The organism is Pseudonocardia sp. ICBG601 (assembly GCF_020496245.1).
On sequence record NZ_JAHLJA010000153.1, the window covers coordinates 1 to 114,233 of the forward strand.

Annotated in this window: 97 protein-coding genes, 14 pseudogenes and 2 riboswitches; of the genes and pseudogenes, 42 read left to right on the forward strand and 69 right to left on the reverse strand. The window is 74.3% G+C overall.

Annotated features, from left to right (window positions below; translation table 11 throughout):
- Both KPL57_RS53370 and KPL57_RS53375 read left to right on the forward strand, forming a co-directional pair.
- The coding region (locus KPL57_RS53370; protein WP_264199734.1) for an Lrp/AsnC ligand binding domain-containing protein at nucleotides 1-169 on the forward strand (169 nt) is incomplete at its 5' end.
- Nucleotides 170-232: 63 nt separating this feature from the next.
- Nucleotides 233-745 carry a VOC family protein gene (locus KPL57_RS53375; protein ID WP_226358044.1) on the forward strand — a complete coding sequence of 171 codons (513 nt, stop codon included), beginning with the start codon at nucleotides 233-235 and terminating at the stop codon, nucleotides 743-745.
- 108 nt (nucleotides 746-853) lie between these two features.
- On the opposite strand, the gene KPL57_RS70925 is transcribed toward KPL57_RS53375, so the two are convergent.
- The 4 genes and pseudogenes from KPL57_RS70925 to KPL57_RS68145 form a co-directional block, all read right to left on the reverse strand.
- The gene (locus KPL57_RS70925; protein ID WP_308253132.1) at nucleotides 854-1,177 is read right to left on the reverse strand and encodes a UTRA domain-containing protein; all 324 of its coding nucleotides are present in this window, start codon (nucleotides 1,175-1,177) and stop codon (nucleotides 854-856) included.
- A gap of 290 nt (nucleotides 1,178-1,467) precedes the next feature.
- Nucleotides 1,468-1,620: pseudogene (locus KPL57_RS70930) on the reverse strand (GntR family transcriptional regulator); the annotation flags it as partial.
- 46 nt (nucleotides 1,621-1,666) lie between these two features.
- On the reverse strand, nucleotides 1,667-2,869 hold the full coding sequence (locus KPL57_RS53385) for an amino acid permease (RefSeq protein ID WP_264199728.1): 1,203 nt from the start codon (nucleotides 2,867-2,869) through the stop codon (nucleotides 1,667-1,669).
- A gap of 5 nt (nucleotides 2,870-2,874) precedes the next feature.
- Nucleotides 2,875-3,072 (reverse strand): hypothetical protein, encoded by a 198-nt coding sequence (locus KPL57_RS68145; protein ID WP_264199729.1) that lies wholly within the window; start codon nucleotides 3,070-3,072, stop codon nucleotides 2,875-2,877.
- A gap of 123 nt (nucleotides 3,073-3,195) precedes the next feature.
- On the opposite strand from KPL57_RS68145, the gene KPL57_RS53390 reads away from it, so the two are divergent.
- The 3 genes from KPL57_RS53390 (at nucleotide 3,196) to KPL57_RS53400 (ending at nucleotide 5,204) form a co-directional block, all read left to right on the forward strand.
- Complete coding sequence (locus tag KPL57_RS53390; RefSeq protein WP_226358045.1) at nucleotides 3,196-3,900, forward strand: TenA family protein; 705 nt, start codon at nucleotides 3,196-3,198, stop codon at nucleotides 3,898-3,900.
- 103 nt (nucleotides 3,901-4,003) lie between these two features.
- The gene (locus tag KPL57_RS53395) at nucleotides 4,004-4,297 is read left to right on the forward strand and encodes a hypothetical protein (RefSeq protein ID WP_226358046.1); all 294 of its coding nucleotides are present in this window, start codon (nucleotides 4,004-4,006) and stop codon (nucleotides 4,295-4,297) included.
- 34 nt (nucleotides 4,298-4,331) lie between these two features.
- Complete coding sequence (locus tag KPL57_RS53400; protein ID WP_226358047.1) at nucleotides 4,332-5,204, forward strand: FAD-binding oxidoreductase; 873 nt, start codon at nucleotides 4,332-4,334, stop codon at nucleotides 5,202-5,204.
- A gap of 207 nt (nucleotides 5,205-5,411) precedes the next feature.
- On the opposite strand, the gene KPL57_RS53405 is transcribed toward KPL57_RS53400, so the two are convergent.
- Entirely contained in the window at nucleotides 5,412-5,729 is a 318-nt protein-coding gene (locus tag KPL57_RS53405; RefSeq protein ID WP_264199735.1) for a VOC family protein, read from the reverse strand.
- Nucleotides 5,615-5,854, reverse strand: a complete 240-nt coding sequence (locus tag KPL57_RS68150; protein ID WP_264199730.1) for a VOC family protein — start codon at nucleotides 5,852-5,854, stop codon at nucleotides 5,615-5,617. Before KPL57_RS68150 ends, KPL57_RS53405 begins: the two co-directional genes overlap by 115 nt.
- Before the next feature lie 113 nt (nucleotides 5,855-5,967).
- On the opposite strand from KPL57_RS68150, the gene KPL57_RS53410 reads away from it, so the two are divergent.
- The 3 genes from KPL57_RS53410 to KPL57_RS53420 are packed head-to-tail and all read left to right on the forward strand — an operon-like array spanning nucleotide 5,968 to nucleotide 7,421.
- Nucleotides 5,968-6,420 carry a hypothetical protein gene (locus KPL57_RS53410; RefSeq protein WP_226358048.1) on the forward strand — a complete coding sequence of 151 codons (453 nt, stop codon included), beginning with the start codon at nucleotides 5,968-5,970 and terminating at the stop codon, nucleotides 6,418-6,420.
- Entirely contained in the window at nucleotides 6,411-6,953 is a 543-nt protein-coding gene (locus KPL57_RS53415; RefSeq protein ID WP_226358049.1) for an AraC family transcriptional regulator, read from the forward strand. Before KPL57_RS53410 ends, KPL57_RS53415 begins: the two co-directional genes overlap by 10 nt.
- Nucleotides 6,954-6,983: 30 nt before the next feature.
- A complete protein-coding gene (locus KPL57_RS53420; RefSeq protein WP_226358050.1) occupies nucleotides 6,984-7,421 on the forward strand; it encodes an SMI1/KNR4 family protein in 438 nt (145 codons plus the stop codon).
- 129 nt (nucleotides 7,422-7,550) lie between these two features.
- Here KPL57_RS53420 and KPL57_RS53425 read toward each other — a convergent pair whose 3' ends face one another.
- From KPL57_RS53425 to KPL57_RS53435, 3 genes and pseudogenes are all read right to left on the reverse strand, one after another.
- Complete coding sequence (locus KPL57_RS53425) at nucleotides 7,551-7,940, reverse strand: VOC family protein (protein ID WP_226358051.1); 390 nt, start codon at nucleotides 7,938-7,940, stop codon at nucleotides 7,551-7,553.
- Nucleotides 7,940-8,276: pseudogene (locus KPL57_RS53430) on the reverse strand (ArsR/SmtB family transcription factor). The gene KPL57_RS53425 and the pseudogene KPL57_RS53430 overlap by 1 nt, the downstream one beginning before the upstream one ends.
- 679 nt (nucleotides 8,277-8,955) lie before the next feature.
- On the reverse strand, nucleotides 8,956-9,363 hold the full coding sequence (locus KPL57_RS53435; RefSeq protein ID WP_226358115.1) for a transposase family protein: 408 nt from the start codon (nucleotides 9,361-9,363) through the stop codon (nucleotides 8,956-8,958).
- Between the two features lie 114 nt (nucleotides 9,364-9,477).
- On the opposite strand from KPL57_RS53435, the gene KPL57_RS53440 reads away from it, so the two are divergent.
- Complete coding sequence (locus KPL57_RS53440) at nucleotides 9,478-11,151, forward strand: IS1634 family transposase (protein WP_226358052.1); 1,674 nt, start codon at nucleotides 9,478-9,480, stop codon at nucleotides 11,149-11,151.
- Here the strand turns inward: KPL57_RS53440 and KPL57_RS53445 are convergent.
- Complete coding sequence (locus tag KPL57_RS53445) at nucleotides 11,148-11,390, reverse strand: hypothetical protein (protein WP_226358053.1); 243 nt, start codon at nucleotides 11,388-11,390, stop codon at nucleotides 11,148-11,150. The genes KPL57_RS53440 and KPL57_RS53445 overlap by 4 nt on opposite strands.
- Nucleotides 11,391-12,213: 823 nt before the next feature.
- Here KPL57_RS53445 and KPL57_RS53450 point away from each other — a divergent pair.
- Nucleotides 12,214-12,864, forward strand: coding sequence for a transposase (locus KPL57_RS53450; protein WP_226351147.1), 651 nt, complete (start codon nucleotides 12,214-12,216; stop codon nucleotides 12,862-12,864).
- A gap of 33 nt (nucleotides 12,865-12,897) precedes the next feature.
- Nucleotides 12,898-13,290, forward strand: coding sequence for a phosphotransferase (locus KPL57_RS53455; protein WP_226358054.1), 393 nt, complete (start codon nucleotides 12,898-12,900; stop codon nucleotides 13,288-13,290).
- Nucleotides 13,291-13,329: 39 nt separating this feature from the next.
- On the opposite strand, the gene KPL57_RS53460 is transcribed toward KPL57_RS53455, so the two are convergent.
- The 4 genes from KPL57_RS53460 to KPL57_RS53475 form a co-directional block, all read right to left on the reverse strand.
- Nucleotides 13,330-13,971, reverse strand: coding sequence for a hypothetical protein (locus tag KPL57_RS53460; protein WP_226358055.1), 642 nt, complete (start codon nucleotides 13,969-13,971; stop codon nucleotides 13,330-13,332).
- Between the two features lie 71 nt (nucleotides 13,972-14,042).
- On the reverse strand, nucleotides 14,043-14,231 hold the full coding sequence (locus tag KPL57_RS53465) for a hypothetical protein (protein ID WP_226358056.1): 189 nt from the start codon (nucleotides 14,229-14,231) through the stop codon (nucleotides 14,043-14,045).
- A 161-nt stretch (nucleotides 14,232-14,392) separates the two neighbouring features.
- Complete coding sequence (locus KPL57_RS53470; protein ID WP_226358057.1) at nucleotides 14,393-15,970, reverse strand: AMP-binding protein; 1,578 nt, start codon at nucleotides 15,968-15,970, stop codon at nucleotides 14,393-14,395.
- Between the two features lie 44 nt (nucleotides 15,971-16,014).
- Entirely contained in the window at nucleotides 16,015-17,004 is a 990-nt protein-coding gene (locus KPL57_RS53475; protein WP_226358058.1) for a solute carrier family 23 protein, read from the reverse strand.
- On the opposite strand from KPL57_RS53475, the pseudogene KPL57_RS53480 reads away from it, so the two are divergent.
- Nucleotides 16,949-17,858 (forward strand): annotated as a pseudogene (locus KPL57_RS53480) (IS5 family transposase); the annotation flags it as partial. The gene KPL57_RS53475 and the pseudogene KPL57_RS53480 overlap by 56 nt on opposite strands.
- Here the strand turns inward: KPL57_RS53480 and KPL57_RS53485 are convergent.
- Together KPL57_RS53485 and KPL57_RS53490 are read right to left on the reverse strand one after the other, a co-directional pair.
- Entirely contained in the window at nucleotides 17,831-18,424 is a 594-nt protein-coding gene (locus KPL57_RS53485) for a solute carrier family 23 protein (protein ID WP_226358059.1), read from the reverse strand. The pseudogene KPL57_RS53480 and the gene KPL57_RS53485 overlap by 28 nt on opposite strands.
- Complete coding sequence (locus tag KPL57_RS53490; RefSeq protein WP_226358060.1) at nucleotides 18,421-19,539, reverse strand: aryl-sulfate sulfotransferase; 1,119 nt, start codon at nucleotides 19,537-19,539, stop codon at nucleotides 18,421-18,423. Before KPL57_RS53490 ends, KPL57_RS53485 begins: the two co-directional genes overlap by 4 nt.
- A gap of 91 nt (nucleotides 19,540-19,630) precedes the next feature.
- On the opposite strand from KPL57_RS53490, the gene KPL57_RS53495 reads away from it, so the two are divergent.
- Nucleotides 19,631-20,209 carry a helix-turn-helix domain-containing protein gene (locus KPL57_RS53495; protein ID WP_226358061.1) on the forward strand — a complete coding sequence of 193 codons (579 nt, stop codon included), beginning with the start codon at nucleotides 19,631-19,633 and terminating at the stop codon, nucleotides 20,207-20,209.
- Nucleotides 20,210-20,212: 3 nt separating this feature from the next.
- On the opposite strand, the gene KPL57_RS53500 is transcribed toward KPL57_RS53495, so the two are convergent.
- From KPL57_RS53500 to KPL57_RS53515, 4 genes are read right to left on the reverse strand one after another with little or no spacing between them, the layout of a single operon-like run.
- Nucleotides 20,213-20,695, reverse strand: a complete 483-nt coding sequence (locus KPL57_RS53500) for a YbjN domain-containing protein (RefSeq protein WP_020625459.1) — start codon at nucleotides 20,693-20,695, stop codon at nucleotides 20,213-20,215.
- Nucleotides 20,692-21,966 (reverse strand): D-inositol-3-phosphate glycosyltransferase, encoded by a 1,275-nt coding sequence (mshA, locus tag KPL57_RS53505; protein WP_226358062.1) that lies wholly within the window; start codon nucleotides 21,964-21,966, stop codon nucleotides 20,692-20,694. Before mshA ends, KPL57_RS53500 begins: the two co-directional genes overlap by 4 nt.
- Nucleotides 21,963-24,929: a sacsin N-terminal ATP-binding-like domain-containing protein gene (locus KPL57_RS53510; protein WP_374203918.1), complete on the reverse strand. Its 2,967-nt coding sequence runs from the start codon at nucleotides 24,927-24,929 to the stop codon at nucleotides 21,963-21,965. Before KPL57_RS53510 ends, mshA begins: the two co-directional genes overlap by 4 nt.
- A complete protein-coding gene (locus KPL57_RS53515; RefSeq protein WP_308253133.1) occupies nucleotides 24,827-25,660 on the reverse strand; it encodes a DUF3027 domain-containing protein in 834 nt (277 codons plus the stop codon). Before KPL57_RS53515 ends, KPL57_RS53510 begins: the two co-directional genes overlap by 103 nt.
- 39 nt (nucleotides 25,661-25,699) lie before the next feature.
- Here KPL57_RS53515 and KPL57_RS53520 point away from each other — a divergent pair, with 39 nt between their 5' ends.
- The 3 genes from KPL57_RS53520 to KPL57_RS53530 all read left to right on the forward strand — a co-directional run bounded on the left by KPL57_RS53520 (nucleotide 25,700) and on the right by KPL57_RS53530 (nucleotide 28,683).
- Nucleotides 25,700-26,524 carry a glutaminyl-peptide cyclotransferase gene (locus KPL57_RS53520; protein ID WP_226358064.1) on the forward strand — a complete coding sequence of 275 codons (825 nt, stop codon included), beginning with the start codon at nucleotides 25,700-25,702 and terminating at the stop codon, nucleotides 26,522-26,524.
- A 76-nt stretch (nucleotides 26,525-26,600) separates the two neighbouring features.
- Nucleotides 26,601-28,130, forward strand: coding sequence for an MFS transporter (locus tag KPL57_RS53525; RefSeq protein WP_226358065.1), 1,530 nt, complete (start codon nucleotides 26,601-26,603; stop codon nucleotides 28,128-28,130).
- Nucleotides 28,131-28,173: 43 nt separating this feature from the next.
- Nucleotides 28,174-28,683 (forward strand): DUF2771 family protein, encoded by a 510-nt coding sequence (locus KPL57_RS53530; protein ID WP_060710416.1) that lies wholly within the window; start codon nucleotides 28,174-28,176, stop codon nucleotides 28,681-28,683.
- A 103-nt stretch (nucleotides 28,684-28,786) separates the two neighbouring features.
- Here KPL57_RS53530 and KPL57_RS53535 read toward each other — a convergent pair whose 3' ends face one another.
- From KPL57_RS53535 to KPL57_RS53555, 5 genes and pseudogenes are all read right to left on the reverse strand, one after another.
- Complete coding sequence (locus KPL57_RS53535) at nucleotides 28,787-29,710, reverse strand: MsnO8 family LLM class oxidoreductase (protein WP_264199731.1); 924 nt, start codon at nucleotides 29,708-29,710, stop codon at nucleotides 28,787-28,789.
- A gap of 88 nt (nucleotides 29,711-29,798) precedes the next feature.
- A complete protein-coding gene (locus tag KPL57_RS53540) occupies nucleotides 29,799-30,185 on the reverse strand; it encodes a cold-shock protein (RefSeq protein ID WP_226358067.1) in 387 nt (128 codons plus the stop codon).
- Nucleotides 30,186-30,290: 105 nt separating this feature from the next.
- Nucleotides 30,291-31,951 (reverse strand): annotated as a pseudogene (locus KPL57_RS53545) (AMP-binding protein).
- Between the two features lie 43 nt (nucleotides 31,952-31,994).
- Nucleotides 31,995-32,984, reverse strand: coding sequence for a phospholipase D-like domain-containing protein (locus KPL57_RS53550; protein WP_308253141.1), 990 nt, complete (start codon nucleotides 32,982-32,984; stop codon nucleotides 31,995-31,997).
- Between the two features lie 194 nt (nucleotides 32,985-33,178).
- Complete coding sequence (locus KPL57_RS53555; RefSeq protein ID WP_226358068.1) at nucleotides 33,179-33,673, reverse strand: hypothetical protein; 495 nt, start codon at nucleotides 33,671-33,673, stop codon at nucleotides 33,179-33,181.
- 48 nt (nucleotides 33,674-33,721) lie between these two features.
- On the opposite strand from KPL57_RS53555, the gene KPL57_RS53560 reads away from it, so the two are divergent.
- Complete coding sequence (locus tag KPL57_RS53560) at nucleotides 33,722-34,399, forward strand: hypothetical protein (protein ID WP_226358069.1); 678 nt, start codon at nucleotides 33,722-33,724, stop codon at nucleotides 34,397-34,399.
- Here the strand turns inward: KPL57_RS53560 and KPL57_RS53565 are convergent.
- From KPL57_RS53565 to KPL57_RS53580, 4 genes are all read right to left on the reverse strand, one after another.
- Complete coding sequence (locus tag KPL57_RS53565) at nucleotides 34,396-35,595, reverse strand: S8 family peptidase (RefSeq protein ID WP_226358070.1); 1,200 nt, start codon at nucleotides 35,593-35,595, stop codon at nucleotides 34,396-34,398. The genes KPL57_RS53560 and KPL57_RS53565 overlap by 4 nt on opposite strands.
- 175 nt (nucleotides 35,596-35,770) lie before the next feature.
- Nucleotides 35,771-36,886, reverse strand: a complete 1,116-nt coding sequence (locus tag KPL57_RS53570) for a sulfate/molybdate ABC transporter ATP-binding protein (protein WP_226358071.1) — start codon at nucleotides 36,884-36,886, stop codon at nucleotides 35,771-35,773.
- Nucleotides 36,883-37,656 (reverse strand): ABC transporter permease, encoded by a 774-nt coding sequence (locus KPL57_RS53575; protein WP_226358118.1) that lies wholly within the window; start codon nucleotides 37,654-37,656, stop codon nucleotides 36,883-36,885. The genes KPL57_RS53570 and KPL57_RS53575 overlap by 4 nt, the downstream gene beginning before the upstream one ends.
- Nucleotides 37,657-37,751: 95 nt before the next feature.
- A complete protein-coding gene (locus KPL57_RS53580) occupies nucleotides 37,752-38,156 on the reverse strand; it encodes a molybdopterin-binding protein (protein WP_020627631.1) in 405 nt (134 codons plus the stop codon).
- A 95-nt stretch (nucleotides 38,157-38,251) separates the two neighbouring features.
- Here KPL57_RS53580 and KPL57_RS53585 point away from each other — a divergent pair, with 95 nt between their 5' ends.
- The 3 genes from KPL57_RS53585 to KPL57_RS53595 all read left to right on the forward strand — a co-directional run bounded on the left by KPL57_RS53585 (nucleotide 38,252) and on the right by KPL57_RS53595 (nucleotide 40,958).
- Nucleotides 38,252-39,472 carry an acyl-CoA dehydrogenase family protein gene (locus KPL57_RS53585; RefSeq protein ID WP_226358072.1) on the forward strand — a complete coding sequence of 407 codons (1,221 nt, stop codon included), beginning with the start codon at nucleotides 38,252-38,254 and terminating at the stop codon, nucleotides 39,470-39,472.
- Between the two features lie 152 nt (nucleotides 39,473-39,624).
- Nucleotides 39,625-40,683: a GTP 3',8-cyclase MoaA gene (gene moaA / locus KPL57_RS53590; protein WP_226358073.1), complete on the forward strand. Its 1,059-nt coding sequence runs from the start codon at nucleotides 39,625-39,627 to the stop codon at nucleotides 40,681-40,683.
- A gap of 2 nt (nucleotides 40,684-40,685) precedes the next feature.
- Nucleotides 40,686-40,958, forward strand: coding sequence for a MoaD/ThiS family protein (locus KPL57_RS53595; RefSeq protein ID WP_149663398.1), 273 nt, complete (start codon nucleotides 40,686-40,688; stop codon nucleotides 40,956-40,958).
- A gap of 66 nt (nucleotides 40,959-41,024) precedes the next feature.
- On the opposite strand, the gene KPL57_RS53600 is transcribed toward KPL57_RS53595, so the two are convergent.
- Nucleotides 41,025-41,501 (reverse strand): hypothetical protein, encoded by a 477-nt coding sequence (locus tag KPL57_RS53600; protein ID WP_226358074.1) that lies wholly within the window; start codon nucleotides 41,499-41,501, stop codon nucleotides 41,025-41,027.
- A gap of 104 nt (nucleotides 41,502-41,605) precedes the next feature.
- On the opposite strand from KPL57_RS53600, the gene KPL57_RS53605 reads away from it, so the two are divergent.
- Together KPL57_RS53605 and KPL57_RS53610 are read left to right on the forward strand one after the other, a co-directional pair.
- A complete protein-coding gene (locus tag KPL57_RS53605; protein ID WP_226358075.1) occupies nucleotides 41,606-42,334 on the forward strand; it encodes a response regulator transcription factor in 729 nt (242 codons plus the stop codon).
- On the forward strand, nucleotides 42,334-43,614 hold the full coding sequence (locus tag KPL57_RS53610; protein WP_226358076.1) for a HAMP domain-containing sensor histidine kinase: 1,281 nt from the start codon (nucleotides 42,334-42,336) through the stop codon (nucleotides 43,612-43,614). Before KPL57_RS53605 ends, KPL57_RS53610 begins: the two co-directional genes overlap by 1 nt.
- A gap of 87 nt (nucleotides 43,615-43,701) precedes the next feature.
- Here KPL57_RS53610 and KPL57_RS53615 read toward each other — a convergent pair whose 3' ends face one another.
- The 4 genes and pseudogenes from KPL57_RS53615 to KPL57_RS53630 all read right to left on the reverse strand — a co-directional run bounded on the left by KPL57_RS53615 (nucleotide 43,702) and on the right by KPL57_RS53630 (nucleotide 51,958).
- Nucleotides 43,702-44,727, reverse strand: a complete 1,026-nt coding sequence (locus tag KPL57_RS53615) for a hypothetical protein (protein WP_226358077.1) — start codon at nucleotides 44,725-44,727, stop codon at nucleotides 43,702-43,704.
- Nucleotides 44,724-49,262 carry a hypothetical protein gene (locus KPL57_RS53620; protein WP_226358078.1) on the reverse strand — a complete coding sequence of 1,513 codons (4,539 nt, stop codon included), beginning with the start codon at nucleotides 49,260-49,262 and terminating at the stop codon, nucleotides 44,724-44,726. The genes KPL57_RS53615 and KPL57_RS53620 overlap by 4 nt, the downstream gene beginning before the upstream one ends.
- Nucleotides 49,263-49,763: 501 nt before the next feature.
- Nucleotides 49,764-50,501, reverse strand: a pseudogene (locus tag KPL57_RS53625) (hypothetical protein); the annotation flags it as partial.
- Nucleotides 50,498-51,958: a hypothetical protein gene (locus tag KPL57_RS53630; RefSeq protein WP_226358079.1), complete on the reverse strand. Its 1,461-nt coding sequence runs from the start codon at nucleotides 51,956-51,958 to the stop codon at nucleotides 50,498-50,500. The pseudogene KPL57_RS53625 and the gene KPL57_RS53630, both read right to left, overlap by 4 nt.
- 146 nt (nucleotides 51,959-52,104) lie before the next feature.
- Between KPL57_RS53630 and KPL57_RS53635 the strand changes: the two genes are divergently transcribed.
- A complete protein-coding gene (locus tag KPL57_RS53635; protein ID WP_226358080.1) occupies nucleotides 52,105-52,614 on the forward strand; it encodes a PepSY domain-containing protein in 510 nt (169 codons plus the stop codon).
- A 235-nt stretch (nucleotides 52,615-52,849) separates the two neighbouring features.
- On the opposite strand, the gene KPL57_RS53640 is transcribed toward KPL57_RS53635, so the two are convergent.
- The 7 genes from KPL57_RS53640 to mftF all read right to left on the reverse strand — a co-directional run bounded on the left by KPL57_RS53640 (nucleotide 52,850) and on the right by mftF (nucleotide 60,780).
- Nucleotides 52,850-53,158 carry a hypothetical protein gene (locus KPL57_RS53640; RefSeq protein WP_226358081.1) on the reverse strand — a complete coding sequence of 103 codons (309 nt, stop codon included), beginning with the start codon at nucleotides 53,156-53,158 and terminating at the stop codon, nucleotides 52,850-52,852.
- Nucleotides 53,155-54,171: a P1 family peptidase gene (locus tag KPL57_RS53645; RefSeq protein ID WP_226358082.1), complete on the reverse strand. Its 1,017-nt coding sequence runs from the start codon at nucleotides 54,169-54,171 to the stop codon at nucleotides 53,155-53,157. Before KPL57_RS53645 ends, KPL57_RS53640 begins: the two co-directional genes overlap by 4 nt.
- Before the next feature lie 76 nt (nucleotides 54,172-54,247).
- Nucleotides 54,248-54,967 carry an SRPBCC family protein gene (locus KPL57_RS53650; protein ID WP_226358083.1) on the reverse strand — a complete coding sequence of 240 codons (720 nt, stop codon included), beginning with the start codon at nucleotides 54,965-54,967 and terminating at the stop codon, nucleotides 54,248-54,250.
- Nucleotides 54,968-55,051: 84 nt separating this feature from the next.
- Entirely contained in the window at nucleotides 55,052-55,903 is an 852-nt protein-coding gene (locus KPL57_RS53655) for a xanthine dehydrogenase family protein subunit M (RefSeq protein WP_226358084.1), read from the reverse strand.
- Entirely contained in the window at nucleotides 55,827-58,382 is a 2,556-nt protein-coding gene (locus KPL57_RS53660; protein WP_226358085.1) for a xanthine dehydrogenase family protein molybdopterin-binding subunit, read from the reverse strand. The genes KPL57_RS53655 and KPL57_RS53660 overlap by 77 nt, the downstream gene beginning before the upstream one ends.
- A 1-nt stretch (nucleotide 58,383) precedes the next feature.
- Entirely contained in the window at nucleotides 58,384-58,902 is a 519-nt protein-coding gene (locus tag KPL57_RS53665) for a (2Fe-2S)-binding protein (RefSeq protein ID WP_020626510.1), read from the reverse strand.
- Between the two features lie 384 nt (nucleotides 58,903-59,286).
- Nucleotides 59,287-60,780: a mycofactocin biosynthesis glycosyltransferase MftF gene (gene mftF / locus KPL57_RS53670; protein WP_226358086.1), complete on the reverse strand. Its 1,494-nt coding sequence runs from the start codon at nucleotides 60,778-60,780 to the stop codon at nucleotides 59,287-59,289.
- Nucleotides 60,781-60,877: 97 nt separating this feature from the next.
- On the opposite strand from mftF, the gene KPL57_RS53675 reads away from it, so the two are divergent.
- A complete protein-coding gene (locus tag KPL57_RS53675) occupies nucleotides 60,878-62,011 on the forward strand; it encodes an alkaline phosphatase family protein (protein ID WP_226358087.1) in 1,134 nt (377 codons plus the stop codon).
- A gap of 99 nt (nucleotides 62,012-62,110) precedes the next feature.
- Here KPL57_RS53675 and mftE read toward each other — a convergent pair.
- The 6 genes and pseudogenes from mftE to mftA form a co-directional block, all read right to left on the reverse strand.
- Nucleotides 62,111-62,740 (reverse strand): annotated as a pseudogene (gene mftE, locus KPL57_RS53680) (mycofactocin biosynthesis peptidyl-dipeptidase MftE); the annotation flags it as partial.
- Nucleotides 62,741-62,849: 109 nt separating this feature from the next.
- The gene (locus KPL57_RS53685; RefSeq protein ID WP_226358088.1) at nucleotides 62,850-63,848 is read right to left on the reverse strand and encodes an FAD-dependent oxidoreductase; all 999 of its coding nucleotides are present in this window, start codon (nucleotides 63,846-63,848) and stop codon (nucleotides 62,850-62,852) included.
- The gene (locus KPL57_RS53690; protein ID WP_226358089.1) at nucleotides 63,797-67,396 is read right to left on the reverse strand and encodes an NAD(P)-binding protein; all 3,600 of its coding nucleotides are present in this window, start codon (nucleotides 67,394-67,396) and stop codon (nucleotides 63,797-63,799) included. Before KPL57_RS53690 ends, KPL57_RS53685 begins: the two co-directional genes overlap by 52 nt.
- A 59-nt stretch (nucleotides 67,397-67,455) precedes the next feature.
- The gene (gene mftC, locus KPL57_RS53695; RefSeq protein WP_020626287.1) at nucleotides 67,456-68,691 is read right to left on the reverse strand and encodes a mycofactocin radical SAM maturase; all 1,236 of its coding nucleotides are present in this window, start codon (nucleotides 68,689-68,691) and stop codon (nucleotides 67,456-67,458) included.
- A 37-nt stretch (nucleotides 68,692-68,728) separates the two neighbouring features.
- On the reverse strand, nucleotides 68,729-69,040 hold the full coding sequence (gene mftB / locus KPL57_RS53700) for a mycofactocin biosynthesis chaperone MftB (protein ID WP_043280690.1): 312 nt from the start codon (nucleotides 69,038-69,040) through the stop codon (nucleotides 68,729-68,731).
- Nucleotides 69,030-69,116, reverse strand: a complete 87-nt coding sequence (gene mftA / locus KPL57_RS53705) for a mycofactocin precursor MftA (RefSeq protein ID WP_060710386.1) — start codon at nucleotides 69,114-69,116, stop codon at nucleotides 69,030-69,032. The genes mftB and mftA overlap by 11 nt, the downstream gene beginning before the upstream one ends.
- A 158-nt stretch (nucleotides 69,117-69,274) precedes the next feature.
- On the opposite strand from mftA, the pseudogene KPL57_RS73025 reads away from it, so the two are divergent.
- The 3 genes and pseudogenes from KPL57_RS73025 to KPL57_RS53720 form a co-directional block, all read left to right on the forward strand.
- A pseudogene (locus KPL57_RS73025) lies at nucleotides 69,275-69,574 on the forward strand (DUF952 domain-containing protein); the annotation flags it as partial.
- 559 nt (nucleotides 69,575-70,133) lie between these two features.
- The gene (locus KPL57_RS73030) at nucleotides 70,134-70,382 is read left to right on the forward strand and encodes a GNAT family N-acetyltransferase (protein WP_374203919.1); all 249 of its coding nucleotides are present in this window, start codon (nucleotides 70,134-70,136) and stop codon (nucleotides 70,380-70,382) included.
- A 99-nt stretch (nucleotides 70,383-70,481) separates the two neighbouring features.
- On the forward strand, nucleotides 70,482-72,059 hold the full coding sequence (locus KPL57_RS53720; RefSeq protein ID WP_226358090.1) for an ABC transporter substrate-binding protein: 1,578 nt from the start codon (nucleotides 70,482-70,484) through the stop codon (nucleotides 72,057-72,059).
- A gap of 94 nt (nucleotides 72,060-72,153) precedes the next feature.
- On the opposite strand, the gene KPL57_RS53725 is transcribed toward KPL57_RS53720, so the two are convergent.
- Nucleotides 72,154-72,516, reverse strand: coding sequence for a four-helix bundle copper-binding protein (locus tag KPL57_RS53725; protein WP_149663414.1), 363 nt, complete (start codon nucleotides 72,514-72,516; stop codon nucleotides 72,154-72,156).
- Nucleotides 72,517-72,531: 15 nt separating this feature from the next.
- Between KPL57_RS53725 and KPL57_RS68160 the strand changes: the two genes are divergently transcribed.
- The 5 genes and pseudogenes from KPL57_RS68160 (at nucleotide 72,532) to KPL57_RS53745 (ending at nucleotide 78,735) form a co-directional block, all read left to right on the forward strand.
- A complete protein-coding gene (locus tag KPL57_RS68160; protein ID WP_020621844.1) occupies nucleotides 72,532-72,654 on the forward strand; it encodes a hypothetical protein in 123 nt (40 codons plus the stop codon).
- 32 nt (nucleotides 72,655-72,686) lie between these two features.
- A complete protein-coding gene (locus KPL57_RS53730; RefSeq protein WP_075333935.1) occupies nucleotides 72,687-73,073 on the forward strand; it encodes a hypothetical protein in 387 nt (128 codons plus the stop codon).
- A 76-nt stretch (nucleotides 73,074-73,149) separates the two neighbouring features.
- Nucleotides 73,150-73,353, forward strand: a riboswitch (cobalamin riboswitch).
- 129 nt (nucleotides 73,354-73,482) lie between these two features.
- Nucleotides 73,483-76,367 (forward strand): annotated as a pseudogene (locus KPL57_RS53735) (ribonucleoside-diphosphate reductase subunit alpha).
- Complete coding sequence (locus KPL57_RS53740; RefSeq protein ID WP_020624607.1) at nucleotides 76,364-77,452, forward strand: ribonucleotide-diphosphate reductase subunit beta; 1,089 nt, start codon at nucleotides 76,364-76,366, stop codon at nucleotides 77,450-77,452. The pseudogene KPL57_RS53735 and the gene KPL57_RS53740 overlap by 4 nt, the downstream one beginning before the upstream one ends.
- 301 nt (nucleotides 77,453-77,753) lie before the next feature.
- Nucleotides 77,754-78,735 (forward strand): annotated as a pseudogene (locus tag KPL57_RS53745) (HoxN/HupN/NixA family nickel/cobalt transporter).
- On the opposite strand, the gene KPL57_RS53750 reads toward KPL57_RS53745, so the two are convergent.
- The 6 genes and pseudogenes from KPL57_RS53750 to KPL57_RS53775 form a co-directional block, all read right to left on the reverse strand.
- Complete coding sequence (locus tag KPL57_RS53750; RefSeq protein WP_226358091.1) at nucleotides 78,725-79,582, reverse strand: siderophore-interacting protein; 858 nt, start codon at nucleotides 79,580-79,582, stop codon at nucleotides 78,725-78,727. The pseudogene KPL57_RS53745 and the gene KPL57_RS53750 sit on opposite strands and share 11 nt — an antisense overlap.
- Complete coding sequence (locus KPL57_RS53755; RefSeq protein ID WP_226358092.1) at nucleotides 79,579-80,601, reverse strand: ABC transporter ATP-binding protein; 1,023 nt, start codon at nucleotides 80,599-80,601, stop codon at nucleotides 79,579-79,581. Before KPL57_RS53755 ends, KPL57_RS53750 begins: the two co-directional genes overlap by 4 nt.
- Before the next feature lie 42 nt (nucleotides 80,602-80,643).
- Nucleotides 80,644-81,324: an ABC transporter transmembrane domain-containing protein gene (locus tag KPL57_RS53760; protein WP_226358093.1), complete on the reverse strand. Its 681-nt coding sequence runs from the start codon at nucleotides 81,322-81,324 to the stop codon at nucleotides 80,644-80,646.
- On the reverse strand, nucleotides 81,321-81,767 hold the full coding sequence (locus tag KPL57_RS73035) for an ATP-binding cassette domain-containing protein (protein ID WP_226358094.1): 447 nt from the start codon (nucleotides 81,765-81,767) through the stop codon (nucleotides 81,321-81,323). Before KPL57_RS73035 ends, KPL57_RS53760 begins: the two co-directional genes overlap by 4 nt.
- Before the next feature lie 71 nt (nucleotides 81,768-81,838).
- Nucleotides 81,839-83,119 (reverse strand): annotated as a pseudogene (locus tag KPL57_RS53770) (ABC transporter transmembrane domain-containing protein); the annotation flags it as partial.
- Nucleotides 83,116-84,081, reverse strand: a complete 966-nt coding sequence (locus KPL57_RS53775) for an ABC transporter substrate-binding protein (protein ID WP_226358095.1) — start codon at nucleotides 84,079-84,081, stop codon at nucleotides 83,116-83,118. The pseudogene KPL57_RS53770 and the gene KPL57_RS53775, both read right to left, overlap by 4 nt.
- Nucleotides 84,082-84,162: 81 nt before the next feature.
- On the opposite strand from KPL57_RS53775, the gene KPL57_RS53780 reads away from it, so the two are divergent.
- Nucleotides 84,163-84,840, forward strand: a complete 678-nt coding sequence (locus tag KPL57_RS53780; protein ID WP_020626904.1) for a TetR/AcrR family transcriptional regulator — start codon at nucleotides 84,163-84,165, stop codon at nucleotides 84,838-84,840.
- A 6-nt stretch (nucleotides 84,841-84,846) separates the two neighbouring features.
- Here the strand turns inward: KPL57_RS53780 and KPL57_RS53785 are convergent, their stop codons facing one another.
- The 5 genes from KPL57_RS53785 to metE all read right to left on the reverse strand — a co-directional run bounded on the left by KPL57_RS53785 (nucleotide 84,847) and on the right by metE (nucleotide 91,843).
- Nucleotides 84,847-85,866 carry a hypothetical protein gene (locus KPL57_RS53785; protein ID WP_226358096.1) on the reverse strand — a complete coding sequence of 340 codons (1,020 nt, stop codon included), beginning with the start codon at nucleotides 85,864-85,866 and terminating at the stop codon, nucleotides 84,847-84,849.
- Nucleotides 85,867-85,871: 5 nt separating this feature from the next.
- Nucleotides 85,872-86,912: an ABC transporter permease gene (locus tag KPL57_RS53790; RefSeq protein ID WP_226358097.1), complete on the reverse strand. Its 1,041-nt coding sequence runs from the start codon at nucleotides 86,910-86,912 to the stop codon at nucleotides 85,872-85,874.
- Nucleotides 86,909-87,853 carry an ABC transporter permease gene (locus KPL57_RS53795; RefSeq protein WP_226358098.1) on the reverse strand — a complete coding sequence of 315 codons (945 nt, stop codon included), beginning with the start codon at nucleotides 87,851-87,853 and terminating at the stop codon, nucleotides 86,909-86,911. Before KPL57_RS53795 ends, KPL57_RS53790 begins: the two co-directional genes overlap by 4 nt.
- Entirely contained in the window at nucleotides 87,850-89,376 is a 1,527-nt protein-coding gene (locus KPL57_RS53800; RefSeq protein WP_226358099.1) for an ABC transporter substrate-binding protein, read from the reverse strand. Before KPL57_RS53800 ends, KPL57_RS53795 begins: the two co-directional genes overlap by 4 nt.
- Nucleotides 89,377-89,542: 166 nt before the next feature.
- Nucleotides 89,543-91,843 (reverse strand): 5-methyltetrahydropteroyltriglutamate--homocysteine S-methyltransferase, encoded by a 2,301-nt coding sequence (metE, locus tag KPL57_RS53805; RefSeq protein ID WP_226358100.1) that lies wholly within the window; start codon nucleotides 91,841-91,843, stop codon nucleotides 89,543-89,545.
- A 126-nt stretch (nucleotides 91,844-91,969) separates the two neighbouring features.
- A riboswitch (cobalamin riboswitch) is annotated at nucleotides 91,970-92,179 on the reverse strand.
- A gap of 230 nt (nucleotides 92,180-92,409) precedes the next feature.
- Here metE and mdo point away from each other — a divergent pair.
- From mdo to KPL57_RS53820, 3 genes are all read left to right on the forward strand, one after another.
- On the forward strand, nucleotides 92,410-93,702 hold the full coding sequence (gene mdo / locus KPL57_RS53810) for an NDMA-dependent methanol dehydrogenase (RefSeq protein ID WP_226358101.1): 1,293 nt from the start codon (nucleotides 92,410-92,412) through the stop codon (nucleotides 93,700-93,702).
- Nucleotides 93,703-93,838: 136 nt separating this feature from the next.
- On the forward strand, nucleotides 93,839-95,110 hold the full coding sequence (locus KPL57_RS53815; RefSeq protein ID WP_226358102.1) for a MoxR family ATPase: 1,272 nt from the start codon (nucleotides 93,839-93,841) through the stop codon (nucleotides 95,108-95,110).
- A gap of 13 nt (nucleotides 95,111-95,123) precedes the next feature.
- Nucleotides 95,124-96,665 carry a VWA domain-containing protein gene (locus tag KPL57_RS53820; protein WP_226358103.1) on the forward strand — a complete coding sequence of 514 codons (1,542 nt, stop codon included), beginning with the start codon at nucleotides 95,124-95,126 and terminating at the stop codon, nucleotides 96,663-96,665.
- A gap of 38 nt (nucleotides 96,666-96,703) precedes the next feature.
- Here KPL57_RS53820 and KPL57_RS53825 read toward each other — a convergent pair whose 3' ends face one another.
- Nucleotides 96,704-97,699: a zinc-binding alcohol dehydrogenase family protein gene (locus tag KPL57_RS53825; protein ID WP_226358104.1), complete on the reverse strand. Its 996-nt coding sequence runs from the start codon at nucleotides 97,697-97,699 to the stop codon at nucleotides 96,704-96,706.
- 131 nt (nucleotides 97,700-97,830) lie between these two features.
- On the opposite strand from KPL57_RS53825, the gene KPL57_RS53830 reads away from it, so the two are divergent.
- The 3 genes and pseudogenes from KPL57_RS53830 to KPL57_RS73040 all read left to right on the forward strand — a co-directional run.
- Nucleotides 97,831-98,433 carry a hypothetical protein gene (locus KPL57_RS53830; RefSeq protein WP_139318906.1) on the forward strand — a complete coding sequence of 201 codons (603 nt, stop codon included), beginning with the start codon at nucleotides 97,831-97,833 and terminating at the stop codon, nucleotides 98,431-98,433.
- A 124-nt stretch (nucleotides 98,434-98,557) separates the two neighbouring features.
- Entirely contained in the window at nucleotides 98,558-99,268 is a 711-nt protein-coding gene (mftM, locus tag KPL57_RS53835) for a mycofactocin oligosaccharide methyltransferase MftM (RefSeq protein ID WP_020626205.1), read from the forward strand.
- A 14-nt stretch (nucleotides 99,269-99,282) separates the two neighbouring features.
- Nucleotides 99,283-100,193: pseudogene (locus KPL57_RS73040) on the forward strand (IS5 family transposase); the annotation flags it as partial.
- Here the strand turns inward: KPL57_RS73040 and KPL57_RS70935 are convergent.
- Both KPL57_RS70935 and KPL57_RS53855 read right to left on the reverse strand, forming a co-directional pair.
- Nucleotides 100,174-100,413, reverse strand: coding sequence for a DUF418 domain-containing protein (locus tag KPL57_RS70935; RefSeq protein ID WP_308253135.1), 240 nt, complete (start codon nucleotides 100,411-100,413; stop codon nucleotides 100,174-100,176). The pseudogene KPL57_RS73040 and the gene KPL57_RS70935 overlap by 20 nt on opposite strands.
- Nucleotides 100,414-101,273: 860 nt before the next feature.
- Nucleotides 101,274-101,870, reverse strand: a complete 597-nt coding sequence (locus tag KPL57_RS53855) for a hypothetical protein (protein ID WP_226358107.1) — start codon at nucleotides 101,868-101,870, stop codon at nucleotides 101,274-101,276.
- A 285-nt stretch (nucleotides 101,871-102,155) separates the two neighbouring features.
- On the opposite strand from KPL57_RS53855, the gene KPL57_RS53860 reads away from it, so the two are divergent.
- Both KPL57_RS53860 and KPL57_RS53865 read left to right on the forward strand, forming a co-directional pair.
- Nucleotides 102,156-103,274 carry a hypothetical protein gene (locus KPL57_RS53860; protein WP_226358108.1) on the forward strand — a complete coding sequence of 373 codons (1,119 nt, stop codon included), beginning with the start codon at nucleotides 102,156-102,158 and terminating at the stop codon, nucleotides 103,272-103,274.
- A gap of 91 nt (nucleotides 103,275-103,365) precedes the next feature.
- The gene (locus KPL57_RS53865; protein ID WP_226358109.1) at nucleotides 103,366-103,596 is read left to right on the forward strand and encodes a hypothetical protein; all 231 of its coding nucleotides are present in this window, start codon (nucleotides 103,366-103,368) and stop codon (nucleotides 103,594-103,596) included.
- A gap of 304 nt (nucleotides 103,597-103,900) precedes the next feature.
- On the opposite strand, the pseudogene KPL57_RS53870 reads toward KPL57_RS53865, so the two are convergent.
- From KPL57_RS53870 to thiC, 5 genes and pseudogenes are all read right to left on the reverse strand, one after another.
- Nucleotides 103,901-104,721: pseudogene (locus KPL57_RS53870) on the reverse strand (xanthine dehydrogenase family protein subunit M).
- Nucleotides 104,718-105,278: a (2Fe-2S)-binding protein gene (locus KPL57_RS73045; RefSeq protein ID WP_020625950.1), complete on the reverse strand. Its 561-nt coding sequence runs from the start codon at nucleotides 105,276-105,278 to the stop codon at nucleotides 104,718-104,720. Before KPL57_RS73045 ends, KPL57_RS53870 begins: the two are co-directional and overlap by 4 nt.
- Nucleotides 105,275-107,535 (reverse strand): annotated as a pseudogene (locus KPL57_RS73050) (xanthine dehydrogenase family protein molybdopterin-binding subunit). The gene KPL57_RS73045 and the pseudogene KPL57_RS73050 overlap by 4 nt, the downstream one beginning before the upstream one ends.
- A gap of 191 nt (nucleotides 107,536-107,726) precedes the next feature.
- Complete coding sequence (gene thiD / locus KPL57_RS53885; protein WP_149664359.1) at nucleotides 107,727-108,578, reverse strand: bifunctional hydroxymethylpyrimidine kinase/phosphomethylpyrimidine kinase; 852 nt, start codon at nucleotides 108,576-108,578, stop codon at nucleotides 107,727-107,729.
- A gap of 224 nt (nucleotides 108,579-108,802) precedes the next feature.
- A pseudogene (gene thiC, locus KPL57_RS53890) lies at nucleotides 108,803-110,423 on the reverse strand (phosphomethylpyrimidine synthase ThiC); the annotation flags it as partial.
- Nucleotides 110,424-110,622: 199 nt separating this feature from the next.
- On the opposite strand from thiC, the gene KPL57_RS53900 reads away from it, so the two are divergent.
- The gene (locus KPL57_RS53900) at nucleotides 110,623-111,054 is read left to right on the forward strand and encodes a nitroreductase family deazaflavin-dependent oxidoreductase (protein ID WP_149664357.1); all 432 of its coding nucleotides are present in this window, start codon (nucleotides 110,623-110,625) and stop codon (nucleotides 111,052-111,054) included.
- A gap of 54 nt (nucleotides 111,055-111,108) precedes the next feature.
- Here the strand turns inward: KPL57_RS53900 and KPL57_RS53905 are convergent, their stop codons facing one another.
- Nucleotides 111,109-113,061, reverse strand: coding sequence for an FtsX-like permease family protein (locus KPL57_RS53905; protein ID WP_226358111.1), 1,953 nt, complete (start codon nucleotides 113,059-113,061; stop codon nucleotides 111,109-111,111).
- Between the two features lie 157 nt (nucleotides 113,062-113,218).
- On the reverse strand, nucleotides 113,219-114,031 hold the full coding sequence (locus KPL57_RS53910) for an ABC transporter ATP-binding protein (RefSeq protein WP_075312721.1): 813 nt from the start codon (nucleotides 114,029-114,031) through the stop codon (nucleotides 113,219-113,221).
- Nucleotides 114,032-114,233 lie beyond the last annotated feature (202 nt).

Genomic DNA, 114,233 nt, shown 5'->3' on the forward strand with positions numbered 1-114,233 from the left:
GCCCGAGGTCGTCACGGCGGGCACGGTGACCGGGGAGGCCGACGCACTGGTCCTGCTGCGCTCGCGCGACGTGCAGTCCCTGGAGGACGCCCTGGAACGGCTGCGACTGGCGGCGAACGTCGACCACACCCGCTCGGCCGGCGTCCTCACGTGGCTGGTCACCCGTTGAACTCGCCGGGGCACGGGCGTACCATATGAGTTGAGAGTTCAACTTCTTTCGATGGAGACCGGGATGCCCGTCCAGCGCCTCAACCACGCCGTCCTCTACGTCCGCGACGTCGCACGCAGCGTCGACTTCTACCGCGACACGCTCGGCTTCCGCCCCGTCGTCGAGCTCCCCGGTGGCCGTGGCGCGTTCCTGCAGGCCGAGGGGTCGACCAACGACCACGACCTCGCCCTGTTCGGGATCGGCGCGCAGGCCGGGCCCTCGCAGGCGGGTCGCGGCACCGCCGGGCTCTACCACCTGGCGTGGGAGGTCGACACGCTCGGCGAGCTCGCCAGGATCGGTGAGCAGCTCCAGGCTGCCGGGGCGCTGGTCGGCGCCTCGGACCACGGCACCACCAAGGCGCTCTACGCGCGGGACCCCGACGGGCTGGAGTTCGAGGTCTGCTGGTTGGTCCCGGCCGCCCTGGTCGACGGCGCCGACGACCACGACATGCGCATCGAGCCGCTCGACCTCGCGGCCGAGATCGCCCGATACGGCGCGGACACCCGCGGCGGGATCGGCGTCTCGGTCCCCGCCTGAGGCCCTGCGGCCCGAGGCGTTCCGGTTCCGGCGTGCGGCGTTCCGATCCCGGCCCGCGGCGATCCGGTTCCGAGTGCGGTGTTCCGGCCCCGGTCCGAGGCGCCCCGGTCAGTTCGGCTCGTTGAGGTCCACCCGGTAGCCCGAGCGGGCCGAGAACTGGGCGGTGACCGAGAACCGGTCGCCGCGGACCAGGGTGTGCCGCCACTCCACGGGACGCCCGGCGGACAGGCCGAGCCGCTCGATCGACAGCGCGGCGACGCCCTCGTCGATGCCGAGCAGCTCCCGCTCGCCGCGCCCGGGCAGCACCGCCCGGATGTTCTCCATGCCCCCGTCGACACGGATCCCGCAGCGGCGCCGGTACTCGGGGTAGATGCCGGTGTGGGTGAAGTCGACGTCGAGCAGGGGCGCCGCCAGCTCCTCGGGCAACCACACCCGGTCGACGGCGAGCGGCTCGGCTCGTCGGCGAGCCGCAGCCGCTCCAGGTGTACCAGCGGCGTGGACTCCTCCAGTCCCAACCGGGCCGCGACCACGCCGTCCGCACGGACCTCGAAGGTCCGCACCACGCTGCGCTGGGTGCGCCCGGCCGACTCGACCGCCACGTAGAGCGAGTACGGCTCGTCGAGCGGCTGCTCGATCTCCGAGCGCACCGTCGGGCGGGCGACCCGCCCCCGCCCGGCGACGACGGCGCCGTCCTCCCGCAGCCGGCGCAGCGCCTCCCGCACCGTGTGCCTGCTGACCGCGTAGTCGGCGGCCAGCGCGAACTCGCCGGGCAGTGCCTCGTCGAACTCACCGTCGGACAGCCGGCGGCGCAGGTCCGCCAGCAGCTGCTGCCACAGCGGCATCGCGCCGTTGCGGACCAGTGCTCGCGCCGTCATCGCCCACCCCCTTCGCGCGTGATCACCGTAGGCGAGCGCCGCGGGCTCACCGCACGGCGGCCCGCGTGTGACGCCGGGTGAGCAGCACGCCGACACCCACGACGACGGCCGCGATGAGCCCGGTCATGCCCAGTTCGAAGCGCGAGCCCTCGCGGGCGGCCATGTAGACGAGCACCACCGGGATCACGACGATCACCGCCCAGGTGAGCACCGGGTAGGCCCACATCCGCACCGGCATCGCGACGCCGTCGCGCTCCAGGACCCGGCGCATCCGCAGCTGGGACACCGCGATGACCAGGTAGACCAACAGTGCGATCGCGCCGGAGGTCGCGAGCAGGGTCTTGAAGACCTCCTCGGGGAAGGCGTAGTTCGCGATCACCGCGACGAACCCGACCAGCGTCGACCCGAGCACCGCGAACCGCGGCACACCCTGCGAGGTGGTCCGGTTGACCAGGCCAGGGGCCTGCCCGCGGCGGCCGAGCGAGAACAGCATCCGCGAGGCCGTGTACAGCGCCGAGTTCAGGCAGCTCGCGACGGCGACGAGCACCACCACGTCGACGATGAGCTTGGCCGACGGCACGTCCAGCGCCTCCAGCGCCGCCTGGTACGACCCGACCGCGGGCAGCCGCGGGTCGTTCCACGGCACGATCGCGACCACGAGCAGGATCGAGGCCAGGTAGAACACCGCGATCCGCCAGATCACCGAGCGGGTGGCCCGGCCGATCCCGCGCGCCGGGTCGCCGGACTCGGCCGCCGCGATCGTGACGATCTCGGTGCCCATGAAGCTGAACATCGTCACCAGCACCGCGGCGACCACCGCGCCCGGCCCGTTCGGCAGGAACCCGCCCTCGGACACCAGCCGGGACAGCCCCGACACCGACGAGTCGTCGCCCACGAACCCGGGCAGCAGGCCCAGCACCGCGAGCACCCCGACGACGATGAACGCGATGATCGCGACCACCTTGAGCAGGGCGAACCAGAACTCGAACTCGCCGTAGTTGGCGACGGAGAACAGGTTGGTCACCGTCAGCAGCACGGTGACGGCCAGCGCCCAGCCCCACTGCGGGACCCCGGGCAGCCACGAGTTGAGGATGAGCGCGGCGGCCGTCGCCTCGACCGGGATGACGAGGACCCAGAACCACCAGTACAGCCAGCCGACGGTGAACCCGGCCCACGGCCCGATCGCCCGGTCGGCATAGGTGGAGAACGAGCCGGAGTCCGGCTCCGCGGCCGCCATCTCGCCGAGCATCCGCATCACAGCAGCACGACCAGCGTCCCGGCGAAGAGGTAGGCCAGCAGCACCGCGGGGCCCGCGGTGGCGATCGCGCTGCCGGAGCCGATGAACAACCCGGCGCCGATCACCCCGGCGATGCTGATCATGGTGACGTGCCGGTCGCGCAGCCCCGCCCTCAGCTCGCCACCGGCCTCCGGCCGGTGCGTGGTCTCCGTCATGGCGCCTCCCCCTCCTCGGTGCCACAGCCGGCGGTGGCCGGTGCGATGCGCAATGGTCACCCGGGCGTCGCCCGTTGTCACACCCCGGGGAGGTCTCCGGGGGTGACGCCTAGCCTGGGCGGCATGGGATTCAGCGCGCAGCTGCGGGAGTCGACGGCCGCGACCTGGGACGCGGCGGTGGGGCACCGGTTCGTCGAGGAGCTGTGGTCCGGCGCCCTGGACCGTGGTGTGCTCCGGCACTACCTGGAGCAGGACCTGCAGTTCGTCGACTCGTTCCTCGCGCTGCTCGGCGCCGCCGTCGCGACGGCAGACCGGCCCGGCCCGCGGGTCCGGCTGGCCCGTCAGCTCGGGCTGGTCGCGGGCCCGGAGAACGACTACTTCGAGCGCTCGCTCGGTGAGCTCGACGGGAACGCCGAACCGGAGCGGGCCGCGCCGACCGTCGGGTTCGTCGACCTGATGGGCGAGGCCCGCGACGCCGGGTACGCCGAGACCCTGGCCGTACTGGTCGTCGCCGAGTGGCTGTACCTGGACTGGGCGACCCGGCCGGGCGCGACCACCCCGACGACCGGATCTCCCGCGAGTGGATCGAGCTGCACCGCGGTGTCGAGTTCGAGGAGTGGGTCGCGTTCCTGCGCGACGAGCTCGACCGTGCCGCCGACCGGCTCGACCCCGCCCACCGCGAGCGGGTCGCGGCGCTGTTCGTGCGCGCGGTCGACCTGGAACTGGCGTTCTTCGACGCCGCCTACGCCGGCTGAACGCGGACGACGGCCTTCACGATCTGCGCCCTGGCGACGACGGCGCCGGCGCAGACGGCGGTCACCGAGGTGAACGCGGACCGGCCGGTGCGCCGGGCGAGCGTTCCGCGGAACGCGACCTCCCCGCCCCGCGGGGCCTGAGCGGGCAGCGTGACCGCGGTGGACACCGACACCGCGTGCTCGGCCTCGGTGAGGTGCGGCAGGACGGCGAGCAACGCCCCCACCTCCAGCCCGACGGCCAGCGCACCGGCGTGCGCACCGCCCGCGCCGCCGTCGGCGAGCTCACCGATCTCGAACGCGACCCCGCGGCCGGGTCGGCGTCGTCGACCGGCCGGGCGCCCAGCGCGGCCTGCAGCGGGACGGCGAGGACGAGTGCGACCCGGTGGGCCAGGGCCGGGCCGGTCAGCAGCGGTGCGGTCACCGGGCCGAGTCTGCGCGCCGGGGGTGACCGGGCGTCGACGTCCGGATGACGATCCGGGGCAAGCGGCTGCGAGGATCGCCGGCATGGGAGCCAACCGACGGGCCGTGGTGGTCGGCGCCGGGATCGCGGGCCTGAGCTGCGCGCTCCGGCTGCGGGAGCGGGGCTGGTCGGTCCGGGTGCTGGCCGACGTGCCGGTGGAGGCGTCGACGTCGCACCTGGCCGCGGCCGTGTGGTTCCCGACCCGGGCCGGTCCGCGGGACAAGGTCCTCGACTGGGGACGGCGCACCTTCGCCGAGCTGGCCCGTCAGGCGGCCGACGGCGTCCCCGGCGTCGTGATGCGGGAGTCGCTGACCCTCTACCGGGCGGCGCCGGAGCCGCAGTGGTGGGCCGACGCCGTCGGCGACGTCCGCCCGGCCCGGCCCGACGAGCTGCCGCCCGGCTACGCCCACGGCCTGCGCTTCGCGGTGCCACTGGTCGAGATGCCGGTGCACCTGCCATGGCTGGCCGCCGAGGCGGGGCGGCGCGGGATCGCCCTGGAACGCCGGCGCGTCACCGGGCTCGACGAGGCAGGGCGGGACGCCGACCTCGTCGTGCACTGCTCCGGGCTGGGCGCGCGCACCCTGGTCGGCGACAGCACGGTGACCCCGGTGCGCGGGCAGATCGTGCGCGTCACCAACCCCGGGCTGACGATGTCGGTCCGCGACGAGGCGCACCCCGGCGGCCGCGCGTACGTGCACCCCCGCGCGCACGACTGCATCCTCGGCGGCACCCTCGACGACGGCGTCTGGGACGCGACACCCGACCCGGCCGCCGGCGAGGCGATCCTGCGGCGCTGCCGCGACATCGTCCCGGCCCTGCGCGACGCCGAGGTCCTGGAGCATCTCGCGGGCCTGCGCCCGGCCCGCCCCGAGGTGCGGCTGGAGGCCGAGCCCGCCACCGCGACCGCCCGCGGGTGATCCACGACTACGGGCACGGCGGCTCCGGCATCACCCTGTCCTGGGGCTGCGCCGACGACGTCGCGGATCTCGCCGACGCCGCCTGACCCCGGTCCGGCCGTCCGCGGACGGCCGCTCGAGGCGGACGACCCGCCGTCGACGGGCAGGTCGGCGGCGAACCCGGCGCGGCCCCGGCGCCCGAGCCCTCCCGGGTGATGATCGGGGGCCTCACACGATGCAGAAGTCGTTGCCCTCCGGGTCGGCCATCCACAGGTGGTCCACATGTGGAGAACCTGGGGACAGGTGCTCCTCGACGACCCGTGCGCCCAGCGCACAGAGCCGTCGCGCCTCCGCGCCCAGCCGCTCGCCGCGCAGCTCGTCCGGCAGGTGCCGACCCCCGGTGACCTGCAGGTCCAGGTGCAGCCGGTTCTTCACCGTGCGGGGCTCGTCGACCCGCAGGAACGAGATCCGCGGGCCCGCGCCCTCCGGGTCGCTGATCGCGGCGACGTCGCCCCACTCGTCGGCGGGCACCTCGTGGTGGACCAGCACGCCTCCCAGGTCGCGAACCCGGTCGGTGGCGGGGCGGGGGCGTAGCCGAGCGCAGCGCTCCAGAACTCCGCGAGCAGGTGTGCGTCGGCACAGTCGACGGTGATCGTCCAGGGAGTCGCCATGGGTGGAGGCTACGGCCGGACCCCGACGGTTCCGCGGCCGCGCGAGTCGCGCCGATGCCCGGTCACGGGGTAGCTTTCCGCTTCCGATCACCCGGTGCACCGGTGGAGGGCGAGTGAACGGTCAGCCTCCCGGCAACGGGGTGCGACGCCTGAGCTTCCGCATGGAGTCGGCGGCCGACGTCGAACGGTTCGTCGCGGAGTTCTACGGGGGCGCGGTGGTGCTGCCGGCGGGCGACGGCCGCGACTTCGAGGTGGGGAACGAGACCGTCGCCGCCCCGGGGTTCTCGCTGAGCGACCTGTGGGTCACCGCCGAGATCGACGCGATGGTCGACCCGGTCGAGAACGAGTTCGTCGTCGATCTGGTGCAGGGCGGACGCATGCGCCTGGACACCGAGGCGTACGGCACCGTGGTGCTGCGGCCCGGTGACGTCGGGGTGCTCCCGCCCGAGGGCCGTTTCCGCGACCTCGCCGAGGACATCGACCTCGACGTCGTGGGCCTCGACCCGGCGGCCCTGACCCGCTGGGCGGGGCAGGTGCACGGCGTCGCGACCGACGGGTGCGGCTGACCGGGATCACCCCGCTGAGCGAGGAACACGCGCGCCGCTGGGCCGCCACCGTGGTGCACGTGCGGGACCGGGTGCTCGGCAACCCGATGCTGCTGGACGGGTCCGTCGCGCTGGACGAGGCGTTCGGGCTGCTGGCGTCCCGGTTCCTGGAGACGTTCCCGAACACCGTGCTCGACGAGGTCACCCGCCGCGGGCCGGCCCGCACCCCGGCGCTGCCCGCCCGCCTGGTCCGCCGCGTCACCGAGCACCTGCGCGCGCACGCGCACCGTCCCGTCGACCCGACGGAGCTGGCCCGGCTGACCGGGGCCCCGGCCCGGACCGTGCTGGCCGGGCTGCGCCGGGCCGGGACCGACCCGGCCACCGTGCTGTGGCGCGCCCGGCTCCACGGCGTGCGCGACGACCTGCGCGCGACGGGCGACGCGACGGCGGTGGAGCGCATTGCGGGCCGGTGGGGCTTCGTCCGGCCCGGCGGGTTCCGGGTGGCCTACACCCGCGCCTTCGGTGAGACGCCGGAGGAGACCGCGGGCCGCTGACCCGCCCCGTCGCACCGGTACGGTCGCCGGGTGTGGATCGAGCTGGCGCAGCGGCTGTTCGACGTCGTCGAGCCTGCCCGGCCGGCCTCCCCGGACGACGTCGATGCCATCGGCACCGAGCTGGGCCACGAGGTGCCCCCGGACCTGCGGGCGCTGCTCCTCGAGACCGACGGACTGCACGGCCGCCACGGCGCCGCCCTGGTCCATCCGGCCCGGCAGATCGTCGACGACAACCTGGCCCTGCGCCGCGACCCCGGCCTCGCCGAGCTCTACCTGCCCTTCGACCAGCTGATCTTCTTCGCCGACAACGGCGGGGGCGACCTGTTCGGCTTCCCGGCACTGCCGAACCGCCCGGAGGTGGTCGTGTGGGACCACGAGACCGACTCGCGCCACCGGGTCGCCGGATCACTGCGGGACTACCTCATCCGCCGGGCGGGCGGCGACGGCGACGACTGGTACCGCCACTGACCCACCGCCCCTCGGGGAAGTGGTCACCCGCTGCCCCGGCCGCCCGGACGACGTCGACCAGTACATGAGCGCTGTCCGGGCGGCCCTCGACAGCACTCAGGTACTTCTCGACGTGCCGGATCACGGCCGTCAGTAGGAGAACAGCTGGATCAGGTTCCCGCAGGTGTCGTCCACGACCGCGATCGTCACCTCACCGGCGGGGGTAGGTCGTTGGACGACGGTGGTGGCGTGCTCCGAGACGAGCCGGTCCACCTCGGCCTGCACGTCGTCGACCTCGAAGGCCGCCAGCGGGATGCCGTCCTCGACCAGCGCCGTCTTGTAGGTCTTCACGGCGGGGTGCACATCGGGCTCGAGCAGCAGCTGCGGCCCCTCCGGGTCACCGGGGGCGGTGACGGTGAGCCAGCGATGCTCTCCGATCGGAATGTCGTGCTTGATCTCAAATCCCATCACATCGCAGTAGAACCGCTTCGCCTGGTCTTGGTCGTCGACATAGACATTGCAGTAGGACACCTTCGCCATCACGTCGCTCCTGGAGGCTCTGGCCAACGCTGCGCTATCTCACGCAGCGGGCGGGTATCGATGTCGTGGAACTTGTAGCGGCCCTGCCGTCGGACGGTGACCAGTCCGGCGTCCTCCAGAACTGCGAGATGCTGGGAGACGGCCTGCCGGGTCGGAGAGCGCGCCGCCTCGTTCGAGTAGCGCGCCACAGAGCGCGAACAACGTCTGTCCATCGGTCGCCGTGAGCGCATCGAGCAGCGCGCGCCGAGTGGGATCGGCGAGAGCCCGGTAGATGTCACCCACGTCCGGGACTATAGGCAAGTAGCAACTTGCCTGTCCAGAGCGGCGGCGGGCCATGCCCGGCGACTCGACCCATGTCGAGCACGGCGGCGGCGTCCTAGGCTTTCGACACCGCGCGCAATGCCGATCACGAGGGTGGCCACAGGTGAGCCAGGGGCAGCTATCGAAGCAGCTGGTCCGATACATGCAGGAGCGGGGCATGACCGTGGTCGGCCCGCTGGAGCCACTTGCCGATCAGGGACGAGCCGGCAACGTGTACCGGTTCGTGGCAGCGCAGGCAGATGACCCGACATCCGCGAAAGCGATGACGCTCAAGACCTACGGCGCCACCGAAGCGGGAGCCGAACACGCGAGGCACGAATGGAATGCGCTCGTCTGCCTGCACCGAGAGCGCTGTGCGGTCCCCCCGCCGTACTTCGTTGAACCGGATATGACCGCCTTCGCCTGTCCGGTTGTCGCGATGGACCACATCCCCGGTGAGTCGCTGTGGAGCACCCTGCAGGAGACACCCGGCAGCCAGAGGACGCGACTTCTCGGCGAGTTCGTACGCACACTCGTGGCACTGCATCGGATCCAGCCATCGACGCTGCGCGGGCCGGCTCCGGAGGTCGACCCGCTCGACTCTCTCGGCCAGGAGATCTCCGAGATCCGACGCGACTGCGAAGGACTGCACGCCCCAGGCATGGCCGGAGTCGCGGAGTGGATACAGGAGAACAGGAGGCTTATTCAGGCTCCGTCAGGTAAGTGCGTAGAAGATGAGTCCGATGACTGCCGAGATCGTCGTTTTAAATGTGGCGTAGGGTCGGCGGTAGTCTGTGTGGAGAACTTTCCACGACTTGATATGGGCGATGACTCGCTCGATGGTGGCGCGTGTGCGGTTGAGGCTCTTGTTGAATGTTTTCTGCCAGTCGAGAAGTTCCCGGCCGGGTTGTTTTTTGAACGGGGTGAGCATGCCGCGCCCGATGTAGCCTTTATCGCCGATCGGTGGGTATGTGGCGAGGTGGTCGAGGGCGCCGGATTGGTCGAGGCAATGTAGGTCGTGTCGGGAGCCTGGGGTCGGGTCGGAGATCCACGACAGCTGCCCTTCCAGGGTGGCTGCGACCTGGACGACGACGCCGGTGGTGCGATGCTTGCCCGACCACAGACCTGACTTTGGTCACCCGAGCCTGGTTTCGCAGCTTGTACTGCGCTGAGCTGCGGTGATGTGTTTGCGCGGGAGCGGTGTGAGGCACTAATTCGGTGCTCTACGCTCGGTCAGGTGGCGTGGGTGAGGCGGGTACGGACGGCCTCCGGGGCGACCGCGGTCCAGATCGCCGAGTCCGTGCAGGGCCATCGACGGATCGTGGCCCATGTCGGGTCAGCGCACACCGAGGCCGAGCTGGGCCTGCTGGTCGAGCAGGCCCGTGGGCTGATCGACGACGCTGCACAGCAGGCCCTGGATCTGGGCGTCGCGCCGTCACCCCGGCGGGCCGAGCTGATCGCGCCCACCGCGGCCGGCGGTGCCACGCAGGAGGGGCTGTTCGGCCAGATGCCGCGGCGCGCCCCGAGCACCACAACCCGGCGGGTGGGTGCGCCGCAGGTGATCACGACCGGGTCGCGGGTGCTGTTCGACATCCTCGCCGAGGTCTACGCGGGCCTCGGGTTCGCAGAGGTCGCTGATGACACGTTCCGCGACCTGGTGATCGCCCGGATCGTCGAGCCCACGTCCATCCTGGACACCGGTCGGGTGCTGGCCGGTCTGGGCGTCACCGCGGCGAGCGAAAAGACGATGCGCCGCACCCTGCTGCGCTGCACCGGGCGCAGCTACCGCGACGAGATCGCGAGGGCCTGCTTCACCCACGCCCGTGGCAGTGGGGATGTGTCGTTGTGTCTCTACGACGTCACCACCCTCTACTTCGAGGCGGAGAAGGAGGACGACCTGCGCAAGGTCGGGTTCTCCAAGGAACGCCGGGTCGACCCGCAGGTCGTCGTCGGGCTGCTGGTCGATCGCGCAGGGTTCCCCCTCGAGATCGGCTGTTTCGAGGGCAACAAGACCGAGACCGCGACGATCCTGCCGATCATCGAGGCCTTCCGGGCCCGACACCAGCTGCCGGTCGAGCCGGGCGGGATGGTCGTGGTCGCCGACGCAGGGATGCTCTCGGCCGCGAACCTGCGCGACCTCGACGAGGCCGGCCTGCGGTTCATCGTCGGCTCCCGACTCACCAAGGCCCCGGTTGACCTGGAGTCGCACTTCCACTGGCACGGCGACGCCTTCGTCGACGGGCAGATCATCGACACCCTCACACCACGCGACCGCCGCACCGGGCGCAGCGAGAACAGCCCGAAGGTCAAGGCCGAGCCCGTCTGGAACCCCAACCAGCATCCGGGATCCTGGCGGGCGGTCTGGGCCTACTCCACGAAGCGGGCCGTCCGGGACCGGCGCACGTTGACCCTGCAGGAGAACCGGGCCCGCGAGGTCATCGCCGGCGAGAAGCCCGCGCGCACACCGCGGTTCGTCAAGGTCACCAACGGCTCCCGCGCCCTGGACGAGGCCTCCTTGGCTCGGGCATACCGGTTGGTCGGGTTGAAGGGCTACGTGACCAACATCCCGGCCGGCGGCGCAGCGGCCGGGGAGATCATCGGCGACCACGACCTCTGGCACGTCGAGCAGTCCTTCCGGATGAGCAAAACCGACCTACGCGCCCGCCCGATGTTCCACCACCAACGCCAGTCCATCGAAGCGCACCTGACCATCGTGTTCACCGCCCTCGCAGTCGCCCGCGAGATCCAGAACCGCACCGGGCTCACCATCCGCAACGTCGTCCGCCAGCTCCGACCACTGCGCTCGGCCACCATCGCCATCAACGGCACCCAGCAGACCTTCCCGCCCGCCGTCCCCGCCGACAAACAGGCCCTCCTCGACGCGCTCCGTCAGCCCGCGGCGAAGCACTAAGACAAGTGACCGAAGTCAGGTGGGGTCGGGTCGGAGATCCACGACAGCTGCCCTTCCAGGGTGGCTGCGACCTGGACGACGACGCCGGTGGTGCGATGCTTGCCCGACCACAGACCTGGTACGGCGGTCCATGACCAGCAGGGCAGCAGGGTTCCGTCGATGATGTACTGCCGATCGGCACGAAGCTCCTCCGCAGTCGGAACTACACTCCGCAGCGCCTGCGCCAGCAACGGTGTCACCCCCGCGATCGCTCGACTGACCGTCGACTGCGACACAGGGCCCCGGCAAAGTCGCGATAGGCGGCGGTAGTCGCCCCACGCGGCCTTCTGATTGCCGCGCTGCACCTGCCCGGGACCAGCTATAGCGCCGAGCGGCGGCGCAGCTGCGCCGCTTGTCACGGCTCGCCACAAGATCATCTAACGACTTTGCCGGGGCCCTGGACTGCGACACCCCGTAGGTTTCCGCCAACTCCCACTGCACACGATTCCCGCGCAGATACGCCAACGTGATCACCACCGACCAGAACAATCCCAGAATCGGCGGCCAAGGCCGTCGCAGGCCAGTCGCGTTCCGCTGATCCTGCTCATGCACCAGAGCGGCAAGATCCTGAATCTCATCACGCCGAAAGCCAGTGGTATAGTACATACTGCGACAGCCCATTCATCTCGGATTGATTCGACAAACCAATCTTCGCGATGGACGGGCTGTCGCCCAACCCGACACGCCGGGCTAGATCGTTATTTCACGGGCCCTGAATAAGCCTCCAGGGGGCTTATTCACAAGGGAGTAATTCTGTTGATCTGCGGAAGCCGTCACCGGCGATTTTGTCTCGATACCGGCACGGCGGTGTGTCGCGCTTGAAGTGCAACAGCCCTTGCCGGTTTGTTCGGTGTTCCCAGGCATCGAACGAGGATCGGCGAAGAGCTGTTGCGATTCAAAGCTATGACAGGGTTGGACGATAGACAACTCACCGATCTGGTGGTGAGAGTACACGCCCGATGCGGCGGCAAGTTCGTTTCTGCAGGTAGGCCTGTTGCGTTGGGCTTGTTCCGGTCAGTGGCCATGGTGGTGACGCTGATGCGCAAGAACGTGACCCAGGACTTCGCGGGCGCGATCTTCGGGGTCAGCCAGTCCACGGTCAGTCGCCGCTGGGACCTGCTGCGCCCGGTGATCGGCGAGGTCCTCGCCGACGTCGTGCCCGACCCGCGGGAGGTCCTCGGAGGCGGAACAGTGCTGGTCGATGGCACCGTGTGCCCGACGTGGGACTGGAACGCAGTGTCCGACCTGTTCTCGGTCAAGGCCGGCTACTCGGGCATGAACCTGCAGATCGCCGCCACCCTCGACGGAGTCCTCGTCGCGGTCGGCGAAGTCCCGATTCACGGCGCCCGCCACGACGCACATGCCTACGCCGCATCCGGGCTGGCGGAGCGTCTGCGCGATCTCCCGTCCGTCGCCGACCTCGGCTACATCGGCGTCGAGGGCATCAACACGGTCCCGCACAAGCGATCCCCCGGTATCGACCTCGACCCCAGCCAAGTCGAGTTCAACACCGCCCTCGGCAGAATCCGCGCAGCCGTCGAACACGCCATCGCGCACCTCAAAACATGGCGCATGCTCAGCGAAGAAGGTGGCCGATACCGCTACCCCATCAGCAAATACGAAAGCACAGTTGCGGCAATCGTAGGCCTCTACTTCTTTGCGGCTTATGAATAAGCCTCCAGGAACTCGGTTCACCCGGCGACCGATGTGATCCAACATCGCGACTACCACCCCTGGAACGTACTCGTCGGCCCCGATCGAGATCTGTGGGTCGTCGACTGGAACTGGGGCGACGGGGATCCTCGATTCGACGTGGCGTGGACATGCAGCCTGCTCGCGCGAAGTGGACACGACGACATCAGCACCTTCGTCAAGAACGACTACGTCCGACAGAGCGGGAACCCGCTGGAGAGCTTCAGCTACTTCGAGGTGCTGGCAACGATCCGCTGGATGCTCAACGTGTTGCTGCCTTCACGATCTGACGCGCCGAAAGGCGACGTCGCGCTGCAGGACTTTCGAGACTTCCTCGTCGGCCCCATCGAACAGGCGGTGCGGACGATCAGAACGAACACGGGCCTTCACATCGAAGTCGCCCCCTAGTGCGGCGGCGAGCATCCCGTACCTGTTCCGTGAACCCCGTCACGGGCGGCTCGCCCACGTGGGTTCGACGCCCGCCGCCCGCAGCTCGGCGACGATCTCGTCGCGATCCTCCCGAACCTGACGCCGGTCAGCCGCGGTGAGACGGAACCAGATCAGGTCCGTGACCGCGCCGGCAATGTCCTCACGGACACCCAGCAGCCGCCCTACCGCCGCTCGCGCCTCGTACTTGTCCGCGGACGCCGCGATCGCCTCCGAGACCTCCGCGTACCGGTTCTGGGCCAGCGCGACGGCATCGAGGACCTCCAACCGCTGCGTCGCCAGCTGGATCTGACGCGCCTGGTCGGTCGAGTCCACCTGTCGCTCGACCTCGACAAGTGCGGCTCGCTCCAACGCCTCGCATTCGTCGTCGACAGGTCGAGCCAGCGAATATCTCAGGCGCTCGACCACGAGACGCCACAGGCCAGGCGACATCCTGATCTCCAGAGCCTGGTCCATCGGGGGCCACTCACCGTCGATCCAGGGAACCTGGTCCCAACCGGCCTGACGAACAGCGAGGGCGGCATCTTCGAGCTGGGTGTCCTCGTCGAATCTGGCGGAGTGACCGACATTGTCCATCATGGCGTCGATGACGGACCAGGAGCGGGCGGTCAACCGAGCGGTCGTTGCGTCGCTGTCGGTCATACCGTCGATGCTCGCCGATCAGCAGGACACGTACAACAACCGGATCTCGGGAGCGCCGGATCGGTGAAGCGCTACTCGATGTCGGCCCAGACGACGAACCCGCTCGTGCCGAAGACGACGTTGATGCGGTCGAACCGGAAGTCGTCCTCCCGCCACGCGTCCCGGGTGACGTCGCGGAACGCCCACCCGAGCGCCCCTGCCCACGCCCGCGCCTCACGTGGCGTGAGCCCCAGAAACTCGTCCGCGGTGTGCGTGGCCACCGTGAGAGTGTGGAGCGCGAGCGGCGGAACGGCCAGCGGTTTCGTCCGTCCACACCGGACTGCACCGTTCTGGACACCCCCCGGACCGCCCGGCGCCCCCACAGACGACGGGACGGCGCCGTCCCCGCAGGTCACGACGCCGTCCCGGCAGTCCAGAAGGGTCAGGCCTGCTCGGTCTCCCGAGCCCGCAGGTCCTTCCGCAGGATCTTCCCCGCGGCCGACTTCGGGATCTGGTCGATGAACTCGACCACGCGCACCTTCTTGTGCGGCGCGACCCTCTCCGCGACGAAGGTCATGACCTCGTCCTCGGTCAGGTCCCCACCCGAGGACTGCTTCACCACGAACGCCTTCGGGACCTCCTCGCCGTCGGCGTCCTTGACCCCGATGACCGCGGTGTCGGCGATCTTGTCGTGGGTCAGCAGCAGCGCCTCCAGCTCGGCGGGCGGCACCTGGTAGCCCTTGTACTTGATGAGCTCCTTGACCCGGTCGACGATCGAGTAGACGCCCTCGTCGTCGACGACGGCGATGTCGCCGGTGTGCAGGTAGCCGTCGGCGTCCTTGGTGGCGTCGGTCGCGGAGTCGTTGTTGAGGTACCCGACCATCACGTTCGGGCCCTTCACCCACAGCTCGCCGCGCTCGCCGACACCGACCTCCTTGCCGGACTCCGGGTCGACCAGCTTGCACTCGATGTTCGGCAGCGCGAAACCGGACGAGTTCAGGTCGAGGTCGCCGCGGTCGTCGGGCATGCAGTGGCTGACCGGGGACAGCTCGGTCATGCCGTAGCCCTGCAGCACGGTGCAGTTCAGCCGCTTGGCGACGGCGCGGCCGAGCTCGCCGTCCAGCGGGGCGGCACCGGAGAAGATCGTCTTCACGCAGGACAGGTCGAACTTCTCGACGATCGGGTGCTTGGCCAGCGCGACGGCGACCGGCGGGGCGATGTAGAGCCGGTCGACCTGCAGGTCCTGGGTGATGGTCAGGAACTGCTCGAGGTCGAACTTCGGCATGGTGACGACGGTGGCGCGCGCGTGCAGCCCCTGGTTCATCATCACGGTCATGCCGTAGATGTGGAAGAACGGCAGGAACGCCATGATCTTGGTCTCGCTGGTCACGTTGCCCATGACCTGGATCTGGAGCAGGTTCGCCACCAGGTTGCGGTGGGTCAGCACCACGCCCTTGGCCAGACCGGTGGTGCCGGACGAGTAGGGCAGCACGGCGGTGTCGGTCGCGGAGGTCGTCAGCTCGGGCGCCGGGGCGCCGGAGCTCACGAGGTCGCGCAGCGAGTCGTGGCCCTCGGTGGCGTCGATGGTGAGGACGACGTCCTCGGACAGCCCGGCCTCCTTCGCCCCCACCACGGCGCGGTCGAGGAACGGCGAGACGGTGATGACCATCTTCGCGCCCGAGTCCTTGAGCTGGTGGGCCAGCTCGCCGCCGGTGTACATCGAGTTCGCGCTGGTCACGATCCCGTTGGCACGCAGGATGCCGTGGAACAGTGCCGCCCACTGCGGCAGGTTGGGCGCGAACAGCGCGACGACGTCGCCCTTCCCGATGCCGCGGGCGGCGAGCCCACCGGCGATCTTCTCGACCAGACCGTGGAACTCGGTGTAGGTCAGCTGGTCGCCGGTGGTGCCGTCGACGATCGCCGGCGCATCCGCCCGGTCGCCGAAGCCGTCGGCGAACAAGAACTCGGTGAGCGAGACGTCGGGGATCTCGACGTCCGGGTACGGGCTGCGCAACGACAAGGGTCGCTCCTTCGCGAGGTCCTACGGAACAGAGGCGACGCCGATCATCGCCCATGAGGGGCGGCCGTGCCAGGACGGCACCGCGGGACCGGCCGGGGAGGTCCGGTCCCGCGGAACGGGCCGGGACCGCTGCCGGACCGGAAGGCCGGTGGCGAGGTGCCGTGCGGGGCCCCGTCGGGCCGGGTGACCCCGCCGCTCACCCTTCCGGTCGTGGCTCCGTCCGTGGCTCCGCCTGCGCCTCCGGCCGCGTCTCCGGCTGTGGCTCCGTGCGACGCAGCAGTTGGTGGGCCAGGGCCCCGACCAGCGCGGCCATCGTCACGCCGCTGCCCAGGACGAGCCGCAGTGTGACCGGGAGCGCCTGGTAGACCGTCGGCATCAGGACCGGCCGCCAGGGCGAGCGTCGCCGTCATCAGCGCCCGGTCGTCGCCGAGCCCGCTCCGGGCGACCATGCCGACGCCGAGCGCGGCGACCATCGCGAAGACCACCACACCCGCGGCGCCGACCACCGCGCTCGGCACGGCCGCGACCCAGCGGGCGACCGGGGCACACACCGACAGCACCACGAGCAGCACGGCCGTGCCGACGGTGACGTACCGGCTGCGCACCCGCGACAGCCGGACGATGCCGATGTTCTCGCCGCTGGTGACCATCAGCGGTCCCCCGAGGAGCCCGGCGAGCACCGAGGTGACCCCGTCGCCCCGCACGGTCCGGGTGACGTCGTGCCGACCCACCGGCCGGTCCACCGCCTCGGCGGTGAGCATCGTCTGCCCGGCCGCCTCGGCCATCGCGCCGATCGAGAACAACAGCAGCGGCACCATCGCGGGCAGCAGGAGCTCGGGCGCGCCGAACGGGAAGGGCTCGGGCAGCGCCAGCAGCGGACCGGGCGCCGGCGGGGTGATCCGCCCCGCGACCGCGGCCACCACGGCCCCGGCGACGATGCCGAGCAGGACCGCGAGCCGGCTCAGAGCGTGTTTGGAAATGGTGGGTGTGTCGGGATGGTCGACACGGCTGGGGTGCTCCATCGTGGTCGGCATGCAGGAACGACCGCGCCGGTACCCCTCGGACACCAGTGATGCCCAGTGGGTGGTGATCGAGCCGTTGTTACCGCCGCTCGCGCGGCGGGGGCGGCCTGTTGCTCATGCTCGTCGGGACGTGCTGGACGCGATCTTGTATGTCGTGCGGACCGGGTGTGCCTGGCGGGCGTTGCCGGTGGACTTCCCGCCCTGGCAGACCGTCTACTGGTACTTCAACCAGTGGGAACAGCAGAAGGTCACCGAGAAGATCCTCCCGGTCGTGCGGGGGCAGTTACGTATCGCCGAGGGCCGTGATCCGGAGCCGAGTGCGGGGATCATCGATTCCCAGTCGGTCAAGGGCGCCGACACCGTCGGCCAGGACTCCCGCGGCTACGACGCCGGGAAGAAGACAGGCGGACGGAAACGGTTCATCGTGACCGACACCCTCGGTCTGCTGCTGACCACGATGGTGTGCTCGGCCTCGGTACAGGACCGCGACGGCGCCAAGCCGATCCTGCTCAACCTCTACCTGCGCACCAGGGTGCGGTTCGTCTACGCCGACGCCGGCTTCGCCGGGCGACTGCTCGACTGGGCCGCCACGATCCTGCAGACAACGATCGAGATCATCCGCAAGCCACCCGAGCAGCGCGGATTCACCGTCCTCCCACGAAGGTGGGTGGTCGAACGGACCCTGGCCTGGCTCACCGCACACCGACGCCTGGCCCGAGACTACGAACGCCACCCCACCACATCCGAAGCCATGATCCGCTGGGCCGCGATCAACACCATCACCCGCCGCATCGCCCGTGGATACCCCGCCACCCGCCAGCAGAAACACACGACACCCTCAACCCACTAGAATTTCCAAACACGCTCTCAGGCCACCGGGCAGGACCCGATGGGCGACGACCATCGTGCCCACCGTGACCGCGACCAGCGCGAGCGCCCACGGCGACGGTCCCGCCGGGGTGTCCGACACGAGCCCAGCGTTGATCTTCACCAGGTTGACGCCGACGACGATGATCATCGTCCCGAGCACCACCGGCGGGAAGAACCGCATGAGCCGGGTGAACACCGGCGCCAGCACGACGACGGCCAGCCCGGTGACCACGACCGCGCCACTCGCCGCGGCCGGTCCCGCTTCCCGCGCGATCTGCGCGAACAGGGCCACCGCCGCCCCACCGGGCAGCATCACGAAGGGCAGCCGGGCCCCGATCCCGAACGGACCGATGGACTGCAGTGCCGTGCCGATCCCCGACACCAGCAGCAGCGCGGCGAGCAGGCGGGCCCCGGCGGCGGCGTCGAGCTCCAGCGCGGCGGACAGCAGGAAGGCCGACGAGACCGGCCCGGCCACCATCACCAGCAGGTGCTGCACGGACAGCGGCGCCAGCACCCGCAGCGGCACCCGCTGCCCGGTCGGGTCGACCGTCGGCGCGCTCACCGGTCCAGCCAGGGCAGCTCGTCGGGGGCGTACCGGTAGGCCCGGAACAACGCGTTCGACGGCCCGGGGAAGTTCCGCCGGACCCGTTCGTCGGCGTAGGTGCCGATCTCGGGCAGCACGTACTCCCAGCAGACCCTGCCCTCCCCGGTCACCTCGAACAGCCTGCCGAACCCGGACTCGGTGATCAGGGTGTTGCCGCCCGGCAGCCGCTGGACGGCTCCCATGAACGGGGTGAAGAACGCCTCGGGCTGCGGGTCCCGCCAGCTCCACACGACCTCGTGCAGGTCGGGGTCCAGCTCGACCACCCTGCTGAAGGGGACGCTCTCCCCCGGCCGGAACACGCCGTTGTCGAAGACCAGGATGTTGCCGTCCGGGAGCTCCTGGGCGTGGTGCTGCTGGGACACCGTGCCGGGCGCCGACCGGCGCAGGACCTTCCCGCTGGCCCGGTCGATCACGATCACCGCGGAGACCGACCGCAGGCTGGCGAGCACGGTGCCGTCGGCCATCGGCACGACGCTGTTGACCAGGGGCCAGTGCTCGCGCGGGTAGTGCGCCCCGAGCGGGTACTCGTCGGGGTCGAGGTGCTCGGCGGCGTGCCAGCGCCACGTCTCGGTCCCGTCGGCGTCGACCTCGGTGATCACGTCGGCGTACACCGCGCCCGCGTGCTCGGTGCCGGGGACGCCCCCGCGGACCGCCTCCGAGGCGGCCGGCCCGAGCTCCTCCAGCACCGTGTAGAGCACGCGGCCGTCGCCGAGGTGGTGCGCGTCGTGGTGGGCGAGCGGGTCGCGGTGCTCGCGCACGACGGTGCCGTCGGGGGCGAGCTCGGCCATCACCCCGCCGCGGTACTTCTCCCAGAACGGGAAGAGCTCCGGGCCGTCGGGATGCACACCGTTGTACGCCAGGTTCCCGTTCGGGAGGATCCGCGCGTGTCTGCCCGCCCGCCACGGTGGCCGCCACTCGTGAACGACGGTGCCCGCCATGTCCACCAGCCGCACCAGGCCGGTCTCCGCGCCACCCGCCGCCAGCGGCGTGTACAGGGTGTACCCGGGGAACGCGTGCTCCGGATCGTGCCCGATCAGTCCGGTGCGCCGCCGTGCCAGCGTCCACTGGTCCATGAGAACCTCCCACAGGGATCAAACTTTTGACATCAAAAGTTTGAGCCAGTCCGGGCCGGGAGACCAGGCCCGTGTGTGAAAGGTGTGTGACATGTCAGGGCCTCAGGTGGGCGCCGTCGTCCGCGCGCTGCGCCGGGAGCGCCGCGCCACCCTCGCCGACGTGGCCGCGGCCAGCGGCCTGTCCGTCCCCTTCCTGTCCCAGGTGGAGAACGGCAGGGCCGCGCCCAGCATGCGGTCGCTGCAGGCACTGGCCGCGGCCCTGGACACCACCGCCGTCGCGCTGCTCTCGGCCGCGGAGGAGGCGGGCCGGGTCGACGTCGTCGCACCGGAGGACAACGCCATCGCCGACGGGGCGGGCCGGGTCCGCACCCTCGTCCGCGGGGATCGGCACCTGCACGCGCTGGAGTTCACCGGCAGCACGGGCCGCGCCGGGGACTCCTTCCGCCACCCGCACGACGAGCTGCTCTACGTCGTGCGCGGGACCGCGCGGGTCTGGGCCGGCGACGAGGAGTTCGAGCTCGCCGCGGGCGCCGCGTTGTACTGCTCCGCCGGTGTGGACCACCGCTGGACCGCCCTGACCGATGACACCACCGTGCTGCTCGTGGGCATCAACGATCGGGCCAGGGTGTCGCTGCCGGCCGGCCCGCCGCGGGCGGCGGACCGCCCGTGAGGGTCAGTCGTCGAACAGGTGCTCGAACGCCGTGAGGTTCGCCGTGGACTCGCCGTGTTCGGTACGCCAGGCGTACTCGCGGCGGATGGAGGAGGCGAAGCCCAGCTCCAGGAAGGTGTTGAAGTCGCCGTCGGCGGCCTCCAGCACCGATCCGAGGACGCGGTCGAGCTCGTCCGCGGTGACGGCGTGCCGCGCCAGCCGCCCGACGAGGTGGATGTCCCCGACCCGGTCCAGGCAGTAGTGCACGCCGTAGAGCTTGGCGTTGCGCAGCAGCATGAACCGGTAGACGCCCTCGTGGTTCTCGTCGGGCCTGCGGCACACGAACGCCTGCACCGCGAGGGTCTGTTCGCGCAGGATCAGCCAGGTCTGGGTCTGGAGCCTGGCCTCGCCGGGGAGGGTGACCAGCCACTGCCCGGGTCCACGGTGGACGTACTCGGCCCCGGAGTCGGCGAGCGCGGCCCCGATCCGCTGCTCCAGCTCGCTCATGCGTCCCCCCGTCGCCGCGCCGCGAACTCGGTGCGGGCCTCGTCGTAGGCGCCCAGCAGGGCGTCGGTCGTCCGGTCCCAGGAGAAGCGGTGCGCGTGCGTCGCCGCGGTCCGCCCCATCTGCTCGCGACGGCCCGGGTCGAGCGCGAACTCGCCCAGCGCGTCGGCCCAGTCGGAGATGTCGTGCCCGGTGACGAGCAGCCCGGACCGGCCCTCGGCGACGGCGACCGGCAGCCCGCCCACCCGGGTGGCCACCACCGGCGTCCCGCAGGCCTGGGCCTCCAGCGCGACCAGCCCGAACGACTCGTTGTGGCTCGGGACGGCGACGACGTCGGCCGCCCGGTAGACCGTCACCAGCTCGTCGCCGGCCCGCGGCGGCAGGAACCGGACCAGATCGGTGATCCCCAGCTCGGCGGCCAGCTCGTGCAGCGAGGTCGGCTCGGCCAGCCCCGACCCCGACGGCCCGCCCGCGACGAGCACGACGAGGCGTTCACGCAGCCCCGGTACCCGCGCGACCAGCTCGGCGGCGGCGCGCAGCAGCACGTCGGGGGCCTTCAGGCGCTGGATGCGCCCGACGAACGCCAGCACCACGGCCTCGGCCGGGAGCCCCAGCTCGGCGCGGGCCGCGGCCCGGTCGCCGGGCCGGAAGCGGTCGGTGTCCACCCCCGGCGGGATGGTGACGGTGCGGTGGGGGTCGGCGTCGTAGAGGTCGAGCAGCTGCTTGGACTCGATCTCGGTGTTCGCCACCAGCCGGTCCGCCTCCGCGACGACCTGGTCCTCGCCGATCACCCGGACCCGCGGCTCGGGGGTGTCCCCGGCGGCGAGCGCGGCGTTCTTGACCTTGGCCAGGGTGTGCGCGGAGTGCACCAGCGGCACCCCCCAGCGGTCCCGGGCCAGCCACCCGACCTGGCCGGACAGCCAGTAGTGGGAGTGCACGACGTCGTACCAGCCCGGGTCGTGCCGGGCCTCGGCCCGCAGCACCCCGGCGGTGAAGGCGCACAGCTGGCTCGGCAGGTCGTCCTTGCCGAGCCCCTCGAAGGGGCCCGCGGCGACGAACCGGACCGTCGCGCCCGGCTCCAGCTCGACCGTCGACGGCTGCTCCGACGACGTGGCGCGGGTGAAGATCTCCGCCTCGACGCCGCGGCGGGCCATCCGGATCGCCGTCTGTGCGACGTAGACGTTCATCCCGCCGGCGTCGCCGGTGCCGGGCTGCTCGGTCGGGGAGGTGTGCACCGACAGCACCGCGACACGTCGGGGCAGTCGTTCACTCACCCGAGCATCCTGACACGGCGCCGGAGCGCCAGCGCAGCCACCAGCGCCCGCAGCGGGTCGGCGGCGTGCCAGTCGTCGCCGCGGCCGGGCCACGCCGGGACGGTCACCGTCCCGCCGTCGTCGAGGTCGACGACCAGCTCCTCGTGCCGGTGCAGCCGCCCCGGGGGCGCGGGTTCCCCCAGCGCGGCCAGTACCGCGGCGACCTCGGGGTCGGCCGTCCACGGGCCGAGGGTGCCGGTGCCGCGGGCCGTCCCGGCGACCCGGTCCGAGGCCAGCGGCGCGTCGAGCAGCTCCGCGAGCGCGGCCGGATCGGGCCCGCCGGGGACCGCGGGCACCGCGTCCAGCGCGGGCAGCACCCACGGCGCGTCGAGGACGACGGCGCGATCGGTCGGCGCGACCTGCCCGGTCGCCGTGCGGACCCGGTCCGGCGGGTCGACGTCGTCGAGGTCCACCCGCCCGTCGGCGACGGCCGCGGCGAGCGCGGCGTAGGCGGCCGCGGCGACCTCCCCGCTCACCGTGCGGGCCGGGTCGGCCAGCCGGTCGAGCAGTTCGACGACCTCGTCCGGCCCGTCGACGACGACCCGGTCCCGGACCCCGACCGCGGCGAGCACCGCGTCGTCGACGCCGGGCAGGGCCGCGACCTCGTCGTAGAGCCCGGCCAGACCGGTCGCCGAGCGCAGCCGCCACGTGCTGGGCAGCCGGCCGTCGAGGCGGACGTGGCGCGACAGCCACCAGGCGGTGTAGCCGGTGAGCAGCGCCGCCCGGGTGTCGCGGTCGGCGGCGAGCAGGGCCAGCGCCGCGGGCCAGCGGTCGTCGGCGACGAGGTCGAGGTCGCGCACGGCGGGCGGGGTGTCACCGTCGTCGGGGTAGTGCTCGGCGTCGTGCAGCACGTCGGGGTCGAACGGGACGACCGTGAACCGGTCCAGCACGCCCGCGGCGACCAGGGCGTCGCGGGACACGTCGGCCCACTCCGGCCCCAGCACGCCGACCGGGGCGTCCGGGTCGAGCAGGTCCCGGACGGCGGCGTCGAGCAGGACGAGCTCGTCGGCGCGGGCGGGGCGGCCGTCGTCGTCGGTGAGCGCCAGGGACCCGAACCGCGGGTCCGGCGCGGCGGCGGGGGTGTCGAGCAGGGCGAGGACGGCACGGGCCGCCGCGGTGGTGTCCAGGCCGGCCTCGGCGTCGTCGACGGACCGCTCGACGGCCGCGTGCAGGGCGGGGGCGTCGAGCAGGGTGTCGCGGTCGGCGTCGGCGGCACCGAGACGGCGCAGCAGCGGATGGACGGCGTCGGGGTGGGCGATCCGCAGCTCGGGGAGCGCCGTCACGGCGGCCGGGGCGTCGCCGTCGGGGAGCAGCACCGAGGCGGGCCCGGGCACCAGACGACCGTCGACGAGTGGGACGGGCAGCGCGCCCAGCTCGGCCGCCAGCCCCGGGACGGTGTCGACGGCCGGGGCGAGGGCCGCGTACAGCTCCCGCCACCAGCCGGGAGCCGCCTCGACGCCGGTCAGCCGCTCGGCCAGCGCGGCCGCGCCGACCCGGTCCACGCCGAGCGCGGTGGGCGGGACGAACCCGGACGCGACGAGCCGGGAGAACGCCGGGTCGCACGCGGCGAGCAGCTCGGGCAGCCCGTCGGCGGGTACGTCGAGCCACTCCGCCCGATTCGGCGCGAGCAGTCCCGCGTCGTCCTCCGTGCCGTCCTCTGCGTCCTCCGCCGCCGCCGCCGGTGCGGTGCCGGTGGGGGATGCGGCGGCGGGGAGCCACGGGGTGTGGGTGAGGGTGGCGAGGAGGGCGTCGCGGAGTCGGCCGTCGAGCGGCGAGCGCGGGAAGCCCGGCTCCGGCACCAGCCCGGCGCGGTCGGCGGGGTCGACCCGCCGGACGAGGTCGGCGTAGGCGGCCGCCGCGGCGTCCACCAGCACGTCGACGGCCGGGTCGTCGGCACGGATCCGGCGGCGGTCCGGGTCGAGCGGGAACGGCGCGATCAGCCGGGCGGGCAGCGACAGCTGCTCGGCGCTGCGGGTGGGTGCGTGCAGGACCTCGCCGTCGTCGGGTCCGTACGGGGCGGGCCGGTCGCCGCGCAATCGCAGCGCCCAGCGGACGCCCGCGTCCCCGGTCACCAGCAGGTACCCGGTGTCCCCGACCCGCACCCGGCCGTCGCCGAGGTCGGTGCGGGCGACGGTCACCGGGCCCGCGGTCACCGACTCCAGCCCCGGGAGCGCCAGCAGCAGGTCACCGGCGGTACGGGCGAGCTCGTCGAGCAGGTCGTGCGGGTCGATGCCGGGTACCGGACGCAGCCGGACCTCGGTGGCGAACCCGGGCGGCGGCGGCTCCTCCTCCGGCGCGGGCCAGGCCAGCCGCAGCACCGGCACCCGGGCGTCGCGGGCCAGCTCGGCGGCCGCCTCGCCGCCCAGTGCGGCCACCTCGACCGCGGTCCGGGCGGCGGAGAACGCGACGCCGCACGCGGCGGTCACCAGGCGCGGCGCGGTGCAGACGGCGAGGGCCGCGGCGAACCCGACGCCGAAGCGGCCGGTGGCGCCTGCGGTGTCCCGCTTGGCCGAGGCCCGCAGCGCGGCGAGCGCGGCGACCCCGGCGCCGTCGAGCGGGGCCCCGGTGTTGGCGACGCGCAGCTCACCGTCCACCACGACCGCCCGGACCCGGCCGGGCAGGTCCGCGGCGAGCGCGGCGTCGGCGGCGTTCTGGAGCAGCTCGGCGACCCAGGTGTCGGCGTAGCCACCGCGGCGCAGGTCGTCCTCGGCGTTGACGTCCTCCCGGAACCGGGTCGGCGACGACGACCAGGCCGTCAGGACCCCGTCCCGCAGCGCCGCCGTGCCGAACGGGTCGGTGCCGTCCGCGACGCCGGTGGGGCTCAGGACCCGACCGGCTCGAGGTCGACGCCGTCGTCGTAGACCAGCGCCGAGACGTGGACCGGGGAGCCGGACGGCTCGGTGACCGAGGAGTGCGCGCCACAGCCGAACTCGACTGCGACGACCTGGGCGTCGGCCGGGGAGGAGCCGTTCGCGCAGACCCCGAACACCCCGTGCAGCGACCCGGCGAGCGGCACCAGGAACCCGCAGGTCCCGCAGGACGCCGGCGCGGACCGGGCGAGGTCGGCGGCCGGGCCGCGCTCCCCGTCCTGCCAGCGTTCGGCGGCGGCGATGCGGCCCTCGTAGGACAGCACCCGTTCGCGGCCGAGCCCGACCTCGCGGGCGAGCGCGTCGACGGCCGGGTCCCCGGAGTCGACGTAGCCCGGCACCAGGCGCGGGTCGTCGGCCGGGGTGGGCAGCAGGTCGCCGGGCTTGAGGTCGCCGGGACGCACGCGCTGGTCCCACGGCACCCAGTCGGGGGCGACGAGCGCGGTCGAGCCGGGCAGCAGCACCGACTCCGAGACCGTCACCGGGCCGTCGTCGGCCGCGGCGGCGACGGTGACCGCCCAGCGCCAGCCGCGGTAGCCGGGCAGGTGCGCGGCGAAGGAGTGGGTGACCGAGCCGTCGTCCTCGACGGTCGTGCCCAGGTGCGCGCCGACGGCGGCCACGGCCGCGTCGGCTCCCAGCTCGTCGGCTGCCTCCTCGACGGCCGCGGCCCGCGCCTCGTCCACCGCGTCGAACAGGTGCGACGGCGCGGGAGTCACCCTGGGCTGCGGCGTCTCCGCCCGCTCGTCACCGCAGTCGCCGACCTCGACACCCACCTCACCAGTGCTCACCTCACCAGTGTGCCACCCGCGCCCGGGCATCCTGGGCGGGTGCCCGCCCGAGCGCTGCTCCCCCGCCCGTCCGCGACGGGCCTGCTCCCCCTCCTGCCGGCCCTCGTGCTGGCCCTGGTGGCCTGCGGTGCCGCCGCCCCGGCGCCCGGACTGCCCGCCCCGGGCCCGGTACCGGTGGTCCGGCCGCAGGTCCTGGCCGAGATCCCGCACGACCCGCAGGCGTTCACCCAGGGCCTGGAGCTGCGCGACGGCACGCTCTACGAGGGGACCGGCCGGGTGGGGCGCTCACAGCTGCGCGCGCTGGACCCGGCGACGGGTGCGGTGCGGGCGGCCAGCCCGCTGCCGCCGGCCTACTTCGGGGAGGGCATCACCGTCGTCGGGGACCGGATCTGGCAGCTGACCTGGCAGGACGGGGTGGCGGTCGAGTGGGACCGCGCGACGCTGCGGCCGCTGCGCGAGGTGCCCGTCGACGGCGAGGGCTGGGGGCTGTGCCTGCTCGGCGACCGGGTGGTGCGCTCGGACGGCAGTGACCGCCTGTTCTTCCACGATCCGGCCGACCTGGCGGCGACCGGCTCGGTGGCCGTCACGCTGGACGGCGTCCCGGTGACCCGGCTCAACGAGCTGGAGTGCGTCGAGGACCGGGTGTGGGCCAACGTCTGGCAGACCGACGACATCGTGCGGATCGACCCGGCGACCGGGGTCGTCGACGCCGTCGTCGACGCGACCGGGCTGCTGCCGGCCGGGCAGCGGGCCGGTTCCGACGTGCTCAACGGCATCGCCCACGTCGACGGCGACGAGTACCTGCTCACCGGCAAGCTGTGGCCGACGACGTTCCGGGTGCGGCTCCCGGTGCCCCCGGCCTGACGCACGCTGCGCCGGCCGGGTGACACCACCCGCCGGGATCGCCGGAACCGTCGGTACCCGCCTGCACAATGACCGGGTGGCACCGATCCCGTTCCGCAGCCGCCGCCGGGCGGCCGCGTCGAGACGTGGCCGGGACCCGCGCACCACCCCGGTCAGGGCTCCGGCCACGACCCCGATCGCCTCGGACCCGGCGCTGCGCCGCGGGCGCCCCGCCGGTGCCGCCACCGACGAGCTGCCCCGCCCCGGCCCGGCCTCCGTCCCCCGCAGGCCGACGGTCACCCGGGTCGCCGTGCACCGCACCCGCGAGCTGGGCGGGCGCGCGGTCGCACTGTTCCGGCGCGCCGCGACCGCCGACGGCGCCGACCGGTCCGGGCTGACGGCGCTCACCTACGCCACGATGCTGACCTACGCACTCGACGCGGCGGTCGCCGTCGCGCTGGCGAACACGCTGTTCTTCGCGGCGGCGACGGCGGAGTCCACCGCGAACGTCGCGCTCTACCTGGCGATCACCGTCGCACCGTTCGCGCTGGTGGCGCCGGTGATCGGTCCCGCGCTGGACCGGTTGCAGCGGGGCAGGCGAATCGCGATGGCGGTGTCCTGCGCCGGGCGCGCGGTGCTCGCGGTGGTGCTGGTGTTCCACCTCGACGACTGGCTGCTCTACCCGGCCGCGCTGGGGATCATGGTGCTGTCCAAGTCGTTCCTGGTGCTCAAGGCGGCCGTGACCCCGCGGGTGCTGCCCTCGACGATCACCCTGGCGACGACGAACTCCCGGCTCACCACGTTCGGGATGGCCGCGGGCGGGGTCGCCGGGGCCGTCGCCGGCGGGGCTGCGCTGGTCGCGGGTGGGGCCGGGCCGCTGTGGTGGACGGCGCTGCTCGGGGTCGCCGGCGCGGTGCTCTGCCTGCGGATCCCCCGGTGGGTCGAATCGACCGCGGGCGAGGTGACCGCCGCGGTGCCCGCCGCCCGCCCGGGCTCGCGCCGCTCCCGCGTCCCCGCCACCCGGGCAGTGCTCGTCGCGCTGTGGGGCACGAGCACGGTGCGGGTGCTGACCGGGTTCCTCACGCTGTTCGTCGCCTTCGTGGTGAAGGCCGGGGCCGAACGGTCACCCGACGGCGACCCCGCCGGCCAGCTGGTGGTGATCGGGATGGTCGGTGCGGCCGCCGGCGTCGGGCTGTTCGTCGGCAACGCGGTGGGCGCGCGCAGCCGCTTCTCCCGGGTCGAGCCGGTGGTGCTGGCCGCGGCCGCGGCGGCGGTGCTGGCCGCGGCGGCGGTGGCGCTGCTGCCGGGCGTGCCGACGGCGGTGGTCGCGGCGCTGGTCGCGTCCACGGCGAGCGCGCTGGCGAAGGTCTGCCTCGACGCGGTGGTGCAGCGCGACCTGCCCGAGCACGCGCGGGCGTCGGCGTTCGGGCGGTCGGAGACCGTGCTGCAGCTGGCCTGGGTGCTGGGCGGCGCGATCGGGGTGCTCGCCCCGCACGACACGTTCCGCACCGGGTTCGTGATCGTGACCGGGGTGGTGGCGGTGTTCGCGCTGCAGGCCGCCCTGGTGCGCCGCGGCACCTCGCTGGTGCCGGGGCTGGGGCCGCGCCCGGCCGCCGTCGCCCGCTGAGGGCCGGCCCGCCCGCCGGGCCCCGGTCCGTACGCTGGTCGGCGTGATCACCCGCCCCCGACCGCGCCCCCGCCGGTCCGCCGGTGTGCTGGCCGGGACCCTGGCCGCGGCCGCCCTCGTCCTCGCCGGGTGCGGTGGCGCGGCCCCGACGGTGACGTTCGACGTCGGCGGCACCGCGCTGGTCGCCGCACCCACCCAGTTCTGCGACACCAGCCTGCAGAACTGCCAGGACGCCCCGAACGCCCGGGTGACCGCGCCGGTCCCGCCCGGGACGGAGGTCCGCATCACGGTGCCCGAGGAGGTCTCCTCCGCGCCCTGGCAGGTCGCCTACGCGTTCACCCGCGGTACCGACCCGACCCCGGTCCAGCAGCGCAGCGCGATCGCCGCGCCGGGCACCCGCACCGACTTCACGCTGTCCCTGCCCGAGCCGGGCGACCGGCTCGTCACCGCGCAGGTGCAGGTGTTCGGGGCGCCGCCGTCGATCGACCCGGAGAGCACCGACATCCAGTTCCCGGTCCGCGCGACGTGGGTCCTGGTCGGCGAGCAGGGCTGAGCGGGCACGGACCCCGGTCCCAGCGGCACGGACCCCGGTCCCAGCGGCACCGTCCCCGGTCCCAGCGGCACCGCCCCGGGTCCGAGCCGTAGCGAGCCGGGTCTCAGCGGCCCGCGCCGAGCAGCCGGGCCAACGCGGCGTCGGAGTCGGCCTGCGCGTCGCGGTCGTGGGTCGAGGAGAACACCAGCAGCTCGTCGGCGCCGGTGCGGGTCACGAGGTCGTCGAGGCGCTCGGCGACCGTGTCCTCGTCGCCGACGACGGAGCGGGCCAGCGCCCGGTCCACGGTCTCCCGCTGGCGCCGGGTGGTCACCCGCCTCGGGTCCGGCGGTTCCAGCGGCGGGAACTCGCCGGTGGTGCAGGCCGCGGCGTGCGCCCACGCCTCGGACAGCGCCAGCTGCGGGTCCCCGACGAGCACGTCGACGGACACCACGAGGTGCGCCGCGTCCCCGGCCCGCTCGCGGTAGTCCGCCAGCGTCGCCGGGTCGTCGAGCACCGGGCCGCCGACGACGACGGGCAGCCCCAGGTCACCGGCCAGGGCCAGGCCCGCCCCGGTCGCGAGCAGGAACAGCGGCACGGCGTGCTCCAGCCGCGGCCGGGCGGTGACCGGGCCGCTGCCGTCGAGGTAGGCGCGCAGCTCGTCGAGGGCGGCGCGGAACGCGGCGTCGTCCGCGGCCCCGGCACGCAGGGCACGGCGCACCGGCTCGGTGAACCCGGGCGAGCGCCCGATCCCCAGGTCGATCCGCCCGGGGTGCAGCGCCTCCAGCAACGCGACCTGCTCCGCGACGACGAGCGGCTGGTGGTTGGGCAGCATGATCCCGCCCGAGCCGACCCGGATCCGCGACGTCGCCGCGCCCACCGCGGCCATCAGGACCGGCGGGCTGCCCGACGCGATCCCGGGCACGGCGTGGTGCTCGGCCACCCAGAACCGGTGGTAGCCGAGCTGCTCGGCGCGCACCGCGCGCGACACCGTCCCGCGGACCGCGGCGGCGTCGGGCTCCCCGGCCCGCGTCCGCGAGCGGTCCAACATCGACAGGCGCACACCCGCCCCAACGCCGCCCGCCCCGGCGACCATTCCGCCCCGCCCCGCCCCGCTGCGGCCCGGCGGGGCGGGTGGGTCAGCCGTCCAGGTCGCGGGCCACGGCCCGCACGGCCTCGGCGGCCAGCTTGCAGGTCTTGCGGTCGGGGTAGCGCCCGTGCCGCAGCGCCGGCTGGATCTTGTTCTCCAGCAGCCCCATCATGTCCTCGATGAGGCCGTGCAGCTCCTCGGCCGGGCGGCGGGTGTTCTCCACCGCGGACGCCTGCTTCTCGACGATGCGCACGGACAGCGCCTGCGGACCGCGGCGGCCCTCGGCCATCCCGAACTCGACCCGCTGGCCGGACTTGAGCGCCTCCACGCCGGACAGCAGCGCCGCCTTGCGCACGTAGACGTCCTCACCGCCGTCCTGGGAGAGGAACCCGAAGCCCTTCTCCGCGTCGTACCACTTCACCCTGCCGGTGGGCACCGTCGTCCTCGATTCCTGCTTGCTGTGTTGCTGCGTGCACGACAAACGCGCCCGGGCTCCCCGGACGCGCCGTCACCGATGGTACGCCTGGGAACCCGTCCGGGGTCAGGCGTTTCGGACGTTCGCCGCACCCTCCAGGTCCAGCAGCCCGACCGACTTCTCGCGCATCTCGACCTTGCGGACCTTGCCGGTGACCGTCATCGGGAACTCGTCGACGACGAGCACGTAGCGCGGGATCTTGTAGTGCGCCAGCTTCCCGGTGGCGAACTCGCGCAGCGTGTCGGCGGTCATGGTCGCCGCGCCCTCGCGCAGCACCACCCAGGCGCAGAGCTCCTCGCCGTAGCGCTCGTCGGGGACCCCGATGACCTGGGCGTCGACGACGTCGGGGGGGTGTAGAGGAACTCCTCGATCTCGCGCGGGTACACGTTCTCCCCGCCGCGGATGACCATGTCCTTGATCCGGCCGGTGATGTTGAGGTAGCCCTCGTCGTCCATCACGGCGAGGTCGCCGGTGTGCATCCAGCGGGCGCGGTCGATGACCTCGGCGGTCTTCTCCGGCTGCTCCCAGTAGCCCAGCATCACCGAGTAGCCGCGGGTGCACAGCTCGCCGGGCTCGCCACGGGGCAGCGTCCGGCCCGTCTCCGGGTCGACGACCTTGACCTCCAGGTGCGGGTGCACCCGCCCGACCGTGGACACCCGCCGTTCGAGGGTGTCGTCGGCGCGGGTCTGGGTCGACACCGGGCTGGTCTCGGTCATGCCGTAGGCGATGGTCACCTCGGTCATGCCCATCCGGTCGACGACCTGCTTCATCACCTCGACCGGGCACGGCGAGCCGGCCATGATCCCGGTGCGCAGGGTGGACAGGTCGTAGGAACCGAAGTCCGGGTCGTTGAGCTCGGCGATGAACATCGTCGGCACCCCGTAGAGCGAAGTGCAGCGCTCCTGCTGCACGGCGTGCAGGGTCGCCTTCGGGTCGAAGCCCTGCGCCGGGACGACCATCGTCGCGCCGCTGGTGGAGCAGGCGAGGTTGCCCATGACCATGCCGAAGCAGTGGTAGAAGGGCACCGGGATGCAGACCCGGTCGGCCTCGGTGTAGCCGCAGGTCCGGCCGACGTAGTAGCCGTTGTTGAGGATGTTGTGGTGCGACAGCGTCGCGCCCTTCGGGAACCCGGTCGTCCCGGACGTGTACTGGATGTTGATCGGGTCGTCGGCCGTCAGCGACGCCTGGACCTGCGCCAGCTCGTCGCGGCGGGAGGCGTCGCCCGCGGCCAGCGCGTCCCACTCGGGCGATCCGGTGATCACGACCTGCTCCAGGTCGGGGCAGTTCGGCCGGACCTCGGCGATCATCTTCTCGTAGTCGGAGGTCTTGAACGACGACGCCGACACCAACGTCGAGATCCCGGCCTGCTTGAGCACGAACTCCAGCTCGTGGGTCCGGTAGGACGGGTTGATGTTGACCAGGACGACGTCGATCTTGGCCGTCGCGAACTGGGTCAGCGTCCACTCCGCGGTGTTCGGCGACCAGATCCCGAGCCGGTCCCCCACGGTGAGCCCGGTCGCGAGCAGCCCGGTGGCCAGGTCGTCGACGGCGGCCCGCAGCTCGCGGTAGGTCCAGCGGCGCCCGGTCTGCACCTCGACGAGCGCGTCGTTGTCCGGGACCCGGGCGGCCGTGCGGTCGAGGTTGTCCCCGATGGTGTCGCCGAGCAGCGGGGTGTCCGAGATCCCGGACGCATAGGACGGGACGGCGGGGGTTCCGGCGGGGATCACGACGTCGTACTCCTCGGGTGGCTCAGTGCTGGTCGTCACATCCTCACCCCGGACGACGCGGTTGCCAACACCCGTCGGCAGCACGCGACATCACGACGAGGACAGGCGGCGCCTCCCGGACTGCGCGACCTTCGCCGCCCCGCGCCGTGCCCCGTGGGCCGCGCGGCGCAGCGGCCGCGGGGAGGGCTCGGGCCAGGGCCCGACCGGCACCAGCACCCGTTCGGCCGGGGCGAACCCGGCGGGGTAGCCGGGCACCCGCCAGGTCCCGGCCGGCGCGTCCGGCGGCAGCCACTCCGGCCGCCACATGCCCAGGGCGAGGTCCAGGTCGGCCAGCCGGGGGGGCGAGCTCGTCGGTCAGCTCGGTGCGCAGGTGCTCGGCCCACAGCCGTACCCGCAGGTCACGCACCTGGTCGCCGGAGGTGACGAACGCCGTCGACAGCTCGGTGTCGGTGCCGCGCATCGAGCGGGAGAAGAAGTTGGCCGACCCGATGGAGGCGAAGACGTCGTCGACCAGCGCCAGCTTGGTGTGGACGGTGAGGTCCTCGATCCGGTGCATGATCACGTTGCCGCGGTCGCCCGGGGCGAGCTGGTCGATCACGCCACGCTGGACGTCGCCGGTGACGCGGCGACGGAACTTGTTCACCCCGGCGTCGACCGGGTCCTTGCGTCCCGAGCAGACGAGCACGACCTTCACCCCGCGGGCGGCGGCGTCGCGCAGCAACCCGTAGAGCCGGAACGCCCGCCGCCCGCCCGGGACCTCGAAGAAGTACTGGTCCTCCAGGTAGACGTAGCGCCGGGCGCCGCGGATCGCCGCGGACAGCGTGTGGAAGACCTCCTGCACGCCGTGCCGCGGGAGCACCGTCCAGTGCCGCCGGTAGAGCATCCCGAAGTGGTCGATCTTCCACGGCCGCAGCGAGCGCAGGACCTGCACCGCGGTGCCCGGGGAGGGGTACGGCGGGGCCGGCGGCGACGGCGGCAGGTCGGCGACGAACGGCTCGGGGTTCATCGGCTCCCAGTCGGTGGGGCCGACCATGAACCGGCGCGGCGGGAGCGTGGCGGCCTCGGTCCACCGGCCGCGGTAGACCTCCCACACCCGGGCGGCACCGGGCCCGCGCAGCGCGGCGGCACCGTCGTGCCAGCCCCAGCGCTCCTCGCCGATGGACAGCCGGTCGTGCGGCTCGGCGTCGAACCGGTTGGCGGACAGGTCCAGCCCGCCGACGAACGCCGTCAGCTCGCCGCCGACGTGGGTGAGCACCACCTTCTGGTGGTGGCAGCCGATCCCGGAGCCCGACCAGTCGAGCAGCACCCGTCCGGCCAGCTGCGGGCGGCGGCGCAGCTCCAGCGCGGCGAACGCGTTCGCCCGGAACGGCCCGATCGCCACCCGGGCACCGACCCGGAGAACACCGCCGCGGTGAGCAGCACGCGCAGGTCGACTCCGGCGTCGACGAGGCGCGCGAAGCGGTCGGCGAGCGCCTCGTAGCCCTCCTCGTCGGGGGCCAGGCCGCGCAGGTCCATGTCGGGTTCGAGGTTCAGGCCGGTGACCAGCACCGTGTCGCCGGGCCCCGCCCGGTCGAACAGGTCCCGCAGCCGGGCGAAGTAGTCGACGCCGTCGACGATCGGCTCCCACTCGGTGTCCTCGACGAACGTGGGGCACTCGGCGGTGGCGGGGGCGAGGTAGCGACGGGTGAGGGACGCGAGGTCGGCGGGGGGCGTGCCGGGCATGCGCCGGACGCTATCCGGGTGACCGGGGGTCGCGCCTATCCTGCGGGCATGGCACGCCCTGGCACGGTCGACCGGGTCTCCGCAGCAGTCTCGGTGGCGGGGGCGGTGGTGGTCGGCGGCTGGTTCGTCGTGGCCGGCCTGCAGACCGGTCGGGCGATCCCGTTCGTGGCGGCCGCGGTGGCCGTCGCGGTGTTCGGGTTCCTGGCCCGGCGGTCGTGGCGGCTCGCGCGCCACGCCGAGCTCGCGCCCGCGGTGCCGGCGACGGAGGTCGTGGTGCCCGGCGCCGGTGGTGCGACCTCGACGCTGCCGGACGCGGTGCGGGTGGTGCCCGCACTGTCGGCGGAGGGCCGGGAGCGGCTGGACCGGGTGCTGGACGTGCTGGTCGCGGCGGGGGTGCTGCCGGACGGGGTGGTGGACCCGGACCGGATCGCGGCGTCGGTCGCCGACCACGGCGAGCCGGTGACCAGCGGGACCGTGCTCGGCGCGCTCGACGAGGCGGGACCGGACGGCTGGGACGCGCTGCTGGACCGCCACCCGGCGCAGGACGGTGCGCCCGACCTCTCCGGGGTCCGCGGACCACGCCTCGCCTGGCTGAGGACCGACCGGACGGTGTGGGTCGCGGCCCCGTCGTACGACCCGGCCGAGCTGAACGACCTGCTCGACCAGCCCGCGTACGAGCTGTGGGAGTGGGCCGACGAGGCCCGGACCGACGGGGCCCGGAGCTAGAGCCCGCCGGTCTGCAGCAGCCGGTTCGGGGTGCCGCCGGTGTCGCCGCCGTCGATCTTCCCCGGGACCGCGTTGTCGACGATCCACTTCTTGACGGTGGTGGCCGGGGCGTCCCCGCGGGCCTGCTTGTAGAGCGCCGCCACCCCGGCCGCGAACGGCGCGGCCATCGAGGTCCCGCTGTAGGAGGCGGTGCCGCCACCGGGGACCGGCGCGACGATCCGGGTGCCCGGCGCGTAGAGCGCGACACAGCGGCCGGTCGAGGAGTTCGAGGCGCGCTTGTCGTCGATCGTCGAGTTCGCGACGACCAGCACGTCGTCGATCGCGCGGGGCAGCGCGGTGCAGTCGTCGCCGCCGGTGTTGCCCGCCGAGGACGCCGCGAACACCCCGGAGTCGATCATGCGCTGGACGGCCTGCTGGAGCATCGGCGAGCCGCCGTAGCTCCACGACATCACCGCGACCGCGGGGCCGCGCTTGTTCTTCGACACCCAGTCCAGACCGGCGATCAGCGACGACAGCGTCCCGGTGCCGTTGCAGTCGAGCACCTTCACCGCGCGCACGTTCGCGCCCGGTGCCACGCCGTAGTCCGTCGACGCGGCGATCCCCGCGACGACGGTGCCGTGCCCGTCGCAGTCGGTGTCGGTCCGGTCGATGGTGTTGAGCTCGAGCTTCGCCCGGCCGCCGAACTGCGGGTGGCTCGCGTCGACGCCGGTGTCGAGGACGAAGACGTCCACCCCGGCGCCGGTCGCGGTGTGCCGGTACTGCCCGTCCAACGGCAGGTTCGGCTGGTCGATGCGGTCCAGCCCCCAGTTGCCCGGCGCCTGCTCGGCAGTGGCGAGCGGGACGACCGGCGCGTCCTGGTGGACGGCCTGCGGGTCGAGCGGGGAGATCGTGCGGTCCTCCTCCACCCCGACGACGCCGGGCCGGTCGCGCAGCTCGGTCGCCTGGGCGGGGGTGAGGTCCGCGGCGAAGCCGTGCACCACGCTGTCGAAGGTGGCCGTGGGTTCGACGCCGACGGACTCGGCGGCGGCCCGGGTCTGTCCGTCGGTCGCCGTCTGCACCAGGTATCCGGCAGGCGCCGACTGCGCCGACTGCGCCGTCTCGGTGGCGGACGCCGTCGGTGCGAGAGGAACACCGAGCGCGACCGCCAGGACACCGGCAGTGACCAGTCGGGCGGCGCGGGGACGCAGTGGACTCACAGACAGCGACGGTATGCGCCTGTGACGCCTGATGCGAGAGACACGATGGTGGTCCGGGTGACACATGGGACCACCCGGGTGACGGAGTGTTTCGGCACCGGGGGTGCCGGGCACGCCTGCCGACCGGGGTCCGGCAGGGCGCCGAGCTGCGCGATCAGCGGATCGGTCGCTGCGCTCAGGCGTGCCGGCCGTGCACGGCGACCTCGGTCGCCTTCACCGCGAACCACACCTCGTGGCCGGGTTCGACACCCAGTTCGGCGACGGCGGCCGGGGTGACGTCGGCGGCCAGCCCGGCCACCCAGTCCGGCCCCCCGGCGACGGGTGCGGCCCGCAGCCGCACGGTGTCCCCGCGCGGCTCCAGCGCGGCGATCCGGACCGGGAAGACGTTGCGCGGACTGCCCCCGGGCCTGCTGCCGTGCACCGCCACCGCCGACGGCGGGAACACCGCGACCGCGGGCTCGCCCGCGGTGACCTCGACCGCGCGGCCCTGGATCTCGGTCCCGTCGGCGGTGCGCACCCCCGAGCCCTCGGCGGTGCCCGGCACCAGGTCCAGCCCCGCGATCCGGGCGGAGAACGCGCTCCGCGGACGGGCCAGGACGTCCCGGGCGGGACCGGACTCGACGATCCGGCCCCGGTCCAGCACGACGACGCGGTCGGCGAGCACAAGCGCGTCGAGCGCGTCGTGGGTGACCAGCAGGGCGGTCTGCTTGCCGTCGGCGATGACCCGGCGCAGCAGGGTGCGCATGGCGGGGGTGGCGTCGACGTCGAGAGCGGCGAGCGGCTCGTCGAGCAGCAGCAGCCCCGGGCGGGGGGCCAGCGCGCGGGCCAGCGCGACCCGCTGCTGCTGCCCGCCGGAGAGCTGCGCGGGGCGGCGGGCGGCGAGCCCGCCGACACCGACGGCGTCGAGCAGGTCACGGGCCCGGGACTCGGCCGCGGCGCGGGGCGTGCCCTGGGCCCGCGGCCCGAACGCGACGTTCGCCAGCGCCGACAGGTGCGGGAACAGCAGCGGTTCCTGGGCCAGCAGCCCGACACCGCGCCGGTGCGGCGGCACGAAGGTCCCGTCTGCGGTGTCGAGCAGCGTCCGGCCGTCGACGCGCAGGTGCCCGGCGTCCGGACGCAGCAGCCCGGACAGGATGCCGAGCATCGTGGACTTGCCCGCCCCGTTCGGGCCGAGCACCGCGAGCACCTCGCCCGCGGCGACCGACAGCTCCAGGTCCAGGGCGAACCCGTCCCGGTCCAGCCTCGCCCTCAGCTCCACACCGGGCTCCACCGTGTCGCCGCCGCTGCTCATCCGCGGCCGTCCAGACCCCGCGGTCGCCCGACGACGATCACCACCAGCGACACGACCACCAGCAGCAGCGACAGCGCGACGGCCCCCGCGACGTCGGTCTCGCCCTGCAGGTAGACCAGCAGCGGCAGGGTCCGGGTGGTGCCCTCCAGGCTGCCGGCGAACGCGATCGTCGCACCGAACTCACCCATGCAGCGGGCGAAGGCCAGGACCAGCCCGGACGCCAGGCCGGGCAGCACCAGCGGCACGGTGACCCGGCGGAACGCCAGCCCCGGCGACGCGCCGAGGGTGGCCGCCGGCGCCTCGTAGCGCTCCCCCGCGGTCCGCAGCGCGCCCTCCAGCGACACGATCAGGAACGGCATCGCGACGAAGGTCTGGGCCAGGACCACGGCGGCCGTCGAGAACGGGATGAAGATCCCGAACGCGGTGTCCAGCCCCTGTCCGACCAGGCCGTTGGCGCCGAGCAGGAACAGCAGCGAGAGTCCGCCGACGACCGGCGGCAACACCAGCGGGAGCAGCACGACCGAGCGGATCCCGCGCATCAGGCGGGGCAGCCGGTTGATCCGGCCGCGGGCCAGGACCACCGCGAGCGGCCCGCCGAGCAGCAGGCACAGCGTCGTGGAGATCGCCGCGGTCAGCAGCGACAGGCGCAGCGCCGACAGCGCGGCCTCGCTGGTGAGCAGGCGGGGGGTCTCGGCCCAGTCGGCCTCCCAGAGCAGGCCGAGCACGGGCAGCGCGATCACGGCGAAGCCGATGCCGGCCGGGATCCACATCCAGACCGGCAGGCCGACGCCGGTGCCGTGGCGGTCGGCGGCACCCTCGCGGCGCCGGGGCGGGGCCGGCGCGGCGGCGGTGCCGGCCCCCGGGATCACAGGTGTCCGCCCGGCGTCTCCACCACCACGTTCGTCGACTTGATCACCGCCACCGCGAGCGCACCGGGCTCGAGACCGAGCTCGCGCACGGCCTCGCTGCTCATCAGCGACACCACGCGGTGCGGCCCGCACTGCATCTCCACCTGGGCCATCACCGTGTCGGCCAGCACCGAGGTGACCAGGCCGACCATCCGGTTGCGGGCCGAGCGCTGCACCACCGAGGGGTCCGGCGGGGCGGTCGCGTGGTCGCGGGCGAACGCGGCGAGCGCGGCACCGTCGATGACCTTGCGGTTCGACGCGTCGGCCTGCACCGGCAGCGTCCCCGCGTCCACCCAGCGGCGGACGGTGTCGTCGCTGACGCCGAGCAGTCGGGCGGCCTCGGAGATCCTGAAGTGCGGCACGGTCGCGATACTAGGGTCGCGCCTGCGGCGAGGCCACGGCGGACCGTCGACGCACGACCTGCCACCCGACGACGGCGTGTGGTCTGATCCTCGGCGTGGACTTCGCACCCAGCGCCGTGGCCGCCGACTACACCGGGCGCATGCGCGCCTTCCTCGACGAGCGCATCCTGCCGTCCGAGGCCGCCTACGACGCCTTCCGTGCGCAGCGGCGCGGCACGCCGCAGGAGTGGGACCTGCCACCGGTGGTGGAGGAGCTGAAGGCCGAGGCCCGCGAGCGGGGCCTGTGGAACCTGTTCCTGCCCGACGTCTCGGGCCTGTCCAACGTGGACTACGCCGCGGTCGCCGAGGTGTCCGGCTGGTCGCCGGTGATCGCCCCCGAGGTCATCAACTGCCAGGCCCCCGACACCGGGAACATGGAGACCCTGCACCTGTTCGGCACCCCCGCGCAGAAGCAGGAGTGGCTGGAACCGCTGCTGGCGGGCGAGATCCGCTCGGCGTTCGCGATGACCGAGCCGGACGTCGCCTCCTCCGACGCCACCAACATCCAGACCCGGATCCGGCGCGACGGCGACGACTACGTCATCGACGGCCGCAAGTGGTGGATCTCCGGTGCCGCCGACGAGCGCTGCCGGATCTTCATCGTCATGGGCAAGACCGCCGCGGACGACGACGACACCGTGTCGAACCACCGCCGCCAGTCGATGATCCTCGTCCCGCGCGACACCCCGGGCCTCACCATCGAGCGGCACCTGCCGACCTTCGGCTACCAGGACCAGCACGGGCACTCCGAGCTACGGTTCGACGGCGTGCGGGTGCCCGCGTCGAACCTGCTCGGCGAGGAGGGCGGCGGCTTCGCGATCGCCCAGGCCCGCCTGGGCCCCGGCCGGATCCACCACTGCATGCGGCTGATCGGCATGGCCGAGCGTGCCCTGCACCTGATGACCGAGCGCGCACGGTCGCGGGTGGCCTTCGGCGGGCCGCTGGCCGACCAGGGCGTGGTGCGCGAGCAGATCGCGCTGTCCCGGATGGAGATCGAGCAGGCCCGGCTGCTCACCCTGAAGACGGCCTGGCTGATCGACGCGCACGGCGCCAAGGGCGCGGCGACCGAGATCGCCTCGATCAAGGTCGTGGTGCCCCGGATGGCCTGCACGGTGATCGACCGGGCGATGCAGGTGCACGGCGGCGCGGCGATGAGCGACGACACCCCGCTGGCCTACTTCTACGCGTGGGCGCGCGCCCTGCGCTTCGCCGACGGACCGGACGAGGTGCACGTCCGCTCCGTCGCCCGGCAGGAGCTGAAGGCCCACCGGACGTAACCGTGTGACTAGTTCTTCGACTAGGTACACGGTGACTAGTTCCGCACCTGCGACAACGTGGCCGCAGCCACGTCCGCGGGTGCGGAATACCGGTCTGAGCTGCGGAAACCCGCTCTGGGCGAGCGTCGCCGTCGGCGGCTAGCCTCGGCCCCATGACCACCCAGCTCGGCCTGCCGTCGCTGCGGGGCGGCACGTCCCGGGACCCGTCCCGCCCGGCCGACCCCCGTCTCGTCGACGGGTTCGGACGGGTCGCGACCGACCTGCGGATCTCGCTCACCGACCGCTGCAACCTGCGCTGCACCTACTGCATGCCCGCCGAGGGCCTGGACTGGATGCCGCGCTCCGAGCAGCTGACCGACGCGGAGCTGAACCGGCTGATCGCGCTCGCCGTGCGGGACCTCGGTGTCGAGGAGCTGCGGTTCACCGGCGGCGAGCCGCTGCTGCGCAAGGGCCTGGAGGACATCTTCGCCGCCGCGTCGGCGCTGGAGCCCCGGCCGGACATCTCGCTGACGACCAACGGCATCGGGCTCGCCCGTCGCGCCGAGGCCCTCGCGGCGGCCGGGGTGAACCGGCTCAACGTCTCGATGGACACCCTGCGCCCGGAGCGGTTCGCGCAGATCACCCGGCGCGACCGGCTGTCGGACGTCATCGACGGGATGGCCGCCGCGCAGGCCGCGGGCCTGGCCCCGGTGAAGATCAACGCGGTGCTGCTGCGCGGTGTCAACGACGACGAGGCCGCGGACCTGCTGGAGTTCGCGCTGGCCCACGGCTACCAGCTGCGGTTCATCGAGCAGATGCCGCTGGATGCCCAGCACGGCTGGCGTCGCACCGAGATGATCACCGCCGACGAGATCCTGGCGCGGCTCGAGGAGCGCTTCGTGCTCACCCCGTCCGACGAGGACCGCGGCGGGGCTCCCGCCGAGAAGTTCGTGGTCAATGGAGGCCCGGCCACCGTCGGTGTGATCGCCTCGGTGACCCGCCCGTTCTGCGGGGCCTGCGACCGGACCCGGCTCACCGCCGACGGCCAGGTCCGCACCTGTCTGTTCGCCACCGGCGAGACCGATCTGCGCGCCATGCTCCGCGGCGGCGCGACCGACGCCGAGATCGCCGACGTCTGGCGCGACGCGATGTGGGGCAAGAAGGCCGGCCACGGCATCGACGACCCCGGATTCCTGCAGCCTGCGCGCCCGATGAGCGCGATCGGAGGATGACCATGACCCTGTCCCTGGAGACCAGGACCCTCACCGTCCGGTACTTCGCCGCGGCCAAGGCCGCCGCGGGGACCGGCGAGGAGGCCGTGGAGCTGCCCGCCGGCGCGACGGTGGCCGACGCCGTCGCCGCGCTCGGCACCGCGCACGGCCCGGAGCTGGAGCGGGTCCTGCTGCGCTGCAGCTTCCTGCTCGACGAGGTGGCGGTGCGCGACCGCTCCGCGGTGGTGGGCGGGGCGGCCACCCTCGACGTGCTCCCGCCGTTCGCCGGCGGCTGAGCCCGCCGCGTCCCGCGGGCCCCGGCGTCCCCCGCGAGCGTCCTCCGGAAGCGTCCCCGGGGCCGCTCAGTCCTCGGGGACGGCCGCGACCCGGCCGGTCGGCACCCCGCCCGCGCAGCTCAGGGTGACCAGGACGTCCGGTACGTCGTCGCCGTCGAAGACGACCTCGGCCGGGCCGATGTCCTTGTCGTCATCGCGCTCCCAGCCCTGCGCGGGGTTGACCGAGACGATCCGCGGGGTCGCGCCCTCACAGCGGGCCAGGACGTTCCCCGCGGCCCCGGCCTGCACCACCGCGGGCGGGGCGGCCACCGGCACCGATGTCGGTGCCGGGGCGGGTGCCGGGGCGGCAGGGGCGGTGGAGGTGGCTGCGGCGGAGTGCTGGGCCAGCCGGGCGTCCACCTGCTCGGCGCTCAGCGGCTGTGTCTGGGTGCCGGCGAGGTCGCTGCCGATGCTCCCGACGGCCGTCAGGCCCAGGAGCAGGGCGCCGGCGGCCGCGGCGGTCCAGAGCGCGATCTGCAGCACGGGGCGGGTCGGTCGTTCCACGCGCACAGCATGCCCCGGACCCCGGTTAACGGATCCCTAAACGGGACACAAGCGACGGCTGGGACCCACCGCGGGCGCGGTCACGGCGGATAGGTTCTCCTCCCGTGGCCCAGATCCTGATCGTCGAGGACGACCCCGGCATCCGCGGTGCCCTCATCCGCGGGCTGACCGAGCGGGGGCACGCCGTCGACTCCGCCCCGACCGCGATGGCGGGGCTGGAGCACGCCGTCGGGAAGCGGCCCGACCTCGTGGTGCTCGACCTCGGCCTGCCCGACATGGACGGCACCACCATGCTGCGCATGCTGCGCGGCGCCAGCACGGTGCCGGTGATCGTCGCCACCGCCCGCGACGACGAGACCGAGATCGTCTCCGTGCTCGACGCGGGCGCCGACGACTACCTGGTCAAGCCGTTCGCCGCCGCCCAGCTCGACGCCCGGATCCGCGCGGTGCTGCGCAGGCTCGGCGACGGGGCCGGCGACCCGACGGTCGTCGTCGGCGGGCTGTCGGTGGACCCGCGGTCGCGGCGCGCGGTGCTCGACGGCGCCGAGCTGGAGCTGACCCCGCGCGAGTTCGACCTGCTGCACCACCTCGCCGCCCGCGCCGACCAGGTCGTCGGCAAGCGGGAGCTGATGACCGAGGTGTGGCAGCAGCCCTACGGCGGCGCCGACAAGACCGTCGACGTGCACCTGTCGTGGCTGCGCCGCAAGCTCGGCGAGACCGCGCAGGCCCCGCGCTACCTGCACTCGGTGCGCGGCGTCGGGGTCCGGCTGTCCGCGCCGTCAGCGCCGTCAGCGCCGTCAGCGCCGTCGGGAACCGGACCGGGCACCGCCTGATGCGGCGGCGCATCCTCGTCCTCGTCGGGGCGACCGTGCTGCTGGTGCTGGTCGCGTTCGCGGTCCCGCTCGCGACGCTGATCCGCTCGGTCGCGGAGAGCTCGGCGGTGTCCGCCGCGACCGTCCAGGCCCAGGTGCTGACCCCGGCCGTCGCAGGCGGCGACCGGTCGGTGCTGACCCCCGCCGTCCAGAACGCCGACGGCCGCGACGCCTCCGACGTCTCGGTGTTCCTGCCCGACGGCACCGTCCTCGGCGCGCCCGCACCGCGCAGCCCGGTGGTCCGGCTGGGGCTGCTCGGGACGAGCGCGTCGACCGAGGCGCCCGGCGGGCGCGAGCTGGTGTTCGCGGTGACCGGTGCCGCGGGCGGCAACGCCGCGATCCGGGTGTTCGTCCCCGACGCCGAGCTCACCCGCGGTGTGACCCGCTCCTGGCTGCTGCTGGGCGGGCTCTCGCTGGTGCTGCTCGCCGGCGGGCTGCTGGTCGCGGACCGGCTGGCCCGCACCCTCGTCGACGCCGCCACCGACCTGTCCGGGGTGTCGGAGCGGCTCGCGGCCGGGGACCTGTCCGCGCGCGCCGACCCCGGTGCCCCGGCCGAGCTCGGCGTCGTCGCGGGGGCGTTGAACGGGCTGGCCGGACGGATCTCGGAGCTGCTGCGCGAGGAGCGGGAGAACGTCGCGGACCTCGCGCACCGGGTCCGCACCCCGCTCACCGCGCTGCGCCTCGACGCCGAGGCCCTGCGCGACCCGGACGACGTCGCCCGCATCTCGGCCGGGGTCGACGGCGTCGCGCGGGCGGTCACCGGCGCGATCGAGCAGGCCCGGCGACGCGGCGGCGGCACGGCCCGCAGCACGGACGCGGCGGCCGTCGTCCGGGAGCGGGTGGAGTTCTGGCGGGTGCTGGCCGAGGACACCGACCGTGCGGTGACCCTGCACCTGGCCGACGGCCCGCTGCCGGTGGCCTGCGCGCCGGGTGACCTGGAGGCGTGCGTGGACGCGTTGCTGGGCAACGTGTTCGCGCACACCCCGGACGGGACGGCCTTCGGCGTGGAGCTGACGGCCCGCCCGGGCGGGGGCGCCCGGATCGTCGTGCACGACGACGGTCCCGGCCTGCCACCGGGCACCGACCCCACCTCGCGCGGGGTCAGCGGAGGCGGCTCGACGGGCCTGGGCCTCGACATCGCCCGACGCACCGCCGAACAGGCCGGCGGATCCCTGACCGTGACCTCACCCCCCACCAACGGCCTCCGAGTGGACCTGACCCTCGCTCCACCACCCCCCTGACGACGAAGTCACCCGCTCCCACACGGGGTCGTGCGTCCCACACGGGTTCGGGTCCCGTGTGGGACACCGGAACCCGTGTGGGACCACTCAGTCGAGGGCGAGCCCCGCGCGCCAGGCTGTGTCGTCGGCCAGGTGCTCGGCGCCTACGGCTTCCTGGGCCAGGCGTGCACCTGACGCGAACAGGTCGCGGACGGGGCCGCGCAGCGCGGGATCGAGCCACTCGACGTCGGCGTGGTCGACGCTCGACGCGGCCGCCGGACGGCCGTGCTCCAGCAGCGCCCGGTACAGCCCGGTCGCGGGCCGCACCGGCGGCAGCCCCTCGGCGACGGCCAGCTCGCCCGCGCGGCGCGGGATCCGCAGCCCCGCCGCGTCGAGGTCGCCGAAGTACCGGATCGCGGAGTACCGGACCTCCGACGGCGGGGCCTCCCGCAGCGCGAGCACCGACGCGGTGAACGCGTCCCCGGCGCCCCAGGCGACCCCGCCGACCGCGCCCGGCTCGGGGCGCAGCGCCCGGAGCAGCGAGTCCATCGTGTCGGCGTTCTCGACGACGAGCAGCACCGGCCCACCCCCGGGCAGCGGCTCGCGGTGCAGCGGCGGGACGACCCGGCGCGCCCGCAGGGTCGCCAGGGAGAGCGCGCCGGGCAGGCGGCCGTCGAACGCCTTCTCGTCGCCGGTGATCTCCAGTGCGCGCTCCCGCAGCGGGACCTCGACCGCCCGCGCCGCGTGCCGGAACAGCCATTCGTTGACCTGCAGCAGCGTCGGCGACGGCCGGGGCAGGCCCGCCGCCCAGGACAGCTCGGCGTGCCACGGGGTGCGGTCCTGCGGCGCCGGGGCCGGGGCGGTACGCAGCAGCCGGACCGAGTTCGGCAACGGCGGGCTGCCGTCGTCGGCGCGGTCGGTCGGCTCGATCACCCCCGCGGCGGTCAGCTCGGCCAGGACCGCGGCCAGGTTCCGCCGGGCGTCGACGCTGCCGACCATCGTGGGGTCGGCCCGCAGGAACGCCGCGCGCACCGCCGAGCGCGGGATCCGGGTCCGCCCGGAGGCCCGCAGCAGCTCCGCGAGCCGTTCCGCGACCGGCCCGAGCGCAGCCCCTGCGTCCCCGGGCACGGTCATCCTGCCGATCCCGCGCCGTCGCCTGCACCGGCGCGGCCTGCACCGTCGTTGCCTGCGCCGGCGGGCACCACGGCCTCGGGGCGCCGGTAGATCCGCGCCGCGGTGATCCGGCCGCCGGGGGCGTCGGCGTCGGGCACCGACCGGGTGACCCGCTCGTCGACGGACAGGTACTTGCGTCCCGCGCGCAGGTCGGCGTCGTTGCGCAGCCGCACGAGCAGCGGGAACGACGACAGCGCGCCCGCGTCGAACAGCCCGGTCGTGTAGACCAGCTGCACGCCGAGGGCCTGCGCGACGCCGAACTGCAGCTCCAGCAGGTAGCCCGCCGACGCGCGTCCGATCGGGTTGTCGAGGAACAGCACGCCCGCGTGCGCCCGCCTGCCCTGCCCGCGCTGGTGCGCCCGCAGCGCCGCCATCGTGCAGTACAGGACGATCGCCGCGGTCAGCTGCTGCCCGCCGGAGAACACGTCCTTGATCGCGGAGACGCGCAGCCGCTCGGTGCGCAGCACGGCGTCGGGCTTGAGCATCTCGACCCGGACGCCCTTCGGCATCGCCGCCCTGACCCCGCGCAGCAGCATGGACATGCCGTCGCGCCGGTCCTTGGCCTTGCCGCCCGCCATCCCGGTGGCGATGCGGTCGACGACGGCGCCGAGCTCGTGGCGCAGCGCCGCGTCGGGCAGCTCCTCGAACCGGATCCGCAGGAACTGCTGGCCCGACCAGTCGCCGAGGCCCTCGGGCAGCTGGGACAGCCGCTGGGCGAGGCGCACCGTGCGCAGCGCCTCGCCGACCATCCCGGACAGCCGGGTGACGATCCCGGAGCGGTGCCGCTCGATGTTCCCGAGGTCGTCGTCGAGGGAACGCAGCCGCGGGCGCAGCGCCGCGATCCACTCCGCGGCGAGGCCCGGCATCTCCGACCGGTCGACGCCGCCGATGTGGCGGTGCACCGGGGAGGTGAGGGTCGCGAACCGCGGGTCCTGCGCGAAACGGGCGACGGCGTCGACACCCTCGCGGACCTTCTTCTCGGCGCGCGTCCGCTCCCCCGCCGCGCCGCGGACGGCGTTCTGGTGGCGCTTGAGCGCGGCCTGCGCGGCTTCGACGTCGCCGTCGAACGGCACCCCGGACGGCTCGGGCGTCTCGTCCAACGAGGACACGACCAGCCCGAACCCGCGGGCGAGGTCGGTGGCGGTGCGGTGGGCGTCCTCGGCGGCGGTCCGGGCCCGGCGACGGCGTTCCAGCTCCGTGCCCGCCGCGTCCAGGTCGGCCGCGGCGCGGGCGACCAGCTCACGGCCGTGCTCGGCGTCGCGGGGCACGTCGTAGGGCGCGCAGTCCGCGGAGCGCCCCTCGGCACCGTGGTCGATCGGCCGCTCGCCGCCGGTGAACCGCTCCAGCTCGCGACGGGCGACGGCCAGCTCCGTCGCCGCGTCGGCGCGACGGCGTTCGGCCTCGTCGTAGGCGGCCCTGGCCTGCTCCGCGGCGGCGCGACGGCTGGCGGCGTCGGCGCCGTCGGGGGTGTGCAGGAACGCCGTCGCGGCCTCGACGACGGTGCGCGGCAGTCCGTCGACGGCGATCCGGCGCTCCCGCGCGTCGGCCTCGGCCCGCTCCAGCGCACCGTGCAGGTCGGTGTCGACGGCGGCCGAGGCGTAGGCGTCGCGGGCCCGCTGGAACTCCTCGCGCAGCTCGGCCAGCGATCCTTCTGGGGTCCCGTCCGGCTCCGCGTCCGGGTCGCCGATCTCCTCGGGGGAGACCGGGAGGGCCGCGGCCTCGTCGCGCAGGGTGGTGCCGATGCCGCGCTGCCGATCGCGGGTCTGCTGGGCGTCGGCGGCCTCGCGAGCGGCGCGGTCGGCGGTGGTCCCGGCGGCGTCGGCCTCCTCGCGGGCCCGCGCGGCGTCGGCCTCCCCGGTGCGGATCCGCTCCTCGTGCGTCGCCCGGCGGGCGAGCTCGGTGCGCAGCGCGGCCAGCGCGTCCGCCCGGCGACGCGTGTCCCCGGCGGTCCGTTCCAGGCCGGGCCGGTCGGCGGCGAGCCGGTCGGCGCGCTCGTCGAGGTCCTCGACCGCGGCGCGGGTCGCCTCGTGCTCGGCGACGGCCGCGGCCCGTGCGGCCTCGGCGATCTCGGCGGCCTCGGTGAGGTCGGCGAGGGTGGGACGACGGTCGCGCAGCGCGGCAAACCGGTCCCGCAGCCTGCGGTCGTCGTCGAGGACGGTCTCCAGCTCGGCGAGCCGGGCGGCGCGCTCGGTGGTCTCGGCGACGAGGCGGACCCGGACCTGCTCGGCGGCCTCCTCGTCGTGCAGGGCCGGGTTGGGCGGCACGACGAAGTCGATCCCGGGCGCCGGGTCGGCGTCGGCGCGCAGCGCGGCGGTGGTGCCGACCGCGACCAGGCAGGCCGGCAGCAGCCGCGCGGAGTCCAGCCGGGTGCGGGCCCGCTCGGCGTCGCGCGCGTCGTTGAGCAGTACTCCGCCGGCCAGGTGCGGCAGCCGCGCCAGCACGGTCTCCCGGTCGGGGGCGGGCAGCTTCGCCAGGTAGCGACGCCCGGACCAGGCCGTGATCCCGGCGGACTCCAGCACCGCGAGGACGTCCTCGATCTCGGGCGGGTCGGGCAGCAGGCCGCCGTCGCCGAGCGCGGCGAGCGCGCGTTCGTCGCGGCGCTGGTCGCCGTGCAGGGTCGTCCGTTCCCGCTCGGCGCCGCGGATCGCGGTGGTCAGGGTGTCGACGACCAGGCCCGCGTCGGTGTCCGGGCGGATCTCGTCGAGCCCGAGCAGCTCCGCGGGTCGGGTCTCCCCGGCGAGCGCGACGGCCTCGGCCTCCGCCGCGGATCGTGCGGCCTCGGCGGTCGCGGCGTCGGCGCGGGCGGCGGCCGCCGCGTCCTGTGCCGCGGTGCGGCGGGTCTCGGCGGCCCGGCGCTCCTCACGGATCGCCGCGGCGGCGGTGTCGGCGTCGGCGAGCGCGGCGGCGCACCGCTCGGCGTCGATCCGGGCAGCCGTCGCCTCGTCCTCGACGTCGGCGGCGGTCGAGCCCGCCTTCAGGTGCCCCGCGTCGACGGCGGCCGCAACCCGGGTGTCGAGCTCGTCGAGGGCCTCGCGGGCGGCGCCGGCCGCGCTCTCGGCACGGGCGGCGTCGGCGGTGCGGGTGACCTGCTCGCGACGGGCGGCCGCCGCGCGCTCCTCGGCGTCGGCGCGGCGGGTCTCCGCGGCGGCGGCGGCGTCGGCCTCCGCGGCGACGCGGGCCAGCGCGGCGGCGAGGGCGCGGGCCGCGTCCTGCCGAGCCGCGAGCGCGGGCCGGGACTTCTGCTCCTCCTCCTCGACGCGGGCGCGCAGCCGCGCGGCCTCGGCGGCGGCGACGCGGTGCGCCAGCACCGGTTCGACGGCGTCGCGGGCCATCGACACGGCCGACGCGTCGTCGCGATCGCGGGTCGCCTCGGCCGCGGTCCGCTCCGCGGCCTCGACGGTGAGGACCGCGGTGAGTCTGCGCAGCTCACCGACGGTGTCCTGCAGCCGCTCCGCCGCACGGGCCGCGGACTGCTCGGCCTCGACGGCGCCGGCGGCCTCCTCGGCGGCGGTCACCGAGCGGGCCTCCTCGGCGACCCGGCGGGCCGCGATCCGCGACGCGGTCGCCGCCAGCTCGGCGCGCGCGGCGGTCTCGGCGTCGCGGGCCGCGGTCGCGGTGGCCTCGGCGTCGACCATCGGCTCCAGCCGGGACAGCGTGCCGTCGACGAACTCCCGCTCGGTCTCCAGCTCCTCGCGCTGGGCGAGCCGGTCGGCGTACCCGGCGACGAGCTCGGCGACGTTCTGCGGCTCCGCCGGGTCGAGCACCGCCCGCAGGAGGAAGTCGACGAACGCCTCGTCGGAGGAGAACGAGAACGCCTCGGCGGCCTCGCCCTCACCGGCGTTCATGGCGCGCTGGTAGCGGAACAGCTCCGGGTCCAGACCGACGTCGACGAGGTGGCGCGTCCAGTCCCGGTGCCCGGTCTCCCAGGCGAGCTCGGCGTCGGGGTGCTCGCGGTGCGCGGTCTGCAGACGCTCCCGGAACGCCGCCAGGGTGACCCGGCGGCCGTCGTGGGTGAACGGCAGGTCGTCGAGCCCCATCCCGGGAACCGGCCGGAAGGAGTACCACGCGTCGGCCAGCTTCTCCGGATCTGTGGAGGCGACGTGCCCGCGCCACTCCGACACCTTCCCGGTGACCAGGAGCCGCCCGGTGCCGACGTGCATCCACTCGCAGACGACGTGCGCCACGTCCTCGGCGAGCACGAAGTTCTCCAGCACCGTGGTGCTGGTGGTGCCGACGACCTGACGCCGCCCCGGCAGCAGCACCGAGAAGATCAGCTTGAGCAGGACGGACTTGCCGCCACCGTTCTCCAGGAACAGCACCGACGCCGGCGACGGCCGCCGCGGCGTCGTGCGGTCCAGCGCGTCCGGGGCGAACAGGTCCTCCTGCACGGCGACCTTCACCGGGGCGCCGACGCCCCGCAGGTCGAGCGCGACGTCCTGGTAGCGCGCGGCGGTCGGCCCGACGGAGAACAGGCGGACGCGGGTCAGCTCATACATCGCGTTCCTCCGTGGGTTCGTCGGTCGCCGGAGGGTCCGCCCGATCCGTCGGGCCGGGCTCGTCCGTCGCGCCGGCATGCGCTGTCGAGCCGGCATGCGCTGTCGGGCCGGCATCCGTGTCCCCGACCGGGACCCCCTCCGGTGCGGATTCGCTTACCGGGTAAGCGAGTTCCGCACCGGCACCTCCCACATCGGCACCGACCGGTACGCCATCCGCCACCACGCCGTCTCCCCCGGCACCCTCCCGGGCGAATTCGCTTACCCGGTAAGCGAATTCCTGCGGGGCACCCGTTCCGTCGAGGCCGTCGGGGTCATCGGCGCCGTCGAGGACACCGGCACGTTCGGCGCCACCGGCGCGTTCGGGGCCACCGGTGCCGTCGAAGGCAGCGGCCGGGCCGCCACCCCGGGCAGCGGGCGGGCGGACTCCGCCGGCCCGGACAGCCCGGCCGCGCCCTCCGCACCGGCGCCCGGCGGGTCGAACACTCCGTCGTGCTCGGTCACCAGGGTCCCGGCGGCGGTCGCGGCGGGCAGGACGTTCAGGGCCAGCAGCTCGTCGAAGGCCCGCTGGGCGGCGAGCTCCCGCACCTGCACCTGGTAGCGCGGCGTCGTCCGGTAGGCGCCCTCCGCCCCGACCGGCACGAGGAAGCCCTGGTCGGCGAGGAACCGCAGGGCCTTGCCGACGATCCCGCGGGTGGTGGACTCCCCGACCCGGCCGTCCTTGGTCGCGGTGGCCTCCGGACGGCGCTGCCAGACCCGCCAGACCTCCTCGAGCTGCGGGGCGTCGGACTCGGGGTCGGCGGGACCCGCGGCACGCTCGTTCAGTACCCGGCAGGCCTCGCGGACGGCACCGTCGACGAGCTCCACCGAGACCCGGCCGACGTAGGAGTCGTCGCCGAGGTCATCGGGGCGGGGGAAGGCCAGCGCGGCGACGGCGAGGTGCGCGATGCCGTGCAGGACCTTGTCCGCGCCGCGGTTGGCCAGGGCGGTGCGGCGGGCGTACTCGTCCATCCGGATCTCGAAGACCGAGCCCTCGGTCGCGGCGAGGACGATGCCCGGGCCGGTGTCGACGGCGAGCACGACCAGGCCGAGGCCGGAGGCGACGCGCTGCACGGTCGTGCGGAACTCGTCGTCCTCCCGGTAGCGGCGGACCAGGTCGGCGTAGTCGGGGTCGCGTCCGGGCAGCGCCTTGGGTCGCATGCCGTAACCGACCAGGCGGGCCGCGGTCTCGGTGTCACTCATGTCTGCGCCGTCCGTCGGTTCGTCTGTCCACCCAGCACACCGGCCCGCGCCAGCAGCAGGTCGGCGCCGCCGAACTCGGGGTCGTCGAGGACCGTCCCGTCGTCGACGGCGACCAGCACCGACGGGTCACCCTGGGTCCGGGCCGTGGCCACCGCCGTCCCGACGGCGTGCACCGCCCGCAGCGCGACCAGCTGCGGTAGGTCCGCCCCGGCGGCGCGGGCCGCCGCGAGCGCCGCGGACAGCCGCACCGGGTGCTCGATCTCGTCGGGCAGCACGGCGTCGGCGGCAGCCCACGTCTCCACCCCGAACCGCTCGCGCGGCTGCGGGGCGAGCTCCGGCTCGGGCACCTCGGCGCCGAACGGGTCCCGGTCGCTCGGCGGCGTCAGCAACGTCTCGACCAGCCCGCCCAGGCTCGGCACCGACGGGTTGCGCACACCGGCCCCGGCCGCGAAGTAGCCGGTCACCGGGTCGTGCGCCGCCTCGACGGTCAGCGCCAGCGACGGCCGCAGGAGCTGCCCGAACACGTCCACGGCGGCCCGCTTCGGCTTCCCGGAGAACTGCTGGCGATCCTGCTCGGCGCGGAACGCGGCCCCCGCCTCCTGCAACCGCGCCTGCAGCTGGGTGTGCCGCTGGATGCAGTCGTCGACGACGGTCACCAGCTCCGCGGCCTGCCGGCGGCGCCCCGGCTCGGTGGCCTCGTCGCGGGCGTCGGCGATGTTCGCCTTGATCATCGTCTCGGCGCGGTAGCGGGCCTCGATGTGCGTCAGCGCCTCGTCGAGCAGCTGCGGGACCGCGTCCAGCCAGTCCACCGACCGGACGTCGCGGCGGGTGGCCTCCAGCTTGCGCCGCAACGACTCCGCGTACTGCACGGTCCGGTAGCGGGCCTGCTCGGCCGCCAGCCGGGCGTCGCCGAGACGACCGCGGACGATCAGCGTCTCCAGCTTCGTCTCGGCCGCCTCCTGGGCCGACTCGACGTCGGTGTCGAGCGCCCCGACCAGCACGTTGATCGCCTCGTCCGAGGCACGCAGGTAGATCCCGCCGTCCGGGGCGGCGACCTCGACGAGCAGCTTGAAGTCGAACCGGCGACGCACGTAGCGCCCCTCGTCGTCGGTCGTGCCGTACTCCACGGCGAACCCGCGGTCGATCGACCCCACGTTGATCAGGTTGTCGATCACCCACTGTGCGACGCGGACGTACTCCGACCGCGGGGCCCCCGGCACCTGCGCGCCGACGAACGGCAGCAGCCGCCGGACGACCTCCGCGTGGTCCGCACCGTGGTCGAAGTCCATGGCCAGGGTGACCTGGTCGATCGCCTGCAGCCCGATCTCGGCCATCTGGTAGCCGGTCGCGTCCCAGTCGAGCCGCCCCTTGCGGGCGTCGAGGTCGTGCAGCGGCGCCGTGCAGGCCAGGGCCTTCAGCCGGCGCGCCACTCCCTCGTCCGGGCTGATGGTCGACACCCCGACGACTGTAGTTCGACCGCTCCGGGCCCTAACGCCGCCTTAGGGCTCACGCAGCGCGACCTTGGGGCCGACGACGGCACAGTTCCCACCGTCACCGGGTCGCACCGACCCGGACCAGCCGAAACCCCCGGAGGAAGATCATCGTGCGTACCCCGCTCACCGTCGCCGCCGTCGCCGCCACCGGCCTCCTGCTCGTCGGCGGGGGCACCGCCCTCGCATTCGGGGCGGGCGGTGCCCCCGACGAGCTCGCCGTCGTCCCGACCGGCGCCGCCATCGCGCGCACCGCCGACCTGCTGCCCCCGGAGCTGCCCCGCACCGACGCCTCCGCACCGACGACCGCCGCTCCTGCACCCGCCGCGCCCGCGGTCGACCGCGCCGCCGCCGAGCGTGCCGCCCTGGCCGCCGCGGGCGGGGGCCGTGTCACGAAGGTCGAGTTCGACAGCGACGACCGGGACGACCGCGACGACGACCGCGACGACGGCGACGACGACCGGGACCACTGGGAGGTCGAGGTCCTGAACGGCACCATCGAGCACGACATCGACATCGACGCCGCCACCGGCCAGGTCCTCGACCACGACCGCGACGACCAGGCCGACGACCGGGACGATCACCGCGACGACCACCGGAACGACGACCGCGACGACGACTGACCCGGCCGCACCCGGCGCGCGACCGCTGTCCCGACCGCACCCGGCGCGACGCCGCCGTCCCGACCGCGCCCGGCCCGGCCCGGCGCGGCGCGGCACGGCACGGCACAGCACGGCACAGCACGGCACAGCACGGCACGGCACGGCACAGCACGGCACGGCACGGCACGGCGCGGCGCGGCGCCGCCGTCCCGACCGCACCGCAGGCCGGGGCGGCGGCGTCCGACGGCCGGGCCGGTCAGTCCCGGCCCGCGCTCCCGTCGGCCGCGGCCAGCACGGTCGCCCGCAGCAGCTCCCGCTCCCCGGACGGGGCGACGGCGTCGAGCAGCTCGTCGAGGGTGTGGCACAGCGTGTAGTGGCCGCTGAGGAACGACACGGTCCAGCCGTCGCCGAACGCGCGCACGTCCACGCCCCGCACCACGTCGTTCACCGCCCGGGCCGCGGCCCGCCGCCGGGGCAGCCCCACCAGACGCACCGCGTCCGGGTCCGGCGCGGGCGGCGGGCGCGGCGCACGCGGGCGTCCCAGCCACGGGTTCGGCGCGCTCACCGACCCGCCACGAGCGACGAGTACGACGGCCGGTCCGGCGCCGCCTCCGCCGCGATCAGGGCGTGCGCCACGGCCCGCGCCGTCACCTCCGCCGCGGCCGCCTGCAACGCGAACACCCCGGTCGCGTCCGGCGCGGACCGCGTTCCCGTGGCCAGCGCGAACGCGCAGTCGCCGTCGCGGATCGTGTGCACCGGGGAGATCGACCGGGCCAGGCCGTCGTGCGCCATCGTGGCCAGCCGGGTGCAGCCGACCTTGTCCAGGGCGGCGTCGGTGCCGACGACGACCAACGTCGTCGCCGTCCCCAGCGGGTTCACGTGCCCCGCGTACAGCTCCGTGAGCCGCTCCGGCGGGGCGAGGGCCGGAGCCACCCCGACGGTGAACTCGCCGGGAAGACCGTGCCGGGCGCCGTACACCGCACCGGTGGCCGGGTCCGCCGCCGCACCGGCCGAGTTGAGCACGACCAGGGCCGCGACCGTCGTCCCGGCGGCGGAGCCCTCGGTCAGTACCGCCGACGCCGAGCCGACGCCGCCGCGCAGCCCACCGGACACCGCGCCGGCGCCCGCCCCGACCGAGCCCTGGACGACCGGCCCGGCGTGCGCGTCGTCGTAGGCGGCCGCGCCGGTGTCGGCGGTCGGGCGGACACGGGCGTCGCCACCGCGGCCGAGGTCGAACACCACCGCGGCCGGCACGATCGGCACGACGGCGCCGGGCACGGGGAAGCCCTCGCCGTCGCGCTCCAGCCGGGCCATCACCCCGGAGGCGGCGTCGAGACCGAACGCGCTGCCCCCGGACAGGGTGACGGCGTGCACCCGCTGGACCGTCGCGACCGGGTCGAGCAGGTCGGTCTCCCGGGTTCCGGGCGCGGCGCCGCGCACGTCGACACCCGCGCTCGTGCCGCCCGGCGGAGCCAGCACCACCGTCGTCCCGCTGCGGGCGCCCGGCCCGCTCACCGCCGCGTGCCCGACCCGCAGGCCCTCGACGTCGGTCAGCCCGTTCCGCTCACCCGCTCGCACCGCACCATCCTGCCCCGCAACGCCACGGGCCGGCACCGCGGAACGCGGTACCGGCCCGGAAGAACCTGCGGGGGACTCAGCCCTTCGAGTCGCCGCGCAGGCGCTTGACCAGCACGAACAGCAGCACGAGCGCACCGATGCCGCCCAGCACGGGCGCGAGGCGCTTGAGCACCGGGGCACCCGCCGAGTCGAGCAGGTCGATGGCCTCGACCGGGCTGCTCTGCGGCTGGTAGGTGCGCTTCACCGGCGTCGGAGCGGCCTGCTCACCCGGAGCCGGCGGGACCGCCGGGATCGGGCTGGTCTCGTCGGCCGCGTGCTTCGGGCCGGCACCGTTGGACGACGCCCCGCCGGGCCCGGTCAGCTTGTCCGCGACGCAGCTCGAGAACTGGCCGATGATCTTGTCGGCGACGTCGGAGATGACACCCCGGCCGAACTGCGCCGGGCGGCCGGTGACGGTCATGTCGGTGACCATCGTGACCGAGGTCTTGTCCGGGCCGTCGGCGACCATCGTGCCGGTCACGATGGCCTTGGCCGTGCCGTTGCCGCGGGCGTCGCGGCCGGACGCGTCGATGACGACCTTGTGGTTGGCGTCGTCCCGCTCGATGTAGGTGCCCTTGCCCTTGTAAGTGAGCGAGATCGGGCCGAGCTTGACCTTGACGGTGCCCTGGAACGAGTCGCCCTCGTACTCGGTGAGGGTCGCCCCGGGGAAGCACGGCGCGATGAGCTCCGGGGCGTTGAGCGCCTTCCAGGCGTCCTCGATCGGCGCGGCGATCGTGAACTTGTTCTCCAGCTGCATGTGTCTTCCAAGCCTCCTCGAACGAACACCGGCGCCGGTCCGGGAACCCGGAACCGGCGCCGGCGTCGGCGTGCTTCTGGTTCGTCAGCCGGCGGCGGCCAGCACCGCACGACCGGTGAGCACCTTCGCCAGGTGCTCACGGTAGTCGGCGGCGGCGTCGGCGTCACTCGGAGCGGAGGTGCCCTCCAGGGCGTGTTCCGCCGCGGCCTTCGCGACGTCCGGACCGGCGGACTTGCCCACCAGGGCCTGCTCCACACCGGTCGCCCGGATCGGCGTGCTGCCCATGTTGGTGAGTCCGACGCGGGCCTCGGTGATGGTCCCGCCGTCCACCTTCAGCGCGACGGCGACGGCCACCATCGACCACGCCTGGGCGACCCGGTTGAACTTCTCGTAGTGGCTCTTCCAGCCGGTGTACTTCGGGAACCGGATCATGGTGAGGATCTCGCCCTCGCCGATCGCGGTCGTGAAGTAGTCCTGGAAGAAGTCCGCCGCGGTCACCAGGCGGGTGCCACCGGCACCCAGGATGACGAACTCGGCGTCCAGCGCCAGGGCGGCCGCGCCCAGGTCACCGGCCGGGTCGGCGTGCGCGAGCGCGCCGCCCAGGGTGCCGCGGTGGCGGACCTGCGGGTCGGCGACGGTCTCGGTCGCCCGGGCGATGAGCTCGACGTGCTTGTTCACCAGGTCGTTGCGCATGACCTCGTGGTGGGTGGCCATCGCGCCGACCATGACGTACTGGTCGTCCTCGCCGATCCGCTTGAGCTCGGGGATGCCCCCGAGGTCGATGATCGTGCTCGGCGCGGCCATCCGCAGACGCAGCACCGGCAGCAGGCTCTGGCCGCCGGCGAGGATCTTGGCGTCCTCACCGGCGGACTGCAGGGCCGTCACGGCCTCCTCGACCGAGGAGGGCCGGACGTAGTCGAACTTGGCCGGGATCACTGGACCTCTCCCTTGGGGTTGTTCGGGTCGATGGAGCCGAGGCCGGCGCCGGGGGAGTGGGTGTCGCTCGGGGTCTCCTGCGGGCTCTGCCCTTGGCGACCTGCAGGGCGCGCCACACGCGCTGCGAGGTGGTCGGCATCTCGATCTCGTCGACGCCGAGGTGCCGCACCGCGTCCAGCACACCGTTGAGGATCGCCGGGGTCGAGGCGATGGTGCCCGCCTCGCCGACGCCCTTCACGCCGAGCGGGTTGCTCGTCGCCGGGGTGGAGACCGTCTCGGTGGTGAAGCTCGGCAGGTCCGCCGCCGACGGGATCGTGTAGTCGACGAACGTGGCGTTGACCAGGGTGCCCTGGTCGTCGTAGTTCGCCTCCTCGAACAGCGCCTGCGCGATGCCCTGGGCAAGACCGCCGTGCACCTGGCCCTCGACGATCAGCGGGTTGATGACGTTGCCGATGTCGTCGACGCAGACGTACTTGCGCAGGTTCACCCGGCCGGTGTCGGTGTCGACCTCGATCGCGGCCAGGTGGGTGCCGTGCGGGTAGGAGAAGTTCTCCGGGTCGAAGACGGCGTCGGAGTCCAGCGACGGCTCCATGCCCTCCGGGTAGTCGTGCGCCATGAACGCGGCGAACGCGATCTCCTGGATGGCCTTGCCCTTGTCGGTGCCGCGGACGGTGAACTGGCCGTTCGCGAACTCGATGTCGTCCTCGGAGGCCTCGAGCAGGTGCGCGGCGATCTTCGTCGCCTTCTCGATCACCTTGTCCGCGGCGTTGACGATGGCGACACCGCCGACGACCAGCGAGCGCGAGCCGTAGGTGTCGAGGCCCTTCGGCGCCACCTGGGTGTCGCCGTGCAGGATCTCGACGTCCTCGAACGCGACGCCCAGCTTGTCCGCGACGATCTGCGAGAACGCCGTCTCGTGGCCCTGGCCGTGGGCGGAGGCACCGGTGGTGACCTCGACCTTGCCGGTGGCGAGCATCCGGATGCTGGCGGCCTCCCAGCCGCCGGCGCCGTAGTCCAGCGAGCCGAGCACGCGGGACGGGGCGAGACCGCACATCTCGGTGAAGGTCGAGATGCCGATGCCCAGCTGGACCGGGTCACCGGACTTGCGGCGCTCCTCCTGCTCACGGCGCAGACCGGCGTAGTCGAACAGGTCCATCGCGCGCTGCGTGGCCTGCTCGTAGTTGCCGGTGTCGTAGGTCAGGCCCACGACGGTCGTGAAGGGGAACTCCTCGTGCTTGATCCAGTTCTGCTCGCGCAGCTCCATCGGGTCGCGGCCGAGCTCGACGGCCAGCTCGTCGAGCATGCGCTCGACGGCGAAGGTCGCCTCGGGACGGCCGGCGCCGCGGTAGGCGTCGGTCAGCGTCTTGTTGGTGAAGACGTTGGAGCAGGTGAACTTCAGCGCGGGGATCTTGTAGATGGCGTTGAACATGAACGCGCCGAGGATCGGCACACCCGGCCCGACCAGGCCCAGGTAGGCGCCCATGTCGGCGTAGAGGTGGACGTCGAACCCGGTGATGGTGCCGTCCTTCTTGGCGGTCATCACGAGGTCCTGGATCTGGTCCCGGGCGTGGTGCGCGGTGAGCATGCACTCGCTGCGGGTCTCGGTCCACTTGACCGGCTTGCCCAGCTTCTGCGCCAGCAGGACGCAGAGCATCTCCTCGGGCAGCACACCGATCTTGCCGCCGAAACCGCCGCCCACGTCGGGGGCGATGACGCGCAGCTTGGACTCCGGCACCCCGAGGGTCACCGTGGTCATGGTGCGCAGGATGTGCGGCACCTGGGTCGCAGCCCAGATCGTCAGCTGCTCGCCGGTCGGGTCCACGACGCAGGAGCGAGGCTCCATGAACGCGGGGATCAGGCGCTGCTGACGGAAGCGGCGACGGACGACGACGGAGTCGCTGTCGGCCTCGGCGGCCTTGATGGCCTCGGCCACGTCGGCACCGGTGCCGGCCGCGGCGGAGTCGAACACCCAGGTCGCGGAGACGTTGGTGCCGAGGTCCGGGTGGACCAGCTCGGCGCCGTCCTGCGCGGCGGCCTCCATGTCGAGGACCGGCTCGAGCGGCTCGTAGTCGACCTCGACGAGCTCGGCGGCGTCGCGCGCGGCGGCGGCCGACCGGGCGACGACGACGGCGACGCCCTCACCGGAGAAGTTGACGCGGCCGACGGCGAGCACCGGGCGCTGCGGGGCCTTCTGGTCCGGGGTGATCGGCCACGCGCAGGGCATGCCGACCTCCTCCGCACCGAGGTCGGCCGCGGTGTAGACGCCGAACACACCCGGGGCCTTCTCGGCCTCGGACTTGTCGATCGAGGTGATGGTCGCCCGCGCGATCGTCGAGCGGACGACGGCGATGTGGACGGTGCCCGGAGGGGTGATGGAGTCGGTGTAGCGGGACCGGCCGGTGATGAGGCGCTGGTCCTCCTTGCGGACCCGGGCCTTGCCGATCTCGCCGGTCGTGGTGGGTTCGGCGGTCGTCGTCACGTCAGTTACCTCCCGCGACCGGGGCGGCCTGGCCGGAGGGCGCAGCGGCGACTCCCGGCTTCATGTTCTTCGCCGCGGTCTGCACGGCGCGCACGATGTTCTGGTAGCCCGTGCAGCGGCAGAGGTTGCCCTCGATGCCCTCGCGGACCTCCTGCTCGGACGGGTCGGGGTTGTCCCCGAGCAGGTCCACCGCAGCCATGATCATTCCCGGCGTGCAGTACCCGCACTGCAGGCCGTGACACTCGCGGAAGGCCTCCTGCACCGGGTGCAGCTGACCGTCGCGGGCGAGGCCCTCGATGGTGGTGACCTCGGCGCCGTCGGCCTGGACCGCGAGCACCGAACAGGACTTCACGCTCTGTCCATTGAGATGAACCGTGCAGGCACCGCAGTTGCTGGTGTCGCAGCCGATCAGCGTCCCCGTCTTGCCCAGCGTCTCCCTCAGGTACTGCGCGAGCAACATGCGGGGCTCGACGTCGTCGGCGTAGTTCACGCCGTCGACGGTGACCCGGACCTCTGTCATGAACTCTCACTCCTCGTACGCGACCACGCACGCTCCGAAGCGCGGGGGTCTGACCGGGGACTCCGTCCGAGGAACGCCGTTCGCCGTCGCCTGACTCGCGACCACGCCGGCGCGCCCGGAAAAGTTGCCGCACGTCTCGTGTGGCGGCGCCCACATCACACTCCCGATCTTCCTGGGGTGCAAGGAGCCCGGAGCGGGCGGAGCGGAGGTCGGATGGCGTGTCGCCGACGTCACGGCGACAGCCTGTCGTGCGCAACCGCAGGCGCGGAGAACGCAGGCGAGAGCCGCCCGCAGAAACGGATCCGTGACGCAACACGAATCACCCGTTCAGACCAGCCCGGACGGAGTGGTTCCACGTCGCAGGTCAGGGAAGCCTAACCTGTGTCAGCGTCGGGCGCCAGGGCCGGCCGGACGCAGCGGGGCGGCGGTCCGGTGCTCGACCGCCCCCCACCACAGACCCGCCCCGTAGGCGAGGTCGTCGAGCCGGTGCGCCAGCAGGTGCAGCAGCGGTCCGGTGCGGACCCTCGGGTCACGGTCGCGGTGACGCCACCAGTCGGCCAGCCCCTCCGCCAGCGCCGCCACGACGACCGCGCGGCGGGCCCGGCGCGACACCAGGCAGCCGAGGGCGGCGACCGGCCAGAAGTGCCGGGTCAGCGCCGACGCCGTCTGCCACAGCGCCCCGGCCAGGCCGAGCGCGGTGAGCAGCGCCGCACCGCGCCGCGGCCGCGCGAGCCGAGGCAGTGCGCGGGACAGCCGTTCGGTCGCGACGCCGGTGACGACGGCGGCGAGCGCCGTCGCCCACCGCCGCTGGACGAGCAGGAGCAGGCAGACCGCCGCCGTCCACGGCGACAGGATCAGCGGCGGGACCGCGCCGGGGTGCCTGCGCGCCAGCGGCGCCGCCCCGGTGCCGTAGAACGCCTTGCGCCGCAACCACTCACCGGGGTGCGTGCGGTGGTCGTGGGCGACGCGGGAGACGGGCTCGAAGCGCATCGCCCAGCCGGCGTCGTGCAGGCGCAGGACGAGGTCGACGTCCTCCGCGACGTGCATCCGCGGGTCGAACGCGACCGGGCCGACCGCCGACACCCGCACGAGCATCGCCGCACTCGGCACGTAGGCGACCCGGGACCGCGGCACGACCAGTGCCGGGTCGGGGCCCAGGTCCAGCGACGACCGCACCGCCTCGTAGCGCCCGACGGCCCCGCGCAGCCCACCGCCCCGCTCCGGGTCCAGCGCCACGATCCGCGGTGCGACGAGGCCGACCGCGGGGTCGGCGAGGTGGGCGAGCAGTGGGGGCAGCCAGCCGGGTTCGGGGACGACGTCGGAGTCGAGGAACACCACGAACGGGGTGGTCGCGGCGGCCAGGCCGGCGTTGCGGGCGGCTGCCGGGCCGCGCGGGGTGGCGTGCCGCAGCACGGTCCCCCCGGCCCGATCGACGGCGCGGCGCAGCGGTGCCGGGTCGGCGGACCCGTCGTCGACGACGATCGGGCCGGCCACCCCGGTCCCGGCCAGCGCGGCGAGGAGCCGGTCCAGCGGGCGGTCCTTCACCGGGACGACGACGGTCACCTCGGCCGCGGTGACCCCGGCCGGTGCGTCGGTGAGGGGGTGGGCGAGCCCGGCGTCGAGCAGGGTGCGGGCCAGGGACCGCTCGGTGGGGCCGGTGACGACCAGCGGGCGCCCGGGGGCGGGCAGCAGCGCGCGGGCCCGCGCGGACAGGTGCACCAGCCGGGGCGGGGCGCCGCCGAGCAGGGCCGCCCCGCCGTCGAGCCGTCGGGTGCGCCGGTCGAGCACGACCCGGAAGCCGTCCGGGAGCCTGCGGTCCGCCGGGCCGGCCGGTTCCCCGGTGGACGGGCGGTCGGGGTCGGTCCGGGCGACGGTCACCTGCGGGAGCCTTCCATCCCCGGGCGTGGCCGGTCGACACCCGCACCTGCCCGATCGGCGTGGTCCGCCCGGGCCCGGCCGGGGCAGACTCCCGGACATGTCCGAGGTCCTCCCCCGCTACGGCTCGGCGACGCTGGCCGACGTCCTGCCCACCCTGACGCACGCGATCGGCGCCCCGCTCGACCAGCGGCCGCCCGCGTTCGTGCTGCCGCAGGCCCGGGCCGCGGTGCTGCTGCTGGTCGACGGCCTCGGCCACGAGCTGCTGCGCGCCCACGCCGACGACGCGCCGGTGCTGGCCGGGCTCGCCGACGCCGGGCCGCTGACCGTCGGCTTCCCCTCGACGACGCCGATCAGCCTGACCTCGCTCGGCACCGGGCTGCCCCCGGGCGCGCACGGCACCCTGGGCCTGCGGTTCCGCGTCGACGGGGAGCTGCTCGACGCGCTGGGCTGGTCCTCGGGTCGCCGAGACCTGCGGACGACGCTCGTCCCGGAGCGGGTGCAGCCGGAGCCGACGGTGCTGGAGCGCGCCGCGGCGGCGGGCGTCGCGGTGCGGTCGGTGTCACCGCTGGAGTTCCGGACGTCCGGGCTGACCCGGTCCGGGCTGCGCGGCGGCGAGTACCGCGGGGTCGCCGCGCTCGGCGACCTGGCCGTCGAGATCCTCGCCGGCGTCGAGGGGCCGGGGCCCCGGCTGGTCTACGGCTACCACGCCGACCTCGACAAGGTCGGCCACCTGTACGGCCCCGGGACGCCTGCGTGGCGCTGGCAGCTGCGCCAGGTCGACGCGCTGCTCGGGATGCTCCTGGCCGAGCTGCCCGCGGGCACGCTGCTGGCCGTCACCGGCGACCACGGCATGGTGACCGTCGACCGGACCGTCGACGCCGACACCACCCCGGCGCTGACCGACGGAGTGGCGCTGCTCGGCGGGGACCCGCGCGCCCGGCACGTCTACACCGGACCCGGTGCGACGGCCGACGTGCTCGCCGCCTGGCGGGCCGTGCTCGGCGACGACGCGTCCGTCGTCACCCGGGAGGAGGCGGTGGCCCGGGGCTGGTTCGGCCCGGTCGCCGACCGGGTGCTCGACCGGATCGGCGACGTCGTCGTCGCGATGCACGGGATGGCGGCGGTGGTCCGGACCGAGGCCGAGCCGTTCCTGTCGACGTTCCCCGGTCAGCACGGCTCGTTCACCACCGCCGAGCAGCTCGTGCCCCTGCTGGTGCACGCCGCGGGGTGACCCCTCGCTACGCCCGCGGCGGGCGGAGACGCCGGTGCCGGGATCGGGGTCCCAGGCGGTGACGGCCGCCGACGCCGTCGCCGTGATCGCCGCGAGCAGGCGCCGGCCCTCCTCGGCCGACGCCCCGGCCGGGTCGCCGAGCACGCCGTTCGGGCTGACCGCGGCGATCCCCCCGGCCCGCAGCTCCGCGATGACCTCGCGCAGCGGCCGGGTGTCGCCCATCTCGGCGCGGTCGGCGCGGACCGTCCCGGGGTGCAGGTGGGTGAGCAGCGAGGTCTCGTAGCGCCCGGCGTGGGCGTCCAGCGGTACGCCGGGGACGTCGGCGAGGCAGGACAGCCAGCCGGCGTCGCGGCCCTCGTGGCGCAGCAGGGTCACCGCGGACCGCAGCGCGGCGACGTTGCCGCCGTGCCCGTTGAGCAGCACCAGCCTCGACGCCCACCGGCACGCCGAGCGGCCGTACTCGACGAGCACAGTGCGCAGTGCGTCCTCCCCGATCGACACGGTGCCGGGGAAGCCCTCGTGCTCGCCCGCGGCGCCGTAGGGCAGCGCGGGGGCGAGGACCAGTCCCGGGTCGGCGTCGTGCAGCGCCGCGGCGACCGCCGAGGCGACGGCGGTGTCGGTGCCCAGCGGCAGGTGCGGGCCGTGCTGCTCGGTGGAGCCGACCGGCACGAGCACCGTGTACGCCGCGGCCGGGTCGAGGTCGGGCCAGGTGAGATCCGCGAGCAGCACGGTCCCAGCCTGCCCGTCGGGTCCCGGTCCGGTGCGGCGCGGTCGCCGCGAGGAGGACTACGCCACCCGGCAGCCCGGAGGCCGCTCGGCCGGCGCGCCGGGGCGGTGGTCACGGCGCGACAGCAGGGACCGGAGCCGAATGCAGGTCGAGCAGCGTCCCCTCGCGGATCGCGGCGTCGAACCGGCGCGGGGCCAGGGCGTCGCCGATGCGGTGCACCGGCCACGGTCCGTCGGCCAGTGCGGTCCAGAGGCGGGTGGCGGGGACGGTGGCCGTCGCGGCAACGACGGCGCCGACCTCGCGACGCTCGGTGCGACCGGTCGGGTGGTGCAGCAGCTCCACGGTGCAGCCCGGTCCTCCTGCGCAGCCCGGCCCCCCTGCGCTCTGCTCACCCCTGCGCAGCACCCCGAGCACGGCCCGGTCGGTGCTGCAGCGGATCCCGGCGGCGTGCGCGCGGCGGCGGAACCCCTCGCGGTCCAGGGTGAGCCCGAGGTCCTGCCCGACGACCAGCGCCGGGGTGACGATCTCGACGGCGTGCCCGCGGGCGGCGAGCAGCTCGGCGACCGAGGTGGCCTGGTGGAACCCGAGCTCGTCGACGACGAGCACCGGGCCCGCAGGCAGGCGAACCCCGGCCAGCACGTCGTCCGCGGCGGCGGTCAGCCGCTCGGGGTCCCACGGCGGGGTGGCGGGCACCGACCCGGTGGCGACGACGACCGCCGCGGGGTCCAGCTCGTCGACGAGACCGCGGTCGACGGTCGTGCCGTACCGGACCTCGACCCCGGCCGTGTGCACCTCGCGCAGCAGGTCGGCGACGACGTGGCCGAGCTCGGCCCGCCCGGGCGCCGTCGCCGCGAGGGCGAGCCGCCCACCGGGGGTGCCCGCGCGTTCGGCGAGCAGCACCCGGTGCCCACGTCCGGCGAGCGAGGCGGCCGCGGCGAGCCCGGCGGGCCCGGCCCCGACGACGAGCACCCGCCCCGGTCCGGGGTCGGCGGACCGGGCGATCGGGACGAGCCGCTCGCGTCCCGCGGCCGGGTTGACCGCGCAGCCCAGCGGCAGGTTCAGCCCGACCCGGCCGATGCAGTCCTGGTTGCACCCGACGCAGCGGCGCACCGGGCGCCCGGTGAGAGCCTTGGTCGCGAAGCCGGGTCGGCGATCTGCCCGCGGGCGACGCCGACGAGGTCGCACTCGCCGCGCGCGAGGGCCGCGGCGGCCTGCTCGGGTGTGGTGAACCGGCCGACCCCGATCACCGGGAGGTGCACCCCGGCTGCCCGGACGGTGCGGCGCAGGGTCGCGGCGAGGTGCCCGGCGTAACCCGGCGGGGTGTGCATGGAGGGCTCGATGAGGTGCAGCGTCGAGGTGGCGACCCCGATCGAGGTGTTGAGGTGGTCGACCTGCCCGGTCGCGGCGAGCCGGCGGGCGAGGTCGGCGCCGTCGGCGGGGGTGATGCCGCCCTCGATGCGCTCGTCGACGCCGATCCGCAGGCCCAGCACCGGGCCCGGGCCGATCGCGGCGCGGACGGCGGCGACGACGTCGAGCACCACCTTCGCCCGGGCGCGGCCCCAGGCGTCGGTGCGGTGGTTGGTGGCCGGGGAGAGGAACAACCGCAGCAGAGAGGCGTGCGAGCACTGGAGCTCGACGCCGTCGAACCCGCCGGCGACGCAGCGCGCGGCGACGTCGGCGAACGCGGCGACGATCTCCCCGATCCCGGCGGCGTCGAGCTCGGCGGGGACCTCCCGGAACATCGGGTCGGGCAGCGCCGACGGCCCGACGACGGCCGCACGCGAGTACATCCCCGACCCTTGCGCACCGTTGTGGTTGAGCTGGGCGAGCACGAGCGCGCCGTGGGCGTGCACCGCGTCGGTGAGGGCGCGGTAGCCGGGCAGCACGGACGGGTCGTGACCGCGGATCAGCCGCTCGTACGGACGGTCCGACGGGTGGACGGCGTGCTCCTCGGTGATCACCAGTCCGGCGCCGCCCGCGGCGCGGGCCGCGTAGTAGGCGGTGTGCCGGTCGGTCGGCATGCCGCCCTCGGCGAAGCCGGTGAGGTGGGCGGTGAAGACGATCCGGTTGCGCAGCGTGGTGGGGCCGAGGCGCAGGGGGTCGCCGAGCCGGGGCCGCGGGATCTCCCCGTCCGCGGACTCCTGCGCCGCGGCCGTGTCACGTGCCCCGGCGCGGGCGGTGACGCCCGCCGTCGCGTCCGCCTCTGCGTCTGCCTCCGCCTCCGCCTCCGCCTCCGCGAGAGCGAACGCGGCCCGCCGCCCCTCCCGCACCGCCTCGGCGAGCGTCCGCGGCGCGACCCGGTCCCCCGCGAGGTGACAGCCGGGCAGCGCCGGGAGCGCATCCTGCGGCAGCCGCGGTCCGCAGTCGACGACAGCCGCGCACGGCACGGTCGTCACCGCAGCGGTGTGGACGTCCACCAGCTCAGCGACCCCGCCGCGCACCGCTCCCGGCCGGGTGAACAACGCCCGCCGGACACCGGCCCGTTCCAGCCGCGCGTTCGCCGCGGCCATGTCCCCGCAACGGCCGAGCTGGTGCCCGGCGACGGCGTCCGGGGTGGACAGCACCACCCGGTACCCGGCTCCGGCGAGCAGCTCCGCGACCCCCGGCCCGGTCCAGTCCCCGAGCGGGTCGACGACGAGCACCGGTGCGTTCCGCGGAACACGCGCGGAGGCGAGCACCGCGACGACCGCGTTACGGTGCCCGCCATGGAGGTCGTCGGCATTCTGCTCTACCTGGTCCTGGCGTTCGCGTTCTTCTACGTCCTCTACCACGTGGTCCGCCGCGCGGTCCGCGACGGGATCGCCGACGCCCGCACGCCCGCCGACTCCCGCATGCACGGGGACACCCGTATCCACGGGGACACCACGCCCGGCACCGGCCGCGACGACACCGGCTGACCGCGCCACCCCGCCGCAGAGCTCCGCCGCGGCGAGCACCGGGACGTCCGCGTCGACCACCGGTGGCGACGACCGGGATCCGGTCGCGAGCACCACCGCCACACCCCGCTCCCGGGCGGCGGCGAGCGTCGCGGCGTCCACCTCGGACCCCAGCCGGACGTCGACGCCGAGCCGGTCGAGCTCCGCGGCCCACCACGGCGCCGCGAGCGCGAGCCGGTCCCGGCCGGGCAGCACCGCTGCCGCGGGCAGCAGGCCGCCGAGCCGGTCGGCGCGCTCGTGCAGCGTGACCGGATGTCCGCGCAGTGCCAGCGTCCGGGCCGCTTCGAGCCCCGCGGGCCCTCCTCCGACGACGAGCACCGCCCGCCGGGGTGCCGTGCCGCGTTCCGCGGAACGCACCCGTCGACCGGCGACGCCCTCCGGGGCGCGTTCCGCGGAACGCTCCGGTAGCCCGGTGCCCCCTTCCGGACCGCGTTCCGCGGAACGCGCCCGAGGACCGGCGGCCCCCTCCGGGGCGCGTTCCGCGGAACGCGGCGGGACCGTGTGCGGCTCCGGGTCCGGGTCGGTCCGTTCGTGCCCCGACCGGGGCTCCAGCTCGTCGCCGACCACCGGGTTGCGCGGGTCCCGGGCCGCGGCGAGGGAGTTGGTGAGCAGGCACGGCCGGATCCGCTCCGGTGTCCCGGCCCGGGCCAGCGCGACGAGCCGCGGGTCCGCGATCTGCGCTCTCGTCATCTCGACGATATCGGCGTCGCCGCTGCTCAGCACCTCCTCGGCGAGGGCTGGGGTGGCGACGCTGCCGGCCAGGACGACCGTCGTCGCCCCGGCGATGGCGCGCCGCAGCCCGCCGCACCGGCCCCGGAGGAACGCCTCGGGCGTGTGCAGGTCCGGCCGGGTCGCGGCGACCGACAGCGCGCTCCCGACGACCGGGACGAGCAGGTCCACCCGGTCGGCGACGGCCCGGGCGAGGGCGAGGCCGTCGTCACCGGTGACGCCGGCCCAGGGCGCGAGCTCGTCCACGCACAGCCGCACCGCCAGCAGGGGGTCCGGTCCGATCGCGGCCCGCACGGCGTCGAGGATCTCGCGCAGCAGCAGGGCACGGTCGCGGCCGTACGCGTCGTCGCGGTGGTTGGTCAGGCCGGAGCAGAACTGGCGCAGCAGCGAGTGCTGTCCGGCGGAGATCTCCACACCGTCCACACCGCTGTCCACAGCCGCGCGGGCCGCATCGGCGAAGCCGCGGACCACCGCGTCGATCTCCGCGACCCGCATCGCGACCGGGACCTCGCGGGACACGACGTCGGGCACCGACGAGGGCGCCCACAGCGGGTGCCCGGAGTGCGCGGAGCTGCCCTGCCCACCGGCGTGCGCGAGCCCGGCGAGCACGAGCGTCCCGTGCGGCCGGCACGCCGCGACGACCGCCGCCCACCCCTCCGCGGCGGGCACCCGCGCGCCGTCCCGGTCGCCGAGATGCAGCTCAGCGGGCCCGAAAGATCCACGACTCCCGCTGAGCTGCAGCTCGACGCACGCCGCCGCGTCAGCGCCGGGCCGTGCAGCAGGGCCGGACCGTGCAGCAGGGCCCTGCGGCGCGGCGGCAGGGAAGGCGGCGGGGGCGTAAGCGTAGGGATGATCCGAGGCGTGCACCGACGCCGGCTCGGTCACGACGATCCCGGCGCCCCCCGCGGCCCGGGCGGCGTAGTAGGCGACGTGCCGGTCGGTGATCTCCCGGGCCGCGTTCCCGAGGTTGGTCTCGTGCGGCCCGAACAGCACACGCGAGGGGGCCCGCCGACCACGCAGGTCGACGGGCCCCGTCAGCAGCAGGTCCGTGGTCAGCGGGTCGCGACCGGCTGCGCCGCGGGCACGGCGTCCGGCGCGAACCCGGCGAGCGGGTTCTCGTCGCAGGCCCGGTCCGGCCGGCGCGGCGGCGGGGCGAGCGAGAGCATCGTCGGCTGCTTCGGCGCACGGGAGTTGCGCGGCGCGGAGCGCGAGTGGTCCACGTCGGACTTCGGGATCACCGCGTCGGAGGAGCGCGCGGCCAGCATCGCCTCGCCGTAGCCCTGCACGCACTCCGGGTCCGGGCCGTCGAGCGGCAGTCCGGTGAAGAACTTCGCCGCCATGCAGCCGCCCTGGCAGGAGTCGTAGTGCGAGCACGACGCGCAGGCCCCACCGGTCTGCGGCTGGCGCAGCTCGGTGAACAGCTCGGAGTGCTCCCACACCTCCTTGAAGCCGCCCTCGTCGCGGACGTTGCCCGCCAGGAAGTTCTCGTGGATCGCGAACGGGCAGGCGTAGACGTCGCCCACCGGGTCGATCAGGCAGACCACCCGGCCGGCGCCGCACAGGTTCAGCCCGGGCAGGGCCTCGCCGTAGGCCGACAGGTGGAAGAACGAGTCACCGGTCAGGACCTGGTCGCCGTTCGCTACCAGCCAGTCGTAGAGCTGCTTCTGCTGGGCCTGGGTCGGGTGCAGCTCGTCCCAGACGTCGGCACCGCGGCCGGACGGGCGGAGCCGGGTGATGCGCAGCTGGGCGCCGTACTTGTCGGCGATGGCCTTGAACTCGTCGAGCTGGTCGACGTTCTCCCGGGTCATCACGACCGAGATCTTGGGGTGCTTGAAGCCCGCCTCGGCGAGGTTCTCCAGCGCGGTGATCGCGGTGTCGAACGAGCCGGGGCCGCGCACGTAGTCGTTGACCTCGGCCGTCGCGCCGTCCATCGAGATCTGGATGTCGACGTAGTCGGTCGCGGCGAGCTGCGCGGCACGTGCCTTGTCGAGCTTGACGCCGTTGGTGGAGAACTTGACGCCGACGTCGTGGGCGATGGCGTAGTCCAGCAGCTCCCAGAAGTCCGGGCGCACGGTCGGCTCGCCGCCACCGATGTTGATGTAGAAGACCTGCATGCGCTGCAGCTCGTCGATGACGGCCTTGGCCTCGGCCGTGCTCAGCTCCCGCGGGTCGCGACGCCCCGAGCTGGACAGGCAGTGCACGCACGCGAGGTTGCACGCGTAGGTGAGCTCCCAGGTCAGGCAGATGGGCGAGTTCAGGCCGTACTGGAAGTGGTCGACCAGCTTCACGGGCACCTCACTGTGGTGGTCGGCGGGGCGGGCGGGACTAGCGGGCGACGATCGTGCGGGACTTCAGCAGTCCGGCGAGGGCACGCAGGTAGGCGTCGTGCTGCGCCTCGGGGACGTCGGCGGCCACGACGGCCGACCGGGCGTCCGGCTGGTTCTCCAGGTCGCGCACGACCGAGACCAGCTGGGGCGTCTTGAGGAAGGACAGCTTGCGGGTCACGAAGTCGTACACCAGGGCGCCGAAGGGCTCCGGACGCAGCGAGACGCTCTCGCTGAGCCGGTACGGTGCCGCGGGGTCGAAAGCCCCCGCGGCACCGTCCGGAACCGTGGTGTCGAGGGGCTTAGTAGACACCGCACATGCCGTCGATGGAGACCTCCTCGACGAGGGTCTCCTCGGTCAGGGCGTCCTCGTTCTGGTGCTCACTCATGCGCAACCTCCGCTGGATCCGACTCTCGGCGAGAGAGGTGGTGAACCGCCCCGCCGGCCGGCGGTGGCAGCGGATCGGACGCTATTGGCACCCGGTGCCGGAAATCAATACTCGACATCCACGCCCGTCCGTTCGGACGGGCGGGCAGGCTGTCTCCCATGACGGTCGGGACGGTCCTGCTGCACCTCTGCACCCCCGGTGAGTGGCGGAGGTGGCTCGACACCGGAGCCGTGGCTCCCCCCTCCCTCGACGAGGTCGGGTTCGTGCACCTGTCGACGCCCGACCAGGTCGCCCTGCCCGCGCAGCGCCTGTTCGCGGGCCGGTCGGACCTGGTCCTGCTCGTCCTCGACCCGGCCCGGATCGACGGCGCCGGGATCGACGTCCGGCGGGAGCCGGGCGTGCCGACCGACCCGGCGTCGATGCGGTTCCCGCACGCCTACGGGGCGGTGCCGGCGTCGGCGGTGCTGATGGTGCTGCCCTACCGGCCCGGCCCGGACGGCTTCTCCGCACCGGAGGTCCCCGAACCCGGCGCGGCGGCGCGGGCGATGGGGTTCGAGCCGTCGATGCTGCGCCGCGGCGCGAGCGCGGAGGAGCCCGTGACCGGCGGCGTCGCGGTCCGGACCGACGCCTGGCCGGTGTCGCGGATGCACAACCGGCTGCTGCTCGACCGCCCGGACCGGACCGATCCGGCCACCGTGCTCGCCGAGGCCGACCGGGCGCTCACCGCGCACGGCCTGCACCCGAACGCGCTGCTGTGGGGACCGGGCGCGGATGAGCTGGCCGACGGTCTGCGCGCCGCCGGGTGGTCGGTCGCGGCGAACGAGGCCATGACCGCCCCCCACCACGACCGGCGCGACCCGGACACGGCGACGGTCACCGAGCTGGACCACCACGAGCTCCGCGGGTTCCGGCGCGCCTCCTGGGCCCGACGACCTCGACCAGCTGGTCGACCGCGACACCGGCGACGACCGGGTGCTGGCCCTGCACCGCCTCGCCGTCGTCGTCGACGACCGGGTGGTGGCGGCCGCGACGCTGCGCCGCGACGGTGCGACGGCCTGGCTCGACGCCCTGGAGACCGACCGGGCCCACCGCGGCCGGGGGCACGGCCGGGCGCTGCTGGCCCGCTCCCGCGAGCTCGCCGCCGAGCACGGCTGCGACCTGCTCGCACTGGGCGCCGACGTCGACGACTGGCCGCGGGACTGGTACCGGCGCAGCGGGTTCACTCCGGTCGGCACCCACCTCGAGGCCGCCGCCCCGCGCCGGTGACCCCTCCGGGTCTGGCACGCCCTGTCCTGAGCCCGCCCGGCACCCGCGGAGATCCCTCCCGGCCGCCTCGGCCGTGACCGCACCGGGCACCCTGTGGTCGTGCAGTTGAGCCGTCGATCGTTCCTGCGGGCCGCCGGTGCGACCGCGGCGCTGGCGGGGATTCCGGCGCTGGCCGCGTGCGGGGCCCCGGCCGACACCACCGCCCCTCGGCTGGTGGCCGCGTTCGCCGGTGACGGCCCGCTCGGCGTCCCGGACCCGCACGTGGTGTGGCGGCCGGTGGACCGGGCGCGGGCGGCGGCCGTCGCGGACACGCTGCTGGTCTGGGACCAGGACATGACCCAACGGCCGCACCTGGCCGCGTCGGCGGCGCCGGACCGGACGGGGACGAGATGGCGGATCCGGCTGCGCGACGCCCCCGCCCACGACGGGCGCCCGCTGACCTCGGCCGACGTGCTGGCGTCGCTGCGCCGGATCACCGATCCCGCCACCGGGGCGACGGCGGCACCGCTGCTGGCCGGGCTCGACCTCGCCGCCAGCCGGGCGGTCTCGGCGTCGGAGGTGGAGCTGGTGCTCGGTGCCCCGGACTTCCTGTTCGGCCTCGTCCTGGGCGCGCCGGGCACCGGCATCGTGCGCGACGGCCGCGGCACCCCGCCGGTGGGCACCGGCGCGTTCCGCTGGCTGCCCGGGTCCCCGGACGCGCTCTACCGGCACGACGGCCACTGGCTGGGCGCTGCGCGCTCGCCCGCCGTGGAGTTCGTGGTGGACGACGACGAGGAGAACCGCTACCAGTCCCTCGTGGACGGTCACGTGCACTGGGCACACGACCTGTTCCCGCACAGCGCGCGCCGGCTGCTCGGGCGGGTCGGCACGACGGTGGTGTCCGCGCCGGGCTCGGCGACCCGCTTCCTCGACGTCGGCCCGGCCGGGTCGTCCCCCGGCACCGGTACGGCAGGCGGCACGACCGCCGGGGCGTCCGGCGACGTGCTCGGCGATCCCCGGCTGGCCGAGGCGGTCCGGCTCGGCATCGACCGGACCGAGCTCGTCCGCGAGGTGCTGCTCGACCTCGCCGAGCCGGGCGACGACCTGTTCGGCCCGGGCCTGGCGTATCACCCGGCCGGGTTCGCGCCGGTGGAGCGCGACGTCGCCCGCGCGCGGGAGCTCGTCGCGGCGGCGGGCGCGGACCGGCTGGAGGTGCCGCTGCTGTTCGACCCGTTCGACCCGATGTCGCGCCCGGCCGCCGACACCGTCGTGGAACAGCTCGCCGAGATCGGGCTGACCTGCACGCCACGCGAGCCGGACCCGCCCGACGCCGCCCCGACCCCGGGCATCCGGTTCCGCCGGGCCGCGGCGACCCCGCTCCCGCTGTACCTGCGCGCGGCCGCGGGCCCGGACCCCGCCGACGACGCCCCGCCCGTCGCGACCGCGGGCGAGGACGACGCACCGGCCGCGGCGGGACGGGCCGACGTGGGTGCCCTGCTCGCCACCGCGCGCGGGGTGCCGGACGAGGCACGCCGGGTCGAGGCCCTGCGACGCGCCCAGCTCCTGCTGCGCGACCGCTCGACCGTCTGGTCCTCGGGCGACGAGCACGTCGGCGTGTCCGCCGACCTGACCGGCGTCGAGCCCGCCCGGCCGGACACCGCCACCTGGGCCCGGTTCCACCGGCTGCGGATGGGGTGACCCGCTGCGGGCGGGGCTCCGAACCGCTCCCGGCCGCAGGACGGGCCGTGCCGCAGCCGGGTCACGGCAGGGCCACGGCACCGCCCGCCGGGCCTCAGGCGCCGGCGTGCTCGCGCAGCAGCGCCGCCGTCTCGCGGGTGACCTCGGCGTGCAGCCGACAGTGCTCGTGGTGGTCGGCGTGGGCGCCGCAGGCCGCGGCGGACGCCTCGCAGGCCAGCGCGGCGGCCGAGGCGGCGGCCTCGCCGACGGCCTTGTCCCCGGTGCGGCGGCCGAGCACGGCCGCGGCGGCGGTGCAGAGGTCGGCGGCGTCGAGCGCCAGCAGGACCTCGGTCTCCATCCCGCCGGAGGCGACCATCGCCGAGGCGCAGGCGGTGCTAGCGCGGGCGGCGTCGTGCAGCTTCTCGACGACGGCGGCCGGGGTGGTGACGCCGGCGGCGTCCAGGACGTGGTGGCTCACGGGATCTCCCTCTCGATGGTGGAACGGTCGGCGGCGGAGTACCCCACGGCGGGCCCTGCCTACCCGCCGCGCCTCGTCGACCACGACCGTCCGCCGGGCCGGTGCCGCCGGACACCCGTCGTCGCCGTGATCACCTGAACAGTTCGTCAGGTGTCACGTAGGGTCGGGGCGTGTCCGCCCTCCCCGCCGTCACCGCCTGCCGGGGGTGCTGCTGCGGCTCCGGCCGCAAGCACCCCGGCCTCGACCGCGACCACCACGACCGGCTGCTCGACCGGCTGACCGACGGCCTGGCCGGGCACGCCCGGCTGCGCACCAGCGAGTGCCTGGGCCCGTGCGCGGACTCCGACGTCCTGGTGGTCGCCCCGGCGCCCGGGGCCCGCCGGGCGGGCGCCCGGCCGGTCTGGCTCCGTGCGGTCCTGGACGCCGCGACCACGGACGCGGTCGCGGCCTGGGTGCGCGCCGGCGGGCCGGGACTCGCCGCCGTCCCGCCAGCACTCGCGGGGCACGTGTTCACCCCCGGCCCCCGGGCGACGGCCGAGGGGCGGGCGGCGGGCTGACCCCGGACCGCCGGTCACCGAGGGGGGTTGCATCCGCACCGATGGGGGGGATGGAGTAGCTCCGCCCACAAGATGTAGTGTCCAGACCACTGGTGGTTCACCGGCCCGCCCGGGCCGGTGAGGCAAGAGGGAACCCGGTGGGAATCCGGGACTGCCCCGCAGCGGTGAACGGGAACGACCGCCGTCAACAGCACTGGGAGTGATCCCGGGAAGCGACGGCCAGTAGGTGTGAGCAGTGCGCCCGTGAGTCCGAAGACCTGCCACCGGTGCGCGTACCGACCGGTGCGCGCTGCTCCGGGCCTCGTGGGACGGCACCAGGGTGCGGTGGGCCGCCGACGACACGCGACCCGCCGCCTCCTCGCACCGCGCCCGCCCCCGGAGGCGACGGCGACTCGCGAGGAGAGAGCCCGTGACGGCTTCCACCGCTGCACCGGCAACAGCACCCCCGGCCCTGCGCGTCATCCGGCGCGACGGCTCCGAGACCGGGTTCGACGCCACGAAGATCTCGGTGGCGACGACCAAGGCGTTCCTGGCGGTCGAGGGGGACTCGGGCGCGACGTCGTCGCGGCTGCACCACCTCGTGGCCGGGCTGACCGACCAGGTCGTCGCGGCGCTGACCCGGCACCCGGCGCACGCCGTGCACGTCGAGCAGATCCAGGACCAGGTCGAGCTCGCCCTGATGCGCGGCGGCCACCACAAGGTAGCCCGTTCCTACGTGCTCTACCGCGAGCAGCAGGCACGGGCCCGGGAACGCGACGGCGGGGACCGCGCGTCGGACGCGCCGGTCGTGCACGTCACCGGGCCCGACGGCAGCCGGACCCCACTGGACCGCGACCGGGTCGCCGCGGTGCTCGGCGAGGCGTGCGACGGCATCGACGACGTCGCGCCGGAGCCGGTGCTCGCCGAGCTGGACCGCACCGTCTACGACGGCATCACCGCCGACGAGCTGGCCCAGGCCCTGGTCCTGGCCGCCCGCACCCTGGTCGAGCGCGAGCCCGCGTACTCCCTGGTGGCGTCGCGGCTGCTGCTGGACCGGCTCCGCGCCGAGGCCGTCTCGCACCTGGCGGGCACCCGGGAGACCCCGGACCACGCGACGATGACCGAGCGGTACGCGTCCTACACGAAGGACTACCTGCGCCACGCCATCGCGATCGGCCTGGTCGACCCCGAGCTCGCGACCTTCGACCTGGACCGGGTCACCGCCGCCCTCCGCCCGGACCGTGACCTGCAGATCGGCTTCCTCGGCCTGCAGACCCTCTACGACCGCTACTTCCTGCACGAGCGCGGCGTGCGCTTCGAGCTGCCGCAGGCGTTCTTCCTGCGGGTCGCGATGGGACTGGCGGTGCGCGAGATCGACCGCGAGGCCCGGGCGATCGAGTTCTACGAGGTCCTGTCGAGCTTCGACTTCATGGCCTCGACCCCGACGCTGTTCAACTCCGGCACCACCGGCCGCAGCTGTCGTCGTGCTTCCTCACCACCGTCGACGACGACCTGGAGTCGATCTTCGGCGGCTACCGGAACAACGCGCTGCTGGCCAAGTACTCCGGCGGGCTCGGCAACGACTGGACCCCGGTCCGCGGCCTCGGCGCGCACATCCGCGGCACCAACGGCGTCTCCCAGGGGGTGGTGCCGTTCCTCAAGATCGCCGGGGACACGGCCGTCGCGGTGAACCAGGGCGGCAAGCGCAAGGGCGCGGCGTGCGCCTACCTGGAGACCTGGCACGTCGACATCGAGGAGTTCCTCGACCTGCGCAAGAACACCGGCGACGACCGCCGCCGGACCCACGACATGAACACCGCGAACTGGGTGCCCGACGAGTTCCTGCGCCGCGTGCAGGCCGACGCCGAGTGGACTCTGTTCTCCCCGGACGAGGTGCCCGACCTGCACGACCTCTACGGCACCGCGTTCGCCCAGCGGTACCGCGAGTACGAGGCGGCCGCGGCGCGCGGCGAGGTCCGGGTGCACCGCACGGTGCGCGCGGTCGAGCTGTGGCGGCGGATGCTGACCATGCTGTTCGAGACCGGGCACCCGTGGATCACGTTCAAGGACCCGTGCAACCTGCGCAGCCCGCAGCAGCACGCGGGGGTGGTGCACTCGTCGAACCTGTGCACCGAGATCACCCTCAACACCCGCGCCGGCGACGAGGGCGAGGTCGCGGTCTGCAACCTCGGCTCGGTGAACCTCGCCGCGCACGTCACGCGCGACGGGCTCGACGCGGACAAGCTCCGCCGCACGGTGACGACCGCGGTGCGGATGCTCGACAACGTCGTGGACATCAACTTCTACACGATCCCCGAGGCCCGCCGGTCCAACCTGCGCCACCGCCCGGTCGGCCTGGGCATGATGGGCTTCTCCGACGCGCTGTTCGTCCAGCGCATCGCCCCCGCGAGCGACGCGGCCGTCGAGTTCGCCGACACCTCGGCCGAGCTCCTGAGCTTCCACGCGATCACCGCGTCGTCGGACCTGGCGGTCGAGCGCGGCCGCTACGCCAGCTTCGACGGGTCGCTGTGGAGCCGCGGGATCCTGCCGCTGGACTCGCTCGACCTGCTGGCCGCCGCCCGCGGCGACGGCGAGCTCGAGATCGACCGGTCGTCCACGCTGGACTGGGACACACTGCGGGAGAAGGTCCGCACCCAGGGAATGCGCAACTCCAACGTGCTCGCGATCGCCCCGACGGCGACGATCTCGAACATCTGCGGGGTCGGGCAGTCGATCGAGCCGATCCACCTCAACCTGTACGTGAAGTCCAACATGTCCGGCGACTTCACCGTGATCAACCCGCACCTGGTCCGCGACCTCAAGGAGCGCGGGCTGTGGGACGAGGTGATGGTCGCCGACCTGAAGTACTTCGACGGGTCGCTGGCCGAGATCGACCGGGTCCCCGCCGACCTGAAGGAGCTCTACGCGACCGCGTTCGAGATCGAGCCGAGCCGGCTCGTGGCCGCGGCGTCGCGCCGGCAGAAATGGCTCGACCAGGCCCAGTCGCTGAACCTCTACCTGGCCTCCCCCAGCGGCCGCGCCCTGGACGAGCTCTACCGCCTGGCCTGGCGTTCGGGCCTCAAGACCACCTACTACCTGCGCACCCGCGCGGCGACGGCCGTCGAGAAGTCCACCCTCACCGGCACCGACGGCCGGCTCACCGGCGTGCCCAGCACCCCCGCGGCCTCCCCCGCCCCGGCGGCCCCGGCACCGTCGCCCGCGGCGACCGTGCCCGCGGTCCCCGTCACCGCCCCCGATCTCGACCCGGGCGCCGCCTGCTCGGTCGACGACCCCGACTGCGAGGCCTGCCAGTGAGCACCCCGACCACCGACCGCCACACGGGCGCCGACACCAGCGGGCTCGGCGAGATCGCCCGCGGTGCCGCTCCGATCGACGCCGACGACAAGCGCATGATCAACGCGCGGGCCGACGTCAACCAGCTCCTGCCGCTCAAGTACACCTGGGCCTGGGAGAAGTACCTGGCCGGCTGCGCCAACCACTGGATGCCGACCGAGGTCGCCATGCAGGCCGACATCGCGCTGTGGCGCTCCCCCGGCGGCCTCACCGACGACGAGCGCCTGATGCTCACCCGCAACCTCGGCTTCTTCGCCACCGCCGAGTCGCTGGTCGCGAACAACATCGTGCTCGCCGTCTACCGCCACCTCACCAACCCCGAGTGCCGCCAGTACCTGCTGCGGCAGTCGTTCGAGGAGGCGGTGCACACCCACACGTTCCAGTACGTGTGCGAGTCCCTCGGGCTCGACGAGGGCGAGCTGTTCAACGCCTACCGGACCGTCCCGTCGATCACCGAGAAGGACGCCTGGGCGCTGCGCTACACCCAGGCGCTGTCCGACCCGGACTTCCGCACCGGCACCCCGGAGAACGACCGCGCGTTCCTGCGCGACCTGGTCGCCTTCTACGTGGTGTTCGAGGGCATGTGGTTCTACACCGGGTTCGCCCAGATCCTCGCGCTCGGCCGGCGCAACAAGATGGTGGGCATCGCCGAGCAGTACCAGTACATCCTGCGCGACGAGTCGATCCACCTGAACTTCGGCATCGACTGCATCAACCAGATCAAGATCGAGAACCCGCACCTGTGGACCGCGGGGTTCGTCGCGGAGATCCGGACGATGCTGCGGGAGGCGTGCGAGCTGGAGGTCGCCTACGCCCGCGACACCATGCCCCGCGGGATGCTCGGGCTCACCGCCGAGTCCTGCGAGCGGTACCTGCGGTTCATCACCGACCGGCGCGCCGAGCAGATCGGGCTCGCCCCGCTGTTCGGGGAGCCGGAGAACCCGTTCCCGTGGATGAGCGAGGCGATGGACCTGCGCAAGGAGAAGAACTTCTTCGAGACGCGGGTGACCGAGTACCGCACCGGGGGCTCGCTGGACTGGGACTGACGGCGGAGCGGACGGGCCGGCCGACGTCGGTCCGTCCGCTCATCCGTTCAGGCGCACCTACCCGAAAGGCGAGGGATCTTCCGGGCACCGCCGCAGCAGCGTCGCCAATCACCGGCAGCAGCCATGACACCGCGGCTGCGGTGGGCGCACGGTGGCCGCGATCGCGCCGCCCGCTCCGGGCGGCCCCGACGCCGGGAGTCCGTCGATGTCCGCCCCCCAGCCCGTCCCCACCGGGGCCCCCTCCCCCACCCGCCGGTGGCGTGCCGCCCTCGACCGCCACGACCGCCGGTCGCTCGCCGGCATGCTCGGGTTCATCGCGCTGCTGCACGTCCTGGGGTTCGGCGTGCTCGCCTACACCCTCGGCCTGCGGCACGCCTTCGACGCCGACCACATCGCCGCGATCGACAACACCACCCGCAAGCTGCTCGCCGACGGCGGCCGCCGACCGCTGTCGGTCGGGTTCTGGTTCTCCCTCGGCCACTCGACGGTGGTGTTCGCCCTGACCTTCCTGCTCGGGCTCGGGGTCCGGGCACTCGCCGGGCAGGTCGGCGACGACGACTCCACCCTGCACGCCGTCACCGGGATCATCGGGTCGGTCGGTGTCCGGGGTGTTCCTGTGGATCATCGGGCTGCTCAACCTGGTCGTGCTGGTCGGGATCGTCGGGGTGTTCCGGCGGATGCGGCGCGGCGAGTACAGCGAGGCCGAGCTGGAGGAGCACCTCGCCAAGCGGGGCCTGATGAACCGCTTCCTCGTGTGGGCTGGCCCGGTCGGTGCGCAAGCCATGGCACATCTACCCGATCGGCTTCCTGTTCGGGCTCGGCTTCGACACCGCGACCGAGGTGACACTGCTCGTGCTGGCCGGCGGTGCCGCCGCGTTCGCCCTGCCGTTCTCACGCGATCCTCGTGCTGCCGGTGCTGTTCGCGGCCGGGATGAGCCTGCTCGACACCGTCGACGGCGTCTTCATGAACGTCGCCTACGGCTGGGCCTTCGCCCGGCCGGTGCGCAAGGTCTACTAACATCACCATCACGGCGCTGTCCGTCGCCGTCGCGCTGGTCATCGGCACCATCGAGCTCGTGAGCGTGCTGGTGCAGGAGACCGGGACCACCTCCGCGCCGCTGGTCGCGGTCGCCGACATCCCGCTCGACGACGCCGGCTACGGCATCGTCGGCCTCTTCGTCGTCGCCTGGCTGGTGGCGCTCGCGGTCTGGCGGTTCGGCCGGGTCGAGCAGCGGTGGGCCGCCGCGCCCACGGAGGGCCCGACGGAGGCCGTCAGGAGGTGACGGGCATCTGCTCGGCCACGTCCGCCATGTCCTGTTCGGTCGGCGCGTCGTCCTGGGTCAGGTCGCGCCGCCAGTACCCGGTGAACGCGACCCGGGCCTTGTCGAGTCCGCGCTCGCCGACCAGGTGGCGGCGGACCGCCCGCACCGCGGACGCCTCACCGGCGACCCAGGCGAACACCGGCTCCGCCGGGGTCGCCGGGAGCTCCACCGCGCGCACCGCGTCGAGCAGGGTGCCCGCGCCGCGGTGCACCCAGTGCACGTCGGCGCCGAGGAGCTCCTGCTCCTCCTCCGGTCCGGCGACCTCGACGACCGCGACCGCCCGGGTGCCGGCCGGGAGCTGCTCCACGATCGCGCCGATCGCGGGCAGCGCGGTCTCGTCGCCGACCAGCAGCCGCACCGGCTCGCCGTCCGGGCTGCGGTACCCCGCGACGGCCGGGCCCAGCACCCCGACCGGGTCGCCGATGGCGGCCCGCGCCGCCCAGCGGCTCGCCGGGCCGGCGTGCCCGCCCCCCGGCTCCCCCTCCCCGTGCAGCACGAAGTCGACGACCATCCGGCCGGCGTCGGGGTCCAGGGCGCGCGCGGTGTAGGAGCGCATCCACGGCCGTCGTTGTTCGGGCACGGCCAGGTAGCGGGCATACCAGCCGGCGACACTGCCGTCGTCGGGGGCCGGCGGGATCTCGGGCACGCCGCCGTCGCGGGCGAAGAACAGCTTCACCTGCTGGTCGGGGGCGACCTGCTCGACGCCGACCAGGTCGTCGGAGTCGAGAGTGATCCGGCGCATCCGCGGGGTCAGCGGCTCGATGCCGCTCACCCGGGCGATCGCGTAGGACGGCAGTGGTGCGGTCATGAGGGCTCCCCGGTTCCGACGAGCCGCCAGCCGCGGGCGCGGCGGCGGGAGTTCCAGAAGGCGGCGTACCGGCCCTGCTGGGCCAGCAGCTCGGCGTGCGTGCCGACCTCGGCGACCCGCCCGTCGTCGAGCACGACGATTCGGTCGGCGCCGACCACCGTGGGCAGCCGGTGGGCGATCACCAGGACGGTGCTGCGCTGCGCCAGGACCCGCATCGACTCCGTGAAGAACCGCTCGTTCTCCGGGTCGAGCGCGGCGGTGGCCTCGTCGAGCAGCACGATGTCGGCGTTCTTGAGCAGCGCGCGGGCGACCGACACCCGCTGGCGCTCCCCGCCCGACAGCGACGTGCCGCCCTCCCCGACCCGGGTGTCCCAGCCGTCGGGGAGCCGCTCGACGATCTCGGTCACCCCGGCCAGCCGGGCGGCCTCGGCGACCTCGGCGTCGGTGGCGGCCGGGCGGCCGAGACGGACGTTGGCCTCCAGCGTCCCGTCGAACAGGTAGACGTCCTGGAAGACCAGCGCCAGCTGGGCCATCAGGTCCTCGGTGGTCTGGTCCCGGACGTCGGCACCGCCCACCCGCACGGTGCCGGTGTCGACGTCCCAGAAGCGCGCGACCAGCCGGGTCACCGTGGTCTTGCCCGACCCGGACGCGCCGACCAGCGCGACCGTCTCGCGCGGCGCGATTCGCAGCGTGACGTCGCGCAGCACCGGCGTCGACGGCTCGTAGCCGAACCCGACCCCGTCGAGCTCGACGGCCCCGGGCTCGTGCCGCTCCGCCGACCAGTGCGGCTCGGGCAGCGGCTCCTCGCGCAGCACCGCCACCAGCCGGCCCAGGTCGTTGCGGGCGATCCGGACGACGCCGGCGTAGTCGCCGACCTCGGCCAGCGGGCCGGTGAACCGGGCGGCCAGCGCGACCAGCGCCACCATCCGGAGGGCGTCGAGCGTGCCGCCGAGCACCAGGTACACGCCGGTCAGCAGGATCGCGCTGAACGTCAGCTGCACCGCGAACCCCCCGGTCACGATGCCCGCCGTCGCCAGCCACACCGAGCGCCGCCCCGCGCGTTACTGGGCGTCGATCGCGTCCTCCAACGGCCGGTGCCCGGCGGCGCCGCGGCCGAACGCCCGCAGCACCCGCTGGGTCCGGGCGAACTCCACGACCCGGTTGCCCGCGGCCACCGCGGCGGCGTCGTCGAGCGCGTCGCCGCGCCCCACCCAGGACGCCGACGCCCGGAACGCCAGCCAGAGCACCGGCACGCACACCAGCGCGGCCAGCGCGAGCCGCACGTCGAACAGCAGCATCGCCAGCACGATCGTCGCCGGCGTCACCACCGCGACGACCAGCGGTGTCAGCAGGTGCGCGAACAGCCCCGCGATCATCGTGGTGCCGCCGGTGGCGATCCGCGACAGCCGGCCGACCCGCTCCGAGGAGAACCAGCCCAGCGGCAGCGCGGACACGTGGTCCCCGAGCCGTTCGTGCAGCGTCGTCAGCACGACCAGGGCGACGCCGAAGCCCGCCATCGCCTGCACGTAGTAGAGGACGCAGGCGGCCACGACCGCCACCGCCAGCACCCCCACCCAGGTCAGGGCGGCACCGGTGTCCCCGGCGAACAGCGCCTCCAGGAACGGCACGAGCAGGACCGTCGCGACGCCCTGGAGGACACCGAACGCGCTCACCCACCCCAGGTAGGCGTAGAGCCTGCGCCGGTGTTCCGGCCCCAGGATCAGCAACAGGTCGCCGATCACGTCAGCTCCTCCCCCACCCGGTGGGCGGTCCACATCGCGGCGTAGCGGCCGCCGCGGGCCAGCAGCTCGGTGTGCGTGTCGGTCTCGCGCACGACCCCGCCGTCGACGACGGCGATCCGGTCGGCCCCGGTGACCGTCGAGAGCCGGTGCGCGACGACGATCACCGTCCGCCCGCGGGCCAGCTCCGACAGCGCATCCTGGATGTCGGCCTCGGACTCCGGGTCGGCGAACGCGGTCGCCTCGTCGAGGACCAGGACCGGGGTGTCGGCGAGCAGGGCCCTGGCGATCGACACGCGCTGTGCCTCGCCACCGGAGAGCAGCGCGTCCTCGCCGACGACGGAGTCGTAGCCGCGGGGCAGCGCCAGGACCCGCTCGTGGATCCGGGCGGCCCGGCAGGCGGCGTGCAGCTCCTCGTCGGGGGCGTCGGGTCGGCCCAGCCGCACGTTGTCCGCGATGCTCCCGGCACGAGCTGCACGTCCTGCAGGACGAAGCCGACGTGGCGGTAGAGCACCTCGGGTGCGATCTCCCGGACGTCGACGCCGCCGATCCGGACCGCGCCGCCGGTGACGTCGTGGAACCGGGCGACCAGGGTGGCCAGCGTCGACTTGCCCGCCCCGGACGGCCCGACCAGTGCGCTCACCGTCCCCTCCGGACAGTCCAGGTCGATCCCGCGCAGCACCTCGCCGCCGCCGGGGTAGGCGAACCGCACCCCGTCGAACTCGACCCGGTGCCCGGACGGCACCCGCGGCGCGTCGGGGACCGGCAGCACCGGGGTGTCGAGCAGCTCGTGGATGCGGCGCGCGGCCGCGGCGGCGGTGCGCCGGTTCGACGCCCCGAAGCCGAGCGCGGTGATCGTGGTCGGGACGACGAGCGACACCAGGATCCCGGTCATCGCCTCGACCGGGGTGACCCAGCCGGCGTCGACGAACCACAGCACGCCCGCGCAGGACACGAGCAGCACCACCGGGGCGGAGAGCGCCATCGCGGCGAACGCCTCGACCCGCAGCATCGGCCCGACCCACTCGGCGTAGAAGCGGCCGAAGTCGCGGGCGGCCTCGGCGTAGCCGCGGTGCGCGCGCCGGGCCTGGCCGAAGGTCTTGACGACCGCGATGCCGGAGACGAACTCGACGACCGCGCTGCTGATCCGGGCGTTCCCGGCGGCCATCTGGTCGACCTTCGCGGCGTAGCCGCGCATCATCCAGGCGTAGGCGGCCGCGTAGAACGGCACCGTGACCAGCGCGAGCAGTGCGAGGCGCCAGTCCAGCCAGGCGAGGTAGCCGACCCCGGCGAGCGGCAGGACCCAGGCCGCGACCCACTCGACGGGATGGTGGGCGACGACCTGGTGCAGGTCGTGCACGTCGTCCTGGGCCGCCTTGCGCACCAGTCCCGAGGAGCGCTCGGAGAACCAGCCCAGCGGCACCCGCCCCAGGTGGGCGGTCATCCGGCGGCGCAGCACCGCCTGCAGCCGGACGTCGGCGAGGTGGGTGATCGCGAGCGCCAGCCCGGTCAGCCCGGCCCGGGCGCCGAGCCCGGCGAGGACCAGCCACACCGCGGCCTCGACGGCGGACCGGTCCACCGGGCCGGGTGCGAGCAGCGCGTCGGCGAGCCCGGCCAGAGCCACGAAGGGGACGAGCCCGGCGGCGGCGCCGAGTGCGCCGAGCACCTGCGCGACCCGGATCCGGCCGGCGACGGGTCGCAGCAGCTCGGTCAGCGCGGCGGCCTCGGCCCGCTGCCGCGACGGCGGGGCGTCGGGTTCGGCCGCCGGTGCGGCGACCTGGTCGGTTGTTGCCGTCACGACGTCTCCAGCAGCGGTCGCAGGGTCTCGATCAGGGCGGGGGTGGACGCCGGGTTCGGCGTCAGCAGCAGGGCGGAGTCGGCGACGGACAGCAGGTGCAGGCGGCCCTCGCGCACCAGCGGGCCGCGCGCCACCAGCGGTCGGGTGGTGAACTCCCGGCCCTCGCCGTCGGTGGGCACGCCGATCAGCACGACGTCGGCGTCGTCGAGCAGGCCGAGCTGCTCGTCGGGGAGCTGCGCGATGTCGGCCTGCCACGGCGGCAGCGCGGCGACCGCCGGTGGGACGGTGAGACCGATCCGCTCGAAGAACCGGACCGACGGGCCGTCCGGGGCGGTCACCAGATAGGTGGTCCCGGCCGCGTACTGGCCGAAGACGTAGCGCCGGTCCGGGCCCAGCTCCGCGCGGAACCGGGCGAGTGCGGCGTCGGACCGGGCGATCAGGGCCTCGGCGGCGTCGGCACGGCCGAGTGCGGCACCGATCATCCGCGTGAGGTCCTCGCCGGCGTCCTGCAGCAGCGCGTGACGGTACGACACCGTCGGGGCGATCGTCGCCAGCCGCGGATAGGCCGCCGCGTAGCCCGGCTGCGCGGTCGTCATCAGGATGAGGTCCGGCCGCAGCGCCGCGACGGCCTCGAGGTCGGGCGCGAGGGGATCGAGTGTCGACACCCCGGCCGGCAGCGGCGGGTCGACCCCGCGCCAGGACCCGTCCGGCGCGGCGGGGTTGCGCACCGCCCCGACGACCGGGGCACCCAGCGCGCTCGCGATCTGTGCGTCGCCCGCCCCCAGGACGACGACCCGCTGCGGGGGCGCGGGCACCACGGCCTCCCCCTGGCCGTGCGGGACCGTCACCGGGAACGCCGCACCCGCGGGCCCGGCCGGGTCACTCGTTCCGGTGACCCCGGGCGCGCACCCGGACAGCGCGACCAACCCGGCCAGGACCAGCACCGACCATGGGATCCGCACGCCGCCTCCTCTATGATGATTAGGCGAACCTTAGCTATCTCTGAATCGCGTTCGCAATCCCCTCCGACGTACGGTCCCGGGGTGAGCCCCACCACCGGCGCACGGGCGGGCAACCGTCCGGGCCCCAAGCCACGCCTGACCCGCGAGGAGATCGTCGAGGCGGCCGTCGAGGTCGGCGTCGACCGGCTGACCGTCGCCGCCGTGGCCGACCGGCTCGGCGTCGCGGCCGGCACCCTCTACCGCTACGTCGACGGCCTGGAGGAGATCGCCGGCGCGGCACTGGCCCTGGTGCTCGCCCGCACCCCGCTGCCCGACGCGTCGGCCGGCTGGCGGGCGTTCCTCGAGGCAGAGGCCGCACTCGCGTTCGACCTGCTGCTGCGCTATGCCGCACTCGCCCAGGACGTGGGGGCCGACCTCGGCGCGGTCGCCGGCGACCGGCTGGACCGGATCGTCGGCACGCTGCGGGACACCGGCGGCTTCGACACCGCGGCCGCGGTGCGGATCGCCGACGCCGTGCTCGACATCGTCGCCGACGGGGCGACCCAGACCCGCTGGGTGCGCGGCCCCGACGGCGGCCCCGGCGACCTGTCCGAGGCCGCGCGGGCCTACCTCGGGTCGGTCACGGAGGGGATCCGCCCGAGCCTGGAGGCGATCATGGCCGACCCGCACGAGCACGTGCTGGACAAGGTCGCCCTGGTCCTCGACGGCGTCGAGCTGCGCCGGGCCGCCGGGCGGCCCGGGTACGGCGGGGCCGGCTGAGCGGCCTCACCCGCCGTTGCGGTCGCCCTCCGGGTCGAGCAGGTCCCGGGCCGAGGTCCGGCCGCGCCAGGCGTCGAGCACGGCCGGGTCGACCCCGCCGGCGACGGCCAGCACCCGCAGCGCGACCGCCTGCGCAGCGCGCGCCGGCGCCGTCGCGGGGCGGGGGCCCGGCGGCTCGCCCGCGGCGACCGAGCGGACGACCTCGGCCGTGACCGCCTGCTGCTCCGGGTCGCCGAAGCGCTCCAGCAGCCGGTCGAAGCAGGCCGCGCGGGTCGGGTCGAACGGGATCGGCCGCCCGGTCAGGTCGGTGAGCGGGTGCGCCGGGTAGAGGTGCGCGCAGGGCAGGTGACCGGCGGGCACGGGAACGGTCGCCGCGTGCGTGCGGCCCTCGCGCAGCACGTGCGGGAGCAGGTGGGTGTGCGGCCCATCCGGGGAGCGGCCCTCCGGCGGCGGGATCGCGGCGTACACCTCGACCCGGCCGAGCGCGGTGGTGAACACCCGGTGCGGGCCCGCCGCGACCAGGGCGGCGGTCAGCGCGCCGTCGAGCGGGCCGCCCTCGGCGCGGCGCAGCAGCCCGAGCAGGTCGGGATCGGCCGTGCGCACGCAGGCGTCCACGGTGGCCGTACCGAGCCCGAGGTCGACGAGCACGGCGTCGCGGTCGGCCGGTCGCAGCGCGCAGCGGTCGGGGCCGAGCACGGTGACCGAGGTCCGCGCGGCCCTGCGTGCCGCGGCCGCGGGCAGGCAGAACGCGACCGCGTGGTTCCAGTGCTCGTGCGGGCCGACCGGCGTCCGGTAGGCCAGCGGCCGGGTCGCCGGGTGCGCCGCGATCCGGATCCCGCCGCGGGCGGTGACGACCGCACCCGGCCCGGACGGCACGACGGCCTCGTCGGGGGTCCGGACGAACTCGGCGATCGCGCCGGGCGCACCCATGCTCCAGCCCGCGTACGGGTCGGCCAGGTACGCACCCAGCAGCCCGGCCACGGCGTCCCCGGCCACAGCGTCCCCGGCCACGTCGTCCACGTCCACGCCTCTCACCCTGCCCCTCCGACGGGAGGGTTCACACCCCGACACGACCTGTCGCACAGTGATGGCAACAACGATCGGGAGGCATCGTGGACGAGCACCCGCACGACGGCCAGGAGTGCGCAGGCTGCGACTGGGAGGGCAGACCGGAGGCGTTCCGGTGGTTCCCCGAGCTGGGCAGGCCCCTCGACCCGGCGGGCGGGCGCGGCCAGGGTCACGCGGCCTGAGCTCACCGGGCGCCCACCCGTTCCCATCGGCGTCCCCACCACAGGGCCGTCCCGGCCGTCAGCACGACCGCCAGCGAGGGCACGAGCACCACCTGGGGCGCGCCGAACAGGTACTCGCGGCCCTCGGCCACCATCGCGCCCCACTCCGCGGTCGGCGGCTGCACGCCGAGCCCGAGGAACGACAGTCCGGAGACGGTGAGCAGGGTGCTCGCGAACCGGACGCAGGCGTGCGCGGCCAGCGGCGGGGACGAGGTTCCGGGCGACGTGCCGGGTCAGGACCCGCCCGGGCCCCGCGCCGAGGGCGACCGCCGCCGTCACGTACTCCCGCTGCCGCTCGGCGAGGGCGAGCAGGTAGGCCTGCCGGGCGAACGGCGTCCAGGCGATCACCGTGACCGCCACCAGCAGGGATCCGACGCCCGGACCCAGCGCGACCGCGGCGAGCAGCCCGAACAGCACCACCGGGATCGCGGCCAGGACGTCGACCACCCGCATCACCGCCCGCCCGACCGGGCCCGCGACCGCGGCGAGCGACCCGACGGCGACCCCGACCACCCCGGTGACCAGCACCGCGGACAGCGCCAGTCCGACCGTCAGCCGTCCGCCGTGGACGGTGCGGGCGAGCAGGTCCCGGCCCAGCTGGTCGGTGCCCAGCGGGTGGGCCGCGGACGGGCCGGCGAGCATCCCGGCGAAGTCGACGGCGTCCGGGTCGGGCAGCGGCACCCAGAGCAGGCCTGCTGGAACGAGCATCGGCACCGGCCCCACCACGAGCAGGGCGGCCACCCCGGCCGCGACCCACCACGCGGTCCGCGCCCGGGCCCTCACCGCGACCCCGCCGAGCGCAGCACCGGGTCCAGGGCCGTCGCCAGCACCTCCACCAGCACCCCCGCGACCACCGCGACCGCGACGACGAGCAGCGTGCCCGCCTGCACCACCGGCAGGTCCTGCGCGACGACGGCCCGGTGCAGCAGGCGCCCCAGCCCCGGGATGCCGAACACGACCTCGACCACCACCGAGCCGCCCAGCAGCCCGGCGACGAACATCCCGGCCAGCGCGGTCACCGAGGTCGTCGCGAGCCGGGCGCCGTGCCGCCACAGGACCCGGTGCTCACCGAGCCCCTTGGCCCGCGCGACGAGCACGTGCGGCCGGGTCAGCACCCCGGCGGTCTCGGCGCGGACGAGCTGGGCGGCGAGCGCCGCCGGGTAGGCGGCCAGGGTCAGCACCGGCAGGACGAGGTGGGCGGGGTCGCCCCAGCCGAGCGCGGGCAGCGCCCCGGCCCACACCGCGAACACCAGCACCAGCCAGGGGGCGAGCACGAATTCCGGCACCGCGACCCCGGCGACGGTGCCCAGCCCGAGGAACCGGTCGAGCGCCCCGCCGGGACGGCGCGCCGCGTACACCCCGGCGGGGATGCCGACGACCGCGGCCAGAGCGAGGGCGAGCACCGCGAGCAGCCCGGAGACCGTCGCGGCGTCGGCGATCTGGCCGGCGACCGGGGTCCGCGCGACGTAGCCGTAGCCGAGGTCGCCGCGCAGCACCCCGCCCAGCCAACGCAGGTACTGCTCGGTGACCGGTGCGTCCAGCCCGAGCGAGGACCGCAGCCGCGCCTCGGTCGCCGGGTCCGGCACCGCCTCGGCGCTGCGGGCACGCAGGACCGCCCGCGCCGGGTCGACGCCGACCAGCCGCGGCAGCGCGAACACCAGCACCGACGCGGCCAGCAGCACCGGCCCGACGACGAGGAGCCGGCGCAGCAGGAGCCCGATCACCCCGTGGTCGGGGTGAGCTGCGGCAGCACCGGGCGGATCTGCAGCGGGTCGGGGACGAAGCCGGTCGCCCCGCGCAGCACGGCGGTGTTGAGCGGGTGCACGACCATGACGCCGACGGCGTCGCGGGTCAGCATCGCCGCGGCCTCGCGGAACATCCGCTGGCGGGCCGCCGGGTCGACGGTGGAGTTGAGCCGGTCGACCAGAGCGTCGTAGGCGGGGCTGCAGTACTGGTCGATCGCGTAGCTGCCGTCGCAGGTGTAGTCCGAGGTCAGCGTGCTCGCCGCGTCCGGGAAGTCGGACAGGTAGCTGCGCGAGTTGAGGAACATGTCGTAGTCACCGGCGAGGACCTTCGGCTCCTGGGCGGCGTAGTTCCCGACGGTGATCTCGACGCGCACCCCGGCGGAGGCGAGCATCGCCTGGATCGCGTTCGCCAGCGCGGGCAGCTCGGGCCGGTTCGGGAAGGTCCACAGCCGCACGGTCAGCGGGTTCTGCTCGGTGTAGCCGGCCTCGGCGAGCAGCTGCCGGGCCCGGGCGACGTCGGCGCCCGGCGGCGGAGCGGTCTCGCCCCAGGGGACGGCCCCGCCGAACAGGTCGGCCGCGGGCGCGGCCCCACCGGCGAGCACCTGCCGGGCCAGCACCGGGCGGTCGATCGCCGCGGTGACGGCCTGGCGCACCCGCAGGTCGTCGAACGGCTTGGCGGACTGGTTGAGCTGCAGCGGCACGGTGCGCGCGTTCGGGTACTCGACGACCTCGGCCCCGGCCGAGCGGACCTGGTCGAGCTGGGCCTGCGGCAGGCCCTCGGCGAACTGGACGTCACCGGACTGGATCGCGAGCGCCCTGGCCTGCGGGTCCTCGACGTAGCGGACGGTGACCCGGGCGGCGCCCGCCGGCTCGCCCCAGTAGTCGTCGTTGCGGACCAGCTGCGCGGAGTCGGCGCCGCTGACGGACTCCAGCACGAAGGGACCGGTCGCGGTGCGCAGGTACTCCGGCGCCCCGCCGCCGGTGTACGCGGCGGGCGCGAGGATGCCGAGGTTGCCGCTGGACAGGCGCAGCGGCATGACCGGGTCGGGCTCGGTGGTGGTGATGCGCACGGCGTCCGGGCCGTCGGGGGCGACGGCGAAGCCGATGCCGCGGATCGCCCGCGGCGGGGCCTCGACGCCCGCGACGTAGCGCAGCGCGGTGACGACGGCGTCCGGGGTGAGCAGGGAGCCGTCGTGGAACCGCACGCCCTGGCGCAGGGTGAACCGCCAGGCGTTGCCCTGCTGCTGCCACGCGGTCGCGAGCATCGGCGCCGGCCGGGCGTCGGCGTCGACGGTGGTCAGGGTCTCCGCGACGCCGAGGGACTGCAGCCGGGCGCCGTCGTCGGCGTCGAAGGCGTAGTCGGAGCGCGGCGGGAACTGCAGGGCCACGGTCAGCTCGCCGGACGGGTCCGGGGTCGCGGCACCGCCGCCCCCGCCGTCGCCGCATCCGGCGAGCAGCAGGGCGGCGGCCGCGAGCAGTGCGGCCATCTGTCGTGCGATCACCCCGTATGCCTACATCTGAGCACCTATTCAATCAATGCGGCGTGAGCAACGCCCTCGTCCCGCACGACTCCCCGCCCGAGTCCCCGCACGGGCGGGCCGTCCGTACCGAACCTCCGTACGGACGGCCCGCTCGTCACCCGTGACGAGTGGCCGGCGCGGACCGGGCTCAGCCGGTCGCGGTCGCCTCACGGACGCGGCGGGCCGCGGCGACCAGGTTGGTCAGCGCCGCGACCGTCTCGGGTTCCGCGCGGGTCTTGAGCCCGCAGTCCGGGTTGGCCCACAGCCGGTCCGGGCCGATGTGGCGCAGGGCCGCGCGGAGCTGGTCGACCAGCTCGTCGGTGGCGGGGACCTCGGGCGAGTGGACGTCGTAGACGCCCGGGCCGAGCCCACGCGGGACCCCCGGGCCGAGGTCGGCCAGTACCTCCATCCGCGACCGGGCCGCCTCGACCGTGGTGACGTCGGCGTCGAGCCCGTCGATCGCCCCCACCACCTCGCCGAACTCGGAGTAGCAGAGGTGGGTGTGGATCTGGGTGGTGTCGGCGACGGCACCGACGGCCAGCCGGAACGCGTCCACCGCCCAGTCCAGGTAGGCGGCCCGGTCGCGCTCGTGCAGCGGCAGCAGCTCGCGCAGCGCGGGCTCGTCGACCTGGACGATGCGGATCCCGGCCGCCTCCAGGTCGACGACCTCGTCGCGCAGGGCCAGCCCGACCTGCCGGGCGGTGTCGCCCAGCGGCTGGTCGTCGCGCACGAACGACCAGGCGAGGATGGTGACCGGCCCGGTGAGCATCCCCTTCACCGGCGCCTCGGACAGCGACTGCGCGAACTCCGCCCAGCCGACGGTGATGGGCCGGGGCCGCGACACGTCGGAGTGCAGGATCGGCGGGCGCACGCAGCGCGAGCCGTAGGACTGCACCCAGCCGTGGTCGGTGGTGGCGAAGCCGTCGAGGTTCTCGGCGAAGTACTGGACCATGTCGTTGCGCTCGGGCTCGCCGTGCACCAGGACGTCGAGCCCGATGTCCTCCTGCAGCCGCACCACCCGGACGATCTCCTGGCGCATCCGCTCGGTGTAGGTGCCGGTGTCGATCACGCCGGAGCGGTGCGCGGCCCGGTCGCGCCGGATCTGCGAGGTCTGGGGGAAGGAGCCGATCGTCGTCGTGGGGACGACGGGCAGGCCGAGCGCCTCGCGCTGGACCTTCGCCCGCACGTCGCCGTGGCTGCGCCGGTAGTGGTCGGGGCCGAGCGCGGCGAGCCGGGAGCGCACCCGCTCGTCGCGGCGCGCGGTGGCCGCGACCCGCTCCCTGGTGGCTCGTGCGGCGTCGAACTCCGCCGCGACCGCGTCCGGTCCCTCGTGCAGGGCGCGCCCGAGGAGCACGACCTCCTCGACCTTCTGCCGGGCGAACGCCAGCATGTCGACGACGTCGCCGGGCAGGGCCGTCTCGACGGTCAGGTCGTAGGGGACGTGCAGCAGCGAGCACGACGTGGAGACCTCGACCCGCCCTGCGACGCCGACCAGCCGCTGCGCCGTCGCCAGCGCCCGGTCCAGGTCGGTGCGCCACACGTTGCGCCCGTCGACGACGCCGGCCAGCACCACCTTCCGGTCCAGCCCGGGGACCGCCGGGTCGAGGGCATCGAGGTCGGCACCCCCCGCGACGAGGTCGAGCGCCAGCCCCTCGACGGCCGTGGCGGCGAGCGCGGGCAGCGCCGGGCCCAGCTCACCGAAGTACGACGCGACGAGGATCTTCGGCCGCCGGGTCGCCGAGGCGAGCCGGTCGTAGGCCCTGCGCAGCGCCGCGATCTCCTCCGGCGTCCGGTCGGCGGCGAAGGCCGGCTCGGCGAGCTGCACCCATTCCGCGCCCGCCTCGGCGAGCTCGGCGAGCAGGTCGCGGTAGACCTCGACGAGCGGCCCGAGCAGGTCCAGCGGGCGGAAGCCCTCCGGTGCGCCGTCGGCCGGTTTCGACAGCAGCAGGAAGGTCACCGGTCCGACCAGCACCGGGCGGGTGGTGACCCCGATGCGCAGGGCCTCCCGGAACTCGTCGAGGGCCTTGCGGCTGCCCGGCGCGAGTCGGGTGGCCGGGCCGACCTCGGGGACCAGGTAGTGGTAGTTCGTGTCGAACCACTTGGTCATCTCGCAGGCCGGGGCGCCGGTGCGGCCGCGCGCCATCGCGAACAGCCGCTCCAGCGGGTCGGTGATGCCGGCGAAGCGCTCCGGCACCGCCCCGACCGCCAGCGCGGTGTCTCCGACGTGGTCGTAGAACGAGAACGTGTTGCCCGGCACCGAGCCGAGCCCGGCGTCGCGCAACCCGGTCCAGGTGTCGCGGCGCAGCCCGGCGGCGACGTCGTGCAGTGCCGACGCGTCGCTCCGCCCGGCCCAGTACGCCTCGGTCGCCCGCTTGAGCTCCCGGTCCGGCCCGATCCGGGGGTACCCCAGGACGGTACTGCCGATGGTGCTGCTGGAAGGAATGCTCACGGCCCTCTCTCCTCGCGAGTGCGGTGGAGGACCCGTCGCCGGCAGGGGGCGCCCGCGACCGCCGAGCACGACGGTGCCCGGTCGTCCGCCCGGCCCTCCCGCGAGGCCACGGATCCGCGCACGCCGGACGGCGCACGCACCGGCGGCAGGTCTTCGGACTCACGGGCGCACTGCTCACACCTACTGGCCGTCGCTTCCCGGGATCACTCCCAGTGCTGTTGACGGCGGTCGTTCCCGTTCACCGCTGCGGGGCAGTCCCGGATTCCCACCGGGTTCCCTCTTGCCTCGTGACGCCCCGTTCCCGGGATGACACGAACCGTCGGCGGACCGACCCTAACCCAGGACGAGCCCGGCGAACTGTTGCCGAACTCTCCCTGTTGCAATATGTTTGCAGCACTCAGCCCTCTCCACACGGATCGACGGGCGACCCCACCCTGCCCCCCTCCGTTCGGAGGGGTTTCCTGCCCGGTCTCCCGAGGGGTAATGCCGATCACCCCTGTGCGCGCGGCCACAGGGGTCCTAGCGTTCGGCCTCGACCCCATCCGCCTGCCTCAGAAAGGGCTGACATGCAGGTAGACGAGCTGCTCAAGCCGTTCCCCATCAAGGAGTTCCACCCGTTCCCGCGTGCGCTCATGGGCCCGGGGTCGCACGAGCTGATCGGCCCCGAGGCGCTCAAGCTGGGCTTCAAGAAGACCCTGGTGATGACGTCGGGCCTGCGCGGCACCGACATCGTCCACAAGATCGTCGAGTCGATGAAGTACCACGGCCTCGAGGTCGTGCTGTACGACAAGGTCGAGTCGAACCCCAAGGACTACAACGTCATGGACGCTGTGGGCCTCTACCAGCAGAACAACTGCGACTCCTTCGTCTCCATCGGCGGCGGCTCCTCGCACGACGCCTGCAAGGGCGCGCGCGTCTCGGTCGCCCACGACGGTCGCAACGTCAACGAGTTCGAGGGCTTCAACAAGTCCGAGAACCCGGCCAACCCGCCGCACATCGCGGTCTCCACCACGGCCGGTACCGGCTCGGAGACCTCGTGGGCCTACGTCATCACCGACACCACGACCGACCCCGACAACCCGCACAAGTACGTCGCCTTCGACGACGCGTCGGTCACCACCCTCGCGATCGACGACCCGGTGCTCTACTACGACTGCCCGATCGACTACACCGCGCAGTGCGGGTTCGACGTGCTCGCCCACGCCTCGGAGCCCTACGTCTCGCGGCTGGACTTCCAGCCGTCGCTGGGCAACGCCCTGCACGCCATCAAGCTGACCTCCCAGAACCTGCGCAAGGCCGTCTGGAACAGCCAGGAGCTCTCCGGCCGCGAGGGCATGATGTACGCGCAGTACATCGCCGCCCAGGCGTTCAACTCCGGTGGGCTCGGCATCATCCACTCGATCAGCCACGCGGTGTCGGCGTTCTACGACACCCACCACGGCCTGAACAACGCCATCGCGCTGCCCCGCGTGTGGGCGTTCAACATGCCGGTGGTCTACGAGCGCTTCGCCGACATCGCCGAGGCCATGGGTGTCGACACCCGCGGCATGACCAAGCCGCAGGCCGCCGACGCGGCGCTCGCCGCGTCCATCCGGCTGCTGCGCGACGTGGGCATCCCGGAGAAGTTCGCCGACGTCAAGCAGGACACCTACTCGAAGAACCGGCTCGGGGTCGGCCCGACCAAGTTCTACGAGAACGCGCCCACCATCATCGGCGACGCGGCCGACGTCGACCGGATCACCAACCACGTCCTCGGCGACGCCTGCACCCCGGGCAACCCGAAGGAGTGCACGTTCGAGACCGTCCGCCCGGTCGTCGACCACTCCATCAACGGTGACCTGGACGACCTGCTGACCTGATCCGCAGGTCAGGAGGTCCACCGTCGCACCGGCGGGCCCAGCCGTCCGAGGCGATACTCGGGTGGGTGGGCCCGCCGGCCGCGGCCCCGCTCGTCCCCGCACCAGAGCCGGTGCGGTCCGCGAAGGAGATACCCGAGTGTCCGAGGCTGTCGTCCCCACGGTGACCGAGGCGGCGGAGGCCGTCGCCTCGACCGGCCCCTTCGAGTCCGTCGACCAGGTGGTCGAGACCCTGCGGGAGCAGGGCTACATCGCCGACACCCGCCTGGCGACGACGGTGTTCCTGCTGACCCGCCTGGACAAGCCGCTGCTGCTGGAGGGACCCGCCGGGGTCGGCAAGACCGAGCTGGCCAAGATGCTCGCCGTCGCCACCGGGCGCCGGCTGCTGCGTCTGCAGTGCTACGAGGGCCAGGACGAGACCAAGGCCCTGTACGAGTGGGACTACGGCAAGCAGCTGATGTACACCCAGATCCTCCGCGAGAAGATCGGGCAGCTCGTCTCCGACGCCCCGGACCTCGCCTCCGCGGTCGACCGCATCGGGTCCCAGGAGAGCGTGTTCTTCTCCGAACGCTTCCTCGCGCCGCGTCCGCTGCTGGAGGCCATCCGCTCCGAGCAGCCCGTGGTGCTACTGATCGACGAGGTCGACCGCGCCGACGAGGCGCTGGAGGCCGTGCTCCTGGAGACCCTCGGCGAGTTCCAGATCTCCGTCCCCGAGATCGGGACCTTCGTCGCGACGCAGCGCCCGTACGTACTGCTGACCTCCAACAACACCCGGGACCTCGCGGCCGCGCTCAAGCGTCGCTGCCTGCACCTGTTCCTCGACTACCCGTCGGCCTCCCGCGAGCTGGAGATCGTGAAGTCGAAGAAGACCGGGCTGTCGGACCAGCTGGCCGAGGAGCTCGTCAACGTCGTGCGCGGACTGCGCGAGCTGGAGCTGCGCAAGTCGCCGTCGATCTCGGAGACCATCGACTGGGCCCGCACGCTGGCCGTCCTGGGCGTCGACGAGCTGAGCTCGCAGATCCTCTCCGACACCGTCTCGGTCGTGGTCAAGTACGACAAGGACGTCACGAAGGCCCTGGACGCGCTGCCGCGGCTGGTCGACCCGAACGCAGTCGTCGCCGAGCACGGACACGGGCACGGCCATGGACATGGACATGGACACGGCCACGACAGCGACCACGACGAGCCCGCCGCCCCGCCGGCGCGCACCGCGGGCGCCCGTGGCGACGACCCGGACGACGGCGACGTCGACGGCCGCGCCAAGCGCGCGGCGAAGGACCAGGCGGGCCGGCACGGCGGCATCTACGGCGGCCTCCCGGGCGGCGTGGCCCCGCCGCCGTCGGCGATCCGGAAGGTCTCGCCCGGCCAGGGCACCCGCTCCTTCGGCGGCTCCCGCAAGCGCCCGGTCTGATCGGGGCGTCGGCATGGAAGCGAGCATCCACCGCTTCGTCCGGCTCCTGCGGATCCGGTCGGTGCGCATCTCGGTCTCCGAGGCGCTCGACGCGATGGCCTGTGCCGCCCAGCCGGGGGTGCTGTCCGACAGGTCGGTGCTGAAGGAGGCGCTGCGCATCGCGCTGATCAAGGACCGCCGCGACGAGGCGACCTTCGACGAGGTCTTCGACCTGTTCTTCTCCCTGGTCAGGGTGGGCGAGGCCGACACGGGTCACGGCCACGGGCACGGGCACGGCGACATGTCCGACGACACCCCGCTGGAGAACTTCACGCTGTCCGAGGAACCGTCGGAGACCCCGCAGGAGGGGCACGACCACGGCTCCCCGGTCGACATCAAGGAGTTCTTCGACCCGGAGGACCTGGCCGAGCAGTACAACCTGCACCAGGAGGCCAACAAGATCGACATGGCCTCGATGACGGACGAGATCGTGCTCTCCAAGGAGCAGGCAGGCGACGTCGCCGACGGCCAGCGCGTCCAGATCGAGACCGACCGGTTCTCCGGCGGTGGCCGGCCCGGTGACATCTCCCAGCAGCAGGGCACGAAGGTCGACGCCGACCTGTCGGTCGCCCAGCAGGACGCGCTGCTGGGCTGGCTGAACTCCGAGGAGGACCGGCTCTCGGAGTCCGAGCAGGGGACCGAGGACGACGCGGCCGCCCTGCGCCGGCGTCTCACCGGGGTGCTCGACAACCTCCCCGAGCTGCTCAAGGCCCACCTGGAGAAGCTGCTCGCGATCGAGCAGCGGATCGTCGAGGGCCACGACGACGCCGAACGCGTCGCCGAGGTCGACCGGGCGAACGAGTCCGAGCGCATGCAGCTGGAGGAGTCGCTGCGGCGGCTCGCGAAGTCACTGCACGGCGCGCTCACCCACCGCAGAAGGGTCTCAGCGCGGGGCCGGATCGACTCGGCCCGGACGATGCGCAGGAACATGCGCTACGACGGCGTCCCCTTCTCCCCCGTCACCGTGCAGCGCCAGGAGGACAAGCCGCGCCTGGTGGTGCTGACCGACGTCTCGCTGTCGGTCCGGGCCACTGCACGGTTCACCCTGCACCTGGTGCACGGTCTGCAGGACCTGTTCGGCCAGGTGCGCTCGTTCGCGTTCGTCGCCGACCTGGTCGAGGTGACCGACCTGTTCGCCGACCACCCGGTCGAGCACGCTCTCGGGCTGATCTTCGGCGGCGACCAGCTCGACGTCGACGCCAACTCCCACTACGGCCTGGCCTTCGGACAGTTCCTGGAGGACCACGGCTCGGCGGTCACCCGGCGCACCACGGTGCTGGTGCTCGGCGACGGCCGGGGCAACGGCAACGACCCCAACATGGAGGCGTTCGTCGAGATCACCCGGCGGGCCCGGGAGACGATCTGGCTGACCCCGGAGCCGCGCTACTCCTGGGGACTGGGTCGCTGCGACCTGCCCGCCTACGCCGAGTACTGCGACCGCGTCCGCGTGGTCCGGGACCTGTCCGGCTTCGAGGCCACGACCAACGAGATGGCCGGCGAGCTGATCGGCCGCTGACCCCGGCCCCGCCCCCGATGGCGCACGAACCCCCGGGGTCAGCGCTCGACGACGATCTTCCCGACGGTGCTGCCGGACTCGATGAGCCGGTGCGCCTCGCGGACCGACTCGGCGGTCAGTCCCTGCAGCCGCCGCGTCTCGGTGCTGCGCAGCTCGCCGGCGTCGACCAGGCGGGCGACCTCGTCCAGGATTTCCCGCTGCACCGTCGAGGTCGGCTCGGACAGCGGCCGGGTGAACATCAGCTCCCAGTGCCAGGCCTGCGACTTCGCCTTCAGCGGCAGGGTGTCCAGCCCCTCCGGCTCGTCGATGGCGACGACGATGCCGCGCGGGGTCATGAGCTCGGCGTAGGCCTCGACGTTGCCCTCCGAGACCGGTGAGAACACGTACTGGACGCCGTCCGGAGCGGCCGCACGGACGGTCGCGACGAGGTCGTGGTGGTCGGCGATCGCGTGCGCGCCCATCTCGCGGGCCCAGTCCGCGGACTCCGCCCGCGACGCGGTGCCGACCAGGGTCAGCCAGGTGCGGCGGCCGAGCTGCAGGACCATCGAGCCGACGCCGCCCGCGGCGGACACCACGAGCAGGGTGCCGGTGGACTCCGCGGTGACCCGCAGGTGGTCGTGCAGGCACTCCCAGGCCGTGAGCGAGGTCAGCGGCAGCGCGGCAGCGGCGGCGAAGTCCAGGCTCGAGGGCTTGCGGCCGACGATGCGCGAGTCGACGAGCTGACGGTGGGCGTTGCTGCCGGGCCGGTCGATCGCGCCAGCGTAGTAGACCTCGTCGCCGGGGGCGTACCCCTGCACCGACGCCCCCACCCCGACGACGACGCCCGCCGCGTCGTACCCGAGGACCTTCGGCCCGTCGGCCGGGTCGAAGGAGGCACGGACCTTGCGGTCGACCGGGTTCACCGAGACGGCGCGGACGTCGACGAGCAGGTCGTACGGTCCGGGGTCGCCGACCTCGATCTCCGAGTCCACCAGGGCCTCGGGATCCTCGATCGGCAGCGGGCGGGGTGCGACGACGGCGGGGACGAGAGCCATGACCGAACGCTAACCGCGCGAGCGTCCGGCCGCGCACCGCGCCGGCCCCCGGGATGGGCCGTTCGGCCCATTTCGGACCGCGCGGCGGCCGCCCCACGTATCATGGGGGGTCCCTTCGGAAGGCGGGCCGTGTGGTGGGTGAGGGTGGGCTGGTCGTCCGGGCCGTCGGGCGGGTGTGCACGGCGCTGTGGGGCTACACGCCCGGGGTGATCCCCGCGATGGTCGCCACGATGGGCAGCGGTCCCGCGCTGCGCTGGTTCGCCGCGAACTTCCCGCGTTTCCTGGTCACCCTGCGTGTGCTGGGCCCCGTCCGCACCCACCTGGCCGGGCTCACGATCTCCCTGGTGAACGGGTGCACGTACTGCGCCTACGGCCGCGCGCACGCCCTGGAGCTGATCCACCTGCGCGACCGGGGCCGGTTGTTCCCGCTCGACGCCCGGACCCTGGAGAGCTGGAACGGGCTGTCCCGCCGCGAGATCGGGCTGCGGTTGCGCGGCGTGCTCGAACAGGCCGGGATGCACGCCGAGGTGATCTGGGTGGACCGCACCCTGGCCCTGCTGGACGGCGCCCCGCCCGTCGACGCCGACGAGCGCCGCATCGCCCACCTGTGCCGGATGGTCGGCACCATGAACGCGATCGCGGTCGCCGCGGGGACCGTCCCGGACGGCGCCCACGACCCGGTCAACAAGGACACCGCGCTGAAGGCCCGGCTGCTCGCCGCGCAGACGGTCTGAGCCCCCGGACGCCGGCACTCGCCCCCACCGTCCGGACGGGGAGGGACCGGGCCGTCGGACGTGGTGCGGCGTGCCCCTGACCGCCTAGCGTGGCGTGGGTCCCCCGCACGCACAGGAGCGATCCATGATCGGAACCGACCGGCTCTCCAACGACCTCGCCGGCTGGCTGGACCGCACCCTGGTGCAGCCCGGGATCCTGCCTGCCGAGCGCTTCGAGGAGGCTTTCGTCGCCTGCGTCGCGAGCGCCGCGAAGGACCCCGAGCTCCCGGACGACGCGTGGCTCGCCTTCTACCGCAACACCCTCGACGCGCTGGCCGGAGAGCCCGAGCCGGGCGGCACCAACGCCGAGATGGCGCCGGTGCACGCCCGCGCCCGATCCCTCGTGCTGGGCGAGGAGGTGCTGGAGCTCGGCTGCTGCTTCGGCTTCCTGTCGCTGCAGCTGGCCCGCGACGGCCACCGCGTCACCGCCACCGACCTCACCGGCGGCACCGTCGAGCTGCTGACCCGGATGGCGCCACAGCTCGGCGCCGACCTGGAGACCCACGTCGCCGACGCCCGTGCCGTCGCGCTGCCCGACGGGTGCGCGGACACCGTGTTCGCCGTGCACCTCGTCGAGCACCTGTCCGAGTCCGACGGCGACGAGGTCGTCGCCGAGATGCTGCGCCTCGCCCGGCGACGGGTGGTCGTCGCCGTCCCGTTCGAGGACGAGCCGAACCCCGCCTGGGGTCACGTCCGGGTCTTCGACGAGCGCGTCCTGACCCGGATCGGGGAACGCACCGGCCGGTCGTTCACGGTGTCCGAGCACCACGGCGGCTGGCTGGTGATCGACCTCTGAGAGCGTGTTTGGAAATGGTGGGTGTGTCGGGATGGTCGACACGGCTGGGGTGCTCCATCGTGGTCGGCATGCAGGAACGACCGCGCCGGTACCCCTCGGACACCAGTGATGCCCAGTGGGTGGTGATCGAGCCGTTGTTACCGCCGCTCGCGCGGCGGGGGCGGCCTGTTGCTCATGCTCGTCGGGACGTGCTGGACGCGATCTTGTATGTCGTGCGGACCGGGTGTGCCTGGCGGGCGTTGCCGGTGGACTTCCCGCCCTGGCAGACCGTCTACTGGTACTTCAACCAGTGGGAACAGCAGAAGGTCACCGAGAAGATCCTCCCGGTCGTGCGGGGGCAGTTACGTATCGCCGAGGGCCGTGATCCGGAGCCGAGTGCGGGGATCATCGATTCCAGTCGGTCAAGGGCGCCGACACCGTCGGCCAGGACTCCCGCGGCTACGACGCCGGGAAGAAGACAGGCGGACGGAAACGGTTCATCGTGACCGACACCCTCGGTCTGCTGCTGACCACGAGCTCGTGTGCTCGCCTCGGTACAGGACCGCGACGGGCGCCAAGCCGATCCTGCTCAACCTCTACCTGCGCACCAGGGTGCGGTTCGTCTACGCCGACGCCGGCTTCGCCGGGCGACTGCTCGACTGGGCCGCCACGATCCTGCAGACAACGATCGAGATCATCCGCAAGCCACCCGAGCAGCGCGGATTCACCGTCCTCCCACGAAGGTGGGTGGTCGAACGGACCCTGGCCTGGCTCACCGCACACCGACGCCTGGCCCGAGACTACGAACGCCACCCCACCACATCCGAAGCCATGATCCGCTGGGCCGCGATCAACACCATCACCCGCCGCATCGCCCGTGGATACCCCGCCACCCGCCAGCAGAAACACACGACACCCTCAACCCACTAGAATTTCCAAACACGCTCTGAGCAGGGCGTGGGTGAGCGCCTCCAGCGGGCCGCGGTCGTGGCCGCGCAACCACCACCCCGCCGCCGCGGCGACCCGGCGACGACGAGGGCCCACACCGCGACGACCACCCCGGTCCGCAGCGGGGCCGGCACGCCGACGAGCGCCCCGGCCAGGCCGAGCCCCCAGGCGCCGAACAGGACTGCGGCCACGACGTTCTGGCCGACGTAGCAGGTCATCGCGGTCCGGCCGAGCGCGGTGAGCCCGCGCCGCACCGGGCCGGCCGGGCACGCAGCCGCGCCAGGACCTCCGGGACCAGGCCGAGCAGCCCCAGCGCGACCAGCGGTGCCACCAGGTAGCGCTCGACGAGGAACCACGGGCCGCCGCCGAGCGTGGTGAGCAGGGTGAGCACCACCCGACGGCCCCGGTGCCGATCAGCCGCCGGCGCAGGGTGACGGCGGCGGCGTCGAACAGGCCGGCGCGCAGCAGGGCCGACCCGGCCAGGAACAGCGCCACCGCCGACGGGACGATCAGCACGAGCTCGACCCGGTAGAGCAGCGGGTCGGTCAGCCGGGCGGCGACCTGTCCGGTCCAGGTCGCCGGGTACGGCGGGAGCGGCACGTCGGCCCCGGTGCTGCCGGCCGTCGCGACAGACGCACCGGCCACGAGCAGCACCGTGACCGCCCCGGCGACGCAGGCCGCCGCCGTCCGCACCCGCGCCGAGCGGCCCACCAGCCACGCGACCAGCACCGAGGCGATCGCGTAGCCCATCAGCACGTCGAACTCGAAGACCAGCACGTAGTGCAGCAGCCCCTCGGTGAACAGGATCGCGGCCCGGGCGAGGTAGCGGCCGGGCCACCGCAAGCCGCGGCGCACCGCGGAGCGGTACTGCAGCTCCATCCCGATCCCGAACAGCAGGGTGAGCAGCGCGAGGAACTTCCCGTTCGCGACGGCGCGGAGCGCGGTGTCGAGCCACCACCCCGCGGAGAACCCGGCGAACACCGCACCCGGCCCGCGCGGGTCGGCGAACACCCAGACGTTCGTCGCGAAGGTCCCGGCGATCGCGAGGCCGCGCAGCACGTCCGGCGCGGCGAGGCGGTCACCGGGCACCGGAGCGCTCCCGGTCGTCGGTACCGGGGAACACCGTCGCCCACAGCGGCCCCGCGACGAACCAGATCCCGGCGATCAGCGACGCCGTCGCCAGCCAGGACCACATCGGGTCCCCCGACCAGGCGCCCGGCACCGGGACCGCGCGGCCGCCGACCACCGACAGCAGCACCAGCACCGCCGCCGTGATCACCCAGGCGGCGACGACCTTGCCGTACTCGCGCCACTCGTACCGCATCCGGGCGGCCCCGCCCCGGGGCGGGCGTACCGGTGCCGGGCCGCCCGCGAAGCGGTGGGCGAACCGGACGTCGGCCCAGCGCACCAGCGAGTGTCCGAACGCGACGGTGATCCCGAGGTAGAGCGCGGCCAGCCCGTGCACCCGCGACGGTTCGCCGCCGGTCGCCAGGTCCACCGTCGAGGCGGTGACCAGCACGAGGTCCATCAGCGGCACCCCAGCAGCAACACCGCACCCAGTCCCCGGCGACGCAGCACGTAGCGCGCCCAGCCCGGCCAGCAGGAACACCCAGAACCCGATCTCGGCACCGACGATCAGCCACAGCAGCGGCTCGGCGAACAACGACTCCCCCATGGCCGGCGATCGTGCCGCCCCGCCCGCGGTGGCGCGTCCGGCGTGCGACCGATCCGCGCGTACCACCTTCGACGGACGCGGCGCGGGCGCCGGGCGTGCTGGGATGGGGTGTGATCACGTACCTGGTGAACCGCGACGGCGGCGCACCCTCGGTGCTCCGCGACGCCGGGACGGGCGTCGTGTGGTTCGTGGTCGGGCTGCTGCTGATCTCGGGCGCTGCCCGACGCGGGGATCGCCTGGTCCGGCGCGGGGTTGGGAGGGGCGACACCGGCGTCGCTGCTGTTCATGGGGGTGGGCTGCGCCGCGTCGGTGCTGCGCCGGATCGCGGTGCCCGCCGGGCTGCTGGTCGGCACGGCGGCCGTGGTCGCGGGCCCCGTCCTGGAAGGCCGGACCGAGATCGGGACCGTGCTCGTGTTCACCGACCTGCTCTACTGCGCCGTGGTGTTCCCGCCGTGGCGCACCGCACGGGCGGTCGCCGTCGCTGCCGGTGGGGTCGCCACCGTCCTGGGCGTCGTGGCACTGCTGACCACGGGCATGCGCACCGGCACCTACGCGGTGCTCAACCTGCCGCTCGTCGTCGGGCTCCCACTGGTCTGGGGGCTGGAGGTGCGCCGGTTCCGGGACCTGGCGGCCGTCGAGCGGGAGCGGGCCGCCGCGGTGGAGCAGACAGCGGCCCGGGAGCGGGGACGCCGCCGTCGCGCGGAGCGGGCCCGGATGGCCCGCGACCTGCACGACGTCGTCGCCGTCGGCTGTCGGCGATCGCGCTGCAGCCGAAGGCGGCGCTGCAGCCCCGGCGCCGACCCGGCGTTGGTCCGGCAGGTGTGGGGACGGTGCGGTCCTCCGGTGTCGCCGCGCTCGGGGAGATGCGCACGAGATCGGGCTGCTGCGCGACGGCGGCACGGCCGACCCGCCCGGGCGCCCGCCCGGCTGTCCGAGGTCGACGCGCTGCTCGACGAGGCCCGCGCCGCCGGCCTGTCCCCCGTCCTGCACGACGAGCGCGGCGCGGACCCGCTGCCCGCCCCGGTCGTCGACCTCGCCGGGTACCGCATCGTGCAGGAGTCGCTGACCAACGCCGCGAAGCACGCACCCGGCTCGCAGGTGACGGTGCGCCTGAGCCTCCACTCCGATGCCCCGGGCCGGCTGCTCGTCGAGGTCCGCAACGGCCCCGGGCGGCGCCCCGCGGCGGCTCCAGGCTGCACGGCGGCACCGCCTCGACGGCCTGCGCGAGCGCGCCCGCGCCGTCGGGGGGACCCTGCACGCCGGCGCCGACGGCGACGGCTGGCTGGTCCGGGCCGATCTGCCGCTGGCCGCCGTCGCCCCGGACACCGACGTGGTGGCGCGATGACCGCGTGCGGGTGTGTCGTCGCCGACGACCAGGAGGCGGTCCGCACCGGCTGGTGCTGATCCTGGGCTCGGGCCCCGGACATCGACGTCGTCGCCGAGGCTGGCCGACGGCTCTCGGCCGTGCGAGCGGGCCGCGGAAGCACCGGCCGACGTGGTGCTGCTGATGGACATCCGTGATGCCCCGGCATCGACGGCATCGAGGCGACGCGGCGGATCCTCGCCGGGGGGCGGGCCGACCCAGGTCCTGGTGCTGACCACGTTCGACCTCGACGAGCTCGTCGACGGCGCGTTCGCGGCCGGGGCTGCCGGGTTCCTGCTGAAGTCGGTCGACGCGACCCGGCTGACCGACGGTGTGCGGGCCGTGGCCCGCGGCGAGGGATAGTGCTGGCACCGGAGGTGACCCGGCGGGTGATCCGCCCGCTACGCGGGGGCGCCGCGGCCGTCGTCCGGTACCGGGGCTGGAGACGCTCACCGCGCGCGAGACCGACCGTGCTCGCCGGGCTGGGCCGCGGGCTGTCCACGCCGAGCTGTCCGCGGAGCTGGTCATCTCGGAGGGGACGACGAAGACGCACGTGTCCCGGGTCCTGGCGAAGCTGGCCTGCGCTCCCGCACCAGCCGCCCCCCGATCGCCGCCAGGAGGCCGGGCTCGTGTGAGCCCGGCCCCCGTGCCGGCTCGGCGGGGTGGCTCAGCCCTGGCCGCGCGCCGTCTCGAGCGCGCGCCGGGTCAGCACCTGCACCAGGTGGGTTGCGGTACGCGACCGACCCGTGGGTGTCGGCCGGCGGCTCGGTGCCCTCGGCGGCCAGCGCGGCCGCCTCGGCGACCGGAGCGCCCGTCGGCGAGCGCCTGCTCGGTCGCGGACGCCCGCAGCGCGGTCGACCCCATGTTGACCAGGCCGATCCGGTCACCGGACACCGCGACGGCGACGATCGCCCAGTCGTTGCTGCGCCGGGTGAACTTCTCGTACGCCCAGCCCTGGTCACCGCAGCGCGGGATGCGGATCTCGACGATCAGCTCGTCGGGCTCCCGCACGGTGGTGAACACGCCGGTGTAGAACTCGCCGATCGGCACGGTCCGCTTCCCGCGCGGCCCCTGCAGGACGACGGTGGCGTCCAGCGCGAGCAGCGCGGCGGGCAGGTCCGCGGCCGGGTCGGCGTGGGCGACGGTGCCGCCCAGCGTGCCCCGGGCCCGGATCTGCGGGTCGCCGACGGTACGGGCGACGGCCCCGAGCAGCGGGACCTCCGCCGCGACCTCGGCCGAGTCGACGACGTCGCGGTGCTTGGTCGCCGCACCGACGGCGAGCTCGTCGCCCTCGACGCGGATGTAGCTCAGCTCCGGCAGCCGGCCGATGTCGATCAGGAACTCCGGCGCGCCGAGGCGCACCTTCATGACCGGGATCAGCGAGTGCCCGCCGGCCAGGACGCTGGCGTCCTCGCCCTTCTCGGCGAGCAGCGCGATGGCGTCGTCGAGGGTGTCCGGGCGGGCGTAGTCGAAGGCGAGGGGGATCATGCGCGGGCCTCCTCGGCGGACTCGCCACGGGAGAAGCCGGGCGCGGTGCGCAGCGCGTCGGACTCGGCCTCGGCCTTCTGCGCGGCGTCCGGGTCCTTGCCCGCGGCGACGAGCACCGCGCGCACGATGTTGTGGTAGCCGGTGCAGCGGCAGAGGTTGCCCTCCAGGCCCTCGCGGACCTTCCGCTCGTCCAGGTCGTCGTCGTGGCTGATCAGCGACACCGCGGACATGACCATGCCCGGGGTGCAGAAGCCGCACTGCAGCCCGTGCTCGGACCGGAACGCCGCGGTGACCGGGTGCTCGGGGCGGCCCTCGGACGCACCGTCGAGCCCCTCCATGGTGGTGACCGACTGCTGGTCGGCCTGCACCGACAGCACGGTGCACGACTTGACCGCGTCGCCGTCGAGCAGCACGGTGCACGCGCCGCAGGACGTGGTGTCGCAGCCGATGTTGGTGGCCTTCAGCCCGACGGTCTCCCGCAGGTAGTGCGCGAGCAGCTGGCGGGGCTCCACGTCGGCGCTGGTGGGCTCACCGTTGACGGTGATCTCGACCTTCACTTGGAGGCCTCCTGGATGGCTTCCCAGACCCGCATCGGGGTCAGGGGCATGTCGATGTGCGTGACGCCGAGGTGGGACAGGGCGTCGATGACCGCGCTCTGGGTCGCGGGGGTGGAGCCGATCGTCCCGGCCTCGCCGATGCCCTTGTAGCCCATCGGGTTGACCGGGGTCGGGGTCGTCATCTCGACCAGGTCGAAGCTGGGGAGCTCGGCCGCCGACGGGATGCCGTAGTCGGCGAAGGTGCCGGTCAGCGGGCTGGCCCTCCTCGTCGTAGACGACCTCCTCCAGCAGCGCCTGCGCGATGCCCTGGGCGATCCCGCCGTGCCGCTGCCCGTCGCAGAGCAGCGGGTTGAGGATCGGGCCCGCGTCGTCGACGGCGACGATCTTCTCGACCGTCACCTTGCCGGACTCGGTGTCGACCTCGACGACGCAGACGTGCGAACCGAACGGGAAGGTCGGCTTCTTGCCGTCCCAGGTGGTGTCGACCTTGAGCGGCTCGGCCGCCGCCAGCTCGGCGAGGGTCACCGACTTCGCGCCGGGGACGCCCTTGACGGTGATCGCGGCGTTCGCCGGGTCGAGCTCCAGGTCGTCGACGCCCGCCTCGAGCAGGTCGGCGGCGCGCTGCTTGGCCAGGTCGATCAGCTCGACCGAGGCCTGGTGCACCGCGACGCCGCCGGTCTGCAGCGACCGGGACCCCATGGTGCCGCCGCCGCGCGGGACGAGGTCGGTGTCGCCGTGCTTGACGGTGATCTTCTCGATCGGGATGCCGAGCTGGTCGGAGGCGAGCATCGCCCACGCCGTGGCGTGGCCCTGCCCGTGCGGGGAGGTGCCGGTCAGCACGGTCACCGAGCCGTCCGGGTGCACCTCCACCGAGGCGTCCTCGGCGAAGGCGCCGCCGCCGGTGATCTCGACGTAGGAGGAGACGCCGATACCGAGCTGGCGGGCGTCGCCGCGCTCGCGGCGGGCCTTCTGCTCGGCGCGCAGCCGGTCGTAGCCGGCGTTCTCCAGGGCCAGGTCGATGGCCTTGGCGTACTCGCCGGAGTCGTACTCGACGCCGCCCTTGGTCTGGAACGGGAACCGGTCCGGGCGACGACGTTGAGCTTGCGGACCTCGGCCGGGTCCTTGCCGATCTCGGCGGCGAACAGGTCCATCGCGCGCTCGATCGCGGCGGTCGCCTCCGGACGCCCGGCGCCGCGGTAGGCGGCGATCGAGGTCGTGTTGGTGACGACGGTGCGCGCGCGGGAGTCGACGTTCGCGATGTCGTAGGTGCCGGGGGCCATCATGCGGGTGAACATCGGCAGGAAGGTGCCCAGGCGCGGGTAGGCGCCCAGGTCCTGCACGACGTCGATCCGGTAGTGGGTGACCCGGCCCTCGCGGGTGCCGCCGATGGTGACGGTCTGGCGCTGGGCGCGGCCCTGCACCATGCCGGTCATGTTCTCCGAGCGGGACTCGTTCCAGCGGACCGGGCGACCCTGCTGCCGCGCGAGCCACGCGACGAGGGCGAACTCCGGGTCCGACCCGATCTTCGCGCCGAAGCCGCCGCCGACGTCGGGCAGGACGACCCGCACCTTGTCCTTGTCCAGGCCCAGCCAGCCGGCGATCTCGTCGCGGCCGCCCTGGGCGTTCTGGTTGGACATGTAGACGGTGAGGTGGTCGCCCTCCCAGAAGGCGCTCGCGGCGCGCGTCTCCAGCGGGGCCGCGGCCAGGCGCTGGTTCACCAGCTCCCGGGTGACGACGACCTCGCAGCCGTCGAAGAACGACGCGTCCGCTCCTCGTCGAACCCGTAGGCGGCCGCGGTGTTGGTCCCGGCCTCGGGGAACAGCAGCGTCTCGTCTCGCGGACGGCCTCCAGCGGGTCGATCACCACGTCGAGGGCTCGTACTCGACGTCGACCAGCTCGGCCGCGTCCTCACCCTGGTAGTACTCCTCGGTGAGGACCGCGGCGACCGGCTCGCCGACGAACCGCACGCGGTCGGTCGCGAGGAACGGACGGGTCATGGCCTTGTTCGCGCCCGGGAACAGCAGCGCCGGGCGATGTCCAGGTCGGCGCCGGTGACGACGGCGACGACGCCCGGCGCCGCGAGCGCCGCCGAGGTGTCGATCGAGGTGATCGTCGCGTGGGCCAGCGGGGAGCGGACGAGCGTCAGGTGCAACGCCCCGGTCAGCCGCTCCTCGGTCAGGTCGTCGGTGTAGGTCGCGCCGCGCGTGAGGAAGACCGGATCCTCGGTGCGGACGACGCGGGTGCCCAAGATGCTCATCGCGCGGAAGCGTATACATCTCCACGGACGAGTGCGATGCAGACCACAGTCACGATCCCCAGGTCAGGGCACCCTTCGCGGAGCGACGCGCGAGCACTGCGCCGCATCTGCGGCGTGTGACGGGCCGGTCGTTCCCGACCTCGGAGTTGTTGAGTTCGCATGCATCTCGCGGGGCGCGACGATGGCGAGGGTCAGTCGCCGTCGTCCCACCACGGCCGCACGGCCCACAGCGGCGAGACCGGCCCGTGCCCGGCGCCCAGCGGGTAGGCGTGGCGGACCGCCTCGACGATGTAGCGCTTCCCGAACCGGACCGCCGCCTCCAGCTCCATCCCGCGGGCGAGCCCGGACGCGATCGCGGCGGCGAGTGAGTCCCCGCCGCCGTGGGTGTGGCCGGTGTCGAAGCGCGGGCCGGGCAGCTCGACGGCCGTGTCGCCGTCGTAGAGGAGGTCCAGGCAGCCGTCGGTGTCCTCGGTGAGGTGACCGCCCTTGACCAGGACCGCGCGCGGCCCGAGCGCGTGCAGCGCCTTCGCCGCCGCGTACTGGCCGTCCCGGTCGTGGACGTCGTGCTCGACGAGCAGCCGGATCTCGTCGAGGTTCGGGGTGACCAGCGTGGCCCGCGGGAACAACGTGTGCCGGTAGGCGTCGAGGGCCTCGGCGGCGAGCAGCGGGTCCCCGTGCATCGAGGCCGCGACCGGGTCGACGACCAGTGGCGTGGCCAGGCCGGCGCCGATGCCGCTCTCGTCGCAGGCCCGCGCGACGGTCCCGATGATCTCGGCGTTCGCGAGCATCCCGGTCTTGGCGGCCTGCAGCCCGATGTCGGAGGCGACCGTGGCGATCTGCCCGGCGATCGTGTCGACTGGGACGGTGTGCACGCCGGTGACCCCGACCGAGTTCTGCACGGTCACCGCGCAGACGGCGAGGCACCCGTGCACCCCGCAGGCGGCGAACGCACGGAGGTCCGCGGCGATGCCCGCGCCACCGCCGGAGTCGGTGCCGGCGATCGTCATGACCCGCGGGGGTGTGGTGCCGACGGTGGGTTCCATGGACGTGTCCTCCCTGGCCGGCATTACCCGGCCGGTCCGCGGTCGGCGACGCCGGTCCCGGTGGGACCCGGCCGCCCTCTCAGCCCGCCTGCTCCGCGAGCTCCCGCGTCGTGCGTGTCGCCGACGACGGTAGACGGTGCCGGGGGCCGCGGGTGGGTCCCGCGGCCCCGGCGGTGCACACCCCCGGCCCGGGGCCTCAGCCCGAGGCGGGGTCCGATGCCGGAGATCGGCAGGTACACCCGACCGCCCTCGTCACGGAACTCCCCGGACTTCTCCGCCATCCCGGCCTCGATCGCCTCGACGCTGGTCAGCCCATGCGCCTCGGCGTAGTCCCGGACGTCCTGGGTGATCTTCATCGAGCAGAACCTCGGCCCGCACATCGAGCAGAAGTGCGCGGTCTTCGCGGGCTCGGCCGGCAGGGTCTCGTCGTGGTAGGCGGTCGCGGTGTCCGGGTCGAGCGAGAGCGCGAACTGGTCACGCCAGCGGAACTCGAACCGGGCCGCCGACAACGCGTCGGCGCGGGCCTGGGCGTGCGGGTGCCCCTTGGCCAGGTCCGCGGCGTGCGCGGCGATCTTGTAGCTGATCACCCCGACCTTGACGTCGTCGCGGTTCGGCAGGCCCAGGTGCTCCTTCGGCGTGACGTAGCAGAGCATCGCGGTGCCGGCCTCGGCGATGCGGGCGGCGCCGATCGCGGAGGTGATGTGGTCGTAGCCGGGCGCGATGTCGGTGGCCAGCGGCCGAGGGTGTAGAACGGCGCCTCGTCGCACCACTCCTCCTCCAGCCGCACGTTCTCGACGATCTTGTCCATCGGGACGTGGCCGGGGCCCTCGATCATGACCTGCACGTCGTGGGCGCGGGCGATCCGGGTCAGCTCGCCGAGGGTGGCGAGCTCGGCGAGCTGCGCGGTGTCGTTGGCGTCGGCGATCGAGCCGGGGCGCAGGCCGTCACCGAGGGAGAACGTGACGTCGTAGCGGCGCAGGATCTCGCACAGCTCGGCGAAGTGGGTGTACAGGAACGACTCGCTGTGGTGCGCCAGGCACCACGCGGCCATGATCGAGCCGCCGCGGGAGACGATCCCGGTGACCCGCTTCGCGGTGAGCGGGACGTGCCGCAGCAGCACCCCGGCGTGCACGGTCATGTAGTCCACGCCCTGCTCGCACTGCTCGATCACGGTGTCGCGGTAGATCTCCCAGCTCAGCGCGGCCGGGTCACCGTTGCACTTCTCCAGGGCCTGGTAGATCGGGACGGTGCCGATCGGGACCGGGGAGTTGCGCAGGATCCACTCGCGGGTCTCGTGGATGTCGCGGCCGGTGGACAGGTCCATCACGGTGTCGGCGCCCCACCGGGTCGCCCACACCATCTTCTCGACCTCCTCGGCGATCGAGGAGCTCACCGCGGAGTTGCCGATGTTGGCGTTGACCTTGGTGAGGAACCGCTTGCCGATGATCATCGGCTCGCACTCGGGGTGGTTGCGGTTGGCCGGGATCACGGCCCGACCGCGGGCGACCTCGGCGCGGACGAGCTCCGCGTCGCACCGCTCGCGGACGGCGATGTAGGCCATCTCGGGGGTGACGATCCCGGCCCGCGCCCAGGACATCTGGGTCCCCGGCTCCCGCGAGGACACCCACGGCTCCCGCAGCCGGGGCAGCCCGGCGTGCAGGTCGATCACGGCGTGGGCGTCGGTGTAGGGGCCGGAGGGTCGTAGACGTCGTGGTGCTCACCGGTGGAGAGGGCGATCCGCCGGACCGGGACGGTGATGCCGTCCGGGCCGTCGATCCAGGCCTTGGCCGAGCCCTGGATCGGGCCGGTGGTGACCTGCTGCGGACGCACTGGTGCCGTTGTCATGACGGTCCTCCCTGGCCGGCATTACCCGGCCGGTTCTGCGGTCGGCGACCGGCGAGTCGCCCTCTCAGCCCCGCGCGACGGAGCTCCCGCGTGTTCAGTTGGTCGTGCACCCGCACCGTAGGCACCGTCCGGCGACGGACACCAGCCCCTCACCCGGCTGCGAGGAATGATCACCGGTGGTATCGGGTTCTCCACCGGTATGACGCAGAATGCTGAGCTCTCCCCGACCGACTGGGTCCGCGAGCAGACCGAGAAGATCCTCGAGAACGGCACCACCGAGGGCGTCACCGTCATGGACCGCCCGATCATCCTGGTCACGACGACCGGCGCGAAGTCCGGCAAGAAGCGCTACGTGCCGGTGATGCGCGTCGAGCACGACGGTTCCTACGCGATGATCGCGTCCAAGGGCGGCACCCCGGAGCACCCGGCCTGGTACCACAACGTGGTCGCGAACCCGCAGGTCCAGGTGCAGGACGGCACCCGGACCGGCACGTTCGTCGCCCGCGAGGTCTCCGGCGACGAGCGCCAGGAGTGGTGGGACCGCTCCGTCGAGGCCTACCCGCCCTACGCCGAGTACCAGGAGAAGACCTCCCGGGTCATCCCGGTGTTCGTGCTGGAGCCCGCGAGCTGACCCACCGGGGCACCCCGCGCGCCGACCCCCCGGTCCGGGCGCGCGGGTGCGCCTTCACGCGGCGACGACGCCGTGCGCGGGCTCGATCCGCCCGGCGCGGCGCAACGGCCCCACCGACGCGAGCACCGCGACCGCGACCACCGCGACCGCCAGCCCGGCGAGCTGGCCCAGCGGCGGCACCGTGAGCGATCCGAGGCCGGATGCCGTCAGCGCCAGCAGGCCGTAGACACCTCCCAGCACGACACCGAGCACCGCCGCGACCGCGCCGGCGAGCGCCGCCTCGATCGCGACCGCGCGCCGTGACGCGGCCCGCGACAGCCCGAGCGTGCGCAGCAGCGCGATCTCCCGGGTCCGCTCGCTGACCGACAGCGCCAGGGTCACCCCGATCCCGACGACCGCCACCAGCAGCGTCACCCCGACCAGGCCCAGTCCGACCCCGCGGACGGCGCCGACCGCGGTCTCGGCCTGTTCGCGCAGCTCCGCGGTGAACGTGACCGGTGCGTCGCCCGCGGCCCGCACCACCGCGGTCCGCACGGCCACCGGGTCGGCCCCCGGCGCCGGGTCGACGAGCACGAGGCCGTCGGCCTCCCGGGCGGTCAGCTCGGGCACGGCGTCGAGCCGGGCCGCGAGCGACGCGGCCTCGCCGGCGTCGGCGTACACGACGATGTCGGCCGGGTAGTCCCGTTCGAGGGACGCCGTGACGTCCGCCGAGGCGCCTGCCACGGCGACGAGCATCGCTGCGGTCAGCCCCACGCCCAGCGACAGCACCGTCGTCATCGCCGCGGTACGCCGCGACATCCGTCGCGCGTTGCCCACCGCGATCCGCCCCGGCGCCCACCGCGCGACGACCGGCGCCACCAGCGCCGCGGCCCCGGACACCACGAACGGCCCGGTCGCCACGAGCGCCGCGAACACCAGCATCCCGGACAGCGCAGCCAGCACCAGCCCGCCCAGCGGGCTCCCCATGGCGGCGCCGGCGACGGCTAGCAGCACCGCCAGGACGAGCGAGACCGCGGCGAGCGACAGCCGCACCCGGGCCCGCGGCGCGCGTGCACCGCTCGCGTCCGCCGCGCCGAGCGCCACCACCGGCGGGGTCCGGCCGGCGGCGAGCGCCGGGGCCAGCGCCGCCAGCACCGTCACGAGGACGGCGAGCAGCACGCATCCCGCGATCCGTCCCCACGGCACCACGAGCGCCGGGGCGTTCATCCCGGCCGCGCCCGCCGCCGCCAGAGCGGCCCACCCGCCCGCGACGGCGACGGCCGCCCCGGCGACCCCCGCGACCAGTCCGGTGAGCGCCGCCTCGGCCAGCACCGACCGCGCCACCTGCCCGCGGCTCGCACCGACGCAGCGCAGCAGCGCCAGCTCACGGGTGCGGCGGGCCAGCACGATCCGGAACGTCGAGGCGACCACCACGGCCGCGGCGACCAGCGCCAGCCCGACGAACACCGACAGTCCGGCCAGCAGCGCGTCCGCCGACGCCGAGGCCGACGCCAGGTCCTCGGCGCGCTGCTCGTCGGCGGTTCGGACCCCGGTGACGCCCGGGACGGCGGCGAGCGCGGTCGGGTCCGGCTTCCCGGCGACCGCGATGCGGTAGGCGGACAGCCCGGCGGCGGCCGGGTCGTCGTCGCGGACGACGAGCGCGTCGATGCCCTCGGAACGGACCGGCACCACCCCGGTCACCGTCAGCGTGCGGTCGCCGAGGCCGACCGTGGCGCCGGGGGCGAGCCCGGTGCGCTCCGCGGTGCTCGCCCCGACCAACGCCTCCCCCGGGCCGGCGGGCAGCCGACCGGCCGTCAGCGGCTCCAGCCCCTGCAGCGGCCCGGTCATCGGGTCGGTGCTCAGCAACCAGGTGCCGCTCGCGCCGCCCGCGACGACGGCGACCGCACCCGACCGGGAGGTCGACACCGCGGTCACCCCCGACAGCGCGCGCAGCCGGCCCTCCAGCTCCGTCGTGGCCGCCCCCGACGAGGCGTCGGTCTCCAGGGCGAACGTCGCGCCCGCGGGCACCGACGACGTGTGTCCCCCAGGAGGGCGGCGCGCAGGCTCGCCGTCAGCAGCACCGCCGCGGCGGCGAACACCGTCGCCACCAGCACGGCGAGCCCGGTCAGCAGCAGCTGACGCGGGCTGCGCCGGGCCCCGGCGACGGCCGCGCGGGTCGCCGGGTTCACCGGGCCACCGGGCCGGTGATCGTGGCGTCGGCGATCGCGGGGGCGCCGGTGCCGGTGAGCGCGCCCATCGCGGACAGCACCCGGTCCGGGGTGGGCCGGTCCAGCCGGCCCGCGGCACGGCCGTCGCGCAGCAGCAGCACCTGGTCCGACGCCGCGGCCGCCAGCGGGTCGTGGGTGACCATGACGACGGTCTGGCCGTAGTCGTCCACGCAGGCCCGCAGCAGACCCAGCAGCTCACGCCCGGAACGGGTGTCGAGTGCGCCGGTCGGCTCGTCGGCGACGACGATCTCCGGGCGGCCCAGCAGCGCCCTGGCCACCGCGACGCGCTGGCGCTGCCCGCCGGACAGCTCCGACGGCAGGTGGGTGAGCCGGTCACCGATGCCCAGCCGCTCGACGAGCTCGGCCCGCCACGCGTGGTTCGGCCGGCGCCCGGCCAGCGAGGCCGCGAGGTCGATGTTCTCGCCCGCGGTGAGGTGTGGCAGCAGGTTGCCGTCCTGGAAGACGAAACCCATCCGGTCGCGCCGGACGCGGGTCAGCGCGGACTCGTTCAGGGCCCCCAGGTCGGTCTCGCCCAGCAGCACCTGTCCCGACGTCGGCCGGTCCAGACCGGCCAGGCAGTGCAGCAGCGTGGACTTGCCCGACCCGCTCGGCCCCATCACCGCGGTGAACCGGCCCGCGGGCAGCCACAGCGTGACCCCGTCCAGTGCGCGGACCGCGGCCCGGCCGCTCCCGTAGGTGCGGACCAGGTTCACCGTCGCGGCGGCGATCCGCTCGGGCACGTCGGCCGGATTCCTCGAACCATGGATCATGGCGCTCACGGTGCCGTCGGGAGGGCGCCGGGGCATCAGCCCGTGGTACGGAGTTCACCGACGGGTCGTCGTACTTCCGACCGAGGGCGACGGGTCGCGGTGCGCCCTACCGTGATCCCCATGATCGCCGGAACACGCCGCGGCCGGAACGTCCTGGTCGGGCTCGAGCTGCTCGCCTACCTGTTCTGGGCGCTGTGCGACG

Coding starts and splice junctions, on each gene's coding strand:
- KPL57_RS53375 (WP_226358044.1), top strand. CDS start 233: ATGCCCGTCCAGCGCCTCAACCACGCCGTCCTCTACGTCCGCGACGTC.
- KPL57_RS53385 (WP_264199728.1), bottom strand. CDS start 2,869: ATGCTCGGCGAGATGGCGGCCGCGGAGCCGGACTCCGGCTCGTTCTCC.
- KPL57_RS68145 (WP_264199729.1), bottom strand. CDS start 3,072: ATGACGGAGACCACGCACCGGCCGGAGGCCGGTGGCGAGCTGAGGGCG.
- KPL57_RS53390 (WP_226358045.1), top strand. CDS start 3,196: ATGGGATTCAGCGCGCAGCTGCGGGAGTCGACGGCCGCGACCTGGGAC.
- KPL57_RS53400 (WP_226358047.1), top strand. CDS start 4,332: ATGGGAGCCAACCGACGGGCCGTGGTGGTCGGCGCCGGGATCGCGGGC.
- KPL57_RS68150 (WP_264199730.1), bottom strand. CDS start 5,854: ATGGCGACTCCCTGGACGATCACCGTCGACTGTGCCGACGCACACCTG.
- KPL57_RS53425 (WP_226358051.1), bottom strand. CDS start 7,940: ATGGCGAAGGTGTCCTACTGCAATGTCTATGTCGACGACCAAGACCAG.
- KPL57_RS53450 (WP_226351147.1), top strand. CDS start 12,214: ATGGTGGTGACGCTGATGCGCAAGAACGTGACCCAGGACTTCGCGGGC.
- KPL57_RS53460 (WP_226358055.1), bottom strand. CDS start 13,971: ATGACCGACAGCGACGCAACGACCGCTCGGTTGACCGCCCGCTCCTGG.
- KPL57_RS53475 (WP_226358058.1), bottom strand. CDS start 17,004: ATGCCGACCACGATGGAGCACCCCAGCCGTGTCGACCATCCCGACACA.
- KPL57_RS53490 (WP_226358060.1), bottom strand. CDS start 19,539: ATGGACCAGTGGACGCTGGCACGGCGGCGCACCGGACTGATCGGGCAC.
- KPL57_RS53495 (WP_226358061.1), top strand. CDS start 19,631: ATGTCAGGGCCTCAGGTGGGCGCCGTCGTCCGCGCGCTGCGCCGGGAG.
- KPL57_RS53500 (WP_020625459.1), bottom strand. CDS start 20,695: ATGAGCGAGCTGGAGCAGCGGATCGGGGCCGCGCTCGCCGACTCCGGG.
- KPL57_RS53535 (WP_264199731.1), bottom strand. CDS start 29,710: ATGTTGGACCGCTCGCGGACGCGGGCCGGGGAGCCCGACGCCGCCGCG.
- KPL57_RS53550 (WP_308253141.1), bottom strand. CDS start 32,984: ATGGTCGGCCCCACCGACTGGGAGCCGATGAACCCCGAGCCGTTCGTC.
- KPL57_RS53555 (WP_226358068.1), bottom strand. CDS start 33,673: ATGCCCGGCACGCCCCCCGCCGACCTCGCGTCCCTCACCCGTCGCTAC.
- KPL57_RS53560 (WP_226358069.1), top strand. CDS start 33,722: ATGGCACGCCCTGGCACGGTCGACCGGGTCTCCGCAGCAGTCTCGGTG.
- KPL57_RS53570 (WP_226358071.1), bottom strand. CDS start 36,886: ATGAGCAGCGGCGGCGACACGGTGGAGCCCGGTGTGGAGCTGAGGGCG.
- KPL57_RS53575 (WP_226358118.1), bottom strand. CDS start 37,656: ATGTGGATCCCGGCCGGCATCGGCTTCGCCGTGATCGCGCTGCCCGTG.
- moaA (WP_226358073.1), top strand. CDS start 39,625: ATGACCACCCAGCTCGGCCTGCCGTCGCTGCGGGGCGGCACGTCCCGG.
- KPL57_RS53595 (WP_149663398.1), top strand. CDS start 40,686: ATGACCCTGTCCCTGGAGACCAGGACCCTCACCGTCCGGTACTTCGCC.
- KPL57_RS53610 (WP_226358076.1), top strand. CDS start 42,334: ATGCGGCGGCGCATCCTCGTCCTCGTCGGGGCGACCGTGCTGCTGGTG.
- KPL57_RS53615 (WP_226358077.1), bottom strand. CDS start 44,727: ATGACCGTGCCCGGGGACGCAGGGGCTGCGCTCGGGCCGGTCGCGGAA.
- KPL57_RS53620 (WP_226358078.1), bottom strand. CDS start 49,262: ATGTATGAGCTGACCCGCGTCCGCCTGTTCTCCGTCGGGCCGACCGCC.
- KPL57_RS53650 (WP_226358083.1), bottom strand. CDS start 54,967: ATGCAGCTGGAGAACAAGTTCACGATCGCCGCGCCGATCGAGGACGCC.
- KPL57_RS53665 (WP_020626510.1), bottom strand. CDS start 58,902: ATGACAGAGGTCCGGGTCACCGTCGACGGCGTGAACTACGCCGACGAC.
- KPL57_RS53675 (WP_226358087.1), top strand. CDS start 60,878: ATGTCCGAGGTCCTCCCCCGCTACGGCTCGGCGACGCTGGCCGACGTC.
- mftA (WP_060710386.1), bottom strand. CDS start 69,116: ATGAGTGAGCACCAGAACGAGGACGCCCTGACCGAGGAGACCCTCGTC.
- KPL57_RS68160 (WP_020621844.1), top strand. CDS start 72,532: ATGGTGGAACGGTCGGCGGCGGAGTACCCCACGGCGGGCCCTGCCTAC.
- KPL57_RS53750 (WP_226358091.1), bottom strand. CDS start 79,582: ATGACCGCACCACTGCCGTCCTACGCGATCGCCCGGGTGAGCGGCATC.
- mdo (WP_226358101.1), top strand. CDS start 92,410: ATGCAGGTAGACGAGCTGCTCAAGCCGTTCCCCATCAAGGAGTTCCAC.
- KPL57_RS53820 (WP_226358103.1), top strand. CDS start 95,124: ATGGAAGCGAGCATCCACCGCTTCGTCCGGCTCCTGCGGATCCGGTCG.
- KPL57_RS53825 (WP_226358104.1), bottom strand. CDS start 97,699: ATGGCTCTCGTCCCCGCCGTCGTCGCACCCCGCCCGCTGCCGATCGAG.
- mftM (WP_020626205.1), top strand. CDS start 98,558: ATGATCGGAACCGACCGGCTCTCCAACGACCTCGCCGGCTGGCTGGAC.
- KPL57_RS70935 (WP_308253135.1), bottom strand. CDS start 100,413: ATGACCTGCTACGTCGGCCAGAACGTCGTGGCCGCAGTCCTGTTCGGC.
- KPL57_RS53855 (WP_226358107.1), bottom strand. CDS start 101,870: ATGGGGGAGTCGTTGTTCGCCGAGCCGCTGCTGTGGCTGATCGTCGGT.
- KPL57_RS53860 (WP_226358108.1), top strand. CDS start 102,156: ATGGGGGTGGGCTGCGCCGCGTCGGTGCTGCGCCGGATCGCGGTGCCC.
- thiD (WP_149664359.1), bottom strand. CDS start 108,578: ATGGAACCCACCGTCGGCACCACACCCCCGCGGGTCATGACGATCGCC.
- KPL57_RS53900 (WP_149664357.1), top strand. CDS start 110,623: ATGACGCAGAATGCTGAGCTCTCCCCGACCGACTGGGTCCGCGAGCAG.
- KPL57_RS53910 (WP_075312721.1), bottom strand. CDS start 114,031: ATGATCCATGGTTCGAGGAATCCGGCCGACGTGCCCGAGCGGATCGCC.